The organism is Micromonospora citrea, from assembly GCF_049629545.1.
In the GTDB taxonomy this organism is placed as follows: Bacteria; Actinomycetota; Actinomycetes; order Mycobacteriales; family Micromonosporaceae; genus Micromonospora; species Micromonospora citrea_A.
Genome location: NZ_JBNADX010000007.1, coordinates 18,830 through 132,928 on the forward strand (window position 1 = coordinate 18,830; position 114,099 = coordinate 132,928).

Consider the following 114,099-nt stretch of genomic DNA (forward strand, 5'->3'; position numbering starts at 1 on the left):
CCAAGGAGGGCCGTTCACACAGAACACAGGGGGGGGGGGGGGGGGTGTTCCCACCACCCCCCCCCCACTGTGTCGTCCGTCCGGATGGGACGGTCGGAAATCGCGTCCCGCCGCTGGCGCACCCCCGTCGATCTCCGATACCGTCCGCTCGGTCCGCAACCCATTCCCACTGTCCCTAATCCCCGGGGGATCGATGACTCTGCTCCACCGCTCGGCCCTGGCCCGCGCCGGTGCCGTGGCCCTGCTCGCCGCGGCCGGCCTCGCCACCGTCGCCGCTCCGGCGCAGGCGGCCGACCAGGCCGACCTCCAGCTGATCCCGCTCAGCTACGAGCTGGCCCAGGGCGTCAAGGAGGCCAAGGCCAAGCCGTTCAAGTTCCAGGTCGACAACACCACCGGCACGGTCGACGCCAAGGACGTCCGGGTCACCGTCGAGACCAAGGGCCTCAAGGACCGCAAGGTCGGCGTGGTCGTGCCCGAGGGCTGCGAGGTCGACGGCACCCGCTTCAGCTGCCTCCTCGGCGACCTGGCCGCCGGCACCACCGAGGACTTCGGCATCCCGCTCTTCTCCACCGGCGGGCGTGGCGACGCCGGCACGCTGGTGGTGACCATCAGCGCGGCCACCGCCGACCCCGACCTGGAGAACAACACCGTCGAGCACGACATCACCGTCGCCAAGCGCGGCTACGACCTGACCACCTGGGTGCAGGACGTGTACGCCGACGTTGTCGTCGACGGCGACGAGGCTGGCGAGGCGAACCTGACGCCGGTCAGGCCGGGCCAGACCGCCCCGCTGGACTGGGCGGTCTACAACGACGGCAGCCGCAAGGCCACCGGCATCGCGTACGGCATCACCCTGCCGGCGGACGTCACCTTCGCGCAGCTCCCCGAGGGCTGCGTCGAGCAGCAGCTGGGCGGGCTCGCCCAGGCGTACTGCCAGGACGAGGGCGCCGTGCTGCGGCCGGGCGAGTTCTACGCCGCCGAGGTGCGGGTGAAGGTCGACGCGGACGCCACCGAGAAGGTGCTGCGCCCCGGCTTCCTCTTCGCCGCCGGCCTGGACGGCGCCGAGGGCGAGCCGGAGGAGGAGCCGAAGGCCGCCAACTCCCTGCAGCGCAAGGCGTTCACCGAGACCGACCCGGTCGACAACATCGCCCAGTTCGACGTCTTCGTCGACCTGAGCACGCAGCCCTCGCCGACCCCGACCGGTGAGCCCACCCCGACCGGCCAGCCGACCGCGACCCCGACCTCGGGTGGCGGCAGCGGTGGCGGCTCCGGTGACGGCGGCCTGCCGGTGACCGGCGTGCAGGCCGGCCTGATCGGTGGGATCGGCGGCGCGGTGCTGCTCGCCGGTGGCGCGCTGGTGGTGCTCTCCCGCCGCCGCAAGGTGGTCCTGGTGACCCCGGGCGACGAGAAGTCCGACAGCTGATCCGTCGCGTGTCGAGGGCGGGGTGGGCGACCACCCCGCCCTTTCGCGTACCGGCCGGCCGTCGGTCCGGCGGGTACGCCCCAGCGGCCGCCGGCCGCAGGGCGGCTGGCAGAGTGGAGGGGTGAGCCGTACCCCGCAGGGCCAGCGCGCCAGCCTGGACAAGCAGCCGCACGAGGTCGCCGCGATGTTCGACGGCGTGGCCGCCCGCTACGACCTGACCAACACGGTGATGACGGCCGGCCGGGACCGGGCGTGGCGCCGGGCCACCCGGGAGGCGCTCGGGTTGCGTCCCGGCGAGCGGGTGCTCGACGTCGGCGCGGGCACCGGCGTCTCGACCGAGGAACTGTCCCTCTCCGGAGCGTGGGCGGTCGGCGCCGACCTGTCGCTGGGCATGCTGCACGCCGGCAAGCGGACCCGCCCCGAGGTGCCGCTGCTCGCCGGTGACGCGCTGCGGCTGCCCTTCGCCGACGGCGTCTTCGACGCGGTGACCATCTCGTTCGCGCTGCGCAACGTCGTCGACACGGAGGCGGCGCTGCGGGAGTTCGCCCGGGTCACCCGGCCCGGGGGCCGGCTGGTGGTGTGTGAGCTGAGTCATCCCGTCAACCCGGTGTTCCGCACGGCCTACCTGTCGTACCTGATGCGGTGGCTGCCGACGGCGGCGCGGGTGGTCTCCAGCAACCCGGACGCGTACGTGTACCTGATCGAGTCGATCCGGGCGTGGCCGGACCAGGCCGCGCTGGCGCGGCGCATCCAGGCGGCGGGTTGGGGCAGGGTGGCGTGGCGGAACCTGACCGGCGGTCTGGCGGCGCTGCACCGGGCGGTCCGCGACTGAGGTACGGACCGGGCGGTGATCGGGCGTCAATTCGGTGAATGTCCGTCTTGCGGTCATTCGGCCCCGTAAGCTGCCCTGCATGACGGGACCGGAGCAGGTGGACGTGGCGAACGACGACGACGCCGCCGAACTCATCGCGCAGCTCAAGGAGCTGGCCGGCGCGGATCCCGCCGATGTCCGTCAGGTGGTCGCCGAGGTGCTGGCCGCCCTGGACCGCGCCGCCGGCGGGGCGCTGCGCGAGCACCTGCCCGACACGATCCGCCTCGACGCCGGCCTGGACACCGCCGCACCGGCCCGCCGCTGACCTCGAAGGGGACGCCGTCCGGCGTGTTTCCGGCAAGTTAGGTACCCCTGGTCCGGCGGGGGTATGACACCGGTCATAGACTCCAACCCGATCGGCTTGTGAAGCATTTCACGAGCGTGCGGGAGGAGGCGCAGATGACCGCGGTGGAGAACGACGCCGACGTGATCGTCGTGGGCGCCGGTCCCGGAGGATCGGCGACGGCGTACCACCTGGCGCGGCACGGTGTACGCGTGCTGCTGCTGGAGAAGACCGAGTTCCCCCGGGAGAAGGTCTGCGGTGACGGCCTGACCCCCCGGGCCGTGCGCCAGCTCGTCCGGATGGGTGTGGACACCTCGCCCGAGGCCGGCTGGCTGCACAACAAGGGCCTGCGGGTGATCGGTGGCGGGGTACGCCTCGAACTGGACTGGCCCGACCTGGCCAGCTTCCCCAACTACGGCCTGGTCCGTACCCGGCTGGACTTCGACGACCTGCTCGCCCAGCGTGCGGTCGCCGCCGGCGCGAAGCTGCGCACCGGCGTGAACGTGCTCGGCCCGGTGCTCGACGCCGACGACCGGGTGATCGGCGTGCAGGCCGAGGCCGGCCCGGAGAAGGAGCCGGTCAGCTTCCACGCCCCGCTGGTGGTCGCCGCGGACGGCGTCTCCGGCCGCTTCCCGCTCGCCCTCGGGCTGGCCAAGCGGGAGGACCGGCCGATCGGCGTGGCCGTCCGGCGCTACTACCGCTCGGCGGCCAAGCACGACGACGACTACCTGGAGTCGTGGCTGGAACTGCGCGGCAAGGGCAGCGACGAGCTGCTGCCCGGGTACGGCTGGATCTTCGGGCTCGGCGACGGCCGGGTGAACGCCGGCCTCGGCATCCTCAACTCCTCCTCCGCCTTCGGTAAGACCAACTACCGGCGGCTGCTCACCGACTGGCTGGCCAACACCCCCGAGGACTGGGGGATGACCGACGAGACGAACGCCGAAGGGCCGATCCTCGGCGCGGCGCTGCCGATGGGCTTCAACCGGGTCCCGCACTACACCCGCGGGGTGCTGCTGGTCGGCGACTCCGGCGGCATGGTCAACCCGTTCAACGGCGAGGGCATCGCGTACGCGATGGAGTCCGGCGAACTGGCCGCCGAGATCGCGGTCCAGGCGCTCGCCCGACCGGCCGGGGCCGACCGGGAGCGGGCGCTGATGGCGTACCCGCAGGAGCTGAAGGCCCGCTTCGGCGGCTACTACCGGCTCGGCGGGATCTTCGTCAAGCTGATCGGCCGCCCGGAGGTCATGCGGATGGCCACCAAGCACGGCATGCCGCACCCGACGCTGATGCGCTTCGTGCTCAAGCTGCTGGCGAACCTGACCGACCCGCGCGGCGGGGACGCGATGGACCGGGTCATCAACGCGATGACGAAGGCGGCGCCGGCCGTGTAGAGGACCACGCCCGGGGCCAACGCCGGCCCCGGGCCGGACAGAGATCGACCCCCGCTGACGGCCGTCACGAGGGACGTGAATAGTGTGATTTTGGCCGAGCACCAGGGGCAGGGGAAGGACGAGCAGGAGAAAAGATGTCGCTCTCGCCTTACGCACCGATCATCGGGCTGTTCGCCCTCGCCGCGGGGTTCTCGCTGTTCTCCGTGGCCGCCGCTCGCTTCGCCGGGCCCCGACGCTTCAACAAGGCCAAGCTCGAAGCGTACGAGTGCGGTATCGAGCCGAGCCCCCCGCCGGTGGGCGGCGGACGGTTCCCGATCAAGTTCTACCTGACGGCGATGCTCTTCATCGTCTTCGACATCGAGATCATCTTCCTCTACCCCTGGGCGGTCTCGTTCGACGCCCTGCCGATCTTCGGCTTCGTGGAGATGGTCCTGTTCATCGTCGCGGTCTTCGTCGCGTACGCCTACGTGTGGCGGCGCGGCGGCCTGGACTGGGACTGAGGGAGGTACGTCAGATGGGCATCGAGGAGAAGCTCCCCGCCGGCGTCCTGCTCACCTCCGTGGAGAAGCTGGTCAACTGGTCGCGGAAGTCGTCCGTCTGGGGCGCCACCTTCGGCCTGGCCTGCTGCGCCATCGAGATGATGGCCGCGGGTGGCCCGCACTACGACATGGGTCGCTGGGGCATGGAGGTGTTCCGCGCCTCGCCGCGCCAGGCCGACCTGATGATCGTGGCCGGTCGGGTGAGCCAGAAGATGGCCCCGGTCCTGCGCCAGATCTACGACCAGATGGCGGAGCCCCGCTGGGTCATCTCGATGGGCGTCTGCGCCAGCAGCGGTGGCATGTTCAACAACTACGCCATCGTGCAGGGCGTCGACCACATCGTCCCGGTCGACATGTACCTCCCGGGCTGCCCGCCCCGGCCGGAGATGCTCATCGACGCGGTGCTCAAGCTCCGCGAGAAGATCATGTACGAGCCGCTGGGCCCGAACGGCCGCAAGATGCTCGAGGCCCGCCAGGAGCGCGGTGACGTGCCCGTCGTGCCGTACGGCTCGATGCCCTCGTCGTACCGCAACGACAAGGCCCGGCGCGCCGAGTGGACGAAGGCCGTCCGCGAGGGGCGCGAGGAGCAGTTGCGGATCGAGAACTGGATGAAGGCCCAGAACCACCTGCACCAGCACGGGGGCATCAAGTGACCGCACCCAACGACAGGAACGACACCGGCGGCGTGCCGGTCCCGACCACGCCGGCCGGCGCCACCAGCGGCGCCCCGGCGGAGCACCCGCCGTCCAGCCCCGCCGGCCGCGGCATGTTCGGCATCCACGGCAGCGGCGACGTCTCCGGCTTCGGCGGCCTGGTCCGCCAGCGCCGGCCGATCGAGGAGGCCCCCCGGCCGTACGGCGGCTACTTCGACGAGGTCCGCGACGCGCTGGAGGAGGCGTACCCGGCCTTCGGCGAGGCGATCGAGAAGGTCGTCGTCGACCGCGGCGAGCTGACCCTGCACGTCCGCCCGGAGCGGATCGCCGAGGTGTGCCAGGTGATGCGCGACGACCTGGGTCTGCGCTTCGAGCTCTGCTCCTCGGTCTCCGGTGTGGACTACCTGGGCGCCGACGAGCGCCGGCTGCACGTCGTCTACCAGCTCACCTCGATGACCTACCGGCGCACGGTCCGGCTGGAGGCCGCGGTCTCCGCCGAGCACCCACACCTGCCGAGCGTCACCGCCGTCTACCCGACCGCCGACTGGCAGGAGCGGGAGACGTACGACATGTTCGGCATCGTCTTCGACGGCCACCCCAACCTCACCCGGATCCTCATGCCGGACGACTGGGAGGGGCACCCGCAGCGCAAGGACTACCCGCTCGGCGGCGTGCCCGTCGAGTACAAGGGCGCGGAGATCCCGCCGCCGGACCGCCGGAGGTCGTACCAGTGACCACTTCCAACTACGCGACCGAGCGCGAGACCACCGAGGGCAAGGTCTTCACCGTCACCGGTGGGGACTGGGACCAGGTCGTCTCCGGTACCGACCCGATCAACGACGAGCGGATCGTCGTCAACATGGGTCCGCAGCACCCGTCCACGCACGGCGTGCTCCGGCTGATCCTGGAGCTGGAGGGCGAGACGGTCCGCGAGGCCCGCTCGGTCGTCGGCTACCTGCACACCGGCATCGAGAAGAACCTGGAGTACCGCAACTGGGTCCAGGGCTCGACGTTCGTGACCCGGATGGACTACCTCTCCCCGCTGTTCAACGAGACGGCGTACGCGCTGGCGGTGGAGAAGCTGCTCGGCATCACCGACGAGGTGACCGAGCGGGCCACCACCATCCGGGTGCTGATGATGGAGCTGAACCGGATCTCCTCGCACCTGGTCTGGCTGGCCACCACCGGCATGGAGCTGGGCGCGATCAACATGATGCTCTACGGCTTCCGCGAGCGTGAGTACATCCTGGAGATCTTCGAGATCATCACCGGCCTGCGGATGAACCACGCGTACGTCCGGCCGGGCGGCGTGGCGCAGGACGTGCCGGACGAGGCGATCGTCAAGATCCGCGAGTTCCTGAAGCTGATGCCGAAGAAGCTCAAGGAGTACGAGGACCTCCTCTCCGGTCAGCCGATCTGGATCCAGCGGACGACGAACGTGGCGGTGCTCGACGTGACCGCCTGCCTCGCGCTCGGCGTCACCGGTCCGGTGCTCCGCTCCGCCGGCCTCGCCTGGGACCTGCGCAAGACCATGCCGTACTGCGGCTACGAGACGTACGAATTCGACGTGCCGACGCACACCGACGGCGACGTCTGGGGCCGCTACCTGGTCCGGCTCGCCGAGATCCGGGAGTCGCTCAAGCTGGTCGAGCAGGCGCTGGACCGGTTGAAGCCGGGTCCGGTGATGGTGGCCGACCGGAAGATCGCCTGGCCGGCGCAGCTCGCCATCGGCGTCGACGGCATGGGCAACTCGCTGGAGCACGTCGCCAAGATCATGGGTCAGTCGATGGAGTCGCTGATCCACCACTTCAAGCTCGTCACCGAGGGCTTCCGGGTCCCGCCCGGCCAGGTGTACGTCGGCATCGAGTCGCCCCGCGGCGAGCTGGGCGTGCATGCGGTCTCCGACGGCGGCACCCGCCCCTACCGGGTGCACTACCGGGAACCGAGCTTCGTCAACCTCCAGGCCCTTCCGGCGATGGCCGAGGGCGGCCTGATCGCCGACGTGATCGCCGGCGGCGCCTCGCTGGACCCCGTGATGGGTGGTTGTGACCGATGAGTGTTTTCAGTGACGAGACCCGGGCCCGGGCGCGGGAGATCATCGCCCGGTACCCGGCCGACCGGTCCCGCTCGGCGCTGCTGCCGCTGCTGCACCTGGTGCAGTCCGAGCAGGGGTACGTCTCCCCGGCCGGCGTGGAGTTCTGCGCCGAGGTGCTCGGGCTGAACAAGGCCCAGGTCGGCGCGGTCGCCACCTTCTACACCATGTACAAGCGCCGCCCGACCGGGGACTTCCTGGTCAGCGTCTGCACCAACACCATGTGCAACGTGCTCGGCGGCCAGGAGGTCTACGACACCCTCGCCGAGCACCTCGGCGTCGGGCACGACGAGACCACCGCCGACGGCAAGATCACCCTGGAGCACGCCGAGTGCCTGGCGGCCTGCGACTACGGGCCCGTCATGACGGTCAACTACGACTTCTTCGACAACGTGGACCCGCAGTCCGCGCTCGGGGTGGTCGAGGAACTGCGCGCCGGTGGCCGGCCGATGCCGACCCGGGGCGCCCGGCTCTGCACGCTCAAGGAGATGGCCGTGCAGCTCGCCGGCTTCGCCGACGAGCGCGACGGCGCGGTCGCCGACGGCGGGCCGGGCGAGCCGACCCTGCGGGGCCTGCGCCTGGCCGAGCAGCACGGCATCTCGGTGCCGGGCTTCGACCCGAACACGCCGATCCGGAGCAAGGCCGAGGCCGACAAGGCCGCCGCCGAGGCGAAGGCGAAGGCCGAGGCCGCGAAGCCGGCCCCGGCGGCCGAGCCCGCCAAGGCGCCGGCCCCGACCGGCAGCGCCGTCGCGTCGGGTACGCCCGGCAACGCGGGCGTCGGCGAGCCGGCCCCCGCGGAGCGGGCCGCCGGCAGCACCGTCCCCGACGTGCAGGCCCCGGACGCCAAGTCGCCGGAGATCCGGGCCGCCGAGACCCGGCAGCCGGACGCGCGGACCGCCGTCCCGGACGCCCCGGGCACCAAGGTGCCGGTGGACGACACCGCGCCGGCTCCCCGGGACGCGCGGGAGGCGCAGGCCGCCGGCATCGCCGCGAACGCGCCGGCCGGTGACGGCAAGCCCGCCGGCGACGAGGCCGGGGCGCAGGAGCGCAACCTCAAGGAAGCCGAGGCAGGGGCCGGCACCAACGGCGCCGGTTCCGCCGTCGCGAGCGAGACGGGGGTCCAGAAGTGACCACTCCCCGGCCGGAGACGCTGGCCAAGCTGACGCCGGTGCTGACCAAGCGCTGGCTGTCGCCGGACGCCTGGCGGATCGGCACCTACGAGAAGCTCGACGGCTACGCGGCGCTGCGCAAGGCCCTCAAGGCCCACCCGGACGACCTGATCCAGCTGATCAAGGACTCCGGTCTGCGCGGCCGTGGCGGCGCGGGCTTCCCCACCGGCCTGAAGTGGGGCTTCATCCCGCAGGGCGACGGCAAGCCGCACTACCTCGTGGTCAACGCCGACGAGGGCGAGCCGGGCACCTGCAAGGACCTGCCGCTCATGACGCACGACCCGCACTCGCTGGTCGAGGGTGTGATCATTGCGTCGTACGCGATCCGGGCCAACCGCGCCTACATCTACATCCGGGGCGAGGCGGTGCACGCGGCGCGGCGGCTGCGCCACGCCGTCCAGGAGGCGTACGCCAAGGGCTACCTGGGTCGCAACATCCGGGGCAGCGGCTTCGACCTGGACCTGGTGGTGCACTCCGGCGCCGGGGCGTACATCTGCGGTGAGGAGACCGCGCTGCTGGACTCGCTGGAGGGCTTCCGGGGCCAGCCCCGGCTGCGCCCGCCGTTCCCGGCGACCCACGGCCTGTACGCCAGCCCGACCGTGGTCAACAACGTCGGCACCATCGCCAGCGTGCCGTACATCGTGCTGGGCGGCGCGGACTGGTGGAAGACCATGGGCACGGAGAAGTCCTCCGGCCCGATGATCTACTCGCTCTCCGGCCGGATCGCCAACCCGGGCCAGTTCGAGTGCTCGATGGGGATCACCCTGCGGGAGCTGATCGAGCTGGCCGGGGGGATGCAGCCCGGGCACAACCTGCGGTTCTGGACCCCGGGTGGTTCGTCGACGCCGCTGCTGACCGCCGAGCACCTGGACGTGCCGCTGGACTTCGAGGGAGTGGCGGCGGCCGGCTCGATCCTGGGCACCACGGCCACCCAGATCTTCTCCGACCAGGACTGCCCGGTGTACGCGACCTACCGGTGGCTGGAGTTCTACCACCACGAGTCGTGCGGCAAGTGCACCCCGTGCCGCGAGGGCAACTACTGGATGGTCCGGGTCTACCGGCGGATCCTCGCCGGCCAGGGCACCCACGAGGACCTGGACACCCTGCTCGACACCTGCGACAACATCCTCGGCCGCTCGTTCTGCGGTCTGGGTGACGGTGCGACCAGCTCGGTGACCTCGTCGCTGAAGTACTTCAAGCAGGACTACCTCGACTACATCGAGGGACGTACCGCACCCAAGTTGTCGGAGAAGACCCTGGTAGGGGCGCACTGATGACCGACGTAGCCAAGCCGACCGAGACCGTCACCCTCACCATCGACGGCGTCGAGGTCACCGCCCCCAAGGGGGCGCTGCTGATCCGGGTCGCCGAGCAGCTGGGGACCGAGATCCCCCGGTTCTGCGACCACCCGCTGCTGGCCCCGGCCGGCGCCTGCCGCCAGTGCCTGGTCGAGGTGGAGGGGCAGCGCAAGCCGGTCGCCTCCTGCACCCAGACCGTCGCCGACGGCATGGTGGTGCGTACCCAGCTCACCTCCCCGGTCGCCAAGAAGGCGCAGGAGGGGGTCATGGAGCTGCTGCTGCTCAACCACCCGCTCGACTGCCCGATGTGCGACAAGGGCGGCGAGTGCCCGCTGCAGAACCAGGCCATGTCCACCGGCCGCACCGACTCGCGCTTCCACGAGCACAAGCGGGAGTACGAGAAGCCGATGCCGATCAGCACCCAGGTGCTGCTCGACCGCGAGCGCTGCGTGCTCTGCCAGCGCTGCACCCGGTTCTCCGAGGAGATCGCCGGCGACAAGTTCATCGACCTGATGGGCCGGTCGTCCGCCGAGGAGATCAACATCTACCGGGACGACGCGTACGGCGAAGAGGGCGACGCCGGTGACGTGCCGTTCAACTCGTACTTCTCCGGCAACACGGTGCAGATCTGCCCGGTGGGCGCGCTGACCGGCACGCAGTACCGGTTCCGGGCCCGCCCGTTCGACCTGGTCTCCACCCCCAGCGTCTGCGAGCACTGCTCGGCCGGGTGCGCCCAGCGCACCGACTGGCGGCGGGGCAAGGTGCTGCGCCGGCTGGCCGGTGACGACCCGCAGGTCAACGAGGAGTGGAACTGCGACAAGGGGCGGTGGGGCTTCCAGTACACCCGCGCCTTCGACCGGCTCACCACCCCGCTGGTCCGCGACGAGCGCAGCGGCGAGCTGCGTGAGGCGTCCTGGAGCGAGGCGCTGACCCGGGCCGCCGAGGGGCTGCGCGCCGCCCGGGACGGCGGGCAGGGCACCGCGGTGCTGACCGGTGGCCGGCTCACCGTCGAGGACGCCTACGCCTACGCGAAGTTCGCCCGGGTCGCCCTGCACACCAACGACATCGACTTCCGGGCCCGGCCGGTCTCCCGCGAGGAGGTCGACTTCCTGGCCAGCACCGTCGCCGGGATCACCGACGTGACGTACGCCGACGTGGAGAATGCGTCCACGGTGGTGCTGGTCGGCCTGGAGCCGGAGGAGGAGTGCCCGATCCTCTTCCTGCGGCTGCGCAAGGCGTACCTGAAGAAGAAGCTGAAGGTCTACGCGATCGCCCCGTTCGCCACCCGGGGCCTGGAGAAGCTCGGCGCGAAGCTGGCCCGGGTGGTGCCGGGCGAGGAGGCGAGCGTGCTCGCCGAGCACGACACGGTGGCCGAGGCGCTCGGCGCGGAGGGCGCGATCCTCTTCGTCGGCGAGCGGCTGGCCGGCGTGCCCGGCGGCCTCTCCGCCGCCGCGGACGTCGCCCGGCGTACCGGCGCGAAGCTGGCCTGGGTGCCGCGGCGCGCGGGTGACCGCGGCGCGGTCGACGCGGGCTGCCTGCCCAACCTGCTCCCCGGCGGGCGTCTGGTCACCGAGCCGGCTGCCCGGGCCGAGCTCGGTGAGGCCTGGGACATCCCGGCCGGGGTGATCCCGAGCCAGGCCGGCCGGGACACCGACCAGATCGTGGCGGCGGCGGCCAACGGCCAGCTCGGCGCCCTGGTGGTGGCCGGCGTGGACCCGGCCGACCTGGCCGACCCGCGCCTGGCCGAGCAGGCCCTGGACGCGGTGCCGTTCCTGGTCAGCCTGGAGCTGCGCAACTCGGCGGTGGCCCGCCGGGCGGACGTGGTCTTCCCGGTCGCCCCGGTGGTCGAGAAGGCCGGCAGCTTCCTGGACTGGGAGGGCCGGCTGCGCACCTTCGAGGAGGTGCTGCACACCGGCGCGCTGACCGACGGTCGGGTGCTGGACGCGCTCGCCGCGCAGCTCGACGTCCGGCTGGGCACCGGCGACGTGCCGAGCATCCGCCGCGAGCTGGGCGGGCTGCCGCAGACCCGGACCGAACGCCCGGCCGCGCCGTCCGTCGCGCCGGCGACCGTGCCGCAGCCCGGTGCCGGGGAGGCCGTGCTGGCCACCTGGCACCAGCTCATCGACCTGGGCAGCCTCACCGACGGCGACGAGCACCTCGCCGGCACCGCCCGCCCGCCGGTGGTCCGGCTGGGCAAGGGCACCGCCGAGGCGATCGGCGTCGCCGACGGCGACCCGGTCACGGTGGGCACCGACCGTGGCGCGGTGACCCTGCCCGCAGCGGTCACCGAGATGCCGGACGGCGTCGTCTGGCTGCCGACCAACTCACCCGGCTCGACCGTGCGGCGCAGCCTCGGCGCGACGTCCGGCACGGTGGTCCGGCTCTCCGTCCCCACCTCGACCGGCGCGGCCGTCCCGGCCGTCCGGGTCGCGGCGGACGAGGCCGGCCGTCCGGGTCCGCTCCTCAACTCCGGGGGTGTCCAGTGAGCGCGCTCTACCTCGCGCAGGACCCGACGCTGGCCGACTTCGGCAAGGACCCGTGGTGGCTGGTCCTCGGCAAGATCGTCTTCGCCTTCGCCTTCGGTCTGCTCGCCACGCTGCTCGGCGTCTGGTTCGAGCGGCGGGTCGTCGGCCGCATGGCGGTCCGGCCCGGTCCCAACCAGGTCGGCCCGTTCGGCCTGCTGCAGACCCTGGCGGACGGCCTGAAGATGGCGTTCAAGGAGGACATCCTCCCGAAGTCCGCCGACAAGGTCGTCTACTTCTTCGCGCCGACGATCTCGGTGATCTGCGCGGTCACCGCGCTGTCGGTGGTGCCGTTCGGCCCGATGGTCAGCATCTTCGGCCACTGGACGCCGTTGCAGGTCACCGACGTGCCGGTGGCGGTGCTGGTGCTGCTGGCGTGTTCCTCGATGGGCATCTACGGCATCGTGCTCGGCGGCTGGGCCTCCGGCTCGACGTACCCGCTGCTCGGTGGTCTGCGCTCCAGCGCCCAGATGATCTCGTACGAGGTCGCGATGGGGCTGAGCATCGTCGCGGTCTTCATGACCGCCGGCACGATGTCCACCAGCGGGATCGTCGCCGCGCAGGGGGACGCCACCCGGCTGACCGTGTTCGGCACCGAGATCCCGGCCCCCGGCTGGTACGCGATCCTGCTGCTGCCCAGCTTCATCATCTTCTTCATCGCCACCGTCGGTGAGACCAACCGGGCGCCGTTCGACCTGCCCGAGGCGGAGTCCGAGCTGGTCGCGGGCTTCATGACCGAGTACAGCTCGCTGAAGTTCGCGCTCTTCATGCTCTCCGAGTACGTCGCGATGGTGACCATGTCCGCGGTCACCACGACGCTCTTCCTCGGCGGCTGGCGGGCCCCGGCCCCGATCACCACCCTCTGGGCGGGCGCCAACTCCGGTTGGTGGCCGATGCTCTGGTTCTTCGCCAAGGTCGTGATGCTGGTCTTCGTCTTCGTCTGGCTGCGGGGCACCCTGCCCCGGCTCCGGTACGACCAGTTCATGCGCTTCGGCTGGAAGGTCCTCCTGCCGATCAACCTGGTCTGGATCCTGGTCCTGGCCGGCCTGCGGTCGATCGAGGACTGGCAGTCGCGGGACCGGCTGCTCGCCACCGCCATCGGCGCGGGCGTGCTGCTGCTGGTCACCCTGCTGTGGCCGAGCCGCAAGCAGGCGCCGAAGCCGTCCGTCCAGGAACAGGTCAACAGTCGGCCGCACGGCAGCTTCCCGCTGCCCCCGATGGACCTTCAGGTACCACCGAGCCCGCGCACCAAGCGCGTGGTCGCCGAGCGGGAGCCGGCCAACATCGCCGCCGGCTCGGACTCCAGGGAGGTGTGACGTGGGCGCGATCACCGGAACGTTCAAGGGCTTCGGGGTCACCTTCTCGCACATGTTCAGGAAGGTCGTCACCACCGACTACCCGTTCAAGCCGCCGGTGTCGGCGCCGCGCTACCACGGGCGGCACATCCTCAACCGGCACCCGGACGGCCTGGAGAAGTGCATCGGCTGCGAGCTGTGCGCCTGGGCCTGCCCGGCGGACGCGATCTACGTCGAGGGTGGCGACAACACCGACGAGCAGCGCTTCTCGCCGGGTGAGCGGTACGCCAGCGTCTACCAGATCAACTACGCCCGGTGCATCTTCTGCGGACTCTGCATCGAGGCCTGCCCGACCCGTTCGCTCACCATGAGCAACGAGTACGAGCTGGCCCGGGACAACCGGCAGGATCTGATCTTCACCAAGGAGCAGCTGCTCGCGCCGCTGCTGCCGGGGATGGAGCAGCCGCCGCACCCGATGCGGCTGGGCGACAGCGAGAAGGACTACTACGTCGGCGCGCTGACCAACCCGGGCACCTCGGCCGGTGCCGAGCACTCGGTCAACAACCCGGGCCGTTACCAGCTCGAGGAGCACCCCGGGGTGACCTTCCCCGGCGCCGAGCAGCACGCCCAGCGGGCCGAGGCGGGCAAGGGAGCGGAAGCATGACCACGCAGACGGTGCTCGCGGCGGCGGGCGAGGTCTCCGGGGGTGAGCAGGTCACCTTCTGGATCCTCGCCCCGCTGGCGCTGATCGGCGCGATCGGCATGGTCCTGGCCCGCAACGCGGTGCACTCCGCGCTCTGGCTGGTGCTGACCATGCTCTGCCTGGGCGTGTTCTACGTGCTCCAGGCGGGCCCCTTCATCGGCATGGTGCAGATCATCGTCTACACCGGCGCGATCATGATGCTCTTCCTCTTCGTACTGATGCTGGTCGGCCGGGACGCCTCGGACTCGCTCATCGAGACGCTGCGCGGCCAGCGGGTCGCGGCGATCGTGCTGGCCGTCGGCTTCGCCGGCCTGGTCGGCAGCGGCCTGTACCGCGCCCTCGACGGGGTCACCGCGGTCGGGCTCGACCAGCCGAACGCCGAGGGCAACGTGCAGGGCATCGCCCGGCTGCTCTTCACCAAGTACGTCTTCGCCTTCGAGCTGACCTCGGCGCTGCTGATCACCGCAGCCGTCGGTGCGATGGTGCTGGCGCACGTGGAGCGGCGCAAGGAGGACCGGATGGACCAGGTCGCCACCATGAAGGCCCGCTTCCGCCCCGGCAACTACCCGGGACCGAAGCCCGGCCCGGGTGTCTTCGCCACCTCGTCCTCCGTGGCCACCCCGGCCCGGCTGCCCGACGGCCGGCTCACCGAGCGCAGCATCCCGGAGATCATGCCGGTGCGGGAGCTGACCGCCGAGGAGACGACGCTGAAGGGGACGGACAAGTAATGGACCAGTTCTTCTCGGTCGAGCCGAACTACTACCTCGTCCTCGCGGCGGTGCTCTTCACCATCGGCGCCGTCGGGGTGCTGGTCCGGCGCAACGCGATCGTGCTGTTCATGTGCGTCGAGCTGATGCTCAACGCGGCGAACCTGACGCTGGTCACCTTCAGCCGGATCAACGGTGACCTCAACGGCCAGATCATGGCGTTCTTCGTGATGGTGGTGGCGGCGGCCGAGGTCGTGATCGGGCTCGCGATCATCATGTCGATCTTCCGGACTCGACGCTCCGCGAGCGTCGACGACGCCAACCTGCTGAAGTACTGAGGGGCCCTGCGGTGGATGAGATCCTGACGTACGCCCAGGCCGAGCCGGCCGGCACCGTCGCCTACGCTCCGGCCGGAGGTCTGCTGAGCAGCGTCTGGCTGCTGGTGGCGATCCCGCTGGTCAGCGCGGCGATCCTGCTGCTGCTCGGCCGGCGGGCCGACCGCTGGGGGCACTGGCTCGGCGTGGCCGCCATCGGTGCCGCGTTCGTGCTCGGGCTGAGCTACTTCTTCCAGCTCCGCGGCCTGGAGAACAAGTCGGTCGAGCTGAGCCTCTGGGACTTCATCACGGTCGGCGACCTGCGGGTCGACTTCGGTCTGCTCTTCGACCCGCTGGCCGCGGTCTTCGTCCTGCTGATCACCGGGGTGGGTTTCCTGATCCACCTCTACGCGGTCGAGTACATGGCGCACGACGAGGGCCGGCGACGGTTCTTCGCCTACTTCAACCTCTTCGTCGCCGCGATGCTGCTGCTGGTGCTCGGCAACAACTACGTGATGCTCTACTTCGGCTGGGAGGGCGTCGGTCTGGCGTCGTACCTGCTGATCTCCTTCTGGTACGGGCGGCCGAGCGCGGCCACCGCCGGCAAGAAGGCGTTCCTGATGAACCGGGTCGGCGACGCCGGCCTGGCGATCGGCATCTTCATCATGTTCGCCACCCTCGGCACCACCCAGTACGACGAGGTCTTCAACGGCGTCGGCGCGCTGACCGGCGGCACCGTGCTGGTGCTGGGCCTGCTCCTGCTGCTCGGCGCGGCCGGCAAGTCCGGCCAGTTCCCGCTCCAGGCCTGGCTGCCGGACGCGATGGAGGGCCCGACCCCGGTGTCGGCGCTCATCCACGCCGCCACGATGGTGACCGCGGGCGTCTACCTGATCGCCCGCTCCAACCCGGTCTTCTCGGCCAACTCCACCCTCCAGCTCGTCGTGGTCAGCGTCGGCGCGATCACGCTGCTGATGGGCTGCCTCATCGGCGCGGCCAAGGACGACATCAAGCGGGTGCTGGCCTGGTCGACGGTGAGTCAGATCGGCTACATGTTCCTCGGCGTCGGCCTGGGCGGCGCGGCGTACGCGCTGGCGATCGTGCACCTGCTGGCGCACGGCTTCTTCAAGGCCAACATGTTCCTCGGGGCCGGCTCGGTCATGCACGGCATGAACGACCAGGTGGACATCCGCCGCTTCGGCGGGCTGTCGAAGTACATGAAGGTCACCTGGTTGACCTTCATGATGGGCTGGCTCGCCATCATCGGCATGTTCCCCTTCTCCGGCTTCTTCTCCAAGGAGCCGATCATCGTGGCGGCGTTCGAGCGGGAAGGCTGGACGGCCTGGCTGTTCGGCGGCGCGGCGCTGCTCGGCGCCGGGCTGACCGCCTTCTACATGACCCGGCTCTTCGTGCTCACCTTCCACGGCCCGAAGCGCTGGACCGAGGAGATCGAGCACCCGCACGAGTCGCCGAAGCTGATGACCATTCCGCTGATCCTGCTGGCGATCGGCTCGGTGGGCGCCGGCTTCCTGCTGGCCACCTCCGTACCGGACTGGCTGACCGCCACCGCCGGGCTCGGTGCGCAGGAGGAGGGGCACGAGGCGGTCCTGTCGCACACCGTCATCACCGTGCTCTCGCTGCTGGTCACGGTGCTCGGCGCCGGGCTCGCCTGGATGCTGTTCCGCAACGGCACGGCCACCGCGCCGCAGCCGGCGGGCGTGCTGGTCACCGCCGCCCGGCGCAACCTCTACACCGACGCCTTCAACGAGGCGGTCTTCGAGAAGCCGGGCATCTTCCTCACCCGGGCGCTGGTCTTCCTCGACAACCGGGGCGTCGACGGTCTGGTCAACGGCCTGGCCGCAGCGGTGGGCGGCGGCTCCGGCCGGCTCCGGCGGCTGCAGACCGGCTTCGTCCGGTCGTACGCGACGTCCATCCTCACCGGCGCGCTGCTCGTGGTGGCCGCGTTCCTGGCCGTCCAGGCGGGGTGGTTGGCGTGATCGACCTTCAGGCGGCCGTCGCCGGCGGACCGCGCAGTGACGACGGAGGTAAGGCCGCATAATGTCCGACTTCCCGTTCCTCTCGGTGCTCACCGTGGCGCCGCTGGTCGGCGCCCTGGTCGTGGCCTTCCTGCCACGGCGGCGGCCCGAGCTGGCCAAGCAGGTGGCCCTCGCCTGGTCGCTGCTGGTGCTGGTGCTCTCCGTGGTCATGTGGGTCTCGTTCCAGGTCGACGGCGACCGGCTCCAGTTCCGTGAGTCGTACCCGTGGATCCCGACCTGGGGTGTCAACTTCACCTTCGCCGCCGACGGCATCGCGCTGGTCATGCTGATGCTGATCGCGGTGCTGGTGCCGCTGGTGATCCTGGCGTCCTGGCACGACGCGGAGGCGTCGAAGCGCTCCGTGCCGGTCTACTTCGCCCTGCTGCTCATCCTCGAGAGCACGATGATCGGCGTCTTCGCCGCCGCCGACGTCTTCCTGTTCTACGTGTTCTTCGAGGTCATGCTGGTGCCGATGTACTTCCTGATCGGCAGCTACGGCGGCCACCAGCGGCAGTACGCGGCGGTGAAGTTCTTCCTCTACTCGCTCGTCGGCGGTCTGTTCATGCTCGCCGCGGTGATCGGCCTCTGGGTGGTCGGCGGGAAGACCTTCGACTGGCAGGCGCTGACCCAGGTGGACATCTCCACCGGCACCGAGCGCTGGCTGTTCCTCGGCTTCTTCCTCGCCTTCGCCATCAAGGCACCGTTCTTCCCGTTCCACACCTGGCTGCCGGACGCCGGTGGCGCCGCCCCGGCGGGCGCCGCCGCGCTGCTGGTCGGCGTGCTGGACAAGGTCGGCACCTTCGGCATCCTGCGGTACTGCCTGCCGCTGTTCCCGGAGGCGTCGAAGTGGTTCGCCCCGTGGGCGCTGGCGTTGGGCCTGATCGGCATCATCTACGCGGCGCTGCTCGCGGTCGGCCAGTCCGACCTGAAGCGGCTGGTGTCGTACACCTCGATCGCCCACTTCGGCTTCATCGGGGTCGGCATCTTCGCCTTCACCACCCAGGCCGGCACCGGCGCGGTGCTCTACATGCTCAACCACGGCCTCGCCACCGGCCTGCTCTTCCTGGTCGTGGGCATGCTGATCGCCCGCCGTGGCTCGGCGCTGATCAAGGACTTCGGCGGCGCGGGCAAGCTGGTCCCGCTCCTGGCCGGCGTGCTCTTCTTCGCCGGTCTGGCCTCGCTGGCGCTGCCCGGCACGGCGCCCTTCGTCTCCGAGTTCCTGGTGCTGATCGGCACCTTCACGGTGAACAAGCCGGTCGCGGTGATCGCCACGCTCGGCATCATCCTGGCCGCCGCGTACGTGCTGTGGATGATCCAGCGGACCACCCAGGGCACGCTCAACCCGGAGCTGACCGAGATTGAGCCCATGCGCCGGGACCTCAGCCTGCGCGAGAAGGTCGTGGTCGCTCCGCTGATCGCCCTGATCGTGCTGCTCGGCTTCTACCCGAAGCCGGTCACCGATGTCATCAACCCCGCCGTCCAGGCGACCATGCAGGACGTCGGCAAGACCGATCCCGCCCCTGAGGTCGGCAGCGTCCAGGAGGCTGCGAAGTGACCGAGCTGAAACTGCCGTCGATCGACTACGCGGCGCTCGCTCCCATCCTGATCATGCTGGGCGCCGCCCTGCTCGGCGTGCTGGTGGAGGCCTTCGTGCCGCGCCGCAGCCGGCACCTGGCGCAGCTGTCGCTCGCTCTGGCGGCGGTGCTGGCCGCGCTGGTGATGGTGGTGCGGGGCGCCGGCGACCGGCTGATCACCATCGGCGGGGCGATCGCCATCGACGGCCCGGCGCTCTTCCTCCAGGGCGCCATCCTGGTGCTCGCCGCGATGTCGCTGCTGCTGATCGGTGAGCGCTCGGTGGAGCGGGGCGGGGCGTTCGTCGCCCAGGCCGCGGTGACCGCCGAGTCGGCCGACGACCGGCGGCAGGCGGAGGGGAGCAACGGGGCCACCGAGGTGTACCCGCTGACCACCTTCGCGATCGGCGGCATGCTGATCTTCGTGGCGGCGAACGACCTGCTGACCATGTTCATCGCGCTGGAGGTCTTCTCCCTGCCGCTCTACCTGCTCTGCGCGCTGGCCCGCCGCCGGCGGCTGCTGAGCCAGGAGGCGGCGATGAAGTACTTCCTGCTCGGCGCGTACGCCTCGGCGTTCTTCCTGTTCGGTGTGGCGCTGATCTACGGCTTCACCGCCGGGATCCCGGGCCGGGCGGCCGGCGTCGACCTCGCCACCGTGCACGCCGCCGTCAAGGAGTCGCCGGCCAGCGAGGTGCTGCTCTTCGCCGGCATGGCACTGGTCGCCATCGGCCTGCTCTTCAAGGCCGCCGCGGCGCCGTTCCACGTCTGGACGCCGGACGTCTACCAGGGCGCCCCGACGCCGGTCACCAGCTTCATGGCGGCCTGCACCAAGGTCGCCGCCTTCGGCGCCCTGCTGCGGGTCTTCCACGTGGCGTTCGCCGACGCGGCCTGGGACTTCACCCCGGTCATCGGCGCGGTGGCGGTGCTCACCATGCTGGTCGGCGCGGTGCTGGCGGTCACCCAGACCGACATCAAGCGGCTGCTGGCGTACTCGTCGATCGCCAACGCCGGCTACCTGCTGGTCGGTGTGCTCGCCCCGAGCGGCGCGGGCATCTCCGGCACGATGTTCTACCTGGCCGCGTACGGCTTCTCGGTGCTGGCCGCGTTCGCCGTGGTGACCCTGGTGCGCGACGCGGACGGGGAGGCCACCCACCTGTCCCGCTGGGCCGGACTGGGTCGCCGCTCGCCGTTCTACGCCGGCATCTTCACCTTCATCCTGCTGGCCTTCGCCGGGATCCCGCTGACCAGCGGCTTCACCAGCAAGTTCGCGGTCTTCGGCCCGGCGCTGGAGGCCGGCCACGCCTGGCTGGTGGTGGCGGGCGTGCTGACCAGCATGGTGCTGGCCTTCCCGTACCTGCGGGTCGTGGTGATGATGTGGCTCTCCGAGCCGGGCGAGAGCACCCCGACGGTCACCGTGCCGGGTGGCCTGACCGCCACCGCGCTGATGATCGGCGTGGTGGCCACCCTGGTCCTCGGCGTGGTCCCGGCCCCGCTGCTCGACCTGGCGACGGACGCCGCAGCGTTCGTCAGATGATCCACTTTTTCCGGATGCGGGGCCGGGGCGCGGTGGCGCACCGGCCCCGCGCCGGTATCCCCGCCCCGGAGCAGGTCGAACGGGTGTGGCATGGTTGATGGCGTGGTGATTCCGGCTGGCGAGGGTTCAGGCGTCGTCGGCTCCGGCGGTCGTCGGGGCCGGGCGGGCACGAGTCAGATCGGCGCGCTCGGCGTCTACCTCGCCGACCCGCGCGTCGAGGCCTCCGTGCTGGGTCTGCTCGACTCCGTCGAGGTCGACCTGCGGGCCAGCGTGGCCAGCGCCGACCCGTTCGTCACCGAGGCCGCGCGGCACCTGGTGGAGGCCGGCGGCAAGCGATTCCGGCCGATGCTGGTGGCGCTGGGCGCCCAGTTCGGTGATCCGGCCGCCGCGCAGGTCGTCCCGGCCGCGGTGGTGATGGAGCTCACCCACCTGGCGACGCTCTACCACGACGACGTGATGGACGAGGCGGCCGTGCGGCGGGGCGCGCCGAGCGCCAACTCCCGCTGGACGAACTCGGTGGCCATCCTGGTCGGCGACTACCTCTTCGCCCGGGCGGCGGACATCTCCGCCGAACTCGGCCCGGAGGCGGTCCGCCTCCAGGCGCGCACCTTCGCCCGACTGGTCCACGGTCAGATCGCCGAGACCGTCGGCCCCCGTGCCGGCGAGGACCCGGTCGCGCACTACCTGAACGTGATCGCGGAGAAGACCGGCTCGCTGATCGCCACCTCGGCCCGCTTCGGCGGCCTGTTCAGCGGCGCGACCGTCGAGCACACCGAGGCCCTCGCCGGGTACGGCGAGACGATCGGGGTGGCCTTCCAGCTCTCCGACGACCTGCTCGACATCGCCAGCGAGTCGGTGCAGTCGGGCAAGACGCCCGGCACCGACCTGCGGGAGGGCGTGCCGACCCTGCCGGTGCTCTACGCCCGGGCGTCGGACGACTCCGACGCGGCCTCGGTGCGGCTGCGCGAGATCCTGGCGACCGGCCCGTTGGTCGACGACGCGCTGCACGCCGAGGCGCTCGGCCTGCTCCGGGAGAGCCCGGCGCTGAAGCGGGCCCGGGAGACCGTCCGCAGCTACGCCGAGGACGCCAGGGCACAGCTCGCCCCGCTGCCGCAGGGCCCGGCCCGCCGCGCCCTCGAATCCCTCTGCGACCACATCGCCGACCGCACCGGCTGACCGACCGGCGGCGCGTCCCGGCCCGGACGGTCAGTTCCTGGCGGTGAGCATCCGGCTGCCGAGCAGCATGAACGCGGCGGCGGCCAGCATCGCCACGGCGGCGGTCAGCCACATCACCGGGTAGCCGAAGGCGGCGGCGGTGGCGCCGAGGCCCAACGGGCCGAGGCAGCCGCCCGCGTACACCCCGGTCTGGGTGATCGAGGTGGCGGCGGCGGGCGCCTGCGGATGCAGCCTGACCACGGCGAAGTTCATCAGCCCCGGCCAGGCCCAGCCCAGACCGAAGCCGAGCACCACGCCCACCGTCAGCGGCACCGCGCCGGCCACGGCCAGCAGGCCCAGCCCCACGGCCCCGACGACCAGCATCCCGGCGATCACCGCGACGTGCCCCTCGGCCCGCCGGTCGGCCAGCCAGCCCCCGGCGACCCGGGCGGTCACGCAGACCGCGCTGCCCAGGGTGAGGGTGAGGCCGGCCAGTCCGGGCGCGAGGCCCCGGGCCGCCGCGGAGTCGACCAGGAAGGTGCCCAGCGCGTTGGCCGCCGCCGCCGCGAGCGTCGCGGCCACCCCGACGACCACCAGGGCCGTGCTGGCGCGCCCGCCGCGCGTCCCGGCGGCCCGTGCCGCCGGCCGGGCCTCCCCCGGGGGTACGGCGGGCAGGGCGGCCAGTGCGGCGACGGCGGCCGCCGCGAACGCCCAGCGCCACCCGGCGGTGAGCGCGATGGTGGGCACGGCCGCGCCGGCGAGCAGCGTGGAGGCCGGGATCGCCGCCTGCTTCACCCCGAAGGAGAGGCCCTGTCGGCGGGCCGGCACGTGCCGGGCCAGCGCGGCGTTGCTGGCGAGCTGGCCGAGCGCGTTGGCGGCGGCGCTCAGCCCCAGCAGGATCACCAGCGCCGGGTACGAGCGGGCGAGCACCGCGATGGCGAGCAGGCAGCCGGCGGCCAGCAGGATGCCGGCGCGGCCGACCACGGCCGCGCCGTACCGCTCGACGAGGCGGCCGGAGGGGACCGACGCCAACGCGCTGACGCCGAAGTAGACGGAGACGGCCAGCCCCAGCCCGGCGGGGGAGAAGCCGAGGTCGTCCCCCATCTGCACGGCCAGGCCGCCGACCAGGAACACCGGCAGCACGGAGGCGATGGTGGTCGCGACGGCGCCGGCCCCGGCGCGCAGCGGAGGCACCGCGGGCCGGCTCGGCGAGGGGTCGAGGGCGGTTCCGGTCATGGTTCCGCCAACCTACGTGAGCCCGGCTCACGACGACCCGGCGTGTCGGAGCGATACACGCCACGTACGGGCTGATCTGCCATCCTCGACCCGAACGGGCGTTCCGTCCCCGGGCTGTTTTTCATATGGTGTAAGTCCCCGGCTGCGGAGGTGGTTGTGCGCGACCCCCTGGCGGAGCCTTCGGACCTGATCCGGAGCGTCTCCCGCGCGCTACGCGTGCTCGAGTCGGTCGGTCGTGCCCCGAAGGGCCTGACCGTCAAGCAGATCGCCCGGCGGTGCGAACTGACCGTCGCCACCACGTACCACCTGGTCCGGACCCTCGCCTACGAGGGCTACGTGATCCGCCGGGAGGACGGCACCTACATCGTGGGGCTGGAGGTGGCCGACCGGTACCGGGAACTGGTGACCGCGTTCCGGGGGCCGCCGGTGGTCGGTGAGACCCTGCGCCGGGCCGCCGTCGACACCGGCTGGAGCCACTACCTGGGCCGCTTCGTGGGCGGGCAGGTGGCCGTCACGGCGGTCGCCGAGGGTCCGCGCTCGCCGTACCTGGAGGACCTGGTCCCCGGCTTCGACGAGGGGGCGCACGCCACCGCCCTCGGCAAGGGCCTGCTCGCCACCCTCACCGCCGAGCAGCGTTTCCGTTACCTGCGCGAGTACGGCATGCGCCCGTTCACGGCGGCCACCCTGACCAGCCCCGAGGCGTTCGAGGCCGACCTGGCCGCGGGGGACCGGCGCGGCATGCAGTTGGAGCTGGGCCAGTTCCGGCAGGGGGTGGCCTGCGCGGCGGTGCTGGTCACCCCGGACAAGGACATCGAGCGCCGCGTGGTGCTGGCCTGCGCGCTGCCGGCCAGCGAGATGATGACCTCCGCCCGGGTGGTCCGGGCCAAGCTGCTGACGGTCGCCCGCTCCGTCGCCGACGGCATCGCCACGGAGAGCTGACCCCGACGAGCGGCGCGTCGTCGTCATCTGGGCCGCCCGGGGTGCCTGGTTGCCCGCTACAGACCTGATCGCACAGATGGATCAGCGTGGTGCGGCAAACTGGCGCGGCGCGGTGCGGACGAAGAGCAGGCGGCAGCACCACTGCCGGCGGCGGATGCCGGGACCATCCCGGTCGGCAGGAAGTTTGTCGCATCGTCTGCACAGGCTTCCCGTCAGATGCGTCCGGCGTGGCGGGTGATCCATCTGTGCCATCAGGTCTGTAGCAGCCGCCCAGCCCAGCCGCCCAGCCGGCCGTCGCACACCCGCCGAGTCGCCCGCGCCGGTCCGCCCGGCGACCGAGCCGGCGAGCGGCTGCTCCGTGCCGGGTCGACGCCGGGTCGACGCCGGGTCGACGCCGGGTCGACGCCGGAAGGGCCCCGTCCCTGGCGGGGAGCGGGGCCCTTCGACCGGTGGTCCAGCGCCGGACCACCGAGGAAAACGTCAGCTGCCGATCGGGCCGCCGTCCAGACGCCAGGTGACCACCACGCCCGGCTTGGCGTAGTCGCCGTCCGGCCAGGTCGACACCGGGCTGTCCACCGTCGCGCCGGTGACCTCGCCGGGGTGCTGCACCGCGACGAAGACCGAGCGGCGGTCGCCGGTGATGAACGGACCGCAGGCCTCCGCGCCGATCGGCACGGTGAGGAACTGCTTGAGGTGGCCGCGCTCCGGCCCCTCGACGGCGGTGGCGAAGAGGCCGTCGTTGCTGCCCAGCGCGTTGCCGTCGGTGGAGATCCAGAGGTTGCCGGTGGCGTCGAAGGCGACGTTGTCCGGGCAGGAGATCGGCGAGACCTTGGTCTTGTCGTACCCGGCGAAGTAGGTCGACGGGTCGGTCGGGTCGCCGGCGACGATCGGCAGCGACCAGGCGAAGGTCTCGGCCGTGTTGTCGCCCCGGTCCTCGACCAGTTCCAGGACCTGCCCGTGCTTGTTGAGGTTGCGCGGGTTGGCCTCGTCGGCCGGGGCCTTGCCGGGCTTGCCGCGGTCGGTGTTGTTGGTCAGCGCCACGTACACCTTGCCGGTGAGCAGGCTCGGCTCGACGTCCTCCGGCCGGTCCATCTTGGTCGCGCCGACCTTGTCGCCGGCGAGCCGGGTGAAGGTCAGCACATCCGCGGCGGTCATCCCCTCGACGTACGAGCGGTTGCCGCTGACCAGCTTGATCCAGCGGCCCCGGCCGTCGAACGCCCCGTCGGCCGGGAGCTTGCCCGAACCGTCGATCTCGGCGGCGCTGGTCTGCTCGATCTTCGCCACGTAGAGCGTGCCCGACTCCAGCAGGGTCAGGTTGTGCTTGCGCGCCACCCACGAGTCGCCCGGCAGGAACTTCTTGTCGGAGACGAACTTGTACAGGTAGTCGAAGCGCTCGTCGTCGCCCATGTACGCGACCACGTGCCCGTTCTTCGCCACGATGACGTTCGCGCCCTCGTGCTTGAACCGGCCCAGCGCGGTGTGCTTGCGCGGCCGGCTCTCCGGGTCGTACGGGTCGATCTCCACGACCCAGCCGAACCGGTGCGCCTCGTTGGGGTGCTTCGCCAGGTCGAAGCGCTCGTCGGCCCGCTCCCACTTCCGGCTGCCGCCCGGGTACCGCGCGGTGGTGGTGATGCCGTACCGGGCCAGCTTCGGCTTCAGCTCCTCCGGCGCGGCGTCGCCGCCGACGAAGTACTGGTTGAAGTTCTCCTCGCCGGAGAGCACGGTGCCCCACGGGGTGACCCCGCCGGCGCAGTTGTTCAGCGTGCCGACGACCGTGCGGCCCTTCGGGTCGGCGGCCGTACGCAGCAGGGCCGAGCCGGCGGCCGGGCCGGTCAGCTCGAACTTCGTGGCCAGCGCGGTCACCCGCCGGTTGTACGGCCGCCGGCCGTTCGCGACCGGACGCCACTGCCCGGTGCCGTCGACCCGCTCCAGTTCCACCACGGACATGCCGTGCGCGGCCATGGCCACCCGCAGCTGTTCCACGGTGAGCGCGTCCATCGTGGTGAAGCCGGGGAACATCAGGTCCTCGTTGGTGTACTCGTGGTTGACCACGAGCAGCGCCCGCCGGCCGCCCCGGTCCAGCGGCAGCACCCCGACGAAGTCGTTGTTGTAGCCGAACTGCTTCGACTGCGCGGCGGCGGTCTGGCCGCGCAGGTCGAACGCCGGCGCGCCCGGGACGACCGGGTCGCCCCAGCGGATGACCACCGCGTGGTCGTACCCGTTGGGGACGACCAGGGTGTCGAGCTGGTTCGGCGGGATCGGGCTGAAGGTCAGCGCGCCGCTGCCGGTGCCCGGCCGCGGGCGGCCGAAGCCGGCCGCCTCCGGCACCACCGGAGCGGCGGGCGCGGCGGCGGCCGGGGCCGCGCCGGCCAGCGCGCCGGCCGCCGCGCCGCCGAAGCCGAGCACCAGCGCGCCGACCGCGCCGGCCCGGACCACACCGCGCCGGCTGACCTCGGCGGAGACCACGTCACCGAAGTACGCGTTGTCGGAGGTGTTGGGGACAGGGTGGTCGCAGGCGTTGCCGCACCGGTACAGACAGGTCATCGCGTCACGGCTGCCGTGGCGGGTGGTGCCCAGCAACGGGAGCAGCCGGGGTCGGTCGCTCATGGGGTGCCTCCTGGAAGCAAAGGTTCGGTGGCACGCGGATCGCTGATCGGCGTGCGTACCGGCCGGACGCTGCCAGGACGCGGTGAGCGGCCCTCGGATTGAGCGTGAACGAGGTGTGAACAGCTGTCGCGGTGAACCGATCCGGGTCACCGCGCGTATCCACGGACGAACACCCACCCGCCCGACTCGCCGCGGAGAGCGAGGGGATCACCATCAGCGACCACGACGCCCAACTGCTGCGCGCCCTGCACGACGAGCACGCGGAGGCGCTGTTCGCGCACGCGCTCCGGCTGGTCAACGGCGACCGGACGCGGGCGGAGGACCTGGTGCAGGAGACCCTGCTGCGGGCCTGGCGCCATCCCGAGTCGCTCGACCCGCGACGCGGATCGGTGCGCGCCTGGCTCTTCACCACCGCCCGGAACCTGGCGATCGACGCCTGGCGGCGTCGGTCCACCCGGGTCGGTGAGGTGTTCACCGATGACCTGCCCGAGCCGCCGGAGGCGGTCGACGAAGCGGAGCGCGCGGTGGAGGCGTGGACCGTGGCCGAGGCGCTGAACCGGCTCAGCCCGACCCACCGGGAGGTGCTGGTCGAGTGCTTCTACCAGGGCCGATCGGTGGCCGAGGCGGCTGCCCGACTGGGCGTGCCACCGGGGACGGTCAAGTCCCGCACCCACTACGCGCTGCGCTCACTACGGTTGGTCCTGGCCGAGATGGGGGTGACCGGATGACCCGCTGCGAGTTCGCGCACGACGACGGCGCGTACGTGCTGGGCGCCCTCGCCCCGGCCGACCGTGCCGCGTACGAGCGGCACCTCGCCGGCTGCGCGGCCTGCCGGGAGGCGGTGTCCGAGATCGCCGTGCTCCCCGGGCTGCTGGGCCGGCTCGACCCGGCCGCGCTGGAGGAGTTCCTGCCCGCGCCGCCGGAGACCACCCGGGTGCCCGACCTGCTCGCCGCCGCCCGGGACCGCCGTCGTCGTGACCGGTCGCGCACGCGCCGACGGTACGCCGTGACCGCCCTGGTCGCTGCCGCGTTCGCGCTGGTGGTGGGCTTCGGTGGGGCGACCGCGTTGCGTCCGGCCGGCCCCGCGCCCGCGCCGACCGTGCAGGCGGTCCGCATGGTCGCCATGCAACCGGTGTCGGCGAAGACGCCCGCGGTGCACGCCGAGATCGGACTGACCGGGACCGAGTGGGGCACCGAGATCACCATGCGGTGCGGGTACGACGCGACCGCCGGCTACGGCAAGGCGTACACCTTCCGGCTGGTGGCGTACGGGCCGGACGACGCGACGGAGCAGATCGCCTCGTGGCTGGCCGGCCCCGGGGACGACGTACGCCTCACCGGCGCGACCCGGTTCACCGACGCCGAACTGGTCCGGCTGGAGCTGATCCGCGCCGACGGCACCCCGGTCCTCGGCTACGACGTGCGCTGACCCGCGTCCCGCGCCCGGCCGGTCCGTCGGGCGCGGGTGGGGCTCATCGGGTGGCGGGGACCGGCGCCAGGGCGCGGGCGGCGGCCCGGGTACGCCGGCCGCGGTGCAGCGCGTCCACGGTGAAGATCACCAGCGCCACCCAGACCAGGGCGAAGCCGGCCAGCCGGGCCGGCGGCATCGGCTCGTCGAAGATCAGCACTCCGCAGCCGAGCTGGAGGATCGGGGCGAGGTACTGCAACATGCCGAGCCCGGAGAGGGGCAGCCGGTTGGCCGCGCCGGCGAAGAGCATCAGCGGGACGGCGGTGGCCGCCCCGGCCAGCACCAGCAGCGCGGTGTGCCCGGCCGACACCTGCCCGAACGTGGCCGCGCCCCGGGACGCGAGCCAGCCCAGGTACGCCAGGGCGGGCAGCGCCAGCACCGCCGACTCGACGAAGAGCCCTTCGGCGGCGGGCAGCCCGAGCCGCTTCTTGACCAGCCCGTAGCCGGCGAAGCTGAAGGCCAGGGTGAGCGCCAGGTACGGCAGCCGGCCGTAGTCGACGGTGAGCACGGCGACGGCCAGCGCGCCGACGCCGAGCGCCGCCCACTGCGCCGGGCGCAGTCGCTCGCGGAGCACGAAGACGCCGAGCAGGACCACGACCAGCGGGTTGATGAAGTAGCCGAGGGCGGTCTCCACCACCCGGTCGGAGTTCACCCCGTAGATGTAGGTGCCCCAGTTGAGCGCGATCAGCACCGCCGCCGCGCCGATCCCGGCGAGGGTACGGGGTCGGCGGGCCAGCGCGCGCAGGAAGCCGACGTTGCGCATCGCGGCCAGCACCAGGGCGACGAAGACCACCGACCAGACGATCCGGTGCGCCAGGATCTCCACCGCGCCGGCAGGGCGCAGCAGCTTGAGGTAGACCGGGAAGAAACCCCAGATCAGGTACGCGCCGAGGCCGTAGAGGTAGCCGAGCCGGGTCTGGTTCACCGCTCCACCGTAAGGGCCGGTGAGCCGCTCTGCTCCTTTCCGGTGAGCGGATTCACCGGCCGCCGGTCCAGCTCCATCCAGCGCTCCGGCGCGACCGGGGTGAAGCCGATCCGGGCGTACACCCCGTGCGCGTCGAGGGTGGCGAGCAGGATCCGGTGCACACCGAGGGAGGCCAGGTGGTCCCGGACGGCCGTGGCCAGCCAGGTGCCCAGGCCGCGCCCCCGCTCCTCGCGGGCGACGTAGACGTCGCAGAGCCAGGCGAAGGTGGCCCCGTCGGTGACCACCCGGGCCACCGCCACCTGCCCGCCGTCCGGCACCCGGTGCACGCCGTACGGGATCGAGCCGGCGAAGGCGCGTGCGACGGTCTCCCGGCTCCGCCCCAGCGCCCAGTACGCGTCGGTGCAGAGCCAGTGGTGCACCCGGTCCAGGTCGATCCGGTCCGGGTCGGTGCTGAGCAGGTAGCCGTCGTCGCGGGTCAGGGTGAACACACCGGCGACGCTAGCCCGGCCGACCGCCGGCCGCGCCGGCCAATTCCCGCCCGCTGGCCGTCGTCCCGGCCGGTGGGCGGGCCGCCCGGCCCGCGTCACGGCCCGCTGCCCGGTCGCAGCGGGCCGCACCGGCGCGGCGGTGGCTCAGTCGCGGTCGAGCACGGCCCCGAGGATCCAGGTCACGATGCCGACGAAGAGCGCGCCGAGCACCGCCTCCGGCCAGAAGCTGTCCACGTGGAAGGGCAGCCCGGCCTGGTCGGCGATCCAACTCGTCAGCAGGAAGAGCAGGCCGTTGACCACCAGCGCGATCAACCCGAGGGTCAGCAGGTACAGCCCGCAGCCGACGGTCTTGATGATCGGTTGGAGCACGGCGTTGACCACGCCGAAGATCACGGCGACCAGCAGCAGCGTGCTGACCGTCTCCACCGCCGAGTCGGAGTCCAGGGTGATGCCGGGGATGAGCAGCGTCGCCAACCAGAACGCGACGGCCGTGGCACCCAGCCGGATCAGAAGGCCCTTCAGAAAACCCATGGCCGGGATGGTGCCACGCGAGATCCAGCCGGGGAAGCCTCCGGCGGCTGCGGAATCAGCGCCGCGCGGGCCGGCCGATCAGCTGCGACTCGATCGGCGTGGGGGAGAGCAGCGCCCAACGCAGCGCCCGCCGGTTCACCACCGCCACCATGTCGTCCCGGATCCGGGTCAGCCACTCCGCCGAGCCGCCCAGCCCCAGCGCGGTGCCGGCCAGCGCCGCCTCCTGCGCGTCCAACGGTTGCAGCACGGCCAGGTCGGCCCGGCCCAGCACGTCCACGTCGGACGCGGTCAGCTCGTCGCGTACCACCAGGGTGGCCCGCCAGGCCGGGCCCGGCGTCGGCTCGATCGGCGTCGCGCCGGCGTCGACCACCAGCAGCAGCGGGCACAGCGGGGAGCCGGGGGCGCCGCCCACCGGACGGCCGGGCGGCAGCACCGCCACCCCGCCCCCGGTGCTGCCCACACCCCGCACGAACGGTTCCCACACCCTGGGTCGGCCGGTCTGCACCGCCACCCGTGCGCCCAGCGCCATCGCCCGCAGGACCAGCAGTTGCGCCGCACGTACCCCGCCGACGAGAACCAGCCGGGTGCCCTCGGCGCGGAACAGCCGCACGGTCACCGCCCCACCGTGCCGGTTCGCGCCCACCATCAGGCCCCCGCCGCCGATCGACAGTTCCAGCGGCTCCGGCTCGGGGCCGGGCGGAGCGGGGCCGCCGGCCACCGCGAGCGGCAGGGTGGTGGCCAGTCCGGCGAGCTGCTCGCCGTCGAGCCGGCGCACCTCACCGCCGGCGTCGGAGACGAGCCGGTGCAGCGCCTGTGCGGCCAGCGCCAGCTCGTCGGTCGTCCAGGCGGTCAGTCGTACCGTCAGCTCGGCCGGCGCCGGGACCGGATCGGCCCCGGCGTGCGGACCCGCGCAGAGCGCGACGCTGGTCGCGGTCGCCGGCAGCGCCAGCAGCCGGGACACCAGCCGCCGGCCCAGGTCGGTCCGGGGGTCGGGCCAGCGGGTCAGCCGGAAGCCGGCCTGGAGCAGGTCACCGGAGGAAACCGTCTGCCAGGTCTCCCGGGTCGCCCGCCCGCCGTCGTGGTGGGCCAGCTCCCCGAGTACGCGCAGCGCGGCGTGCTCGCCGAGCGGACGCCCGCCGGCCGGCCCGAGGCGGCGCAGGATCCGGCGTACGGTGCCGGAGAGGGCGCGTCGCAGCTCTTCGTCGGACCAGCCGTCCACCCGCAGCACCCGGACCGCCAGCAGGGCCCGCTCCTGGCCCGGCAGCCGCCCCTCGGTCAACTGCCGGTACGACGTCCCGGCCGTGCCGCCCGCCGCGCCGGGCGCGGGCGCTGCGGCGGCGTGCAGGAGGAGTTGGACCCGCACCGGCGGGTGGTCGGGTGCGGCCGACGGGAGCAGCGTGGCGGGCGCGGGCAGCGGACGCCGGCCGTCACCGAGCAGGTCGCCCGGATCGCCCAGTTCGAGCAGGGCGGTCAGCCCGGTGGCGTCGTCGACGACGGCGGCGGGCTCGCCGGACAGCTCGGCGGCGCGCACCGCCGCGCCCGGGAGCACCAGGTCCAGCAGGGCGTCCGGGCCGGCGGTCGGGGCGAGGGCGTGCCGCCGGGTCGCGTAGCCGAGGGCGGTGCCCAGCCACTCGAAGAGCCACCGGCCCCGCCAGCGCACCCAGGCCGTGGCGAGCAGGGCGCCGGCGGCGAGCAGGGCGAGCCCGGTCGTCGCGGCGCCCCGGCCGGTTGCCGCGACGGCCAGCGCCACCGCGACCTGGGCGGCCACCACCTGACCGGCGCGCACGGCGGTCGACGGGCGGGCGGCCGTGAGCCACTGCGGCGGCAGCGGCTGGCGGTGGACCGCCCCGGCCGGCCGTCCGGTCGTGCTCGCCGTCACCGCGTCTCCTCCGCTCGACGTGTCGGGCCTCTCGGCTCCGGTGTGCCGGCCGCGACGGGGGTGTCACGCCGTTCACGCGACCGCACCGCGACGGCGGCGTGACCCATGGTAAGGGTCGGCGGTTCCTCCGGTTGTCCACAGGGGAGGGCGAGGGGGTAGCACGACGGCGATCGGGCCGCTACCGTCAGCGACGAGTTCGGCTGACCGTGCGCGCCGGGGCACCCACCCGGCGCAACGTCCACCGTGGACGTGCCGACGGCCCGCCACGATCGAGGAGACGAGGTGACGTCCGGGTGTCCCAGACCCAGGCAGAAGCCGCGGTGATGCAGCAGACCGCCGCGAAGTTCGAGCAGGTGGACCAGTCCCTGCAGAGCATGCTCAGTGGCCTGTTGGCCGAGCTGGAGGTGTTGCAGCAGGCCTGGCGGGGCGCCGGTGGGCGTTCGTTCGAGCAGGTCAAGCAGCAGTGGTCGCAGGACCAGGCGGCGTTGCAGCGGGCGCTGCGCGAGACCGCCACGGCGATCCGCACCGCCGGCCAGCAGTACGACGCCTCGGACTCCGAGGCCGCCGGCCGGGTCGCCGGCACCCACCGCGGCATCCAACTGCCGCTGTAACCGCACCCGAGGGGGAGGACATCCGATGGACAACGGTGTGCTGGTCGTCAACTTCGCCGCGCTGCAACAGGCCGGCGCGGACATCCAGAAGGCGTTGAACACGCTCGACTCGCAGCTCGGCCAGCTCGAACGGGACGCCGCCCCGCTGGTGGCGAGCTGGGCCGGCGAGGCGCAGCAGGCGTACGAGCAGCGGCAGGCGCGGTGGCGCTCCGCCTCGCAGGACCTCCAGGCGATGCTGCGGGACATCAAGCTCGCGGTGGACGACTCCGCCGGCGACTACCTCAACACCGAGAAGAGGAACGTCGGCCTGTTCCAGTGAGACCGGCCGCGCGGCGGCCGTGCCACGGTCGCCGCGCGGCTCGACCGGGCGGCAGCCGGTGGGTCAGGCCGGGCCGGCCGGGCGCCAGCCGCGCCGGACGCCACGCGGCAGCACCAGCGCCAGCAGCACCGCCGCCGCCACCGCCGCGCCGGTGATCCCGGCGACCAGCAGCGCCCGGTCCCGGGCCGCCGCCCGCCGATCCGACCGGGCGAGCAGCGCCGGGTCCGGACGGTCCGCCGGCAGGGTGGCCGGCGGGCGGTACGCCACCGGCCCCGAGCCGGTGTCGGCGACCGCCCGGTACGGGTTGAGCACCCCGGCCCCGTACCCGCCGCTGCCACGGTCGCCGGGCGCCGGGTCGGCGGTGCTCACGATGCGCTCCGCCACCTGTGCGGCGGTCAGGTCGGGCCGGTACTGCCGGATCAGCGCCGCCGTGGCCGCCACGAAGGGTGCCGCGTAGCTGGTGCCCTCCGCCCGGTGGTGCCCCTGCCCCGGCGCGGCCATCAGCACGTCACCGCCGGGCGCGACCAGGTCGACGTACGGGCCGGTCTGGGAGAAGTCGGCCCGGGAGCCGTCGGAGCCGATCGCCCCCACCCCGAGCACGCCCTCGTAGGCGGCCGGGTACGGGCGGGGGTCACCGCTGTCGTGCAGGTTGCCGGCGGCGGCCACCACCACCACGTCCCGGCGTACCGCGTAGCCGACCGCCGCGCGGACGGCCGGGTCGTCCGCGTACAGCACCACGGAGAGGTTCAGCACGTCGGCGTCGTGGTCCACGGCCCACCGGATGGCCCGGGCGAACTCCGCCGCGCTGACCGTACGCCCCGACTCCCGCCCCTCGACGACCTGCTGCTCGCTGACCCGTACCGGCAGGATGCGAGCCCGCGGCGCCAGCCCCTGGAAGGCGACCCCGTCGCCGGGGGCCGCCGCGATGATGCTGGCCACCCCGGTCCCGTGACCGGCGCAGTCGCGGCTGCCGTCGCCGCCCGGGTCGAGGAAGTCCGCCCCGTCGAGCACCTGACCGCGCAGTTGCGGGTGCCGCCGGTCCACCCCGGAGTCGATCACCGCGACGGTGACCCCGGCACCGGTGGCCAGGGGCGCGAGGCGTTCCGGGGCGTACCGTTGCTGGGCCCAGGGCAGAGCGGCGACGGCGCGGGCCGGGGCGGGCGGGGCGGCGCACCCGGGCGCGGCCGCGCGGGCCGCCACGGGCGCCGGGACGGCGGCGCCGGCCGGGGTGACCGACGACACGGCGACGGCCGGGAGCCCGGTCAGCAGGGCTGCGGCCAGGGCCACGAGGGCCGGTCGCGTGCTGGGCCGGTACATCGACCGCCTCCGTATCGTGTCGACTCCGGAACGGGATGTTATCGCTCCGAGGTCGCGGCGGCGGCCCGCCGTCGGTCCAACCCATTGTGATCTTGTTCGTACCTTGTAGGTTGTACGCGATGCCTATGGCCTGTTAGCGGGAGGAGAGGTGGCCGTGACCGACTGGGAGCCGGCTACCGAGGTCGAGGCGGCGCTGCGGGACGCGCTGCGCGCCAACGACCAGGAACTCTACTTCCGCATCCTCGCCGGCACCGACCTGTTCCTCCCGGTCTCCGCGCAGGCCCTGGCCGGCGATGCGCCGATGGGCTGGGGCACCTGGACCACCGGTGGCCGGACGCACGTGCTGGCCTTCACCTCACCCGCCGCGATGCGCGCCTGCCTCGGCGCCGACGCCGGCCCCAGCCGACGCAGCCCGTACGCCGACCTCGCTGCCGCCTGGCCCCACCACGAGTGGTGGCTGGCGGTCAACCCGGGCCTGCCGGTCGAGGGCTACCTCCCGGCCTGGTTCGTCTCGCAGCTCTCCCGGGGCGACGTGCGGCTGCCCGGCCGCACCATGGGTGCCCGCGCCCGGCTGGAACGGGTGGAGTCGCTCGCCGCCGAGCAGCCCGGCCCCGCCGACGCCTGGGGGCAGCCGCAGCCACCCCCGGCCATCGGCGGCGGGCAGCCCGACGCCGCGTCCGCCCGCCCGGCCGCCGGGCGGGAGCCGCACCCGGCGCGGGCCGCCCACGCGCCCGCCCCGGCGGGTACCCCCGGTGGGGCACCGACGGTCCCCGCCCCCGCGACCCGCCCGGAGGCCGTACCTGCCGATGCCGGGACCCCGGCGAACGGTGAGCCCGGCTCCCGGCCCGACCCGCGCGACGGTGGCGCGGGCCGGACCGGCACAACCTGGCCGATCCCACCGCGGCGTCGCCTGCTCGCCGACGGACCGCCCGCCCGGTCCGCCGGGGACGAGGGCCCGCCCAACGGGCACAGCTCCTTCTTCGAGCCGGCCTCCGGCCGGAGCGCGGCGGCCCGGGCGTTCCGGGACAACCCGCTGCGCTCGGGCGAACGAGCCGCCCCGCCCCTGCGGCCCGGGCTCGGCGGCCAGCCGTTCCCCCGCCGCCGGCCCGCCGGCCAGCCGGGCGACGACCCGACCCGCGCGTTCCGGATGGACACCGACCAGGCGAGGGTGACACCCCCGGTCCCCGGGCCTCCGACGAACGGCCTGCGGCCCGACCGGCCGACGGAGGAGCCCACCCGAGCCTTCCGGGTGCCGGGCCCCGAGGCCACCCAGGCCCTGCCCCGCCGCCAGCCGACGCCCGCGCCGACACCGGCCGAGGAGCCCACCCAACCGCTGCCCGACCCGTCCCCGCGACCGGTGCCCGCGCCGGCCCCGGTCGAGGAGGTGGCGCAGCAGGCGCCGGTGTCGTACGCCGAGCCGGTCTCCGCGCCGCCCGCGCCGCGCCGGGGCTTCTCGCCCATCGTCATCGAGGGCACCGTCATCGAGTCCCGGGACCTGCCCGTCTCCGACGAGCCCGTGCCGGCTCCCGCGCCCCGGCCTGCCGCCCCGCCGGTCGACGCCGGCCGTGACGGGCAGGCCGCCCCGACCGGTTCCGGCGCACCCCCGCACGGCACTGCGGGTGGCCCGCCCACCGGTCCGGTCGGGCCCGTGGCCGAGGCGCCGACCGAGCCGATCGTCCCCGCCTCCGGCGAACCGACCCGGCCGATCTCGCCGGTCGCCGGGCCCGTCCCGCCGGTGCCGGAGCCACGGACCGAGCCGGCCGCGCCGGGCGCGGAGGAGCCCACCGAGCCGCTCGCCTCGCTCTTCGCCGACCGGTCGGGGTCGGTGGACCGGGCGGAGCCGACGGTGTCGTTCGGGTCGGTGGACCGGGCGGAGCCGACGGTGTCGTTCGGGTCGGTGGACCGGGCGGAGCCGACGGTGTCGTTCGGGCCGGTGGATCGGGCGGAGCCGACGGTGTCGCTCTTCGCCGACCGGTCGGCGGCGGTCCCGGCGGACAGTGGCGTCGAGCCGGCCGTCGCCACTGCCGAGGCGGCGGTGCCGTCCGGACCGGCGACGGTGTCGAGTCCGGTACCCGAGCCGGCCATCGCCGACTCCGGACCGGACGACCCCCACCCGCCGGCCGCGTCCCCGGTGGACGAGGCGTACCCGGTGGACGGCGGCACCGGGGAGCCGGTACGACCCGCACCGGAAGCGGCCGTGTTCCCACCGCCCGCCGATCCGGCCTTCCTGCCGGCCAACGAGGTCGAGGAGGAGTTGCTGGACGCGGCGGGTGCCGGCAGCACCGACACCTTCCTGTCGACCCTGCTGCTGGCCCGGGTGCTGCTGCCCGTCGCCCCGGACTCGGCCCCCGGCAGCCGCCCCGGCGACCCCGGCTTCGTCTGGCGTACCGAGGAGCTGGACGGGGAGCGCTACGTGGTCGTGCACACCTCGCCGGAGCGGCTGGCCGACCACGCCGACGCGGGCGTGGAGACGGTCGAGGTCCGGTTCGTGCAGCTGATCCGGCGCTGGCCGGACGAGCAGTGGTCGTTCGCGGTCAACCCGGGCACGCCGGTCGGGGCGAAGCTGCCGGGTGAGCAGATCGTCGCGCTGGCCAACTGGGCGGCCGAGATGGGGCTCGGCGACGACGCGGAGCCGGAGGCGTCGACCGAGCCGGCGCCGGTCGAGACCCCGCGGTACGTCCCGACGGCCAACGACCCCACCAAGCCGGTGGTCATGCAGAAGGCGATCGCCCCGAGTCAGCTCGCCTACTACCTGGAGCGCGGCTACGACCGGGTCTCCGGCTTCGTGCACCGGGCCAACGAACTGGCCCACCTGACGACCCCCGCCCAGCTGCACGACGCGCTCGGCCTCGGCTACCCGGACTCGCCCTTCGCCCGGGACGCCGAGACGATCTACGTGCTGCGCTGGCCGGCGTACCGGCCGAGCCTCTACCGCATCCCGTACGGCGGGCAGAACGAGGCCGCCATGCGGGCGATGGAGGGGTGGGTCATCGAGCGTGCGCCGTTCCGGGGCAACGGGTTCGCGCCGGGTGAGAGCAGCGACGTGGTGGCCGAGTTCAAGGTGGACAGCGCCCGGTTGCCGCACGGCGCGCAGCTGTGGCGCATCGGCGTGGACGGCACCGAGCGGGTGATCGCCATCCTCGACACCGACACGCTGCTGTGGCGACAGGTGGGTGAGCCGTGACGCGCGACGGTTACGTCGCCCGCTGGCGCGGGCGCGAGTACCAGGCCAGCCCCGACGGCGACGACGTCCGGATCTACCAGCCCGAGCCCGGTGAGGGCTTCGAGGAGGTACGCCCCGGCCGGCACGTCCGGGTCATCCCGGCCACCGAGGTGGAGGACCTGGCGTACGTGCGGACCACCTGCACCTGGCAGGGGCAGCCGTTCATCGTCCTCGGCGAGCACGACGGCTGGCTGCGGGTGGAGTACACCGGCGGCCGCTGGCCGGTGGCGAAGGCGATGGGCCTGGAGGTCTTCGACTTCGGCGTCTACCAGGGCTGGGCCCCCGCCGCCGAGGTGGCGGACCTGCGCGAGCAGCGGGTCTGAGTCAGGACTTCGTCCAGCGCAGGATCTCGCCGAGCACCACCTCGCGGGCCTCGACGTGCGGGAAGTGCCCCACCCCGTCGAGCAGCCGCCACTCGTACGGCGCGCTGACGTAGCGGCCGGAGCCCTGGGCGGTACGGGGCAGTGAGGCGGCGTCGAGCGCGCCGTGCAGTTGCAGGGTGGGCGTGACGAGGGGCTTCTGCATCAGTCGGACGAAGCGGTAGCCGTGCAGGCGCAGCACCGACCGGAACGCCCACCGGTAGCCCTCCATGGCGCAGAAGGCGGCCTGCGGGATCTGGATCGCCTCCCGGCAGCAGCGCGCGTACGCCTCGAACTCGGGGCTCCGCGTCCAGCGGGGTCCGCCCCAGCGGCGCAGGATCTCCTCGACGGCGGCCCCGCCGTCCCGGGTCAGCACGTGCTCGTAGCGGGGCAGCTGGAACTTCAGCGTCGGCGTGGAGGCGGTGAACTGCCCGCGCGGGTCGGCGAAGATGGCCGCGCGCAGCCGCAGCGGGTGCGGTGCTCCGAGCACCACGAGCCGTCGGACCAGGGTGGGGTGGAACGACGCGGCGGTCCAGCCGATCAGGCCGCCCGCCCCGGTGCCGACCACGGTCGCGGACCGCTCCCCGAGGGCGCGGATCAGTCCGGCGACGTCGGCGGCGAGGGTGTAGCCGTCGTACCCCCGGGGTGGTTTGTCGCTGGCGCCGTAGCCGCGCAGGTCGACGGCGACGGCCCGGAAGCCGGCGTCGGCGACCGCCGGGAGGATCTCGTGCCAGGCCCACCAGTACTCGGGGAAGCCGTGCAGGAAGAGCACCATCGGCCCGGTCCCGGCCTCGACGACGTGGAACCGGCTGCCGTTCGCGCCGACGAAGCGGTGCGTCCACGGCCCTTCGGTCAGGACGCAGGACTCGTCGACGGCCCCGCCGCGCTGCTCGGTCATGTGCCACAGCCTAGGGCCCCGGTGCCGGCGGGCCGTTCCGCCGATGCGTCGGGTGGTCGGGACCGCTCGGCCGGGGTCAGCCGACCGGGCTGATCTTCACGATGCTGGCGGGGATGCCGGGCCCGCAGTCCATCCTCGGGACGGCCGAGGAGATGGTGACCTTGACGGTGGTTCCGGTGCCGTAGCTGCCCATCCCCGCGCCGTAGAGGGCGTACTCCCGGCCGTCGTCGGTGACCAGGCCGTAGCAGGGCCCGGAGCCGCCCCGGACGATCCGGCCGGCGAGCACGTCGGTGCGGCGGCTGTCGGTCGGCGTCTTCGGTATGGCAGGGGCCGGCGGCAGGGTCGGCAGGTCGGTGGCGGAGAGCGGGGTGGGGCGGCCGGCGGAGGGGACCGGCCGGTCCGACGGCGGCTGCGCCGGCGACGTGCCGGAGGGGACCTCGGCGGGCGGGGTCGGCGGCGGCGACGCCGGCGTGGCGGCGGGCGCGGCGGACGTCGGTTCCTCGGACACGGTGTCTCCGTTCCCGGCACAGCCCGCGAGGGGTACGAGCAGGGCCAGCGTGAGCGCGGCCGGCAGGCCGACGGTACGTGGTGTCACAACTCCTCCGACGTGGCGGCGGCCCCGTCGGTTCCCGGTGTGCCGCGATCGGGCTCGTCCGGGTGGGTGGAAAAGGGCGATGCCCGGGCAGGTGACCCTGCCCGGGCATCGGTGGTGCGCTGATCAGCGGATCAGGAGAAGCGGACCTTCAGCGAGGTGCCGTTCTGCTCCAGGACGCGGATCTTGGTGCCGGTGGCCGGGAGCTTGACGCCGTGGTTCGGCAGCTCCTCGAACCAGTACTTCTTGGTGTCGTCGAACAGCGGCTGCGCGGCCTGGCCCCGGATGTACTGCGGCTGGCTGTTGATGTGCAGCGTGAACGAGTCCGCCTTCTTCAGGCTGAACGGCGCGTCGTAGACCTGGACGCGGGCCCGCCAGGGGTTACCGGTCAGGTTGTAGATCGGCCGCGGGTGCGCGTCGATGATCATGTTACGACCCTCGCCCGGGTGGTCGAAGGTGTCGTTGTCCGCCCACCGGAGGTTCCAGTAGGAGATCAGCAGACCCTCCTGGTACGCGTAGTGGTCCACGTAGTCCGGGCGGGTGTTCGCGTAGCCGAAGTAGTACGGGCCGGTCTTCAGGTACTGGTCGTACGAGACGTACGACCGGTTGCCGGCGATGTAGTAGTTGTCGAACAGGCGGGTGTAGGTCTCCTCCTGAACGCTGAACCCGTTGAGGGTCCAGCCCTCGGCACCGGCCTCGGCACCGTCGCTGAGCAGGGTCTGCCCGTCGGCGGTCACGGTGATCGCGTCACCGTAGAAGCCACCGGAGGAGACACCGCCGTCGGTCTGGTAGCGGAGGCGGAACTGCACGACCTGGCCGGCGAGCGCGTCCATCGGGATGGTCACGTCGACCCACTGGTCGTCGCTGGAGCCGTCGAGCGCGAAGCGCCCGGCCGAGATCTCCTTGAGGGCCTTGCCGTTGGCCGTGCCCGGCAGCGTGGCCCAGCTCTGGCCACCGTCGGTCGAGGCCTCGAAGAAGAGGTAGTCGTAGTCCTCTTCGATGTTGTAGCGACCCTTCATCGACAGCGCGGCGCTGCTCTTCCCCGTGAGGTCGATGGTCCGCGACATCGTGTTGTTCAGGTCGTCCTCGTTGCCCGAGAAGAACTGCTTCTCACCCTCGAACGGCTTGCCGTTCTGGAAGGTGTACTCGCGCTGCGGCAGCACCACCACGGCGGCCTGGGCCTTGGCGGAGTTGTACTCCTGCGGGCCCAGTTCCAGGGTGCGCCTCTGGCCGGCCACGATGACCTCGTAGTCGAGCCAGCCGAGCTGGAGCTTGTTCCAGGCGCCGAGGTCGCCGCCCCGCTCGCCGATGCCACCGTCGTTCTTGGCGCCGAGCCGGCTCTGGGCCATCAGGGTCCAGTGCTCGTTGTTGTTGTCCCCACCATTGGTGACGTTGTAGTCGTCCGGCAGACCGAGGTCGTGGCCGTACTCGTGGTAGAAGACGCTGCGGCCGCCGTTCTCCGGCTGGATCGTGTAGTCACCGATCCACACGCCCGTGTTGCCGATCTGGGTGCCGCCGGCCGGGAAGTTGGCCGGGCCGGTCGAGCCCTGGTCGGAGGCGAAGGCGTACCAGCGGTGGCTCCAGATGGCGTCCTCACCCTGGTACGGGTCACCGTCGGCCTCGTCACCGCCGGAGTGGACGATCTGGAAGTGGTCGATGTAGCCGTCCGACTCGTTGAAGTCACCGTCGGCGTCGAAGTCGTAGCGGTCCCACTGGTCCATCGCCTTGACGTCGGCGGCGATCTCCTCGTCGGAGCGCCCCTGCGCCTTCTGGTCGGCGACCCACTGGTTGGCGGCGTCGCGGACCAGGGCCCAGGTGTTGGTGCAGACGTTCGATCCGCACGGGTAGCCACCCGAACGGCCGTACCGGGCCTCGTTGTACTGGACCTTGACCCAGTCGGTGACCTTGCCCTCGACGCTGTAGCGACCCGAGGACTGGGCCTCGTAGTACTGCTTCAGCGACTCGTCGCCCTGACCCTCTCCGAAGTAGAGCTTCCGGAAGTAGTCGGCGCTGTAGTCCTCCTGCCAGACGGTGGAGTTGTCCACCGCCCGGTTGGGCTTGGGGATCTCGTTGTGCAGCGGCCCGTCGAACCGGGTCGGACCCGCGGTGTCCGGGTCGGTGTCCTGGTCCGGGTAGCTCGGGTGCCGCTCGTTGCCGAACTCCGCGAGGATCACGAAGATCCGGTCGGTCTGCTCGCGGGAGAGCTCGACGTACTGGTCCTGCGTCGGGGTGGAAGCCCCGAACGTCCGGGCGCTACGCCCTTCGGCCTGGGTCTTGCCGACCTTGACGACCGTGCTGCCGTTGATCTTCTGCGCCTTGGCCTTGCCGGACAGGACCTCGCTCAGGCCCTCCTGGCGCAGCGCCCGCCGCTTGGTCTCGAGCGGGTTGGGCAGATCGTGGTCGACATGGGCGGGCTCGGCGGCCGACGGAGCGGCCGCCGGCATCTTCGGCGTCGGCGCGGCGCTGGCGGACGTGCCCGTCACCAGTCCTGTCGCCGTCAGCGAGAGCCCGAGCAGACCCACTGCGACTTTGCGCACGTGGTACCTCCGGTGTGAGGGAACCGGCCCAACGGGGGTACGGGCCGGTGAATGCGTCCGACTGGTGGGACCAGTGGGACTCATGGTGAACATAGACACTGCCGGGACCGGTGGGAAGACGCGCGCGTCGATTTGTTGCAACTTCTTGATGGGAATGCTTTTCACCGTCACACATCCACCGTTCATCAACGGCGGTGAGCTGCGAAGACCTGCGGCTCGACAATCGTAGTGACAGATTTCGATCAGATTCCGGTGGCGCACAAAACGGTGGGGGCCGGTGGCATGTGCCACCGGCCCCCACTGTCGACCAATCGGTCAGTTGGTGACCTTCACGACCATGTCGTCGGTCGGGTCGGTGCCCTGCTCGAGGATTTCGATCTTGGTGCCGGTGCCGGCCACCTTGACCGAGTTCCACGGGTTGTTGCTGTTCCAGTACTTGTTGACGCCGTTGTCGGTGAAGACCGGCGTCGGGTCGAGCTGCGGCACGGTGACCGCCACCCCGTTGCGGTGGAAGGTCTGCGCCGGCTTGGCGTACAGGCTGAACGTCGCGTCGTACCCGTTACGCCGGTTGCTGATGGTGCCCTGACCGCCGACCAGGATCTTGCCGGCCCGCACGTCCACCGGCAGGTTCAGGCCGTAGCCCGGGTGCTGCGAGGTGTTGTTGTCGCCGTACGCGAGGTTCACGTACCACACCAGCATGCCGGGGTGGTTCGCGAAGCGCTCCACGAAGTCCGGCCGGGTGTTGCCGAATCCGAAGTTGTACCCACCGGTGCGCAGGGTGTCGTCGTAGCCGACGTAGGTCCGGTTCTCCGCGATGTAGAAGCGGGGGTACGAGTCGGTGACCGAGCCGGTCATCCGGGTGAAGCCCTTGGCGGTCCACGCCGCGTCCAGCGTCTCGGCGTCGTCGGTGAAGACGGTGGCGCCGTCCTTCACCAGCGAGACGTTGTCCAGGAACGCGCCGGCGAGGTGCACGCCGCCGTCGGTCTGGTAGCGGTAGCGGAACTGCACGGTCTGCCCGGCGTACGCGGACAGGTCGTAGGTCAGGTCGACCCAGTTGCCGCTGGTGGAGCCGTCGACCCCGGTCTCACCGGCGTCGATCGACGAGTTGCTCAGCGGAGCCCAGGTGGCGCCACCGTTGGTGGACACCTCGGCGTAGAGGTAGTCGTAGTCCTCTTCGATGTCGTACCAGGCCTTGGCGGTGATCGACGCGGAGGTCGAGCCGCTCAGGTCCAGCATCCGGGTCAGCGTGGTGTTCAGGTCGTCCGCGCTGCCACCCCACCACTCGTACGAGCCCGCGAACGGGGTGTTGTACGAGGTGGTCTGGGTCTGCGGCGGGAGGTTGACCACCACGGCCTGAGCCTTCGGGCCGTCGCTGTCACCGGCCGGGCCGAGGGTCACCTGGGTGCTGCCCTTGCCGTACTCCACGGTCGAGTAGTTCAGCCAACCGAGGAACAGCTTGGAGAACGGGTCCATGTAACCCGGGGTGGAACCGATGTCGTCGGTGCCGTGGCTCAGCCACGAACCGGACGCCATGAGGCTCCAGAAGCCCACGCCGTTGTCGCCACCGGCGGTGTCGTAGTAGTCCGGCAGACCGAGGTCGTGGCCGTACTCGTGGGCGAACACGCCCAGACCGCCGTTCTCCGGCTCCGTGGTGTAGTCACGGATCCACATGCCGGTGTCGCCGATCTGCACGCCACCGGCGAGGTTGCCGGCCGGACCCGCGGAGCCCGCGAGGTTCGGGAAGGCGGCCCACCGGTGCGACCAGATGGCGTCCTCGCCCTGGGCGCCGCCGCCGGCCTCCTCGCCCTCACCGGCGTGCACCGCCTGGAAGTGGTCGATGTAGCCGTCGGCCTCGTTGAAGTCGCCGTCGCCGTCGAAGTCGTACCGGTCCCAGACGTCGAACTGGGCCAGGTACTCCTTGATCTGCTCCGGCGTCTTGCCCGCCGCCTTCTGGGCGTCGTGCCAGGCGGTGGCGGTGTCCTTGACGAAGTTCCAGTACCCGTCGGCCTCGGAGATGGCGGGGCTGCCGTACCGGGCCTCGTTGAAGGGCACCTTCACCCAGTCGCTGACGTCCCCGTTGACCGTGTAACGCCCGCCGGACTGCTTGTAGTAGAAGTCCCGCATCGACTCGCCAGGACCGAACATCATGTCCTGGAAGTGGGCCCGGTTGAAGTCCGACCGCCACAGGGTGCTGTTGTCGTCGGTCGAGTTGCCGTCCCAGTTGCGGTCCGGCTGGGGGATCTGGTTGTGGACCGGGCCGGCAGCTCCACCGGTCCGGGGGTCCGTCTTGTCGCCGAACTCGACCAGCATGGTGAAGATCGGGTCGGTCTTCGGGGACTGCTGGTACTCGACGAACAGGTCGTCCTTGACCTGGATGACCTTCGAGCCGTTGCGCGTCTGAAGCTTGGCCTTGCCGGAGAGCAGGTCGGAGATGGCCTGCTTCTTGATCTCCCGCTGCTGATCCGCCTTCGGATCGGGGAGGTTGTCCTTGCCGTGCTTCGCCTTGTCGGCGCCGGGGGTCGGCTCCGCCGCCGGAGCAGCGGTCGCCGGGGCCGTGACGACACCGGCTGCCAGCAGCGCGGCCGCGGCCGAGGCCAGACCGGCTGTGACTCGTCTCCTCAAAGGTCCTCCTCCTTTGTGGAACTGTTACATGACGGGGACGACCGAAGCCGGCACTGTCATGTGATGCGTCACTCACGATGACAGAGCTTTCGACAGTTGTCACGGGTCAATTACGGCCGGAAGTGGGCTTCAAAGCGGACCAAATCGACCCGAACACCCACGCGAAACCGCCGCTGATTCACGTTACGTTTCGGCCACGATCACCTGGCGTAATTGGTGATTATGGAGTCCCCTTAGGGGAGCGATGGAGCCCTCGAAAATGTCACACCGATGGGCTGTGTGTGTTCCGGGCGCGTAAGAGGCGGGGCCCGCCGGTGAGCAGTGTGCTCACCGCCGGGCCCCGCCGTGTGTCCCGAGGGACGAAACCGGACGGATCAGTTCGTCGCGGGCGTCACCTGGACGGTCGCGTACGAGTTGTCCTTGGCGGTCCGCAGGATCTTGATGGACACGCCGTAACCGACGCCCGCGTCACCAGGGTTACCCGAGCCGAGGACGGTGAAGCCGAGGTCGGTGCCGTAGAGACCGGTCGCCGGGGAACCGTCCGGGTTGGTGATCCGGGTGGTGTAGGGCGCGTTGCCCCGCGACGGCAGCACGACCGAGGCGTCGTTGTCCCGGGCGAACAGGCGCCCGTCGCGGATCTCGATGCCCGGGTACCAGCCCTTGCTGTCGGTGAAGACCGACACCGCCGGCTGCGCCGGGAAGTCGGTGCAGTACTCGCTGTACGGCTCGTCCGCCGCCTCCAGGCACTCCTTGAAGGGGTACGTGGAGTTCAGCGAGAAGGCCGCGTTCGCCGACTGCGGCCGGCTGGGCAGGTTGTCCAGCGCCGACGGGTCCTTCGCGGCCGCCGCGCCCTGCCGGCGGTACGGGTCGAAGTGCGAGTCGACGACGAGCAGGCCGCCCTTGGCGCCGTAGCTGGGCAGCGCGGTCAGCTGCGCGGTGACGTGGTTGACGTCGCCCAGCGCCGTGTCCCGGTACCAGACCAGCATGCCCGGGGCGTTGTACGACATCTTGTCCACCTTCCAGGCGTCCCGGGAGTAGACCGTGTCGTAGGCGTACTTCAGGCCGTTGTCGAAGCCGTCGAAGTTGCGCCACTCGGCGAGGTAGTAGTGCGCCTGGATGCTGGTGCCGCCGTCGATGCGCCAGCCCGCGCCGGTGGTGTCGACGAAGGTGCCGCCGGTCTGGGTCCAGCCGTTGGTGCCGCCCTCGACGTCGTCGCTCCAGGTGGTGGCGCCGCCGCCGGTGACCGAGAAGTCGTCGGCGAACCAGCCCCGCTCGACGAACGCCTCGTCGGTGGCCTGCCGCAGCCGCAGCTGCACCGTCGTGCCGGCGTACGCCGACAGGTCGACGTAGTCGTGCCGCCAGCCGTGGCTGTCACCGGTCAGGCCGTACTTCTTGTTGCCGAAGTCGACCATGCGGCCGTTCGGGTCGGCGTAGCCGTCGTCGGTGCTGACCAGCGTGCCGTCGGCGGTGTAGACCTTCAGCTCGGACCAGGTGGTGCCGCCGTCGGTCGAGACCTCGACGAAGCCGTAGTCCCAGTCCTGTTCGATGACGTAGTTGTTCCACATCCAGAACTTCGCGTCGGCCGCCGCCGGCACCGCCACCTGGCGGCTCAGCTTGACGTCGGCCCAGTCCTGGTCGGCGCCGGAGTACCACATGTTGGCGCCGCTGTGCGGCGTGGCCAGCGTGACCACCTTGTTCGGCAGGTTGATCTTGATGCCGTCCTTGGTGCCCACCGGTGTCCGGGACGTCTGCCCGAGCTGGACGTCGCGTGGCTCGCTGCCCGGCGCGATGTTCAGCGGGTCGGCCCAGCCGAGCACCCACTTGTCCCACAGGCCCATGTGCGTCGGCAGCGCCTGGAAGATCTCGCCGGAGTGCGAACCGGACGCCATCAGGTCCCAGAAGTCGACGTCCGAGTCGGCGTTGCCGGAGGTGTCGTAGAGGTCCGGCAGGCCCAGGTCGTGACCGAACTCGTGGGCGAAGACGCCGACGCCGGCGTCCTCCGGCTGCACGATGTAGTTCGACACCTGCAGGTCGGTGCCGGGGATGGTGTAGCCGCCGGCGATGGACGACGAGTGCGCCCAGACCGCGTACACGCCCTCCGCGCCGCCGCCCCGGGACTTGCCCTGACCGGCGTGCACCAGCACCAGGTGGTCGATCACGCCGTCCGGCTCGAAGACGTTGCCGTCACCGTCCCGGTCGCCCTGGTCCTCGATGTCGTAGTCGGCCCACGGGAAGTCCGGGTCCATCTTCGCGAGGGTGTCGATGGCGTCGGTGGCGAGCCGGCCCGCGCCCTGCGGGTTGTCCGGGTGGCCGTTCATCGACTGCTGCCGGCCGGCGACCCAGTTGCCGTTCTCGTCCTGGAAGCAGCGCGACGCCGCGTACCAGCCCTCCGAGTGCGGCACGGTGATCCACGGGCTGGCCTGCCCGTCCACCGTGTACGCGCCCTTGGACATCTCCAGGTACATGTTGTGCATGGTCCGGCCGGCCAGGCTGATGCCCGGCTCGCCGTCCGGCCCGGTCAGGTCCTTGCGGACCCGCTCGGTGATGCCCTCCTTCGTGTAGAGCATCTTGTCGAAGTGCTCCGGCGAGAAGTCCGGCACCCACATGGAGTTGTTGTCCAGGTGCGGCAGCGAGGCCGGGTCGGGGATGTTGTTGTGCTTCGGTCCGTTCTGCACGGTGCCGAGGACACAGCTCCGGTCCTCGAATACCGTCTTGGGGACCATGACGTCGGTGAAGTCGTCGTCGGCGTGGTCGTTGAACTCCACCAGCAGGGTCAGCAGCTTGGCGGTCTGGGTGCCCTTAGCCTGCTTGATCTGCCGGGGGTTCTGGCCGGTCCTGATCGCCTTCGCCTCGGTCTTCGCGAGCTGGCGGGCGGCCACCGGGTTGCCCCGGGCGAACTTGCGGTCGTACGCCCGGGCCTCCTCGACGGCCGGGGCGTGGATGCCGCCCTTGCCCTTGACCTCCTTGCCGTCGGTGTCCGGCTGCACGGCCGGCTCGGCGTAGTTGACGTAGAACTCGTCGGCGCCGATCGTGGCCCGGACGGGGCCGGACTCCTGGGCGGCCGCGCTGCCCGTCACGGTCAGTGACGTGGCGGCGAGGGCGATGGCGGGCAGCGCGACGAGTAGTCGGCGTGACCCGGATCGGGAAATGGTGTTCATGCCGCTCCGTTTCTCGGGCATGGGGAGAGGAATCGCCGGTTGCGGGTCGAAGTGACGCGCGTCGAAATCCGGCCGATGCGGCTGAACCTAAATGAGAAAGGACCCGTCCGACAGGGGGCGACGAGCGCCTTTGTCCGTTCAGCCCGCCTCGCCTCCACCGACCGAACGATTCGTACCCGGAAAACGGAACCGGGGTGGGTGACGGTCCGTGCGGACCGCCACCCACCCCGGGGGCCTGCGCGAGAGGTCAGTCCTCGTCGGACTTCCCGCCGCCCATGCCCGAGGAGATCAGCTCCATCACCGAGGAGTCCTGGAGCGTCGTCACGTCGCCCAGCGAGCGGTTCTCCGCCACGTCGCGCAGCAACCGGCGCATGATCTTGCCGGACCGGGTCTTCGGCAGCTCCGGCACCAGCATGATCTGCCGGGGCTTCGCGATCGGGCCGAGCGTCTTCGCCACGTGGTTGCGCAGCTCGGCGATGAGCCGCTCGCCCGCCTCCCCGGCGGTGTCGGTGCTGCCGCGCGGGATGGCGAAGGCGACGATCGCCTGGCCGGTGGTCGGGTCGGTGGCGCCCACCACCGCCGCCTCGGCCACCGCCGGGTGCGACACCAACGCCGACTCGACCTCGGTGGTGGAGATGTTGTGCCCGGACACCAGCATCACGTCGTCGACCCGGCCGAGCAGCCAGATGTGCCCGTCGTCGTCCTTCTTCGCCCCGTCACCGGCGAAGTACATGCCCTCGAACCGTGACCAGTACGTCTCGATGAACCGGTTGTCGTCGCCCCAGATGGTGCGCAGCATCGACGGCCACGGCTCCCGCAGCACCAGGTAACCGCCGCCGCCGTTGGGCACCGACTGGCCCTGGTCGTCCACCACGTCGGCGACGATGCCGGGCAGCGGGGTCATCGCCGAGCCCGGCTTGGCCTCGGTCACGCCCGGCAGCGGCGAGATCATGATCGCGCCGGTCTCGGTCTGCCACCAGGTGTCCACGATCGGCAGCTCACCCCGGCCGACGTGCTGCCTGTACCACATCCACGCCTCGGGGTTGATCGGCTCGCCGACGCTGCCGAGCAGACGCAACGAACTCAGGTCGTACCCGGCGGGGATGTCCTCGCCCCACTTCATCATGGTGCGGATCAGCGTCGGCGCGGTGTAGAGGATGCTGACCTTGTACTTGTCGACGATCTCCCAGAACCGGCCCTTGTGCGGGGTGTCCGGGGTGCCCTCGTACATGACCTGGGTGGCGCCGTTGGAGAGCGGCCCGTACACGATGTAGGAGTGCCCGGTGACCCAGCCGATGTCGGCGGTGCACCAGTAGACGTCGGTCTCCGGCTTCAGGTCGAAGACGGCGTGCGTCGTCCAGGACGTCTGGGTGAGGTAGCCGCCGGTGGTGTGCAGGATGCCCTTCGGCCGGGCCGTGGTGCCGCTGGTGTAGAGGATGAAGAGCGGGTGCTCGGCGTCGAACGCCTCGGCGGTGTGCTCCGCCGACGCGGTCTCCACCGTCTCGTGCCACCACCGGTCCTTCTCCGACCAGGCGACCTCCTCGCCGGTGCGGCGCAGCACCAGCACGTGCTCCACCGACGGGCACTTCGCCACCGCCTCGTCCACCGTCGGCTTCAACGCCGACGGCTTGCCCCGGCGGTAGCCGCCGTCGGCGGTGATCACCACCTTGGCGCTGGCGTCCTGGATCCGGTTGGTCAGCGCGTCGGCGGAGAAGCCGCCGAAGACGACGCTGTGGGTGGCGCCGATCCGGGCGCAGGCCAGCATCGCCACCGCCGCCTCGGGGACCATCGGCAGGTAGATCGCCACCCGGTCGCCGGCGGTCACCCCCAGGTCGGTCAGCGCGTTCGCCGCCTGGCAGGTCAGTCGGTGCAGGTCGGCGTAGGTGAGGGTGCGGGTGTCACCCGGCTCGCCCTCCCAGTGGATCGCCACCGTGTCGCCCCGGCCGGCCTCCACGTGCCGGTCGAGACAGTTGTACGCCACGTTGAGCCGGCCGCCGACGAACCACTTCGCGAACGGCGGCTTCGACCAGTCGAGCACCTGGTCCCACTGCTGCGCCCAGGTCAGGCGCCCGGCCTGCTCCGCCCAGAAGCCGATCCGGTCCGCGTCGGCCTCCGCGTACGCGTCGGCGGTGACGTTGGCCTCCGCAGCGAGCGCGGCCGGTGGCGGGAACTGGCGCGTCTCGCTCAGCAAGTTGGCCAGAGCCTCGCTCATGCCGCCACCTCGCTTCGCTCGGCGACGCCATGAGGCTGCTCCGCTCCGAGCCTGATGATTCGCTCGCTTCGCTCGCTCATGCGGTGACTCCTTCGTCGCGTGACCTGCGTCTCCTACCCGGGTGAGGTTAGTCGCGGCCCGCGACCGCCGCGACAGCTCCGTCGGCCCACGCGCGCCCAGCGGACGCCGCCGAGCGCCCGGCGGCGCGCGCCCGTCCGTCCGCGCGGCACGCGTGCTCGTCGCCCCCGGTTTCGCGCGCGTCCGGTGCTCCCATTCGCCCGGCCCGCGCGTCGTGGCGGCGCGTCCGGTACCGGGCCCGGCGGCCCTGCCCCGCCCGGCCCGGTACCGCTGGCGGGGCCACCGCCTGATCGACTCCACAGCGGGGACATGGCGGGGTCGGAGTGATCGGGACACCGCCAGGCCGCCGCCATCGTCCGCCGCGACCGTCCAGCCCTCGGCGGCCGGTGGTCCGGGTCGCCTTCCGGGCGGGTGCCGCCCGGCCGTGGCCTCCGGGTCGCTAGCGTGGCGGGGTGACCACCGATCCGCTCGCCCCGCTGCTCGCGCTCGCCGACATCGCTCCCGCCGTCGAACGGGCCCGCGAGCGGGTCGACCAGGCGATGCGGCACCGCGCCTTGCGCCGGCACGGCGGCCAGGTCGCGGCCGAGGCCAGCCTCCGGTCCGCGGTGGCCAGCGCCGCCCTCGAGGGGTACGTCCACGAGCGCGAGGAGGTCCGCGCCGGCACGGTCACCGAACCGGTGCTCCAGGGCGCGCTGCGGGTCGCCGGAGCGCTGCCCACCCTCAGCGAGCTGTGGCCGAAGGCACCCCGGCAGGCCCTCGCGAAGCTGCACGTGCTCGCCGCCCGCGACGTGGTCGCCGAGGCCGAGCTGGGCCGGCCGGTCGCCGACCCGGTGGTCGCCGCCCGGCTGGACGGGCTGGCCGGGCTGGTCGCCGGCGGCACCACGGCCCCGCCGCTGGTGCTCGCCGCCGTGGTGCACGGCGAACTGCTGAACCTGCGGCCGTTCGCCGGGCCGTCCGGCGTGGTCGCCCGGGCCGCCGCCCGGCTGGTGCTGATGTCCCGCGGCTTCGACCCGCGCGGCCTGGTCGCCGTCGACGTGGGGCACCGCGAGCGGGAGCCGGAGTACGTGGGCGCGGCCGGGGCCTTCGCCACCGGCACCCCGGACGGCCTGCGCTCCTGGCTCCGGCACTACATGTCGGCGGTCGAGGTGGGCGCCGACCAGCTCACCGCCATCGGCGACGAGGTGCTGGCCGCCTCCTGAGCACGGTCAGCTCCGTCCCCGAGCCCCGACAACTCGCCTCCTGGGCACAGTCAGCTGCGCCTCCTGGGCTCGGGGGCTCGGTTTATGGGGTCAGCTGCGCCTCCTGGGCGCGGTGAGACCCGCCTCCTGGGCGCCGGCAGGCCGGCTCCTGGGCGCGGTGAGCTGCGGCGGTGGGTCAGGCGACCTGGGCGGCGCGGGTCCGGCGGTGCCGGCCGTACCAGGCGATGCCGATGGCCACCCCGACACCGACCCCGAGCGCCGCCGCGGCGACCGGCACGGCGGGGCGTTCCCGCAGCCGCCGCCCCAGCGGGATCGGGTGCCGGAACTCCAGCACCGGCCAGGCGTTCTCCACGGCCAGCTTGCGCAGAGCCCGGTCCGGGTTGACCACGCTGGGGTGGCCGACGCACTCCAGCAACGGCCGGTCGCTGTACGAGTCCGAGTAGGCGTAGGAGTCGGCGAGGTCGTAGCCACGGGCCTCGGCCAGTTCGCTCACCGCGTGGACCTTGCTCGGTCCGGCGGCGTAGAACTCCACCTCACCGCTGTAGCGGCCGTTCTCGACCGCCATCCGGGTGGCGATCACGTCGGTCACGCCGAGCAGCTCGCCGATCGGGCGGACCATCTCCTCGCCGGAGGCGGAGACCAGGACGACGTCCCGGCCGGCGGCCTGGTGCTCCTCGATGAGGGCGGCGGCCTCGGCGTACACGTAGGGGTTGATCAGCTCGTGCAGCGTCTCCGCGACGATCTGGCGGACCTGTTCCACCTGCCAGCCCTTGCAGAGCGTGGCCAGGTAGTCCCGGGTCCGGGCCATGGTCTGCTCGTCGGTGCCGCCCAGCCGGAACATCAGCTGCGCGTACGCCGACTTGACCACGTCTCGCCGGGTGATCAGCCCGTCCCGGTAGAACGGCCGACCGAACGCCAGGGCGCTCGACTTGGCGATGACGGTCTTGTCCAGATCGAAGAAAGCGGCACTTCGGCCCACGGCGCGAAAGTCTAGCCCGATGGTCTATCGTCGGCGGGTGCCTGGGGTCCATACCCTCCCCGACCTGCGGGCGAAGTCGCACCACCCCTGCAGAACGTGACGGCCATCACACGCTGTGGTCACATTTTCGCCGTGAGTGGGGTCGACACCACTCGACGTGAACAGTCCGCTCGGGCATGCTTGTCATCACGACGAGTGCTCATATCTCGGACAGTTGCAGACCCTCAGCGGTTGCACCCCCCGTAACCGCTGAGTGGTTCGGCTCAACCCCCCCGGAGCCGAACCTCCCGACGACCCCCGTCTCCCCCCGACGGGGGTCGTCCCTTTGTGCACTCGAGTAGGTGGCCGGGTGCCGCCTACCTGATCACGGCCTTCTTGATCTCCCGGGCGGGGAGGAAGCAGACCAGCCCCCGGCCGTCGCCGTCGGTCACCACCCACGGGTGGCCCACGTAGGTCTGCTGCCGGTAGCCCTGGCCCGGTTGCAGCACCGCGTACCGCTGCCGCTGGCCCCCGTAGTCCAGCCAGTGCACGACGACGAGCGTGCCGCGGGTGTTGACGAAGTCGACGAAGGTCTCCGGTCCGCCGCTGCTCGACCGCAGGGACGGCTCCTGGGACGGAGGCAGTGGCTCCAGCTCGTCGGGGCGGGGCTGTTCGGGGGCCGGGGGCTTCGGCGGCGTGGTCGACGGGTTCGGGCGGGTGGTCGTACCCGTGGCGGGTCGGGTCGGCCGGTTGGTGGGCGACGCCGTACGGGCCGGGGAGGGCAGCGACGCCCGGGTGGAGAGCGACACCGGTGCCGGCGAGTACGTCCAGCTCGGCGTGGCGCTCACCGGTTCGGTCCCGTCCGCCTGTCCGGCGCCGGTCGGCGGGACGGCCACGGGCCTGTCCTCCGGCCGGGGCGAGGTGGACCAGATCGGCGACAGCGCGAACACCAGCGTGGCGATCACGCCGACCGCGACGCAGCCGAGGATCAGGGTCCGGGTGGGACCGCCCGGGCCGTGCGGCGACGCGGGTGGCGGGGCCGTCGGTCGGGTGTCGGCCCGGGGCGGCGGCGCCTCCGCGCGGTGCTGCCCGTCGTGGGCCCTGGCCTCGGAGAAGGTCGGTATGGACGGCGCGTGCCGGCGCGACTCGGGCAGCCAGCCGCCGATCCGCAGGGTGGCGTCGGTGCGGTGCACATCGTCGGGTGATTCGGGCATGGCCCCGTTTCCGAGAACGCGGGAGCCACCTCCAGCGGTGGCACGGGCCACGATTATCGGCGCACAGGGATCCCTGCCGTCAATGGTTCAGAGGGTGGAAAACGGGACGTTCTTTCACCGTCCGTTCTGCCGTACCTGCGCGACAACGGGGAATTCCGGATGGTCGATCGGGCAATCCATTCGCCGCGCCGCTGTTGCGTGTAACGGAATTCGTATCCCCGGCGCTGGTATGGACTTCCCGGGGTGACGCTCCGTGTCCGCCCCGGCCCCATAGCAGATCGTCGACCGGTACGGCGGTCGTCCACAGGCCCCCGTGTCGTCCACAGGCGACGGTGGACGGTCGGCGGACCTGGCCTGACCGGAGCAGGGTCTCGGTCAGCACCCCCGAGCCCGACCGCTGGAGGCCGTGATGCCCCGTACCTCCCTCCCGCCCCACCGGCGGCTGCCGCTGCTGGTCACCTCCGACGGCGATCTCCTCGACGAACTGCTCCGCCTCGCCGCGGCCGGCGGCACCGAGGTCGAGCTGGCCGCCGACCCGGCCGCCGCCCGGGCGCGCTGGCTGCCCGCCCCGCTGGTGCTCGTCGGCCGGGACCAGGCGCAGGCGTGCCTGCGTGCGCGGCTGCCCCGGCGGTCGCGCACCGTCCTGGTCGGACGCGCCGGGGAACTGGACCCCGGCTGGGAGATCGCCGAGCTAATCGGCGCGGAACATGTCGCCACCCTCCCCGCGGCCGAGCCCTGGCTGGTCGACCGGTTCACCGAGTGCGGGTCCGACCGCCCGGCCGGCGGGGCGGCGCGGACCGTCGCGGTGCTCGGCGGCCGGGGCGGCGCCGGGGCCAGCGTCCTCGCGGGCGGTCTCGCCGTCACCGCCGCCCGCGCCCGGCTGCGCACCCTCCTCGTCGACGCCGATCCGCTCGGGGGCGGGCTCGACCTGGTGCTCGGCTGGGAGGAACTCGACGGCCTCCGCTGGCCGGCGCTCACCGACGCCGACGGGCGGGTCGACGCCCCCGCGCTGGTCCGGGCCCTGCCCAGCCGGGGCGATCTGGTGGTGCTCTCCTGGGACCGGGGCGACCTGCTCGCCCTGCCCGCACAGGCGATGGCCGCCACCGTGGACGCCGCCCGGCGAGGGCGGGACTTCGTCGTGATCGACGTGCCCCGTCAGCTCGACGACGCCGCCGTCGTCGCGTTGCAGGCGGCCGACCAGGCGTACGTGGTCGTACCGGCCGAGCTGCGGGCCACCGCGTCGGCGGCCCGGGTGGTCGCCGCGGCGGCGCCGCACTGCACGACGCTCGGGGTGATCGTGCGCGGCCCCGCCCCCGGCCGGTTGAAGGCCGTCGAGGTGGCTCGTGCCCTGGGTCTGCCGCTCGCCGGCACCCTCCGCCCCGAGCCCGCGCTGTGCCGAGGGCTCGAACGTGGCGAGGCGCCCGCCGCAGCCGGGCGTGGGCCGCTCGCGACCCTCTGCCGACGCCTCGTCGGTGAACTGACCGGCCTGCCCGTGCCGGGTGCGGCGTGAGCGCCCGCCCCGAGGACCTGTCGGCCCGGGTCCGGCAGCGCATCGCCGGCTCGGCCGTCCCGGTCACGCCGGCTGTGATCGTCTCCGCCGTACGCGCCGAGCCCACCGCCGCCGTCCTCGGCGACACCGCTGTGCTACGGATGGCCGACCGGGTCCACGACGACCTCGTCGGTGCCGGACCGCTCGCCCCGCTGCTGGCCGACCCGCAGGTCACCGACGTCCTGGTCAACGGCACGCGGGTCTGGGTGGACCGGGGCGAGGGGCTGCGCCAGGTGGCTGTGCCGCTCGGCTCCGTCGACGACGTACGACGGTTGGCGCAGCGGCTCACCGCGGCGGCCGGCCGCCGGTTGGACGACGGCTGCCCGTACGCCGACGCGCGGCTGCCCGACGGCACCCGGTTGCACGCCGTACTGCCACCGGTGGCGACCGACGGTCCCTACCTGTCCCTGCGTACCTTCCGGCAGCGCCCGTTCACCCTCGACGAGCTGGTACGCCAGGGCACCGTGCCGCGTCCCGTCGCCCCGGTGCTGGCGGCGGTGGTGGCGGCCCGCCTCGCGTACCTGGTCACCGGTGGCACCGGATCCGGCAAGACCACCCTGCTCAACACCCTGCTCGGGCTGGTGCCGGCGACCGAGCGGATCGTGCTGGTGGAGGACGCCGCCGAACTGCGCCCGGTACACCCGCACGTGGTGGGCCTACAGGCGCGGACGGCCAACGTGGAGGGATCGGGGGCCGTCGGGCTGAGCGACCTCGTCCGACAGGCGCTGCGGATGCGTCCCGACCGGCTGGTGGTGGGGGAGTGCCGGGGCGCGGAGGTGGTGGATCTGCTCGCCGCGCTCAACACGGGCCACGACGGCGGGGCGGGCACGCTGCACGCGAACACCCCGGCGGACGTACCGGCCCGGCTGGAGGCGCTCGGGCTGCTCGGCGGCCTGCCCCGGGCGGCACTGCACGCACAGGTCGCGGCCGCGCTCCAGGTGCTGCTCCAGGTGCGCCGCGGGTCTCGAGGTCGGGTGCTGGAGTCGATCTGTCTCCTGCTCCCCGAAGGGCCCGAACGGCTGGTCACCGTGGTCCCGGTCTGGATCTGCGGGCGGGGGCTCGGGCTGGCCGGTCGGGCGCTCGCCACCCTGCTGCGGGATCGGGGCGTGGCGGTGCCGCCGATCCTCTGCGAGCCGTGGCCGGGATCGGCGGGTCCGGCATGACCTCCGCGATCTGGACGGTGGCGGTGCTCCTGGCCGCCGCGGCGGTGGTGGTCGCCTGGCCGGCACGCCGGATCCGACGCCGTCGCCGGGCGTTGCTCGGTCCCGGTGTGTCCGCCCGTCCGGTCCTGGCTGCCACCTCCGCGCCGTCGTCGCCGTCCGCGCCGTCGCAGACCTCGGCGTCCGTGCCGGCACCGGCGTTGTCCGTACCGGCACCGGCGTTGTCCTTCGCCGCGCCGGTGCCGTCCTCTCCGGCCGTGGCTGCCGGACCGCCCCGGTCGGTAGGCCGCCCGTCGTCGCCCCGCCCACCTGGGCGGCGGGACTCCCGTCGCCCACCGTGGCTGCCGGAGCCCGCACCGGTGGGCGGCGCGTCCCCGGCGGCCGGCCTCGCTCCGGCGGCCCGCCGTCGGACGGGTGACACGGCCGTCCCTCACCAGCCCGGCACGGCGGCCATCTCCGCAGCGGCGGTCGGATCGACCAGGCCCGTCTCCGACCCGCCGGTCTTCGTCGGCGCCGACCTGCGCCCGTCGACGGTCGCCTCAGGCCGGCGACTGCCGGCCCACCCGCGCCGGATGCTGCTCCTGGCCGGCGTGGTGGGTGCCGCCGTGGGTGGCTTCACCGCCGGTCCGGTCGCCGCGCTCCTGTCCGCCGGGTACGCCGTGCTGGGTGCCCGAGCGGTCTACCGGGGCCGCACGGGACGGCACACCGCTCAGCAGCGCCGTCGCCGGTTGGACCAGCTCAGCGCCCTCGCCGCCGACCTGCGGGCCGGGCTGCCCGTCCCGGAGCCGGGCGGCGACCCGGACCGACTCGGCCGGTTGACCCGGGCCGCGGTACGGCTCGCCGACCGGACCGGCGCGCCCCTGGCGGAACTCCTCGAACGCGTCGAGGCCGACGCCCGGGCGTACGACCGTGGGCTCGCCGCCGCCTCCGCCCAGGCCGCCGGAGCGCGGGCCACCGCGCTGCTGCTGGCGGCTCTCCCGCTCGGCGGGATCGGGCTCGGCTACGGCATCGGCGCCGACCCGCTGGCGGTACTGCTGCACACCCCCGTCGGGGCGGTCAGCGCGGTGACCGCGATGGCTCTTCAGATCGGTGGCTTGCTCTGGACCGAGCGGTTGGGTCGGCTTCCGGACGGGGACAGCTGATGAGCCCGGTGGTCGCGGGCGTGTTGCTGGTCGTGGCGGCGCTGGTGGCGGCCGTACGCCCGGCGGCGTCTGATCCGGATCGGCGGCTGCGGATGCTGCGCGCGGGCACTCCACGCACATCCGGGAACGACGCGGAGCGTTCCGCTGCGGTCCCGGTGGGAGCGCCGGCAGTGCGGAGCCGGCCGCCCTGGTGGCCCGACCCGATACGCCTCGGCGCGGGGCTGGCCGGGGTGGCGGTCGCGGTGCTGCTCGGCAGTGTGCCGGGGTGCCTCGCCGGGGTGGTGACCGCGCTCGTGGCCGACCGGGTGCTACGGCGCATCGAGCCCCGGGCCGCCCGCGACCGCCGGCTGCGGGAGGCCGGTGACCTTCCGCTCGCCGCTGACCTGCTGGCCATGGCGCTGCGGGCCGGAGCACCGGTCGACCGCTCGGTGCTGGCGGTCGCCGACGCGCTCGGCGGGCCACTGGCCGAACGTCTCGGCATGGTCGGCCGGACCCTGCTGCTCGGCGGCGGCCCGGAGGAGGCATGGGCCCATCTGGCCCCGGTGCCCGGTGCGGAGCGCCTCGTCGCCGCGGCCCTGCGGTCCTCGCGGAGCGGTGCCGCGCTCGCCGGTGCGTTGACCCGGGTCGCCGACGACCTGCGGGCCGACCGCTCCACCGCCGCCGAGGCGTCCGCCCGCCGCGCCGGGGTGCTCATCGTGCTGCCGCTGGGGCTCTGCTTCCTGCCGGCCTTCATTCTCGCCGGCCTGGTGCCGGTGATCGTCGCCGTCCTCGGTGACGTGCTCTGACAACCATCGAGAAGGGACACACAATGCGCAGACTCCGTACCCGAATCCGGACCCGACTGCGCGGGGACGCCGGGATGAACACCGCCGAGTACGCCGTCGGCACCCTCGCCGCGGTGGCCTTCGCCGGCATCCTGCTCAAGGTGCTCACCTCCGGCAACGTCCAGTCCGCGTTGACCGCGGTGATCGACCGGGCTCTGAAGTGAGCCCGCGTCGGCGGGCCGGCCGTGACCGGGGCTCGTTCACCGCCGAACTGGCGGCCGGCCTGCCGGCGCTGCTCCTGCTCCTGCTGACCGGCGTGACGGCGGTCGAAGCCGTCACCACGAGGGCCGCCTGCCTGGACGCGGCCCGGGAAGCGGCGCTGGCCGCGGCCCGGGGCGCGGACGGCGTGGCGGCCGGTACGCGGATCGCCCCGCCCGCCGCGACGGTCTCGGTGGCGGTCGAGGGAGACCGGGTCATCGTGACGGTCCGAGCCCCGGTACGCGCCATCGGTGCCAGGCTGCCCCGGCTCACCGTCGAGGCCACCGCGGTGGTCGCCGTCGAACCGGGATCCCCGGCGGCCGAGCCGTGACGGTGGATCACTCCGGCGGGCGTCCGCCCGTGGATCGCTCCGGCAGGTGCCCGCCGGCGGAGGGGTGCGGGTGGACGACGGCCGGCTGCCGTGGACGTCCGTCGAGGTCACCGCGCCCGGGGTGGGCCCGCGTCGGCCGGCGTCGTGCCGGCCGGGGCGGTACCGACAGCGGTGACACCGACCGGGGTGGCGCGACGGTGTGCCTGCTCGTCGTCGGTCTGGTGTTCGTGCTGGTGGGTGTGTTCGGCGCGGCGATCGGCAGCGCCCGGGTGGCGCGGCACCAGGCCCGGGCCGCTGCCGACTTCGCGGCGCTCGCCGCGGCGGGGCTGGCGCTGCGCGGTGACGCGGCGGCCTGTGTCGCGGCGGACGAACTGGCCTCCGCCAACGGGGCCCGGCTGACCGGGTGCCGACTGGACGGGTTCGACGCGCTGGTGACGGTCGAGGTGCCGGTGTCTCCACTGCCCGGATTCCACCGGGCGGCCACCGCCACCGCCCGCGCCGGCCCGATCCGTGACTGACACCGCGCCGACCCGGAGGGTCGCCCTGGACCACCGCCGGGGAGATTGCGGGCCGAGATCGGCGGCCGAGGCGGGGCGGCGCGGGTCGGCGCGACGCCCCGAGTCCCACACCGGTGGGGTGCGAAAGGGCCGGCCGGGGTGCGCGTCGTACGGCACGGCCCCCGGCCGGCGGACGGGTCAGCGACCCTGGAGCGCGTCCAGCCCGATCGCCATCGCGATCACCAGGCGGCGGTCGATCTGCGGGTTCTGCACCTCGACGACGTACCGGTCGCGCAGGCCCCACTTCTTGATCACCGAGAAGACCGGCTGACCGCCGGCGACGAAGTCGAAGTGGTACGGCAGCCAGGAGAGCGAGTCGACGAACCGACGCAGCAGCGCCACCGGCATGCTCCGCTCCTGACCGGTGACCTGCGGCAGCCCGGGCTGCTCGACGTGCCAGGTGGAGCGCAGCAGCGACTGGGCGAAGTCCTTGCGGAACAGCCCGATCGGGGTGCCGGCGTGGTCGGTGACGTCGTACGTGGCGCCGAGGTCGAGTCGCTGTCGGGCCTTGAAGCCGAGCAGGGCCTGCTGCTTGGAGTCGTCGGTGTAGATGGTCACCTGCTCCTTGAAGGCGAGCCGCTTCTGCTGCGCGAACGCCAGCAGCTCCCCCTCGGTGCCGTCCGGCGCCACCGCGTGGACCTCGTACTGGTTGACCATCATCCGGATCCGCTGCCGGATGTGGAACTGGTGCTGGGCCTGCAAACTGTCGAGCTGCATGAAGTTCTCCTCCGAAGGGTGCGCCGGAGTCTCGCACAACCCTCCGGTCAGCGCCCTCCCTCGAGGGTCGACTTCATCGCCCAGGTGTTCAGCACCTGGTGGATGCTGCGCAGACGCTCGTTGATCTGCTCGAGTCGTTCCGCCTGGGCGAGGGTGGCCAGCGCGGACCCCAGGGCGATCTGCTGATCGGGGGTGAGGTTGTCCTGGTCGATCGTGTAGAGCAGGTCGACGGTCTCGGCGATCGTGTCGGCCACGGCTCCTCCTCGACAAAGAAGAACGGCAGGGTCGGCTGGTCGGTCGGGTGCCTCCGACCGGTCATCCCGATCGATGGAAGCGCTCCCATAGACCCATTGCCCACATCCCGCGTCGCTCATGCACACATCCCACAACCCGGTCCGACGGCCGCGACGCGGCGACGAACCACACCGCGCCGAGGCGATCACCAGATCCCGACGCGCAGGAACCGCTCTCGGCATGGACGCCACGGCCCCGAAGAGTCGCGGCGCAGCCGCTGACGGCGGGCCTACTGCGTCGTCTGCCGAGGCACCTTCGACACCGACCCGCTGGTCGCGTCCTCGGACGGCGCGGGAAGGTTGGCGAGCACCACGTCGAGGACCCGGACGGCGTCCGGCTTGGACAGCGGGTTGTTGCCGTTGCCGCACTTCGGGGACTGCACGCAGGACGGGCAGCCGGACTCGCAGCCGCATTCGGCGATCGCGTCGCGGGTGGCGCGCAGCCAGGCCGCCGCCGTCCCGTACGCCCGCTCGGCGAAGCCCGCCCCGCCGGGGTGACCGTCGTAGACGAAGACGGTCGGCGCCTCGGTGTCCGGGTGCACGGCCGTCGACAGGCCGCCGATGTCCCAGCGGTCGCAGGTCGCCGTCAGTGGCAGCAGCCCGATCGCGGCGTGCTCGGCGGCGTGCAGCGCGCCCGGGATGTCGGCCGTCTCGACGCCGGCGAGAGCCAGCGACCGCGGCGACACGGTGAACCAGACCGCGACGGTGCGCAGCTCCCGGGCGGGCAGGTCCAGCGGCCGGGTGTCGATCACCTCGCCGGAGGCGATCCGGCGGCGCTGGTACGACACCACCTGGCTGGTCACGTCGACCTCGCCGAGGAAGAGCCCGACCGGCCCGGCGTCCACGTACGACCGGACCGACGCCACGGAGAGCGAGGTGACGTCCCGGGCGTGGGTGGACCAGTCCGGCTCCTCGGCGTGCACCAGCGCGCAGCCGTCGGCCAGGTCGAGCGAGTCGACCACGTACGAGACGCCCTGGTGCAGGTAGACCGCGCCGGGGTGGATGAGGAAGTGCGACGAGCCGCCGTCCACGGTGCCGAGCAGTCGCCCGGTGGCCGCCTCGACCACGCAGACCGGTGCGCCGTCGGAGCCGCGCAGGTCGACCTCGGGCCGCTCCCGGTGCCGCCAGTACCAGCCGGTCGGGCGCTGCCGCAGGGCGCCGGCCTCGACCAGGGAATCCACCGCCTCCTTCGCGCCGTCGCCGAAGAGTTCCAGGTCGGCGGGGGTGAGCGGGGCCTCGGACGCGGCGCAGGCGAGCTGCGGGGCGAGCACGTACGGGTTGGCCGGGTCGAGCACGGTCGCCTCGACGGGCCGCCCGAACAGCGCCTCGGGGTGGTGCACCAGATAGGTGTCGAGCGGGTCGTCCCGGGCGACCAGCACGGCCAGGGCCTCGTCGCCGGAGCGGCCGGCCCGGCCGGCCTGCTGCCAGAGCGAGGCCCGGGTGCCGGGCCAGCCGCAGATCAGCACCGCGTCCAGCCCGACCAGGTCGACGCCGAGTTCCAGCGCGTTGGTGGAGGCCAGGCCGAGCAGTTCCCCGTGCAGCAGCGCGCGTTCCAGTTCGCGTCGCTCCTCGCGCAGGTAGCCGGCGCGGTAGGCGGCCACCCGGTCGCCCAGCCCCGGCACCGCCTCGTCGAGCGCCCGCCGGGCGTTGGCGGCCACCACCTCGGCGCCGCGCCGGGAGCGGACGAAGGCGAGCGTGCGTACCCCCTCGGCGACCGTGTCGGCGAGCAGGTCGGCGGTCTCCCGCAGCGCCGAGCGGCGGACCTGGCGGAGGTCGGCGTCGGGGGAGGACGTGTCGGCCGAGGGCAGCAGCGGCGGCTCCCAGAGCGCGAAGGTCACCCCGCCGCGCGGCGAGGTGTCCTCGGTGACGGCGGTGACGGGCAGGCCGGTGAGCCGGCCGGCCGTCGTCGCCGGGTCACCCGACGTCGCCGAGGCCAGGATGAAGACCGGGGTACGCCCGTACTTGGCGCACTGCCGGCGCAGCCGGCGCAGCACGTGCGCGACGTGGGAGCCGAAGACGCCCCGGTAGGTGTGGCACTCGTCGACGACCACGTACGCCAGCCGGCGCAGGAAGCCGGACCAGTGCGCGTGCCCGGGGAGGATGCCGTGGTGCAGCATGTCCGGGTTGGTCAGCACGAACCGGGAGTGCCGGCGGATCCACTCCCGTTCGGTGCGTGGGGTGTCCCCGTCGTAGGTGGCGGGGCGTACCCCGTCGAGTTCCAGGCCGGCGACGGCGCGCAGCTGGTCGGCGGCGAGCGCCTTGGTCGGCGCCAGGTAGAGCACGGTTGCCCGGGGGTCGGCGAGCAGGGTGGCCAGGGCCGGGAGCTGGTACGCCAGGGACTTGCCGGACGCCGTCCCGGTGGCCACCACCACGTGCTTGCCGGCGTACGCCAGCTCGGCGGCCTCGGCCTGGTGCCGCCAGGGGGCGACGACGCCGCGCCCGGCGAGCGCCGCCCGCAGTTCCTCGGGGGCCCAGCCGGGCCATCCGGCGGGCTGCCCGGCGCGGGCCGGCACCCGTTCGACATGGGTGACCGGGTCGGTGCCGTGGTGGCGGGCGCGCAGCCGGCGCAGCAGGTCGCCGGGCGCCGCCGTCAGCGGTCGACCGGAACCCGGACCTGCGGATACGGTGGCTGCGGGATTCACGTCCTGCACTTTCGCACTGGTGTTCGGGTGGTGAACGACCGGGGGCGTGGGTAAGGAGGAGCCGCCGCCGGTGACCGAAGGTCACTGTGGCGGGGATGGTTAGATGCCCAGGAGAGTTTACGGCTCTCGGAGGAGGGACTGATGGAGCTGTCGCTGGCGACCCGCACCGTGGGGGAGCACACGGTGCTCGAGGTCGGCGGTGAGGTGGACGTCTACACCGCACCCCGGTTGCGCGAACGGCTCCTGGAGTTGATCGACGGCGGGGTCCGGCAGGTGATCGTCGATCTCGGTCGGGTGGACTTCCTCGACTCGACCGGCCTCGGCGTGCTGGTCGGCGCCCTCAAGCGGCTCCGCGCGGCCGGTGGCTCCTTCGCCCTGGTCTGCGACAAGGAGCCGCTGCTCAAGATCTTCCGGATCACCGCGCTGGACCAGGTCTTCCCGCTGCACCCCACGGTCGAGACGGCGATCGCGGCGGATCCCACCGGCGCCGGCGCGTGATGGCGACGGTCCGGCTCTCCTTCTCCCCGGCCCCGGTGCACGTGCGTACCGCCCGCCTGGTCGGCGTCGCGGTGGCCCGCCGGGCCGGAGTGCGCGAGGACCTGCTCGACGAGGTGCGCCTGGCCATCGGTGAGGCGTGCACGCGGGCCGTCGCCCTGCATCGGCAGTACGGGCTGCCCGACCCGGTGCTGGTGGAGATGTCCGACTCGGGGGCGTACCAGGTGCGGGTGGTGGATCGGGCGCCGATCGAGGCCGGCATCGGCCTGGCCGCGTTGAACGCCGACGAGTTGGCCAACGAGTCGCTCACCGACGAGGCGCTGACCACCGGCGTGGGTTTCGCCCTGCTCGCCGGTTTCGTGGAGGATCTGCAGGTCCGCCCGGTCGACGAGGGCGTCGGGACCGAGGTGCGGATGGTGTGGCCGGTCGGCCGCTGACCGCATACGTCGCGTAGACGAGGCCGTGACCCCGGGTGGGTCACGGCCTCGTCGTGCTGATGGCCCCCTATATCAGATTTTTCCTCATAACACAGTTACGAAGATCATCCGAACACGGTGTCCCCCGCGTGTGACCTCCGACACTCAGCGGGGCTACAGTCTGTGGGTTGTCAGCACGGGATCCTTCCCGCGGCCAGCGGATATGGACGTTGATCTTGGTCCGCCGGGGTGGGTCGGAGCGCGTGCGCCACCGCATCCAGGCGTCGGTCAGTACGTCCGCTGGCCGACGCGACAGTGTTCGGTACAGGAGGACATAGATGTCCGGGACCTTGGCCGCCGAAGGCGGCGCGCTGTCCCTCACCGGAGCCAACCTGACGTACGTCGTCATCGCGGCGGTCATCGCCGCGGTGGCCCTCGTCTTCGCCGCCGCCTTGACCAAGGCCGTGCTGGCAGCCGGTAAGGGCACCACCAACATGCAGGAGATCTCCGGGGCGGTGCAGGAGGGCGCCTCCGCGTACCTGCTCCGGCAGTTCAGGACGTTGGCGATCTTCGTCGTCGTCGCCGTCGTGCTCCTCTTCCTGCTGCCGGTGCACGACACCGACGGCAGCGAGGTCGCGGTGAAGATCGGCCGGTCCGCGTTCTTCGTGGTCGGTGCCCTGTTCAGCGCGTTCATCGGCGGCGCCGGCATGTGGCTGGCCACCCGCGCCAACCTGCGGGTCGCCGCGGCGGCGCGCGAGGCCCAGGGCGGGCGCGAGGCCGCCATGAAGATCGCCTTCCGCACCGGCGGTGTGGTCGGCTTCCTCACCGTCGGGCTCGGCCTCCTCGGCGCCGCCCTGGTCGTCATCATCTTCAAGGGCGACGCCCCGACCGTCCTGGAGGGCTTCGGCTTCGGCGCCGCCCTGCTGGCCATGTTCATGCGGGTCGGCGGCGGCATCTTCACCAAGGCCGCCGACGTCGGCGCCGACCTGGTCGGCAAGGTCGAGCAGGGCATCCCCGAGGACGACCCGCGCAACGCCGCCACCATCGCCGACAACGTGGGCGACAACGTCGGCGACTGCGCCGGCATGGCCGCCGACCTCTTCGAGTCGTACGCGGTCACCCTGGTCGCCGCGCTCATCCTCGGCCGCGCCGCCTTCGGCGAGCAGGGCCTCGTGTTCCCGCTGATCGTCTCCGGCATCGGCGTGCTCATCGCGATCATCGGCGTCTTCATCACCCGGCTGCGCGCCTCGGACCGCAACGGCCTGACCGCGATCAACCGGGCCTTCTACATCTCCGCGCTGCTCTCCGCGGTGCTGGTCGCCATCGCCACCTGGCAGTACCTCCCGGCGACCTTCGGCGAACTGGAGGGCGGCCTCACCGACGTCGACCAGAACCCGCGGACGGTGGCCATCGGCGCGGTGGTGATCGGTATCGTGCTGGCCGCCGCCATCCAGGCGCTGACCGGCTACTTCACCGAGACCAACCGGCGCCCGGTGCAGGACATCGGCAAGAGCTCGCAGACCGGCGCGGCCACCGTCATCCTCGCCGGCATCAGCGTCGGCCTGGAGTCGGCCGTCTACTCGGCGCTGCTCATCGGCGCCGGCGTCTTCGGGGCGTTCCTGCTCGGCGGCAGCTCCATCACGCTCTCGCTCTTCGCGGTCGCGCTGGCCGGCACCGGCCTGCTCACCACCGTCGGCGTGATCGTCGCGATGGACACCTTCGGCCCGATCTCCGACAACGCCCAGGGCGTGGCCGAGATGTCCGGTGACATCGACGAGAACGGGGCCCGGATCCTCACCGAGCTCGACGCCGTCGGCAACACCACCAAGGCGATCACCAAGGGCATCGCGATCGCCACCGCGGTGCTCGCCGCCACCGCGCTGTTCGGGTCGTACACCGACACGCTGCGCACCTCGTACGCCGACGCCGGCGTCGGCGACGTCGGGACCGAGATCCTCAACGCGCTCAACGTGTCCAACCCGCGCAACCTGGTCGGCCTGATCATCGGCGCGGCGGTGGTCTTCCTCTTCTCCGGGCTGGCCATCAACGCGGTGTCCCGCTCGGCCGGCGCGGTGGTGATGGAGGTCCGCCGGCAGTTCCGTGAGCTGCCCGGGATCATGGACCGCACCCAGCGCCCCGAGTACGGCAAGGTCGTCGACATCTGCACCCGGGACGCGCAGCGCGAGCTGATGACCCCCGGCCTGCTCGCCATCCTCGCCCCGATCGCGGTCGGCTTCGGCCTCGGCCCGGGCGCGCTGGCGTCGTACCTGGCCGGGGCGATCGGGGCCGGCACGCTGATGGCGGTCTTCCTGGCCAACTCCGGCGGCGCCTGGGACAACGCCAAGAAGCTCGTCGAGGACGGCGCGTACGGCGGCAAGGGCTCCGAGGCGCACGCCGCGACGGTCATCGGCGACACCGTCGGCGACCCGTTCAAGGACACCGCCGGCCCGGCTATCAACCCGCTGCTCAAGGTGATGAACCTGGTCTCGCTGCTGATCGCGCCGGCCGTGGTGGCCTGGAGCGTGGGCGACGAGAAGAACACCCCGCTGCGGGTGGGCATCGCGGTGGCCGCGACCCTGATCGTCGTCGCCGCGGTGGTCTTCAGCAAGCGCAAGGGTGTCGCGATGGACTCGTCCGCCGACGGCGACGGCCCCGGCGCGGGCAGCCACGAGCGCGCCGAGGCGGTCAACGCCTGAGTCACGACGGCGGGTTCCCGGTCGGCGACGCGCCGGCCGGGGACCCGTCCGCCGTGCGCCTGAGCGGTGGCGCATTCACCGCGAGGCCGTACGCTGCAACGCATGCGTACGTGCCGGGCGGCAGCCGCCGGAAAGCTCACGGTGGTCCTGGCCACGCTCGTACTGGTCGTCAGTGGCTGCGGTGGCGGGCCCAGCCCGCGCGCCTGGGCCGCCTCGGTCTGCGAGGCGCTCACCCCCTGGCGGGCCGAGATCAGCAAGTTGACCAGCAGCACCAATCAGCAGATGACCGCGCAGACCACCCCGGCGCAGGCCAAGGAGAACCTGGTACGCCTCTTCGCCGGCGCGGAGGAGGCCAGCGAGACCGCCCGCCGCCGGGTCGCCGACGCGGGCGTCCCGGAGACCGAGCACGGTGAGGAGATCTCCCGGGGCTTCCGCGCCACGCTGGAGAAGGTCCGCGACGCGTACGGCCGGGCCCGGGACACCATCGACGGGCTCGGCACCGGCGAGGCCACCGCCTTCTACGACGGGGTCAAGGCCGCGGTCGACACGCTGACCAAGGAGTACGACGCGAGCGCGCTGGACACCAGCAAGCTCAACTCTGAAGAGCTCAAACAGGCCTTCGACGAGGTTCCGGAGTGTCGCTGACCCCTCCCGACATACCCCCCCGACCGGTGCGCCAGCTCTCGCTGTTCGGCACCGAGGCGGCGGATCCGTCCGTCGCCGATCTGGCCGGTCTGCTCGCCGGCGGAGGGGAGGTGGTCCGGATGGGTCGCACGGCCCGGCTGTCGATCGTGGTCGACGCCGCCTGGCGGGTGCACGTGCTCGTCGCCGAGTTGCGGTCGCGCGGGCTCGCCGCGAGCTGGGAGGCGACCGAGGACCAGCGGTTCGCGGTCCGCACGTCGTACGCGAGGACCCTGGCCCCGCTGGCCACGGCCTGGCTGGCCGGTCCGGCGGGCAGGCGGCCGCCCGCCGGCTTCCATCTCAACGGGCGACGGCTGCGGCTCTGGCTGGCTGCCGCCGGCGCCGGCGACCCGTCGGGGTTCCTGCTGCGACTCGCCGAGGACGACCGGGAGTGGTGGCCGACGCTGCGGGCGGCGCTGGCGGCGGTGGGGCTGCCGGTGGCGGTGCTGGAGCCGGAGACCGGTGGTCCGGCGTTCCGGGTCACCGGTCGGCGGCGCCTGCTCCGGCTCGCGGAACTGGTCGGGGAGCGGCCGTCCACCGCGCCCCCGGAGTCCTGGCCGGCGGCCCCGGCCTGACGACCGGCCCGACCCGGTGGCCTCGCCGGGGCCGGGAAGGTCGACTTCAGGTCGGCGTGATGGCGGGGTCGAGGCGGCCCGGACGGCGCGATTCCGCCGCAACGGAGTCGATCACGACGGGGCGCGCGGACGGCTGGGCTCGCCCCGGGGTGTCGGCCGGTGGCGGTCAAGGCGGCGAGCTGTCCGATCAAGGACAGCCGGCCGGCGCTCCGCCCGGTAAGAACGGGCCGGTGACCCTCGGCCGAGGGTCCGCCATCGTCACAGTGACCCACCTGGCGCCCTACCCACGGTGTACGGTGGCGCCGTCCGGCCCGTGATGCCCGTGCGGCACCGGTCGCGTACCGCCGTGCGGGGCTGATTGCCGCCCGCGAAACCCGAAACCCGGGCGGCGCGTTACGTTGGACATCCGGACCGCCGGTGGTCCGGCAGGTGCAAGACGGCCCGGATCGGGCATGGAGCAGGAGTGAGGTCGGGGAGAGACGTGCCGAGCAAAGCTGGAACCACCCGTCTGGTCATCGTCGAGTCACCGGCGAAGGCCAAGACGATCTCGGGCTACCTCGGCCCGGGGTACGTCGTGGAGGCCAGCTTCGGTCATGTCCGCGACCTTCCGCGCAACGCCGCCGACGTGCCGGCGAAGTACAAGGGCGAGCCGTGGGCCCGGCTCGGGGTGGACGTCGACAACGGCTTCCACGCCCTCTACGTGGTCTCCGCCGACCGGAAGCAGCAGATCAGCAAGCTGGTGAAGCTGGCCAAGGAGGTCGACGAGATCTTCCTGGCCACGGATGAGGACCGCGAGGGCGAGGCGATCGCCTGGCACCTGGTGGAGACCCTCAAGCCCAAGGTCCCGGTCAAGCGGATGGTCTTCCACGAGATCACCAAGCCGGCGATCCAGGCCGCGGTGGCCAACCCGCGGGAGATCGACCGTGATCTGGTCGACGCCCAGGAGGCCCGGCGCATCCTCGACCGCCTCTACGGCTACGAGGTCTCGCCGGTGCTGTGGAAGAAGGTCATGCCGAAGCTCTCGGCCGGCCGGGTGCAGTCGGTGGCGACCCGCATCGTGGTCGAGCGGGAACGGCAGCGGATGGCCTTCCGCACCGCCGAGTACTGGGACATCCTGGCCACCCTCGCGGTGGCCCGGCCGGGTGAGGGGCCGCGCACCTTCTCCGCCACCCTGGTCGCGCTGAACGGCGACCGGATCGCCACCGGCAAGGACTTCGAGCCGACCACCGGACGGGTCCGGCCCGGCGCGGGCGTCGTGCACCTCGACGAGAGCGGGGCTCGTGGCCTGGCGGCCCGCCTTCAGGGGCGGCAGTTCACCGTCACCCGGGTCGAGGAGAAGCCCTACCGCCGCCGCCCGTACGCGCCGTTCATCACCTCCACCCTCCAGCAGGAGGCGGCCCGCAAGCTGCGGTTGTCGTCGCAGCAGACGATGCGCACCGCGCAGCGGCTCTACGAGAACGGCTACATCACCTACATGCGTACCGACTCGGTGAACCTGTCGGAGACCGCCATCGCGGCGGCCCGCCGGCAGATCGTCGAGCTGTACGGCGAGCGCAGCGTGCCGCCGGAGCCGCGTCGCTACACCGGCAAGGTGAAGAACGCGCAGGAGGCGCACGAGGCGATCCGCCCGGCGGGGGACAACTTCCGCACCCCGGGCGAGGTGGCCAAGGAACTGTCGGCCGAGGAGTTCAAGCTCTACGAGCTGATCTGGCGGCGGACCATCGCCTCGCAGATGACCGACGCGGTCGGGTCCAGCGTCTCGGTGCGCATCCGCGCGGTCTCCTCCGCCCAGGAGGAGGCCGACTTCGGCGCGACCGGCAAGACCATCACCGACCCCGGTTTCCTGCGGGCGTACGTCGAGTCGAGCGACGACGAGAACGCCGAGGCCGAGGACGCCGAGCGCCGGCTGCCGAACCTGGTCAAGGACCAGCCGCTGACCGCCGACGAGCTGGCCGCGCAGGGACACCACACCCAGCCGCCGTCGCGCTACACCGAGGCGTCGCTGGTCAAGGCGCTGGAGGAGCTGGGCATCGGCCGCCCGTCGACGTACGCGTCGATCATGCAGACCATCCAGGACCGCGGGTACGTCGCCAAGCGTGGCCAGGCGATGATCCCGACGTTCCTGGCGTTCGCGGTGATCGGGCTCATGGAGCAGCACTACCCTCGCCTGATCGACTACGACTTCACCGCCAGCATGGAGAACGAGCTGGACGAGATCGCCGGCGGTGACCACGCCGCGGTCGACTTCCTCACCTCCTTCTACTTCGGCAGCGCCAACGGCACCGGCGACCAGGCGATCGCCCACGCCGGCGGGCTGAAGAAGCTGGTCACGGAGAACCTCAGCGACATCGACGCGCGCAGCGTCAACTCCATCCCGCTCTTCACCGACGACGAGGGGCGCGAGGTCGTCGTCCGGGTGGGCCGGTACGGGCCGTACCTGCAGCGGGCGGTGCCCGGCGAGCAGTCGGCCCCGGCGGCGGAGGGCGAGGAGGGCGGCGCCCCGGGTGACCGCGCCCCGATCCCGGAGGGCCTGGCCCCGGACGAGCTGACCCCGGAGAAGGTGCACGAGCTGTTCCTCGGCGGCGGGGGTGAGCGCAAGCTCGGTGACGACCCCGCCACCGGCGAGCCGATCCTGCTCAAGTCCGGCCGGTTCGGCCCGTACGTGGCCAGCGGCGAGCGGAAGTCCTCCCTGCTCCGCTCCCAGTCGCCGGACTCGCTCACCCTCGACGAGGCGTTGAAGCTGCTCAGCCTGCCCCGGCTGGTCGGGCTGGCCCTCGACGGCGTCGAGGTGTTCGCCAACAACGGCCGCTACGGCCCGTACGTCAAGCGTGGTGACGAGTTCCGTTCACTGGACTCCGAGGACAAGATGTTCACCGTCACGCTGGACGAGGCGCTGGCCCTGCTGGCCGCCCCCAAGGCACGCCAGCGCCGGGCCGCCGCGCCGCCGCTGCGGGAGATGGGCAACGACCCGCTCACCGAGAAGCCGCTGGTCATCAAGGACGGGCGGTTCGGGCCGTACGTCACCGACGGGGAGACCAACGCGTCCCTGCGGCGCGGGCAGACCCCGGAGGAGCTGACCCTCGAAGAGGCGTCGGAGATGCTGGCGGAGAAGCGGGCCAAGGGCCCGGCGCCGAAGAAGAAGGCGACGAAGAGGGCGGCTCCGGCGAAGAAGGCGGCTCCGGCGAAGAAGACGGCGGCGAAGAAGACCGCCGCCGCCAAGTCCACGACCGCCCGGAAGACCACCACGGCGAAGGCCACCACCGCCAAGAAGGCCCCCGCCAAGAAGGCCGCCCCCAAGAAGGCGACCGCCACTCCGGAGTGAGTCCGCCCGACGAGGTCCCGGCCGACACCGCCGGGGACCTCGTCGGGACGTCCCCGGCTCAGCCGAGGATGTGGTCGAGGTGGGCGTTGCTGAGGAGGCGGTCGGGGTCCAGGCGGTTGCGCAGCGCCTGGAAGTCGGCGAACCTCGGGTACGCGGTGGCCAGCGAGGCGGCGTCGCGCCAGTGCATCTTGCCCCAGTGGGGTCGGCCGCCCAACTCCGTCGTCACCTCCTCGAACGCCCGGAAGTACGGCTCGTGCGGCATCCCGACGTACTGGTGGACGGCGATGTACGCCGAGTCCCGGCCGTAGCCGTGCGACAGCCAGATGTCGTCGGCGGCGGTGAACCGCACCTCGACCGGGAAGAGCACCTTGAACGGCAGCCGGTCGACGATGCGGCGCAGTTCCTCCAGCGCGGTGGGCAGGTGGGCGCGCGGGATGCCGTACTCCATCTCCACGAACCGGACCCGGCGCGGGGTGCAGAAGACCGTGTCGGAGCGGCCGGTGTAGGTGCGTTCGGTGAGGGCCCGGGCGGAGACCGCGCTGATGGTCGGGGCGAGCGCCGGCACGGCGCGGCCCAGCCGGCAGGCCCCGGCGAAGACGGTGTTGGCGAGGAACTCGTCGTCCAGCCAGCCGCGCCAGCGGGGCAGCGGCCGGTCGTCGGCGGGCACCCGGTCGTTGGTCTTGACCTGCACCCGGTCGGTGTACGGGAACCAGTAGAACTCGGCGTGGTCGTGCCGGTCGACCAGTTCGGGCAGGTCGGCGAGGACGGCGGACAGCGGCGCGGGTCGCTCGTGGGCGCGCAGCACGAAGGCGTCGACGCAGCGCAGGGTCACCTCGACCAGCACGCCGAGCGCGCCGAGCCCGACCCGGGCGGCGGCGAAGACGTCGGGGTGCTCGTCGGCGGAGCAGCGCAGCACCTCACCGGTGCCGGTGACCAGGGTCAGCGCCTCGACGAACGTGGAGAGGCAGCCGTACGCCGCCCCGGTGCCGTGGGTGCCGGTGGAGATCGCCCCGGCGATGGTCTGGGCGTCGATGTCGCCGAGGTTGGGCATGGCGAGGCCGTGCGCGGCGAGCAGGGCGTTGAGCGTACGCAGGGTCATCCCGGCCGGGACGGTGACGAGCCGTTCGGCGAGGTCCACCCGGACGTCGGTCTCCAGCGCGGTCAGGTCCAGCAGCCGCCCTTCGGCCCGGGCGATGGGGGTGAAGGAGTGGCCGCTGCCCACCGCCCGGATCCGCTCGCCGGCGGCGGCGGCGTCCCGGACCGCCTCGGTGACGCCGTCGACCGTGCTCGGGCGCAGGATGGCGGTGGCGACGCTGTGCTGGTTGCCTGCCCAGTTGGACCATGCGGTGGTGGTACCGGCCATCGGCGCTCCTCGACGTGAATATGAGCCATCTTCATATCAGGAACGTTGTGCCTGGTAAATACCGCAATCGAGGTCCGCTCGTTGTACCGGTAGTCACGAGCACGTGACATGCAGATATGTTCTTCCGTCGAAGGGGGGTGGCGCCGAGTGTCCACACCAGCCGCCACGACCGGACCGCTGCGCCGCGTTCCGGTGCAGGGTCGAAGTGTCGCGCGGGTCCAGCGGATGTTGGACGCCTGTGCCGAACTCGTCGACGAAGTGGGGTACGAGGGGCTGACCACCACGCTGCTCGCCGAGCGGGCCGAGGTGGCGATCGGGTCGGTCTACCAGTTCTTCCCGGACAAGCGGGCCATCGTGCAGGCGCTGACCCTGCGCACGATGGAGTCCTACCTGCAGCGGCTCGACGAGCGGTTCGCCTCCGACGACCTGACCCACTGGTGGGACGGCGTCGACGCGGGCATCGACGAGTACATCACGATGCACCGCACCGTCCCGGGGTTCCGTACCCTGCACTTCGGCGACGTGGTCGACCTGCACCTGCTCGATGAGCAGCGCGACAACAACGGCGTGATCGCCGACCAGTTGGCCCGGGTGCTGACCGAGCGGTTCGGGATGGTCGACGAGCCCCGGCTGCGGTTCTGTCTGGAGATCGCCGTCGAGGCCGCGGACGCCCTGATCAAGCTGGCGTTCCGGCGCAAGCCGGAGGGCGATGAGCGGGTGCTCGCCGAGGCGAAGGCGCTGATCCGCGAGTACCTGCACCGGCACGTCGACGCGCCGGCCGCGCCGGTCACGCAGGCCTGACCGCCCGGCCGCCGCGCCGGGCGGCGTCCGGCGCGGCAGCGCCCGGTCTAGAGGAAGGCGTGGCCCTCGCCCCGGTACGTGGGCACGACGCCGACCACCTCGTCCCCCTCGACCAGGTGCAGTTCGTTGACGTGCTCGCAGAGTTCGCCGGCCTTGGCGTGGCGGAACCAGACCCGGTCGCCGATCCGCAGCCCGGCCGTCGCCGGACCGGTCAGCGGCGTCTGCACCTCCCCGGCGCCCTCCGTGCCGACCAGCGTCAGCCCGGCCGGCAGCCAGGGTCGGGGCAACCGGCTCCGCTCTGCCGGACCCGAGGCGGTCCACCCCCCGCCCAGCACGGTGACCAGGCCCGGCCCCGGTCGGCGGACCACCGTGCAGGCGAAGAACGCCGCCGGGGTCGGCCGCCAGGCCCGGTACGCGTCGAAGAGCGTCGGACCGTACAGGCCCGATCCCGCGGTGACCTCGGTGACGGCGGGATCGGCGCTGGTGGCGGCCACGCTGCCGGTGCCTCCGCCGTTGACGAACTCCAGGTCGGCGTGCTCGCGTACCGCAGCCACGGCCGCCCCTCGGCGGGCCAGCAGCTCGCGCCACGACCCGCGTTGGGCGATCCGGATCGCGGCGCCCAGCGCCGCCCGCCCCGGCGGAGCGTCACCGAGCCCGGCGATCTGCGCCTCGTACGACATCAGTCCGACCAGCCGGAAGCCCGACCGGCCGGCTACGGTGGCGGCGAGCGCGGCGGCGGCCCGGGCGCTGTGCACCGGTGAGCGGCGCACCCCGACGTGCACCCGCCCGCCCAGCGGTCGCCAGGAGGCGTCCAGGTCGAGGCAGACCCGCAGCTCGGGCCGGCGGCCGGGGGCGCACACCGTGTCGACGAGGTCGAGCTGCTCGGTCCCGTCGACCATCAGGGTGACCGCCGCGGCGAGCGCCGGGTCGGCGGCCAGTTCGGCGAGCGCGTGGCGGTCGGCCGTCGGGTAGGCGACCAGGGCGTCGTCGGTCACGCCGGTGCGGACCAGCCAGATCGCCTCGGGCAGGGTGAACGCCATCACCCCGGCCCAGCCGGGTCGGTCGAGCGCCCGGGTGATCAGCTCCCGGGCCCGGATCGACTTGCTGGCGGCGCGGACGGGCTTGCCGCCGCTGCGTCCGGCCAGCGCGGCGGCGTTGGCGTCGAAGGCGGTGAGGTCGACCACGGCGTAGGGCGGGTCGAGGTGGGCGGTCGCCCGGTCGAGGCGCTCGCGCAGGGTGTCGCTGTCGGTGGCCACGGGTGCACGCTAACTGTCCGGGAGACTAATGCGAAATACCCTCATGTCCGCCGGCTGCGGACGCTGGTCCCGGCGGCCTAGGCTCGGCGAGCAGGAGAATGTCGCGGTGGGAAGGCCTCCCACCGGGACTAGAGTGTTGCACCGGGACCGCCCAGTGTTGGGCCGGCACGTGGAGGTACGGCCATCGAAAGCCAGAAGAACGGCGAGTCGTCCGGCGTGTCGTCGTCCGGGACACAGTCCGACCGGTCCGGATACGCCGCTATCCGCTCGGTGCTGCGCATCCGGCCGTTCCGCCGGCTCTGGATCGTGCTCGGCGCGGCCTCCTTCGGCGACTGGCTCGGCCTGCTCGCCACCGCCCTCTTCGCGGCCTCGCAGGTGTCCGGCAGCACCGCCCAGGGCGCGGCCTTCGGCGGCGTCACCGCCATCCGGCTGCTGCCCGCGCTGGTGCTCGGACCGGTGGCAGGCGTCTTCGCCGACCGGTTCGACCGACGCTGGACGATGGTCATCTGCGACCTGCTGCGCTTCGTGCTCTTCGCCTCGATCCCGCTCTACGCGCTCACCGGCGCCCCGGGCGGCCTGGTGGTCGGTTGGGCGCTGATCGCCACCTTCCTGATCGAGTCGCTCACGCTGATGTGGATCCCGGCCAAGGAGGCCGCGGTCCCCAACCTGATCCCGCCCACCCGGCTGGAAGCGGCGAACCAGCTCACCCTGATCACCACCTACGGCCTCACCCCGGTGGCCGCCGCCATCGCCCTGGCCGTGCTGGACCGTGGCGTGCGCGGGGCGGTCGGTGGCGATCTGCCCGACTGGTCCGAGCCGGCCCAGCTCGCCCTCTGGTTCAACGCCTTCTCCCGACTGGCCACCGCACTGGTGGTGGCCTTCGGGATCAAGGAGATCAGCGAGGCCCAGCGTGGCGAGGCGGGGCGCGTCGAGCAGAGCATGTTCCGCCAGTTCGCCGACGGCTGGCGGTTCATCGGCCAGACGCCGCTGGTGCGTGGCCTGGTGCTCGGCATCTTCGGCGCTTTCGCCGGCGGCGGCATCGTGGTCGGCACGGCCAAGTTCTTCGCCAACTCGTTGGGCGCCGGTGACGCCGCCTTCTCGCTGCTCTTCGGCGCGATCTTCATCGGCCTGGCGCTCGGCATCGGGCTCGGTCCGATGATCGTCCGGGACCTCTCCCGTCGCCGCTGGTTCGGCATGAGCATCGTGCTGGCCAGCGCTGCGGTGATGACCCTCGCCTTCGCCATCCACCTGTCCATGGCGATGCTCGGCGCGATCATGGTGGGCGCCGGCGCCGGAATGGCCTTCCTCGCCGGCACCACGCTGCTCGGCGGCGAGGTCGCCGACGAGGTGCGCGGCCGGGTCTTCGCGGTGGTGCAGATCGGCACCCGGCTGGTGCTGATCCTCGCCATCGCGCTGAGCAGCCTCCTGGTCGGCGTCGGCGGTTCCCGCCAGCTCACCATCGCCGACCTGGGCATCTCCGTCTCCTCGACCCGGCTGCTGCTGCTCGTCGCGGGCGCCGCCGGCATCTTCGCCGGGATCAGCGCCTTCGGGCAGATGGACGACAAGAAGGGCGTACCGGTCCTCGCCGACCTGTGGGGCTCGATCCGGGGCCGCCCGCTGATGCCGGCGGAGCCCTTCGTCTCCAGCGGCCTCTTCGTGGTCTTCGAGGGCGGCGAGGGCGCCGGCAAGTCCACCCAGCTGCGCGCGCTCGCCGAGCAACTGCGCGGGCAGGGGCGCGAGGTCGTGGTCACCCGCGAGCCGGGCGCGACGTCGGTGGGGGAGCGGATCCGCTCGCTGGTGCTGGAGAACTCCGGCGCCGAGGCCCCCTCCCCGCGCGCCGAGGCGTTGCTCTACGCCGCCGACCGCGCCCACCACGTGGCCACCGTGGTCCGGCCGGCGCTGGTGCGTGGCGCGGTGGTGATCAGCGACCGGTACGTCGACTCCTCCCTGGCGTACCAGGGGGCCGGGCGGACGCTGCCGGTCGAGGAGGTCTCCTGGCTCTCCTCCTGGGCCACCGGCGGCCTCAAGCCCGACCTGGTGGTGCTCCTCGACGTCGACCCGCACACCGGCCTGTCCCGGGTGACCGCCCGCAACGAGGGCACCGACCGGCTGGAGGCCGAGTCGCTCGCCTTCCACGAGCGGGTCCGGTACGCCTTCCTCGACCTGGCCGCGAACGACCCGAAGCGCTACCTCGTGCTCGACGCCTCCCGGCCGGCCGGGGAGATCTCCACCCTGGTCGCCCGCCGGGTGCAGGAGTTCCTGGTCGACCCGGCCGGCATCGTGCATCCGCGCCCCGCCCACGGGCCGGACACCTCGGTGCAGCCCGAGTTATCCGACGCGGAGCTGGTGACGATGGAGCATCGGACCTGATGCCGGACGTCTTCGCCGACCTCGTCGGGCAGGACGAGGCGGTCGACACGCTGCGCCGCGCCGCCGCGTCCGCCGCCGCCGTGCTGCGCGCCGCCCACGCGCCCGCCCCGGCCGCCGACGACCCCGACGGGTACGCCGACGAGGTCGACGGGGACGGCCCCGCCGTCGACCCGGGCGCGGGGATGACCCACGCCTGGATCTTCACCGGCCCGCCCGGCTCCGGCCGGTCGGTGGCCGCCCGCGCCTTCGCCGCCGCCCTCCAGTGCGCGTACGGCACCGGCTGCGGCGAATGCCCCGGCTGCCACACCACCATGACCGGCACCCACGCCGACGTCCGGCTGGTGGTGCCCGAGGGGCTCTCCATCGGCGTGGGCGAGATGCGGGCGTTGGTGCTCCGGGCCGCGAGCACCCCCTCCGGCGGCCGCTGGCAGATCGTGATCATCGAAGACGCCGACCGGCTCACCGAGGCGGCCGGCAACGCGCTGCTCAAGGCGGTCGAGGAGCCGCCACCGCGGACGGTCTTCCTGCTCTGCGCCCCGTCCACCCACCCGGACGACGTGTCGGTGACCATCCGGTCGCGCTGCCGGGTCGTACCGCTGCGGCAGCCGCCGGCCGGCGCGGTGGCCGAGGTGCTGGTCCGCCGGGACGGCATCGCGCCCGACGTGGCGCAGTGGGCGGCGGCGGCCGCGCAGGGGCACGTCGGGCGCGCCCGACGGCTGGCCCGCGACCCGGAGGCCAGGCAGCGCCGGGACGCCGTGCTGGCGGTGCCGCGCCGGCTCACCGGTGTCGGCACCGCGCTGGACGCGGCGTCCGCGCTGATCGAGGCGGCCGAGGCGGAGGCCGAGGCGTCCGTCGCGGAGGCCGACGCGGCCGAGCGGGCCGCCCTGCAGACCGCGCTCGGCGCGGGTGGCACCGGGCGGGGCGCGGCCGGCGCGATGCGCGGCGCCGCCGGGCAGCTCAAGGACCTGGAGAAGCGGCAGAAGTCGCGGGCCACCCGGGCCCAGCGCGACGCGCTCGACCGCGCCCTGGTCGACCTGGCCGGCTTCTACCGGGACGCGCTCACCATGGCGCTGCGCGCGCCGGTTGCCCCGGTGCACACCGACACCGCCGCGATGGCGGAGGCGGGCGCGCAGAAGTGGGCCGCCGAGGGCGCGCTGCGGCGGCTGGAGGCGGTGCTGGAGTGCCGCACGGCCATCGAGGCGAACGTCAAGCCGCGGATCGCGGTGGAGGCGATGATGCTCACCCTGTGGAAGGGGTAGGGGGCACCCCCGGCGGCATCGACAGGCGTCGTGGGCGTGCGGTACGGTCCGGTGTGCCGTGGTGACGGCGGCGGCACGCAGGGTGAGGTCGGCCGGGGGGAGAACCGATGCCGCGCGAGATCGACGAGGCGTGGATCGAGGAGGCGGTGCGGCGCTATCGCCGTATCGAGTCCCTGCAGGCCGAGTTCGACCAGGCGGTCGACACGGTCGAGGTCACCGTCCGCTCCCCCGACGGGCTGGTCGAGGTGGTGGTGACCGCCGGCGGCCGGATCACCGACGTGCGCTTCCTCGGGCCGCTGCACCACCGTCATCCGCGTGACGTCGCCGGCTCGGTGCAGGCCGCGGTGACCGCCGCCGCGGACGCCGCCCAGTGGGCCCGGGAGAAGCTGCACAACGAGACCTTCGCGACGTACCGGCCGCTGGCGGGGGCCTGATGGACACGCTGCGCGCCCTCGCCGCCCGGCTGGAGGAGGCGAGCGCCACGCTGGCCGTGCTCTCCCGCACGGTCACCGCCGCCGACCCGGCCCACCCGGCCTTCGGCGCCGACGCCCCGGGCCGGCCGGGGGAGATCGGCCGCGCCCTGCACCGGCAGTGGACCGCTGCCACCGGCGACCGGGCCCGAGAGGCGAGCGCGGCCTCCGCCCGGCTCGCCGCCGCGGCCTCCGCCGTGCGCAGCGCCGCCGACCACTACGCGAGCGCCGACGACACCGTCCGGCGACGGCTGCCCGGGGAGCGCTGATGGACGCCCTCGACCGGCTCGCCGAGCCCGGCCTGGACCTGCTGCGCCGGGTCGACCGGCTGCTCGCCGCCGGCGCTCCCGAGGGGCACCGGCTCTGGCCGCTGCTGCGCCGCATGCAGGTGCTCCCCGGCGACGCGCTGCGCGCCTTCCTCGACCTGCACCCCGCGCCGCTGGCGACCGCCGGGCACGCGGTGCGCCGGCTCGTCCGGGGGTACGACGACGCCTCCGCCGCCCTGACCGATCCGGGCCTGTGGTCCGGTCCGGCCGCGTCGGCGTACGACGAGGCCCGCTCGGCCCTGCTGCGCCATCTCGACGAGGGGCCGGAGAGCCTGGTGGGGCGGCTGGAGTCGACCGCCGGGTACGCCGACGCCCTGGCCCACTGGGTGGAGGGCAGCCGGCTGGCGGTGGCCCGGGTGCTCGCCGAGGTCGTCGGCTCCGCCGAGGCGGTACGCGTGCACGCCGCCACCGCCCCCGGCGCGGAACCCGGTCCGGGCGCCCTCGCGGCGGCGGAGATCGCCACCCGGGTGCTCTCGGTGCTCGGCGTGGCGTACGACGGCGCGGAGACGCTGCTGCGCGAGTGGTCGCCGAGCCTGGCCGAGTCGACGTGGCGTGGGCCGACCGGCACGACGGGGGTCCGCTACGGCGGCACGCTGCGCGTGGGCCGCTGAGCGCCGGTCCTCCGGTGGACGGACCACGGCGCCGCGCGCGACGCCCGGACCGGCCGGGCCCGGCGGCGGCGCCGTGGCCTCTTCCCTGCACCCCCCGCAGGTCTGCCTCCACTCAACGCCCACCGCGGCCGTTTGTCCCTCGGCACCGGCCGGATTCCACCGTCCGGGCGAGGGGTGAGGGGACGGGTCGGCGACCGTGGACGACTGCACGGGGTGACCGGCCGACGACGGGTGGGCCGGTGGTGACCGGTCGTCCGTCGTAGGGTGGAGCGCATGGGCATGCTCTGCGCGGTCAGCTTCAACCGGTACGGGCGCCTCTACTACCTGGACCCGGGCGAGTTGCGACCGCAGGTCGGTGACCGGGTGCTGGTGCCCACCGACGACGGGCCCGAGGTGGCGGAGTGTGTCTGGGCCGCGCAGTGGGTCACCGAGGACACCGACGGCTTCCCGAAACTGGCCGGGCTGGCGCAGGAGGAGGACCTGCGCCGTGACGAACTGCTGCGCCGGCGCAAGGCCGAGGCGAAGGTGGCGGCGAAGCGGCTGATCCGGGAGCACGGGCTGCCGATGAAGGTGGTCGCCGTCGACCACGTGTTCGGCACCGCCGAGGGCTCCGGCGACCGGACCACGGTCTACTTCACCGCCCCGCACCGGGTCGACTTCCGTTCGCTGGTCCGCGACCTGGGCGCGACCCTGCACTGCCGGGTGGAGCTGCGCCAGCTCTCGGCCCGCGACTCGGCGCGGGTGCAGGGCGGCATCGGCTCCTGCGGGCGCGACCTGTGCTGCGCGACCTTCCTCAACGACTTCGAGCCGGTGACGATCCGGATGGCGAAGGACCAGGACCTGCCGCTGAACCCGCTGCGGATCTCCGGCGCCTGCGGCCGGCTGATGTGCTGTCTGAAGTACGAACATCCCCTGTACGCCACGTTCGCCGAGTCCGCCCCGGCCATCGGCACCCGCGTCACCACGCCGGAAGGGGAGGGTCGCGTGGTCGGTCACAGCGTCCCGAGAGACGCGGTGACCGTCCGCCTGGACGCCGACGGCTCGCGCTCCATGTGCTCCCGCGCCGACGTCTGCGGCTCCCGCCGCGCCTACGAGAGCCGTGAGCTGCCCGGCCCGGAGGGCGCAGCGCGATGATCGACGTGCCGCGTCGCGCACGGCGGTGATCCCGCGAACTCATCGCCCGATTGCATCGTACGAAGGAAGACAACTCCGAAGAACGGCACCGTCATCGACGCCACCGCTCCTCTCGCCCGCGTCGTCGACGAGATCCTCCGCCGAACAATGCTGTCTCGGAGCACGTAGGGAAATCCGCTGTACGCGCTGTCGAGCGGGCAGCCGTGAGCGGAGTTGCCGCCGCCGGGAGCGTGGATCCGACGGTGTTTCGGGCCTGACCCACCCGGCGCCATGTTTGGCGAGAGGGATGCGCTACCGCCGTGGCGGCGGTTCGGTGTCGGTGGTGGGCTGGAGGATCACGACCGGGATCTGGCGACTGCTCTTGCTCTGGTACCTGCCGTAGTCGGGCCACAGGCTCGTCATCAGCTGCCACAGTCTCTCTCGCTCGTCACCGGTGGGCGCTGCGGGCTGTCGCTTGGCGACCCACTCGGTCGGGCTGTCCAGGACCTCCTCGTCCCCGGTCACCGAACGTCCTCGTCCGCCCCGTTTCCGGACCCGGTCGGCTGGACCCGAGCAGCCAGCAACGGTCGAAGCTCGGTGATCCTTCGCAGTTCGTCGCCGAGGCGCGTACGGTCGGCCGTGGTCAGCGGCAGTGCCGCCGCGTCGGCGAGGAGGCGCTGCGCGTTCGTCGGGTCGTCGAGCCGAATCGCGATGTCCGCGCGCAGGACCAGCGCGCGGAAGCGCAGCGCCGGTTCCGCACCGGTATCGGCGGCCAGCGCGCCGTCGAGCACCTTGGCAGCTGCGACGAAGTCCCCCTTGGCGTCAGCCAGTCGGCTACCGGTCTCGAGCGCCCGATCGAGGCGGCTGCGTGGTGACGCGCCGGCCGGCTGCTCGAGAACGGGTTGGCCGATGCGGATGTAGTTGCCGGCGGGGTCGACGACGATGAACTGCCGGACACCGTAGAACGGCATGTCCTTCAGCGGGTTGATCCGTGGGACGCCGCGGGTGGGGACCTTGCCGAGCAGCCCCTTCATGCCAGCCGTGAACGCGTCGTAGAGCCCGTCGACATCGCTGGTGGTCACGTAGCAGGTGCCCCAGTTGTCCGCCGGCTGCAGGTCCTTCAGCACGAAGAAGTGCAGCTCGATGCCACCTCGTCGGATCGAGGCGTAGGTGTTGGGGCGCTCCTGTCGATAGGTCACCTCGAACCCGAGGGCGCGGTAGAAGTGGAGCGTGTCGTTGATGGATCTGGTGGGCAGGATCGGGATCATCGTCTCGGTCACTCGAACGCCTCCGTCGTCTCCGCGTGGTGTTGTGGCTCCTCGGCGACAGCGGGTGCGTTGAGGCGGCGCAGGACCGCCAATGCCGTGGCGAGTTCGGCCTCGCTGTACCGCTCGGCGAGCGTGTTGGCCCACCTGGCTTGGACCTCGCGGACGCGCTGCATCGCGTGCAGGGCCTGCGGTGTGATCACCATGAGTTTGGCGCGGCGGTGGTGCGGGTTGGCCCGGTAGGTGATCATGCCGTCGCGTTCGAGGGCGTCGGCGGTCTGCTGGACGCTCTGTCGGGACAGCCCCATGAGGCGGGCCACCTGGGCGACGGGTGCGGGTGCGTGCTCGACGACGCCGAGAACCTGCCACCGCGCACTGGTCAGGCCGAACGGTAGGACGAGCTCGTCGCCTTCGGCCAGCAGGAAGCTGTTCGCGCGGAACACTTCGATCAACAGGTCGGACAGCAGCGCGCCCGCTACCGACAGTTCAGACATGACAGGAGCCTGTCATGTCGACAGTCGCCTGTCAAATTAGTGGCTCCAGGTCGTGCAGGCTTGCCAGGAGCAGGAGCAGGAGCAGGAGCAGGAGCAGGAGCAGGAGCAGGAGCGCGCGCGTGGTGGGCGTTCGCTCCGGGGCGGTCTCGCGATGTCGATCTCGCGGCGAACGTCGCCCCTCGGGCCCGGGGCGGTACTGCGGCGGTCAGGTGAGGGTGATGGGGGGCTCGGCGAGGCGGGGGGTGAGCGGGTCCTTCGGGAGCAGCCAGCTGGCGGTGGGGGACTGGTCGGGGTTGAGACGCCAGTCGCGGGAGACCCGGTCGACGGCGATCGGGTAGATCGTCAGGGCGCCGTCGGAGGTGACGCGCATCCGCAGGAACGACTTCGCGTCCTCGATGCCCTGACCGGCGAAGAGTTCGTTGAGGTTCACCCCGAAACTGCCCGCGAACAGCAGGTACCCGGCCACCACCTGGCTGGAGACCAGCCCGACCACCGGCCCGTAGACGACCGCCGCGGCGGCCGCCGGCAGCGGCCACGGCCACTCGTAGAAGGGCAACGCCAGCCAGACCCAGGTGCCGGCGGCGGCCAGCCCCACGTGCGCCAGGCCGTGACCGATCCCCAGGATCCAGTGCCGGACGTGCCGTTTCCCGCCGGCGCTCGGCGGCTTGGCGAAGAAGGCCGCGCCGAGCAGCGTCACCCCCAGCATGATCACCAATGGGACGCTGAACAGCCGCTGCTCCGTGGTGCCCGCCCGGTTCGTCGCCACCCCGGCCATCGCCAGCATCAGCAGCGTGTGCACGGTGCCGAGCAGCGTCGTGAAGCCCGGGTTGCGGAACGGGAGCCGGGCGAAGATCCCCCAGCCGTACCGCCGGGAACGCGTCGCGTCCGGGTAGCGGCCGGTCAGGTCGTACCCACGGGTGCGGCTGGCCCGCCGGGAGAGGGTGTCCTTCGGCGGCACCTCGATCCGCTGCGGGAGCTTGTGCGTCGGGTAGAGGTACGCCCCGCCCCCGCCGCAGGTGACGAGCTGCCGGTCCGGGCCGGCGTACCGGGCGTAGTGGTGCAGGTCGCCCGAGATCAACAGCCGCACGTGCGCCCCGGTGGGGGCGATGATCGTACGGATGAAGTAGTCGATCGAGTCGTACGCCGTGGGATGGTCGACGGCCTTGACCCAGGTCGGCGCCGGCACCGCGAGGATCACCCGGCTCTGCGGCCCCAGCCGGCGGGCCACCTCGTCGAAGTAGGCGAGCTGCGGATCGTCCAGGTACGACCCGGACTGGTCGTCGAGGCCGAGCAGCCACCAGTCGCCGGGCAGCTCCACCGCGAAGTACGACCGGGACTGGCCGGTGCCCCAGCCGCCGAAGTGCCGGTCCCGGGAGCGGACGAAGATCCGCAGGAAGGCGGTCAGTCCGTCGTACCAGTCGTGGTTGCCGGGCACGGCGAAGAGCGTCGGACGCTCGGGCGGCGCCACCGGCATCGCGGCCTGGTACGGCCCCTTGCAGCGGTCCTCGTACGCCTCGTAGCCCGCCGACGGGTAGACCTGGTCGCCCCCCATCACCAGCGTCTGCGCCCGGGGCAGCCGGTGCCCGTCCACCACCAGTTCCGGCTGCGCCAGCAGGTACGCCACCGAGTACGTGGCGTTGAAGCCGTCACCGAGATCCGCCACGTAGTCCAGCCAGAGCCCACCGTCCGGCCCCACCTGCTTCGCGATCCCCGCGTCCAGGGCGTTCTGCAGCTCCCGCTTGTCCAGGTACGCCCCGAACAGCATCGCCAGCAGCGTACGGATGCCGGTGCTGATCAGCAGGAACGGTGCGAGCCACGGCACCGGCTTGCGCGGGGTGAAGCCCAGCTCGACCGGGTCGAGGCTGCGCGGCCGGCGGACGGCCCGCTCGCCGGGGGCGTGCTCGCCGTCATCGGGGTGAGCGGCTTCGGGGTGGATTCCTGAATCGTCCGTCACCCGGCGGAGCGTAGTCCGGACGTGCCGCTACCGCTGTCCGGAGAACGGGCCGATCGTGCGTGATGTCGGGATCGACGGGCGGGCGGTGTCCGGGTCGTCGGTGGGGCAGTGTCCGGGGCATCGGTCAGGTCGGGGGAGGGGAACCCCCTCGGCCGGTGGCGGGGGAGTGGCGTACACTTTCTGATCGTTGCCGCCTTAGCTCAGTCGGCTAGAGCGACGCACTCGTAATGCGTAGGTCGACGGTTCGATTCCGTCAGGCGGCTCGGTACGGAAGCCCAGGTCAACGACCTGGGCTTCGCCGTTTCCCGGCGTCGACGACGCCGCCGGCCCGTCGAGTCCTTGACCGGTCCTTGTCCCGTGCGGCGCCCCGTTGGCCGGCCGATCGATGAGTTCCGGGTGGTGCGGAGGTCAGAGCCTGCAGGACCGCTGGCGGATTGACGCGCTCGTACTCCCGGGGGACGCATGGCAAAGCTCATCTATTCGATGATCACCTCGCTCGACGGCTACGCCGAGGCGGCGGAGGGCGACCTGGGCACCGGTACCGCCGAGGATCCGGAGGTGCACACCTTCATCAACGATCTCTTCCGTCCCGTCGGCACGTACCTCTACGGCCGGCGGATGTACGAGACGATGGTCTTCTGGGAGACCGCGCACGCCGAGCCTGACCTGCCGCCGCACATCCTGCAGTACGCCCGCGACTGGCAGGCCGCGGAGAAGGTCGTGTACTCCATGACGCTGGAGTCGGTGTCCAGCGCGAAGACCAGGATCGAGCGGACCTTCGACCCGGATGCGGTGCGCAGGCTCAAGGCCGAGTCCGATCACGACCTCACCGTCGACGGCCCGAACCTCGCGGCCCAGGCGATCGCGGCCGGTCTGGTGGACGAGTACCACTTGTTCATCACCACGAGCGTGGTCGGCGGTGGCAAGCGGTTCTTCCCCGACGGCGTGCGCCTCGATCTCGAGCTGGTCGAGCAGCGTGCCTTCGACAGCGGACTGATCTACGCGCGCTACCGGACCCGCTGAGCCGCACCGGTCGGTGACGCTACCGGCGGCGGTCAGGCCGGTCCCCGGCTGTCGGCTCCCGCCGGCTCCCAGAGCTGCACCCCGTTGCCTTCCGGGTCGCGCAGGTCGGCGAACCTGCCGTTCGGGTACTCCTCCGGGTCGACCTGCACGTCGATGCCGGCACCGCGCAGCTGGCCGACCATCGCGTCGAGATCGGTCACCCGGAAGTTGATCGACCAGGCGTGCTGCGCGCCGCCGAAGTGCGCCGAGTCGGCCGGCATGGCGGCGAAGACGGTCGGGCCGGCCTGCTGCCACCAGGACGACACCTCGTACGACTCCGGTGCCGGGTCGACGCCCAGGTGGGTGGCGTACCAGGCGCTGAGCCGGTCGGGATCCCGGGCGCGGAAGAAGACCCCGCCGATGCCGGTCACCCGTTCCATGGCCGCTCCTCGGTCGGTCGATGGTTCGCTGTCCCCCGATCATGCCGGACCGCCCATCGTCCGGGGTGCCCGAACCCTCCTCGGGGTGCGTGTCGAACAATGGCAGCAATCCCCGCCGCCAGGGCCCCGCCAGGGGGCAAGCTCATGGTCGTGGACAGGGAGCAGGTGACCGGCTGGCTCGGGGCCTACGAGCAGGCGTGGCGGGCGCCGGGGACGGCGGCGCTCGCCACGATCTTCACCGCGGACGCCAGCTATCGGCAGGGCCCCTACCGGACACCGGTCGTCGGCCTGCCCGGCATAGCCAGGATGTGGGAGGACGAGCGCGTCGGCCCGGACGAGGTGTTCCGGATGACGAGCGAGATCGTCGCGGTGGAGGGTGACACGGCGGTGGCGCGGGTCGAGGTCCGCTACGGCGACCCGGTCGACCAGGAGTACCGCGACCTGTGGATCGTGCGCTTCGCCGAGGACGGGCGGTGCAGGTCGTTCGAGGAGTGGCCGTTCTGGCCGACGCAGCCGACCGCCGACTCCGGTAGCGAGGGAGGCTGACACGAGCCTGGGACGACGAGCCCGAGCCGCTCCTTCTCAGGCCTTGGGCACGATCCGGACGACGCTTGCCCTGTCGCTCGCCCCGCTGTCGTCGCCGCCCACGGAGGTGACCAGGTTGTAGAACCCCGGCCGGGCGTCGGGACCGATGACGATGGTGCTGACAGGCGGTTCGTCAGGCGAGCCGGCCGGTCGAATCGGTGCGGCCGCGAAGGTGACCAGCCCCGGCACGGACCGGGTGTCTCCTGTCGCCGCCTTGAGGTCGTCCACGGTCGCGAACGGGCCGGTCAGGCGTGCGGTCAACTGGACCTGCGGTGGGATGGCCCCCGGCTCGTCGGAGGGGCCGACACTCCAGTGCACGGTCAGGGTCTCGCCAGGCTGGTACGACCTGTTGACGTACCGGGCCTCACAGCAGGTGGCCGCGACCGGGCCGGAGGGCGTGGTGTCGCAGGCTGCCAGGAAGGTGAGGACAAGGCAGGCGAGCAGCCGGACCGGAAGCGCGTTCACGCACCGGATCGTAGGTCCGGGTCGCCACACGTCAGGCCGCGTGATCGGCCATGGACCTTCGGGACGGGCGAGGGCCCGGACCGCGTCGGTCCGGGCCCCCGGCGGTACGGGTCAGCCGTCCTCGCGGTCCGGGTTCTCCAGCCGGAAGAAGTTGCTCTGCCGGCCGTCGGAGCGTTCCTCCTGGTAGATGAAGTTCAGCCGCCGCTCGTCGAAGGTGGCGAACCAGTCGTCCCAGCTGATCTCGCGCAGCCGGTCCTCCCGCCCGTTGGCCGGGAAGTCGAAGCGCAGCACACCGGCGTGCCCGTCGTGCTCGCTGCCGTCCACCGTGGTCGGCACCCCGCCGCGCGCCTCGGCCCACTGCCGGATCACGTCGTGGTCGGTGGTGACGAGGCTGCGACCGGGGCGTTCCGGCTCGTCGTCGGTGGAGGTGATCTCCTGCGAGTACCGGACCGAGGACGAGGTGTGCTGCCCGGTCCGGGCGCCACCGCCGTCGTCGGAGCGCGACGACCGGCCGCTGCCGGACGAGCCGGCGCCACGCGCGCCACCGGCCGAGAGTCCGGCGGAGCGGCCGGAATCCCTCCGGCTGCCCCCACCGGACGACGAATCGTCCGTCAGGCTCTTGACCAGGGCCTTGACCAGCTGGTCCTTCTTCATCCCGTCCGTACCGCCGACGCCGCGCCGGGCCAGCCGGCTGCGCAGCTCGTCGACCTTCAGCCGGGCGATCTCGCTCTCGTCGACGTCGGGGGTGTTCGGGGTCTGGTTGCCCGGGGGGTTCCTGGTCGCGGTCGAGCCGCCGCGGCCCGGGTTGTTCTGCGTGGGCATCGAACGTCATCCTCTCTCGACCCGTGTTTCGGGAGTGCCGCCGAAGTACGACGGTCGGGCCTACGAGAAAGATCAGTACCCTCAGCGAACAGCTCAAACATGCCGCCGCCGGGGTGCCGCGACTACCCCCGGTACAGCGAGTCGAGGTACGCCGGGCCGTAGTGGCGTTCCAGGTCGGCGAGGCTCTCCGGCACCGCCTCCACCTCCTTCACCAGCCGGGGCCGCGGCGGCAGCGCCTCCGGCCGCCAGGTCTCCGGCCGCCACAGCTCCGAGCGGAGGAACGCCTTCGCGCAGTGGTAGAAGATCTGCTCCACCGTCACCTCGACCGCGAGGACCGGGCGGTGCCCCTCGACCACCATGTCGTCGAAGTACGGCGCGTCGCGGATCAGTCGGGCCCGGCCGTTGATCCGCAGCGTGTCGGTGCGGCCGGGGATCAGGAAGATCAGCCCGACGTGCGGGTTGTCGAGGATGTTGCGGTAGCCGTCGGCGCGCCGGTTGCCCGGCCGCTCGGGAATCGCGATGGTCGTGTCGTCCAGCACCCGGACGAAGCCGGCCGGATCCCCCTTGGGGGAGACGTCACAGCTGCCGTCCGCCCCGGCGGTGGCCACCAGGCAGAACGGCGATGCGGCCAGCCACTGCCGGTCCCGTTCGTGCAGCACCACCCGTTCCTTGGCGACCGCCCGGGGCGTCGGCGCCCCCAACAGGTCGCGTAGCTCCTCCGGCGAGGTGATCTCCACCGTCACGTCCGCCTCCCCCGTCCGTTGATCCTCTCGGGCGGCCGGCGGAATTCCGGCCGTCGCCGTCAGCCTAGGCGGGCATGGCGAGCGGGAGGTTTGCCCGCGACAGCGGCGGGTACCGCCTCACCCAGCGCCCCCGGACGCGAGCAGTGGGAGGCCCACCATGGAGAGCAGACTCAAGGTGCTCGGCCATCCCGTGCACCCGATGCTGGTGATGTTCCCGGTGGCCCTCCTGGTCACCGGCACGCTCTTCGACGTCGTCGACACGGTCGGCGGCCCCGACTTCCTCGGCGAAGTGGCGTACTGGAACATCACGATCGGCCTCGTCGGCGGCCTGCTGGCCGCGGCGGCCGGGACGTTCGACCTGCTCGCCATCCCGGCCGGCACCCGCGCCAAGCGGGTGGCGCTCACCCACGCCGCGGCCAACGTCGCGGTGGTCCTGCTCTTCGCCGCCGTCTGGGTGGTCCGGCTCAACGCGGAGTCCCGGGCGGCCGGCGGCGCGCTGATCGCGATCGAGGTGGTCGGTCTGGCACTCCTCGGCGTCAGCGCCTGGCTCGGCGGTGAGCTGGTCGACCGGCTCGGCGTGGGCGTGGACCCCGACGCCGGCCTGGACGCCCCCAGCTCCCTGCGGCCCTCGGCGGCCGCCCAGCGGATCGGAGAGATGCGATGACGGAACAGCCCGGAGGGTTCGGCCGGGGATGGCGGGGGCGGCAGCAGGGCTGGGACCCGATGGGGGAACTCCAGTCGTTGCGTTCCGAACTCAGCCGCCTGGTCGGTGGCGGCCGGGGCGCGTCCCCGGACGTCGAGCTGGCCGAGACGGCCGACGGCTGGGAGGTGGTCGTCCGGCTGCCCGGCGTCGCGCCGGAGGAGGTCGCCGTCGAACTGGACGACCGTGAGCTCTGCGTCCGGGCCCGCTCCGAGGCCGAGGTCAACGCCGACCACGGCATCCCGGGCGGCTTCGAGACGCGCGGCTTCGAGTACCGCGTCGACCTGCCGTCCCGGGTGGACCCCGATGCCATCGACGCGGTGATGGACCACGGTCTGCTCCGCGTCCACCTGCCCCGGGCGGAGCGGCCAGCGCCGCGCACCATCACCGTCGGCCGCGCCGGCTACCGCGGCGGTCCCGCAGCCGGGGGTACGACCACCGTGACGGACCCCGCGGCGGACCGGGAACTGCACCACCCCGACACCGCCCTCGACCGGCCGTAGGTCGCGTGGGCACCCCGTCCGTGCTCGGCCCGGTGGGCGAGCGCGTCCCCGACGTCGCCCGGATCGCCGTGCTGCGGGCCAACGCGCTCGGTGACTTCATCTTCCTGTTGCCCGCCCTGGAGTCGCTGCGTGCCGCGTACCCGGAGGCGGAGATCGTGCTGCTCGGCGCGCCGTGGCACGCGACGCTCTGGCGCGACCGGCCCGGCCCGGTGGACCGGGTGCTGGTGATCCCCCCGGCCCCCGGCATCCGCGACCCCGGCCCCGGCGAGGAACCCGGCTCCATGGACGACTTCCTGGACGCGGCGGCCGGGGAACGTTTCGACCTGGCGTTGCAGGTGCACGGGGGCGGCGGGAATTCCAATCCGATCGTCAACCGGCTCGGCGCCCGGGTCACCGCCGGCCTGCGGGCCGAGGGCGCGCCCCCGCTGCACCGCTGGATCCGGTACGTCTACTACCAGCACGAGGTGATCCGCTACCTGGAGGTCACCGCGCTGGTCGGCGCGCCGGCCGTCACGATCGTCCCGGCGCTGGCGGTCACCGACACCGACCGCGCCGAGGCGCGCGACGTGCTGGGCGCGCCCGTGGGACCGCGCGTCGCGCTGCACCCCGGCGCCACCGACAGCCGCCGGCGCTGGCCCGCCGAACGCTTCGGCGAGGTCGCCCGGGCGCTGCACCGCGACGGGTACGACGTGCTGGTCACCGGCACCCCCGCCGAGCAGGACCTGGTCGACGCGGTGGTCGCCTCGGCCGGCGTCCCGGTGCGTCCGCAGGTCGGCACGCTCAGCCTCGGCGGGCTCGCCGCCACGTACGAGGGGTGCGACCTGGTGGTCTCCAACGACACCGGCCCGCTGCACCTGGCCGGCGCGGTGGGCACCGCCACGGTCGGCGTCTACTGGCTCGGCAACCTGATCAACGGGGCGACCCCGCTGCGCGCCCGGCACCGCCCGATCGCCTCCTGGACGACCCACTGCCCGGTCTGCGGCGTGGACTGCACGCCGGGGATCTACCCGCACCGCCCCGGCGACGGCGACTGCCCGCACCGGGACTCGTTCGTCACCGACGTGCCGGTGGTGGAGGTGCTGGAGGCCGCCGCCGAGCTGCTGCACCCGGAGCCGGGCGCCCCCGGCGCCTGAGCCTCACGCCGGTTGCGGGGCGTCCGAGTCGACGAGCACGACCTCCCACGCCTCCACGTCCCGCTCGGTGACCGTGGTCGGCGACTCCAGGTGGTACGCCCCGCTGGGCAGGACACCGGCGCCGCCGTGCCGCGCCAGCACCGCGAGCTGCGCGGCGACGTCCTCGCCCTGGTGCTTCTCCTGCACCCGACGCCAGAAGTCGAAGCCGCCGGACTCCACCAGCGCCGCCCGGTCGTACAGCACGCAACCGCCGATCCAGGAGACCTTGTACGCCCGCCAGGCCCCCGCCGGCAGGTCGAGCGTGCGCGTCACGTGCAGCAGGTTCGCCGCCGAGTGGATCGACGCGCGCTGCCACTCCCGGCTGCCCGGGCGGATCCGCTCGGGGACCGGCGGTCCGTCCCATTCCTGGTAGTGCTCGTGCGTCTCCGGGCGCACGTCGTCGACGTAGGACAGCCCGTGCACCGCGTTGCCGACGAAGCCGCAGCCCAGCTCCCCGATCGCGGTGACCAATCGGTGCAGGGTGCCCGGTTCCAGCCAGACGTCGTCGTCGAGGCAGAGCACGTACCGGGCCACCGACCGGTCCAGCAGGTACGCCCGGTGTTCGGCCAGCCCGCGCCGGGGGAGCCGTCGGGTCAGCAGCACCGGGTGCCCCCGGTGGCGCAACGCCCGGACCATGGTGGCCGCCGCCGGGTGCGCGTACGCGGGCTCGCCGTCGGACTGGTCGCTGACCACCACGCCGAAGCCGTCGAGGCCCTCCTGCGCGGCCAGCCCGGAGAGGGTGACCGCCAGTTCGGCGGGACGGTTGCGGGTGGGCACCAGCACGTCGAGCTGCCGGGGCCGGCGGAAGTCGTCGACCGTGCCCAGGTCGAGCGGTCGGTTCACGCGGTCCTGCCCATGCGCTGCGGGGCCGGGGTGACGCCGTCCTGGGGTGCGCCGTGCGGGGTGGCCGTCGACGGGGAGCGCGTACCGCCGCCGGGTCGGGCCGGCTGCGGCGACGGGGCCGCCTGGGCGCGGATCCGCTCGATGATGGCCGAGGTGGAGCGGTCCGGCACGTACCCGAGGGTGCGGACCTGGCCGCCGAGGCGGCGGACCAGTGGCGCCTCGGGCACCATCTCCGGCGGGTAGTCGCCGCCCTTGACGTAGACGTCGGGGCGGACCGTCTCGATCAGGCCGGCCGGCGAGTCCTCCTCGAAGACCACCACGTGGTCCACGCAGGAGAGCGCGGCCAGCAGCGCGATCCGGTCCTCCACCGGGTTGACCGGCCGGTCCGGTCCCTTCAGCCGGCGGACGCTGCCGTCGGAGTTCACCGCCACCACCAGCAGGTCACCCAGGGCGCGGGCCTGTTCCAGGTAACGCACGTGCCCGGGGTGCAGCACGTCGAAGCAGCCGTTGGTGAAGACGATGGCCCGACCGGCCCGGCGGTGGTCGGCGACGATCGCGGCCAGCTCGTCCTTGCCGACCAGCGTCGGGTGGGCGGCGCCGTCCGGGGTCGTGCCGAGCGCGGCGAGCAGGTCCTCCCGTCGGCAGACGCAGGTGCCGGTCTCCGACACGGTGATCGTCGCGGCGAGCTGGGCGAGCTGGGCGGCGGTGGGCAGCGGCGCGTCGGCGGCCAGGGCCAGCGTCATCGCCGCCAGGTACGCGTCCCCCGCGCCGACGGCGTGGCTGGCCGGCACCGGGGTGCTGTGGCTGCGGCGCGGCTCGCCGTCCGCGCCGGCGACCACCGCCCCCTCGGTGTCCAGGGTCACCGCCACCACGTCCGCGCCGGTGTGTTCCCGCAGCTCGGCCAGGCGGGACTCGGCGAGCAGTGCCCGATCGACGCCCACGCCGGCCGAGGTGTTCACGGTGACGCCCGTGCCGGTGACGGTCAGCCCGTCCCCGGTCATGGCCACCCGGTCCTCCCCGGGCGTCGGCTCACCGGTCGGGGCGTGGCCGAAGCCGGGCGGGTCGGTGCTCAGGTGCCGTTCGCCCGCGCCGCCCGGGGCGGCCCCGACGACGAGTTCCGACGGGCCGTCGGCCGGATCGGACGGCGGGTGGTCGAGATGCAGGGCGTTGCCCGGTCGGGCCGGGGCGGGCGGCGCGCCGAAACCGGCGGCGGCGCGGGCCAGCAGCCGGGTCGCCTCGGCGAAGCTCGGGGTCACCACGGTCGGCGCGAGTCCCCGCCAGTCGGCCAGGTCGTGCGCGTCGAGCGCCACGGTGCCGAACCGGTTCCGGTGGGCGACCAGCCAGGCGCGTACCGGCGCGGGCAGCGCGCCCAGGCCGTAGTCGCAGACCACCAGCGTGGGCGTCGCGCCGCCGCCGACCGCCTTCAGCTCCTCGGTCGCGCAGTCCAGCGCGGTGAGCAGCCGCTCCACGCCGTCGGTGTCGAGCGGGTCCTCCGGGTCACCGGAGTCCTCCCGGAGCAGGATCTGGTTGCCGGCCAGCATCCGCCGTTTCACCGGCGTCGGGCGGTGCTGCTGGCTGACCGTACGGTCCCAGACTCCGGCCCGGTCCAGGCAGTCGTGCAGTTCGTCCCCGGCCACGTCGGCGCCGACCGGGGCGACCAGCAGCGCCCGGCCGCCGAGGGTGGCGATGTTGACCGCCGTGTTGGCGGCTCCGCCGGCCGCGGAGATGCGCCGGCGCAGGGTGAGGACCGGGGCGGGCGCCTCGCGGCAGAGCCGGTCGGACTCGGCGAACCGCCACTCGTCGAGCATGGCGTCGCCGACGACCAGGACGGGACGCCCGAGCCAGCTCTCCACGACGGTGGCCAGCCGGCGCTGTTCCGCTGCTGCTCCTGCCATGCCTCCCGGACTCCCCCGAGGGTCCCGGACCAAACCTGCCCGCCGGTCGACCCCGCCGAGGCATGTTTCGTCCGTCGAGGGAAAGAAGGCGGGATGACCACCCACGCCCAGGACCGTCCGGTGCTCACTCCCCGTCAGCTCCGGCTGCTGATGTTCGGCCTGATGACCGGGATGCTGCTGGCGGCCCTGGACCAGACCATCGTCGGCACCGCCCTGCCCACGATCGTCGGCGAGCTGGGCGGGATCAACCACTACTCGTGGGTGGTGACGGCGTACCTGCTCGCCTCCACCGCCTCGACCCCGCTGTACGGCAAGATGGCCGACCTGTACGGACGCCGTCCGGTCTTCCTCTTCTCGATCGGCACGTTCCTGCTCGGCTCGCTGCTGGCCGGGCTGTCGCAGGACATGACCCAGCTGATCGTCACCCGGGGCGTGCAGGGCATCGGCGCGGGCGGGCTCATGACGCTGGCGTTCACCATCATCTCGGACGTGGTGTCGCCCCGGGAGCGGGGCCGCTACCAGGGGCTCTTCGGCGCGGTCTTCGGGTTGTCGTCGGTGGCCGGACCGCTGGTGGGCGGCTACTTCGCCGAGTCGAACTGGCGCTGGATCTTCTACATCAACGTGCCACTGGCGATCCTGGCCATCGTGGTCTGCTACCACGTCATGCGGCTGATCCCGTTCACCCGGCGCGAGCACGCGATCGACTGGGTCGGGGCGGGACTGCTGGTCGCCGGGGTGAGCTGCCTGCTGCTCGCGCTGAGCTGGGGCGGCAACGAGTACGCGTGGGGTTCCGGCGTGATCGTCGGCCTTTTCGTCGCCGGGGTGGTGCTCGGGGTGCTCTTCGTGTTCCAGGAGGCCCGGGTCGCCGAGCCGATCCTGCCGTTGCGGTTGTTCCGCAGCGCCACCTTCGCGCTGGCGAACTCGGCCGGCTTCGTGCTCGGTCTGGTGATGTTCGGGTCGATCATCTTCATCCCGCTCTACCTGCAGATCGTCCGGGGCGCCTCGCCGACCCGCAGCGGCCTGCTGATGCTGCCGATGATGGCGGGCATCATCGTCACCTCGATCGTCACCGGGCGGGCGATGAGCCGGATCGGCCGGTACAAGTGGTTTCCGGTGGCCGGCTCGGTGGTGCTCCTGGCCGGCATGCTGCTCTTCACCCGGCTGGAGGTGGACACCTCGCTCTGGGCCGCCTTCGGCTACATGGTGGTGATCGGCATCGGGCTGGGCCTGTGCATGCAGTCGCTGATCCTCGCCGTGCAGAACGCGGTCGACGTCCGCGACCTGGGGGCGGGTACCTCGGCGGCGACGTTCTTCCGCTCGCTGGGCGGTTCGTTCGGGGTGGCGATCCTCGGTGCGGTGCTCTCCTCGCGGCTGACCGCGCAGCTCGCCGACCGGCTGCCCGGCGCGATCGCCCAGCTCCCGCCGGAGCAGCGGGCGGCGGTGGCGGCCGGCGGCGGGGCGGACATCTCGATCAACGACCCGGCGACCGTCCTCGCCCTGCCCGGCCCGGTCCGTGCCGCGATCCAGGCCGCCTTCGTCGAGTCGCTGCACCTGGTCTTCCTGACCACCGGCCTGATCGCGATCCTCGCTGTGCTGGTCACCCTGGCCCTGCCGGACGAGACGTTGCGGGGCGCCGGACCGCAGGGCGCGACCGGCGGCGCCGACCCCCTCGGCGGCCGGGCCCCGGCCCCGGGCGGCAAGCCGCTGCCGGAGGAGTCCGCGCAGGAGGCCGCCGCCGACATGGAGGCCAAGTCCCAGACGATGCTCTGACCGGGTCAGCTGTCGGCGGGATCCCGTCGGTCGGCGTCGGTGGAGGCGTGCAGGAGGGCGAGGACGAGGGCGAGCGGGGCCCAGGCGGCACGGCCGCGGCGGGTGACCGCGTACGAGCGCAGGACGACCCCGGGACCCGTCAGGGGGAGCAGGCGTACGCCGGGGAGGGTGGGCTGGTCGGAGGGGAGCAGCCCGACCCCGAGCCCCGCGACGATCAGGTCCTGGACGAGTTCGAGGCTGTCGGCGCGGTGCTCGACCCGGGGCTCGAAGCCCGCCATCGCCGCGACGGCGCGGACGACCACCTCGTCGGCGGTGTTGCGGGAGTTGACGATCCAGTCGTGCTCCCGGAACCGGGCGAAGACGTCGGCGGCGGAGCCGCCGGGATCCGGAGCGTGCGCCGGCACGCCGAGGCTCCACGCCGTGGACCAGAGCCGGACCGCCTCCATGCTGCGGTCCGGGGGAGCCGGCGCGAGATGGTAGTCGTACGTCAGCGCCAGGTCGACGTCGTCCGCCGCGAGCAGCGCGTACGCCTCGGCCGGCTCGTGCTCGTGGATGCGCAGCCGTACCCGGGGGTGGCGGGCGGCGAGATCGGCGGCGACCGGCAGCAGTGAGCGGCGCACGGCGGTGGCGAAGCCGGCGACCCGGACGGTGCCGGCCGGCTCGGCCGCCGGGTCGAGGTCGAGCCGGGCGGCGTCGACCGCGGCCAGGATCGTCACCGCGTGCTCGGCCAGCCGCCGTCCGGCGGGGGTGAGGCGGACCCGGCGGCCCTGCGGCTCGATCAGGGCCGCGCCGACCTCCCGGGACAGCACCGCGAGCTGCTGCGAGACGGTGGAGGTGGTCACCCCCAGGTCCTCGGCGACCTCGCGCATCGAGCCGAGGCGGGCCAGTTCGCGCAGCAGTCGCAGGCGTCGGAGGTCCATCCGACAGATTGTTCAGCATCGCCCAACAGTGCGTCCACTCATAACACGTGGACGTGAACGGTCTCTGCCGGCTCTACTGGACGGCATGGCTCCCACCCGTGCGGGCGCGGCGATGGCCGTCGCGTCGATGCTCTTCGTCCAACTCGGCCTCGCCGCCTCCGTCTCCCTCTTCGACCGGGTCGGACCCGAGGGCGCGGCCTGGCTCCGGCTGGCCTGGGCCGGAGTGCTGATGGCCGTCGTGCTCCGCCCCCGTCCGTCCCGCTTCTCCCGGCGCGCCCTGCTCGCCTGCGTCGCGCTCGGCGTGGTGACCGCCGGGGTCACGATCCTGTTCATGGCGGCGGTCGCCCGACTGCCGCTCGGTACGGCGAGCGCGCTGGAGTTCCTCGGCCCGCTCGGCGTGGCGGTGGCCCGGGGCCGGGGCCGCACGAAGCTCTGGGCGGCGCTCGCCGCCGTGGGCGTGCTGCTGCTCACCGAGCCGTGGCGGGGCGGCGCCGATCCCGTCGGCGTCGCCTACGCGCTGGCCGCCGGAGCGTGCTGGGCCGCGTACATCCTGCTCACCCAGCGGGTCGGTGACGAGGTCTCCGGCGTCCGGGGGCTCGCCGTGTCGATGCCGGTGGCCGCCGTGGTCGCCACCGTGGTGGTCGGGCCATCGGTGATCGGCGACCTCACCGGGGAGCTGCTGCTGGCCGGGCTGGGACTGGCCGTGCTGCTGCCGGTGATCCCGTTCGTGCTGGAACTGCTCGCGCTGCGCCGGCTCACCACCGCCGCGTTCGGCACGCTGATGAGCCTGGAGCCGGCGATCGCCCTGGTCATCGGCCTCGTCGTGCTGGGTCAGGTGCCAGGCCCCGGGGCGGTGGCCGGGATCGCCTTCGTGGTGGCCGCCGGCGTCGGCGCGGAGCGCAGCGGGGTCCGCCCCGACCCGGCCCAGCCGATCCCTGCCGTGCCGCGGGTGGACGATTCGTCGGCGACTGTGCCGGGCGCGGTCGGGCCGGATGGGGGCGAGTCCGGTGGGATCGGGTCGGCTGGGGTCGGGTCGGCTGTGGTCGGGTCGGCCGGGGTCGGGTCCGGCCCTCCCCCGGCCGGGGCAGCCCCAGTGCCCGAGGGGGGTGTCGAGACACTACGGACCTGATCGCATATCTGGATCGCCGCCTGGGGACTCGTTGCCACCCCTGTCGCGCCGGTGGAACCGGGCAGTCGGACGATGAGGTCGTTTCGCCCCCCGGAGCCGGCCGTACCGCTCTCGGCCGGGGCGCCGCCTGCCCCCGAACGGCCCGCCTCGCTCCCGGGGCCCGCCCCGGCCGGCGGAGGCTCCCTACCACCCAGGCTCACCGCGATCCATCGATGCGATCAAGTCTGTAGCGCCGCTGAGCGTCTCACCGCTCCCGGGGCCGACTTCGGCCATAGCGACGGCGCGGCAACCAGCAGCGGTGCGGCCCTCGCCAGAAGGCGCGGCCCTCGCCAGAAGGCGCGGCCCTCGCCAGAAGGCGCGGCCCTCGCCAGAAGGCGCGGCCCTCGCCAGAAGGCGCGGCCTCGCCAGGAGGTGCGGCCCTCGCCAGGAGGTGCGGCCCTCGCCAGGAGGTGCGGTCACCGGTAGCGGCGTGGGTGCCGGCGGCGGGGCGTCACCGCCCCTCGCCGTGACTACCGGCCTCGCCGTGGCTGCCGTCCCCGGTCACCGCCGGCGCTGCCCGGCCGGCCGTCTTCGGGCCGGACCGGGAGGCGCGCCTCGGGGCGCGGGGGCGGGCTACTTGAGGATGAGGCGGTTGGTCTGCTCGAAGACATCCAGGTCGGCGAGGGTCTCCGGGACCGAGGCCGACAGCGGCGACGGGAACGTCTCGCGGTGGAAGAAGCCCGCGTCGGTGGTCTCGTCGGTCACCCGGGCCAGGTCGCCGTCCCAGTCCTCGACCCGGAACGCGGTGGTGAAGATCTGGTACGTGTGGCCGTACATGTTGGTGTGGGTGCGGTCGGGGCCGGTGTAGAGGGCGAAGGCGCTGACCCGCAGCGCGCGCAGGCCGGTCTCCTCCCGGACCTCGCGTACCGCGCAGTCGGCGATCGACTCGCCGAGTTCCATCGCGCCCGCCGGCAACGCCCAGTGTCCGTTGTCGGAGCGTTGGATCAGCAGCACCCGACCCGCGTTGTCGCGGACCACGGCGCGGGCCCCGACGAACATCAGCGTCCGGTCACCGGCCAGGGCGCGTAGTTGTCCCACGTACGAGTCGGCCCAGGAGATGCTCACCGGGACAATCTACGCAGCTTCGCCGGACCGGTCCGGCGATCCGGGGGTTCCCAACCTGTGACCGGCGACACTAGCTTGTTACCCATGCGTAGCACGATGATGGACGCCCCTCTCCAGGTCTCCCGGATCCTCGAACACGGCTCCACCGTGCATGGCACGGCCGAGGTGGTGACGTGGACCGGCGCGGAGCCCCGCCGGATGTCGTACGCCGAGGTGGGCCGCACGGCCGCCCGGCTCGCCCACGCCCTGCGCGACGAGTGCGGGGTGACCGGCGACGAGCGGGTCGCCACCTTCATGTGGAACAACACCGAGCACCTGGTGGCGTACTTCGCGGTGCCCAGCATGGGCGCGGTGCTGCACACCCTGAACATCCGGCTCTTCCCGGACCAGGTCGTCTACATCGCCAACCACGCCGAGGACCGGGTGGTGCTGGTCGACTCGACGCTGATCCCGCTGCTGGCCCGGGTGATCGGCGAGATGACCACCGTGCGGCACGTGGTGGTCGTCGGCGGTGGCGACCCGGCTCCGCTGACCGCGGCGGCCGGCGACCGGATCACCGTGCACCACTGGGACGACCTGCTGGCCGGGCGCCCCGAGAGCTACGACTGGCCGGAGGTGGACGAGCGGGACGCCGCCGCGCTCTGCTACACCTCCGGCACCACCGGCAACCCCAAGGGCGTGGCCTACTCGCACCGCTCGATCTACCTGCACTCGTTGCAGATCTGCATGCCGGAGGGCTTCGGGCTCGCCCCGACCGACCGGGAACTGGCCATCGTGCCGATGTTCCACGCGATGTCCTGGGGGCTGCCGTACGCGGCGTTCCTCTCCGGCGCGTCGCTGATCATGCCGGACCGTTTCCTCCAGGCCGCGCCGATCGCCGAGATGATCGCCGCCGAGCGCCCCACCCTGGCCGGCGCGGTGCCCACCATCTGGAACGACCTGCTGGCGTACCTGGACAGCCACGACGTGGACACCTCCTCGCTGAAGGAGGTGATCGTCGGTGGTTCGGCCTGCCCGCCGGCGCTGATGCACGCGTTCGCCGAGCGGCACGACATCGACGTGATCCACGCCTGGGGGATGACGGAGATGTCCCCGCTCGGCTCGGTGGCCCGCCCGCCGGCCGGGGCCACCGGCGACGACGCCTGGCGCTACCGCTACACCCAGGGCCGGGTGCCGGCCGGGGTCGCCGCCCGGATCGTCGGCCCGCTGGGCGAGCCGCTGCCCGCCGACGGCACGTCCGTGGGCGAGCTGGAGGTCCGTGGGCCGTGGATCACCGCCCGGTACGTCGGTGACGAGGCCCCCGACGAGGAGAAGTTCCGCGACGGCTGGCTGCGTACGGGCGACGTCGGCACGCTCTCCCCGGACGGCTTCATCACCCTCACCGACCGGGCCAAGGACGTGATCAAGTCCGGTGGGGAGTGGATCTCCTCGGTGGAGCTGGAGAATGCCCTGATGGCCCACCCGGACGTGCAGGAGGCGTGCGTGGTGGGGGTGCCCGACCAGCGCTGGGACGAGCGTCCGCTCGCCACCGTGGTGGTCCGCGAGGGCGCTTCGGTGACCGCGGAGGAGCTGCGCGAGTTCCTGGCGAAGTCGGTGGCGCGCTGGCAGCTGCCGGAGCGGTGGGCGTTCATCGACGCGGTCCCGAAGACCAGCGTCGGCAAGTTCGACAAGAAGGTCGTCCGGTCCCGGTACGCCGACGGCGGGCTCGAGGTGCGCGAGCTGGCGGGGCCGTAACGTTTTTCGGCGACCCGTCGCCGTATGGGGCAGGGACGTACTCCTGAAACATCCCTCCCCAGGGGCGGCCCCGGCGTTCGCACCGCGCCGGGGCCGCCCTTCCTTTGCGGGGCGACCCGCACAATCATTCTTGCGAAACTCGTTCGGCTCTGTCCGGGCGATTGCGAAATGCCCTCGCGAACTACTCCGCAGCGGTGCTGACCAGCACCTTTCCGACCACCGAGTCCTCCACCGCCTGGTGCGCCGCCGCCGTGTCGGCCAGCGGGTAGCGGTGCAGCGGCAGCCCGGCCTCCTCGCCCACCCGTACGCCGCCCTGGGCGACCGCCGCCGCCACGTCGACCAGCGCCTGCGCCTTCGCCGCCTTCGGCTCGGTGTAGACCAGCACGAACTGCCAGCGGGCGTTCGGCACCATCAGCGGCCGGATCGGCAGGGTCACCTCGTCGCCGCCGTCGTCGGCGTACACGCAGACCGTCCCGCCGGACCGCAGCAGCTGGACGTCGACCGCGGCGTTGCGCGCGGCGGACACCTCGACGATGGTGTGCACGCCGTCGGGCGCGACCTTACGGACCTCCTCCACCACGTCCTGCCGCCGGTAGTCGACCACGAAGTCCGCGCCGGCCGCCGCCGCGAGCTGCGCCTTCTCCGGGCTGCTCACGGTGGCGACGACGCAGGCGTCCGCCCAGCGGGCGAGCTGGATCGCCGCGTTGCCGACCGCACCCGCGCCGCCCTGCACCAGCACCACGTGGTCGCTGAGCGCGCCCGGGTGCAGCCGCTCCGGCATGTACTCGCCGACGGTGAGGCAGCGGTGCGCGGTCAGGAACGGGATGCCCAGGCAGGCGCCCAGGTCGAAGGAGGCGTCGCCGAGCGGCGCCGCCTGCCGCACCGGGACCACCGTGTACTCGGCGGCGGTGCCCCAGGGGCGCTGCCAGGCGGCCTCCCACAGCCACACCCGTTCGCCGACCAGGTCCGCGTCGACGCCCGCGCCGACCGCCTCGACCACCCCGGCGCCGTCCTGGCCGGGCGTCTGCCAGCCCTTCGGCAGCGGCCACTGCCGCCGCGCCTTCCAGTCGGTCGGGTTGACCCCGGAGACGGCCAGCCGGACCAGCACCTCACCGGGACCGGGCTCCGGCACCGGCCGGTCCACCAGCTGGAGCACCGAGGGGTCGCCGGTGCGCTCGTACACGATCGCCTTCATCGCCGTCTCCTCAAGCTCGGACCGCAGCCCTACCCGGACCGCACGTGATCATTCCGATCCGGCCCGCCCCGCAAACCGTATAACCCGGTAGTCGGCGACAGAGGAGTGATCATGCGGGACATACCGGTGCTGGTGGCGCCGAGGCCGTCCGGCGGGGAGGGGACCGGGGACGACCGACCGGCGGACGATCCGGAACCGGCCTCACCACGGCCGGCGGCGGACGACCCGGGGCGGCCCTTCCTGCCCCGCTCCAGCCGCAGCCGGCGAATCTGACGGTGGTGGCCGCTACGGTCACCGCATGGCGGCCACACCTGCGCGACCGACCTGGGCGGTGGACCGACTCGCCCCCCGCCCCGGCGACCGGGTGCTGGAGATCGGCTGCGGCCGGGGCGTCGCCGCCGAGCTGATCTGCCGGACGCTCACCGACGGCACGCTGCTGGCCGTCGACCGCTCGGCCGGGGCCATCCGGGCCGCCGAGGCCCGCAACGCGGCGGCCGTCGCCGCCGGCCGGGCCACGTTCCGGGTCGCCGAGCTGGCCGCGCTCGACCCCGCCGACGGCCCGTTCGACCGGATCCTCGCCGTCGACGTCAACCTGTTCTGGGTCCGCCCGCCCGGCGTCGAGTACGCGCTGCTGCCCCGGCTGCTCGCTCCCGGCGGTGAGCTGCACCTGTGCTGGCAGCCCCCCGACGCCGGTCGGCTGACCGCGATCGTCGAACGGGTGGCCGCGCGGCTGCGGGAGACCGGCTGGGCCGTCGAGCCGGCCGTCCGCCCCGACGGGCCCTACTGCGCGGTGGCCGCCCGCCGCGTCCGCTGACCAGGGGTGGCCCGGGACGTGGCGTCGGTCAGCCGAGCCGCTCCACGACCTCCGGGGTGAGGGCGTCCACCGAGGCCAGCGTCACAGCGGCGAGCGCCGCCGCGTCCGGGTCCAGCGGGTACGACCCGTGCGGCACCGCGATCACCCGCATGCCGGCGGCGGCCGCGGAGCGTACCCCGTTGGAGGAGTCCTCGATGGCGACGCAGCGGGTCGGGTCGACGCCGAGCCGCTCGGCGACGGCGAGCCAGACGTCCGGCGCCGGCTTGCCCCGCGCGGTCTCCTCGGTGGAGAGGGTGACCCGGAAAGCGGCGGCCAGGTCGGTCGCGGCCAGCGCCGCCGCGATCAGCCGGGTCGGCGACGAGCTGGCCAGCCCCAGCGGCCACCGCGCGGCCATCCGGCGCACGACCGCGTCGGCGTCGTCGATCAGCGGTACGCGCTGCGCGTAGCGCCGGGTCATCTCCTCGACCACCTCGGTGGCGACCTGCCCGGCGGTCCGGTCGACGCCCAGCTCGCCGCTGAGGTACTCGGCCCACTCGCCGGTGCTCATCCCCATCAGCCGGCGCTGGGTGTCCGGCTGCCAGGTGCCCCCGTGCGCGGCCACGTACGCCCGCCGGACCTCCTCCCAGACCGGTTCCGAGTCCACGATCACGCCGTCCAGGTCGAAGATCACCGCGTCCACCGTCACCCGCCCATCCTGCCTCCCCGACACCCGGCCGCCGTCCCTGCCCCGCCGCGCGTCACCATGGCGCGGATGTGGCGGTATCGGGGGCGTGATGACACCGCCGTGCCGGCGACCTGGTGATGATCTTGCCGAGCCCGGTCCGGCGTGGTGCCCGGTGTCAGGACCGGAGGGCGGGCAGCCCGATCGGGCTGTTCTCCGGGATGACGGTGTGGCAGGCGCGGGCCATCGGGTCGAGCAGTTCACGCAGGCGGTCGACGCGGTCCGCGCCGAGGGCCACCCAGGGGCGCGCGGCGGCACGGTCGGTGGCGTCCTCGATCGCCTGGAAGTCGGCCCGGCCGACGTCGGTCGGCTCGCCCTCCGGGTCGAGCCAGCCACGTTCGGCCAGCCGGCCCCGGGCCGCCTGCCACTGCTCCTCCGACCAGCCCCGACCGAGCAGGTTCTGCAGGGGCATGTCCACCGCGACCCGCCAGGCCAGCGTCTCGACCGGGTCGAGACCGGCGGCGACCAGCGCGGCGACGTGCCCGTCACCGCGCGACTCGCGGAGCGTGGTGGCGGCCTGCCAGAGCCGGGCCAGCGGGTACTCGCCGCGGGGCAGGGCGGCGTTGGCCGCGCCGAGCACCCGGCCGGCGGTGTCCTGGGCGGCGGCCGCCTCCTCCAGCAGGTCGGCCGCCTCGACCAGATGCGACTCCGGCAGCTCGTAGGTCAGCTCGGCCAGCGCCTGCACGGCGCCGGTGAGCCGGGCTCGCAGCGCCTCCTGCGGGGTGGCCAGCTTCCAGACGGCGGGCAGCGCCCGGGACACCATGTGCGGGGCGAAGTTGAAGAACGTCGCGATCACCGGGGCGGCGTCGGTGGGCCCGAGCGGCGCGGCCCGGCCGGCGAAGTATCCCCGCCAGTAGCCGCGCAGCCCGACCGCCTCGTACGCGGCGCGGGCCCGGGGATGGAAGTAGGTGACCGCGTGCAGGGGTTCGACGTGTGTCCACATGAGCCGGGCCGTGCGCCCGGGGTCGTCCAGCACCGGCACGTGCACCTCCGCGTGGTGAGGGGTCACCGTGCGGCGGCGGACCGCCCACGGTGACCCCGAACCTACTGCGCGTGTACGACAGCCGGGAAGAGCAGTGTGGCCTACTGCACCGCGAGGACGTCGACGATGAAGCGCAGCGGGCCGGCCGGCGCGCCCGGGCGCTGCGGCTTGTCGCCGTACGCCAGGTCGGCCGGGATGTCCAGCTGCACCCGGCTGCCGACGGTCTGGCCCTGCATGCCCTGGTCCCAGCCGGGGATGACGTTGCCCTGGCCGAGCAGGAACGAGAACGGCTCCGAGCGCTTCCAGGAGGCGTCGAACTCCTCGCCGGTCCGGTACGAGACGCCGACGTAGTTGACCGTGATCTGCTGGCCGGCCTGGGCCGCCGGGCCCTTGCCGCGGATCAGTGGGGTGGCCTTCAGGCCGGTCAGCTCGCCCTCGCCCTTGCCGGCCGCCGGCTTGGTGCAGAGCGCCTGGTCGGCGCCGTCGGGCAGGGTCGGGAAGCCGCCCGGGCAGCCGGCCGGCGAGGCGGCCTGCTTCGGCGTGTCGTCGTCGCCGCCGCGGGTCACCACGAACACCCCGACGATCACGGCGATGACGACCAGTCCGGTGAGCGCGCCCAGCCATGCCTGGCGGCGCTTCTTCGCCTCGGCGGCCTTCTGCGCGGCCAGCTGGGCGGCCAGCCGCCGTTGCGCCTTCGTCTCCGGGCCCTGGCCCGCCGACCGGTTCTCCGTACGCTCGCTCACGTCCTCGACTCCCTGCTGGTGTGGGTGACCGGCCCGGCGACCCGGTGCCGTGGCCAGCGCACACGGTACCTGGATCGATGCCGTCGGTGCCCCGTCGCCCGCCCGGTCCGCCACCGGCCGTCCCCGCTCCGCCCCCGGCGTCCCGTTTCGTCCCGGTGCGGTGGACCCGACGGCGGTAGATTCCGACCATGGCGATCCTCACCGACGAAGACCTGGCCCTGCTCTCCGAGCCGCAGTTGGCCCACGTGGCGACCATCGAGGCCGACGGCACCCCGCACGTCACCCCGGTGTGGGTGGACACCGACGGCGAGCACATCGTGTTCAACACCGCCAAGGGGCGGCAGAAGTACGTCAACATCCAGCGCAACCCGGTGGTCGCGGTGTCCGTGGTCGACAAGGCGGACGACTTCCGGACCCTGTGGGTGAAGGGCACCGCCGAGTTCGTCACCGACGGCGCGGACGAGCACATCGACAAGATGGCGAAGAAGTACCTCGGGCAGGACAGCTATCCGTTCCGGCAGCCCGGCGAGGAGCGGGTGATCGTCCGCATCACCCCGACCGGGAAGCTCGGCCGGGGCTGACGGTCCGAGCCGCCTGACGGTGCCGGGGAGATCGCCCGGCACCGTCAGGCGGTCTTGCGGGGGGCGGCCTTCTTCTCGGCGGCCTTCTTCGCCGGGGCCTTGGCCGCCTTCTTCTCCGCCGGCTTCTTGGCGGCCGTCTTCTTCGCCGGCTCCGCCTTCTTCGCGGCCTTCTTCGCCGGGGCCTTCTTCGCCGGGGCCTTCGCGGCCTTCTTCGCGGCCTTCTGGGCCGAGCGTGCCGCCGAGATCGGGGTCGGCTCGCCCGCGCCGCCGGACGGCTCCTCGCCCCGGGCGGCGCGGGCCCGCTCCACCGACGCCTTCAGCGCGGCCATCAGGTCCACCGCGGCGGCCGGGGCGGCCTCTTCCTCCTCCGGCTGCACCACCTCGCGCCCCTCGACCTTGGCGTCGATGACCTCCTGCAACGCCGCCCGGTAGTCGTCGGTGAAGGCGTCCGGCTGGAACTCGCCGGCCATCGAGTCGATCAGGGAGGAGGCCATCGCCAGCTCCGGGGGGCGGACCTTGAGGTCCTCGTCCAGGAAGCCGAAGTCGGGGGTACGCACCTCGTCCGGCCAGAGCATCGTGTTGAGCAGCAGCACGCCCTCGCGGACCCGCAGGGTGGCCAACTGCTCCCGCTGGCGCAGCGCCACCTTGACGATGGCCACCCGCTCCGAGTCGGCCAGCGCGTCGCGCAGCAGCACGTACGGCTTGGTGGCCGCGCCCTCCGGCTCCAGGAAGTACGCCTTGTTGTAGAGGATCGGGTCGACCTGCTCCGCCGGGACGAACTCCAGCACGTCGATCGCGCGTGAGCTGGTCAGCGGCAGGTCGGCGAAGTCCTCGTCGGTCAGGATCACCATCTCGCCGCCGCCCAGGTCGTACCCCTTGGCGATGTCGTCGTAGGTGACCTCCTCACCGCAGACCTGGCAGGTCCGCTTGTAGCGGATCCGGCCGCCGTCCTGCCGGTGCACCTGGTGGAAACGGATGTCCTTCTCCTCGGTGGCCGAGTAGAGCTTCACCCCGATGGAGACCAGCCCGAAGGACACCGCCCCCTTCCAGATGGCGCGCATGCCGTACTCCTCTCCCCGATCTGACCAGGATCGCAAACGATCGAAGCGCACGCACGCGCTTCCGTGCGCAACTACAGTCAGGAGGTGCCCGGCGCGCCGCTGAAGCCGATGCTCGCGATCACCGGGCAGCTCCCGGTCGATGACGGCTGGGCGTACGAGTTCAAGTGGGACGGGGTCCGGGCGCTCGCCGACGTCACCGGCGGCCGGCAACACCTGTACGCCCGCAGCGGCGTGGAGATCACCGTCGCGTACCCCGAGCTGATCACCCTGGCCGAGCAGGTCGACGACGCGCTGCTCGACGGCGAGGTGGTGCTCTTCAACGCCACCGGGCAGCCGTCGTTCACCGCCCTCGCCGAGCGGATGCACGTGCGGGACCGGGCGAAGGCGGCCCGGCTGGCGGCCACCGTGCCGGTCACGTACATGATCTTCGACCTGCTCCGGCTGCGCGGCGAGGACCTCACCGGGTGGCCTTACCACGAGCGGCGGGCCGCCCTCGACGGCCTGGGCCTCGGCGCGGCCCGGTGGGCGGTGCCCCCCTCCTTCGCCGACGGCGCCGCCACCTACGAGGCGGCGGGCGAACACGGCCTGGAGGGGGTGATGGCCAAGCGGGTCGACTCCGTCTACCGACCCGGGGTGCGCTCGCCGGACTGGGTGAAGGTCAAGCTGGAGGTGACCGGCGACTTCGTGGTCGGTGGCTGGCGGCCCGGCGCGCGGAAGATCGGTGGGCTGCTGGTCGGGGTGCCCCGCCCCGACGGCCGGCTCACCTACCGGGGCCGGGTCGGCGGCGGGATCGGCGCGGCGATCGAACGGGAGTTGCTGCGGGAACTGGAACCGCTGCGCACCGACGCGCCGCCGTTCGCGGGGGACGTGCCGCGCGAGGATGCCCGGGGCGCGATCTGGGTAACCCCTCAGGTCGTGGTCGAGGTCAAGTACGGCCAGCGCACCCCGGACGGGCGGCTGCGGTTCCCCCGGGTGCTGCGGCTGCGGCCGGACAAGCCGCCGGAGGAGGTCGACGATGCCGGGTGAGCGGCTGAAGGTCGAGGTCGAGGGACGTGCGTTGGAGCTGTCCAACCTGGACAAGGTGCTCTATCCCGAGGCCGGGTTCACCAAGGGCGAGGTGATCGACTACTACACCCGGATCGCCCCGGTGCTGCTGCCGCACCTGACCGACCGGGCGCTGACCCGGATCCGCTTCCCCAACGGCGTCACCGGTGGGTCGTTCTTCGAGAAGAACGCCCCGGCCGCGACCCCCGGCTGGGTACGCACCGAGACGCTGCCCGCCCCCGGCTCCAGCAAGGGCCGGGAGACCATCGACTACGTGGTCGCCGACGACCTGCCCACCCTGGTCTGGCTGGCCAACCTCGCCGCCCTGGAGCTGCACACGCCGCAGTGGAAGGTCGGCGAGCACCCGGACATGATGGTCGTCGACCTGGACCCGGGCGCCCCGGCCGCGTTGAGGCAGTGCTGCCAGGTGGCGCTGCTGATGCGCGACCGGCTGGCTCTCGACGGAGTGGAGTCCTACCCGAAGACCTCCGGCAAGAAGGGCATGCAGCTCTGCTGCCCCATACGCGGCACCCAGTCCGCCGACGACGTGTCCGCGTACGCCAAGCGGATCGCGCAGGAGCTGGAGCAGGCGCACCCGAAGCTGATCGTGTCGAAGATGGCGAAGAACCTGCGGCCGGGGAAGGTCTTCATCGACTGGAGTCAGAACAACGCGGCGAAGACGACCGTGGCGCCGTATTCGCTGCGCGCCCAGTCGGTGCCGTCGGTGTCGACCCCGTTGACCTGGGACGAGGTCGAGGCGGGGGCGGCCGGCAAGCGGCCGTCGACCAAGCCGTACACGGCGACGGAGGTGCTGAAGCGGGTGGAGAAGCAGGGGGACCTGCTGGCCCCCCTGCTCGACGGCGGCCCGGAACTGCCCGCCCGCTGAGGCCCGTCAGGCGTACGGCCAGGTGGTGTACGAGATACGCGCGTTCAGGTTGGCCGGCACGCCCAACCAGGCGTAGCAGTTGACCCGGACGACCGTGTCCGCCCCGGAACGACCCCAGCCCGCCAGCACGCAGTGCCCCCGGATCGGCTGGCTGTCGAAGTGCGGGGCGTGCGCGTTGACGAAGGCGGTGCCGTAGGTGGTACCGGTGTTGCGGAACGTCATCTGGTAGCGGCCGGTGCCGAGCAGGTCACCCCGTGCCCCGCCGTAGTCACCCAGCGTCGAGTTGTACGCGTCACCGCTGATCACCCCGTCGCGGATGTTCTCGCCGTAGAGGGTGCCGCTGGCGAAACGCGGGCCGGCCGAGTGGCCGAGCAGGTCCACCCGGGTGCCGTAGGTGACCGCGAAGCGGGCGTCGACCGGGATGCCGGCCGCGTTGGCGCACCGGACCTGCCGGTGGTCGGGCCAGGCGATCTGGCAGTTCACCGCGCTGGTGCCGAGCGCGGTCACATGGGTTATCGGGAAGTACGCGGTCCCGGGCGTCTCCGGGTTCGGGTTCATCCGGATTTGGTAGCGGCCCGTCTCCAGGCGTTCGTACCGGATCTCCCCGCCGGTGGAGTCGTACCGGTAGGTGGCCGGCAGGGTGCGCAGCCCGGTCGGCACCGCCTGGTCGGTGACGAACCACGCCAGCCGGCCCTGGTGGATCTGCCGGCGGTTGGTGTACGTCGCCACGAAGCGGCTGTCCACCGGCGCGCCGGTCGCCGCGAAGCAGCGCACCTGGATCAGCATGTCCTCGCCGCCGAGGAGAGTCCGGTACCAGGCGGCGACCGTGCAGTGCACCGGCCCGCCGCCGTACGCCACGACGTGCGCGACGCCGCCGCTCGTCGCCGCTCCCTCCAGCACCACGGTGTACGCCCCGGTGCCGGTGCGCCGGACAATGACGTCCCCGTCGGTGGAGTTGGCGGACCAGCGGTTGGTGACCACGTACTCGGTGGTGGTCGGCTGGTCCGCCCAGACCGTGGCGGTGACGACCGGATTGATGGGGAGCGGATCCGCCCCGGCCGGCCCCGGCACGGCCAGCGCCGCCCCGACCAGCAGCGCGCTGATCCCCGCCGCCACCCAGCTTGCACGTCTCATGAATGCAGCCCTCCTGCCCTGGCCCCTGCGTGTCGACATCGGACACCTGACCCCCGCGTCACGAGTCTGACAACTGCCGTCAACGCTCGATCGATCAACTCCGTGTCGCCGGCACGGCGGCTTCCGGCACAACGGGACACGCCGGTGTCGCCGGCATGGAGTCGATCAAGGCCGCCCGGGGCGAGCGGCTGTAGCCGGCGCGCCGCACCGGCCGGGCCGGACGAATGCGGTGGGATCCGTAGGCTGGGACACAACCGGTCGAGGGGAGTGTGCCGATGGCGCGTGTGGACGCGATCGTGCCTGGAACGGCCGCCGGGGTACCGGCCGCTGCCGACGACGAATCGGCGCTGCTCACCTGGCTCGACGACGCGACCGGGGAACGGACCGACCTGACCGCCGGGCAGCTCGGCGGGTGGGCGGCCCGCTGCGCCGGCCTGCTGCGCGACGGCTGCGGGCTGGCCCCGGGCAGCCGCGTCGCGGTGCTGCTGCCGCCGCACTGGCGTACCGCCGCGGTGCTGCTCGGCGCCTGGTCGGTCGGGATGGCGGTGTCGTTCCGACCGCGCGCCACGGCCGGGCTGCCGGTCCTCGAACCGGGCGGCGACCGGCCGTACGACGCGGTGTTCGTGACCCCGCAGCGGCTCGACGACTGGCTGGAGGACGTGCCCGAGGGCGTGCACCGCTACCTCGTCGGCACCGCGCCCGGACCGCTCGACGACGTGCCGGTCGGCTGGCTCGACTGGTCCACCGAGGTGCTCCGGCACACCGACGTCCCGCCCGACCACGCTGCCGTCCACCCGGGCCAGGCAGCCAGCCCGGACGGCACCAGTTACGACGAGTGGGGCAGCCTCGCCCGGGCCGTGGCCGACCAGCTCGACCTGCGGGCCGGTGACCGGCTGCTGGTCGACGCGGACCGGCACGAGCAGCCGCTGAAGTGGCTGCTCGCCCCGCTGTCCGTCGGCGCGTCCGTGGTCGTCTGCGCCAACCTCGACCGGTCGCGCCTCGACGGCCGCATCGCCGCCGACCGGATCACCCGCGTCCTCTGAGAGGGAGAGAGTCGATGGCCGGTGTCTTCACCGAGGCGAGCATGTCCCTGGACGGCTACATCGCCGGCCCCGACGAGAGCGGCTTCGACCTGCTCTTCCGGTGGTACGGCAACGGCGACGTCGTCAGACCCACCGCCCAGCCGGACAGGACGTTCCGCACCTCGGCGGCGAGCGCCCGGCACCTGCGTACCCTCGACGACACCGGGGCGCTGGTCGTCGGCCGGCGGCTCTTCGACCTCACCGACGGGTGGGGCGGCCAGCACCCGATCGGCCGGCCGGTCGTGGTCGTCACCCACCAGGTGCCGGACGGCTGGGCGCGCGAGGGCCCGTGGTTCACCTTCGTCACCGACGGGGTGGAGAGCGCCGTCGCGCGGGCCCGGGAGCTGGCCGGTGACCGGTGGGTGGGGGTCAACGGCGGCAGCGTATCCCGGCAGTGCCTCGACCTCGGGCTGCTGGACGAGATCCGGGTCAACCTGGTGCCGGTGCTGCTCGGCGGCGGCGTTCCCTTCTTCGACCAGCTCCGCAAGGCACCGGTCGAGCTGACCGGGCCGACGGTGATCGAGGGCGACGAGGTCACCCACCTCTACTACCGGGTCCGCCGGCCGTAGCCGTGCCGGGCTGCTGTGACCGGCGTCGGCCGCCGTAGGGGATCCCCTGAGGACGGAGCCCGGCCTCAGGGTCGTACGACGCGGGTTTTCTCCGGTGGTCGGCGCGCCGGCGCGGTGACAGCGTTGCCTGCATGGCCTCCCGACCCGTACGCCGCTGGCGGCAGCTCACGGTCTGGCTGCACGTCGTCACCTCGGTGGGGTGGATGGCGCAGGCCCTGGCGATCTTCGTGCTGCTGGTGACCAGCCTGACCACCCAGAGCCGGGCGGTGGCCGAGAGCGCCACCTCGATGGCGCAGGTGCTCGACGGCCGGCTGCTCGCCCCGCTCGCCAACGCCTCGGCGTTCACCGGGTTCATGCTCGCCGCCGCGACCCCGTGGGGGTTCGTCCGGCACTGGTGGGTGCTGGTGAAGTTCGCGATCACGCTGGTCCAGCTCTACCTGGGCATCTTCGTCCTCGGCGGGGCGCTGGAGGAGAGCGTCTCGGCGGCGGCCACCGGCGCCTCCGGGCCGGCCGTACCGTTGGCTGTCGGCTCGGCGCTGATGGCTGGTGCGATCGCCTTCCAGGCGTGGGTGTCGGTGGCGAAGCCGTGGTCGACGACCCGCTGGATGCCGGCGGACCGTCGGCGGGTCTCCGCCGAGACGGCACCCCGCTGGGTGTTCGTGGCGACCGTCGCCGGGGTCGTCGCGGACCTCACCGTCGCCGCGGTGCTCGGCCATCCGGCTCCGCTGGTCTCCCTGACGATCCTCGCCACCTGGCTGGTGCTGCGCCGCCGCCGGGCGGCGGTGGTGGCCGCCGGCGCAACCGCCTGACCCACGCCGCGTCGTCGAGGCGACCGACCCGGCCGGAGTGCCGTTCAGGGGTTGAGCGTTGCGACTGTGGTACCGCCGACAGCACCATTGGTTGGTGCCGTCCATGGCCAGGATCGTTGACGCGATGTCGGAAGAATCAGCAGAACATCGCAGGTGCTCAAGGCGATCGACAAGAGGGAGGCCATGTGATGCAGATCGATCCCCGTCCCGAGATTACCCACTACACCTATCGCGTCACCTGGTCCGCCGAGGATCGCGAGTTCGTCGCCACCTGCGCCGAGTTCCCGTCCCTCTCCTGGCTGGCCGTTTCCCAGATCGAGGCTCTGCAGGGGCTCCAGGACGTGCTGCGTGACGTGATCGCGGACATGGAGGAGCAGGGCGAGCAAGTGCCGCAGCCGTTCGCTGAACGCAGCTACTCGGGCAAGTTCAACCTGCGCGTCGGCGAGAGCCTGCACCGCGAACTCGCCATCCAGGCCGCCGAGGACGGCATGAGCCTCAACCAGTACGTCCTCCGGAAGCTCCGGGCGGCCTGAGGAACCCGTCAACAGCGCTGCTCAGCCCCCTGCCGTTACATCGACTCGCGCCCCGTCTCCAGGGCTGTCGCCGACGCCGCTGACGTGGTCTTATACCGGAACGGCGACGTCATTGACCTGGTCATGGCAACCCCGCGTCGCCCCGCACCGCTCGCCATCCCCTGAAAGGTGCATCGATGCACAGAAAATCTGCCTTCCGGTTGGCAGTCCTCACCGCCACCGCCGCCACGTTCCTGACGTCCGGCGGTGCGTACGGCGCGGTGGCCGCACCCGCACCCGCCACCGTCTCCCCGGGCGTCGAGGCGTGTGAGACGGACGCCGACGGGCACAGCGTGGCCCGGGTGGCCGAGGGCGCCACCGCCAAGGAGCCGGCGCTCTACTCGAAGAACGAGGCGAACGCCTACGGCGTGATCAAGGACGCCCCGCGTCTGGCCAACGGCAGTGTCACCGTGCCGACGGTCTTCCACATGATCTCGGACCACCCGCTCACCGCCGCCGAGACGACCCGGTTCAACACGATGATCGCGGACCAGATGGAGGTGCTCAACGACTCGTTCGCCGGCCGTACCGCGGCGGACGCCTCCGACACGCCGTTCCGGTTCGACCTGGTCGACACCACGTGGACCGTGAACAGCGACTGGTACACGGTCGTGCCCGGCAAGAACGAGCGGGACATGAAGAAGGCGCTGTACACCGGCGACTCCCGCACCCTGAACGTGTACGCGGCGAACATCGGCGGCGGCCTGCTCGGCTGGGCGTACTTCCCGAAGGGCTACAACAACGGCCGCGACTACATCGACGGCGTGGTGCTGCTCGACGAGTCGATGCCGGGCGGCACCGCCGGCAAGTACGCCCTCGGTGACACCCTGACGCACGAGGTCGGGCACTGGCTGATGCTGGAGCACACCTTCGCGCACGGCTGCTCCGCCTCCGGCGACTTCGTCGAGGACACCCCGCGCGAGGCCACGCCGCAGTTCAACTGCCCGGTCGGCGCGGACAGCTGCACCGCGCCCGGGCTGGACCCGATCCACAACTTCATGGACTACACGCAGGACTCCTGCATGAACATGTTCACCGCCGGGCAGGCGGACCGGATGAGCGACGCCTGGGTCGCCTTCCGGGCCGGCGGCGCCGGCTGACCGAGCCGTGTCGGGGTTGGCGGGTCGCACTCAGCGGCCCGCCAACTTCTTGTTCGGGGTCGGGTGCGCGCGGCCGTTCCCACCGCCCTGCGGTATCCGGCGGTGACGGTCGAACCGGTCCCGAAGAGTCACGACGGGACGTGGTGTCGCCGTGCCACCAGCGCGTCGAGGATCAGGTCGAGGCCGAATTCGAACTGCGCGCCGAAGTGGTAGCCGGGCTGCTGGACGTGTTGCGTGGCGAACTCGACCAGATGCGGGTAGTCGCCCGCCGCGAAACCCTCCATGATCGAATCCGCGACCGTGGTGGCGGTGTCCGCGCTGTCGAACGGCAACGACGCCTCCTGCAGCACGAAGCCGTAGACGTACGCGTCGACGATCGCGTAGGCGTGGGCCGTCATCTGTAGCGAGAATCCTCCGGCCCGCAGCACGCCCAGCATGGCGTCGTGATGGCGCAGGGTCGCCGGCCCGGGGCTGGTCCGGGTTTCGACCAGGGCCAGCGCCCAGGGGTGCCGGGCGAGGACCGTACGGGCCGAGAGGGACCGCCGGCGTACCTCGGCTCGCCAGTCGCCGCCCACCTGTGGCAGTTCGATCTCCGCGAACACCCCGTCGACGAGGGCGTCGAGGAGTTCGTCCTTGTTGCGGATGTAGTGGTAGAGCGACATCGGCTTGGTGTTCAGTTCGGCGGCCAGCGACCGGATGGTCAACGCCCCCAGGCCGTGCGCGTCGGCGATACCGAACGCGGCCCGCAGCACCCGCTCGCGGCTCAACTGCCGTGCTGGTTCGCCCACTGTCTGGCTCCCGTCTTCTCGGCGTTCCGTTGACCGGCGTCGCCGCCAAACCTATCGTACTTAGTACTACGTACTTAGTACGAAGGCTTGGGAGGCCGAGATGTCCCTTCGCGTGGCCGGCAGATGCGCCGGTGCGTTCTTCCTGTTGGCGTTCGTCGCCTACGGCTCAGGCAGCGCTCTCGCCGGGCAACTCGCCGGGTCGGCGCTCGTGGTGCTCAACTCCGTCATGGTGGCGGCCATCGGCGTACTGGTCTTCCGGGCGCTGCGCCGACCACATCCGGGGGCCGCCTGGACATACCTTGTCGCGCGGGGCGTGGAGGCGTTCCTGCTGACCGCCGGGATCGTCCTGCTGGACTCGGTCGGGGCCGACGCCGCCGACATCGCGTAC

104 protein-coding genes and 1 tRNA gene (1 of these 105 running past the window's edge) are annotated in these 114,099 nt (G+C 72.8%); 66 read left to right on the forward strand and 39 right to left on the reverse strand.

The features are described from left to right. The first annotated feature begins 193 nt into the window (after positions 1–193). From ACPFP2_RS09965 to ACPFP2_RS10055, 19 genes are all read left to right on the forward strand, one after another. Complete coding sequence (locus tag ACPFP2_RS09965; protein ID WP_424088270.1) at positions 194–1,423, forward strand: LPXTG cell wall anchor domain-containing protein; 1,230 nt, start codon at positions 194–196, stop codon at positions 1,421–1,423. A gap of 121 nt (positions 1,424–1,544) precedes the next feature. Continuing rightward, positions 1,545–2,255: a demethylmenaquinone methyltransferase gene (locus tag ACPFP2_RS09970; RefSeq protein ID WP_424088271.1), complete on the forward strand. Its 711-nt coding sequence runs from the start codon at positions 1,545–1,547 to the stop codon at positions 2,253–2,255. 79 nt (positions 2,256–2,334) lie between these two features. Further along, entirely contained in the window at positions 2,335–2,559 is a 225-nt protein-coding gene (locus ACPFP2_RS09975; protein WP_424088273.1) for a hypothetical protein, read from the forward strand. Positions 2,560–2,693: 134 nt separating this feature from the next. Beyond that, entirely contained in the window at positions 2,694–3,968 is a 1,275-nt protein-coding gene (locus ACPFP2_RS09980) for a geranylgeranyl reductase family protein (RefSeq protein ID WP_424088275.1), read from the forward strand. Positions 3,969–4,102: 134 nt separating this feature from the next. Further along, positions 4,103–4,468 (forward strand): NADH-quinone oxidoreductase subunit A, encoded by a 366-nt coding sequence (locus ACPFP2_RS09985; RefSeq protein WP_424088276.1) that lies wholly within the window; start codon positions 4,103–4,105, stop codon positions 4,466–4,468. Positions 4,469–4,482: 14 nt separating this feature from the next. After that, complete coding sequence (locus ACPFP2_RS09990; RefSeq protein ID WP_424088278.1) at positions 4,483–5,160, forward strand: NuoB/complex I 20 kDa subunit family protein; 678 nt, start codon at positions 4,483–4,485, stop codon at positions 5,158–5,160. Further along, positions 5,157–5,894, forward strand: coding sequence for an NADH-quinone oxidoreductase subunit C (locus ACPFP2_RS09995; protein WP_424088280.1), 738 nt, complete (start codon positions 5,157–5,159; stop codon positions 5,892–5,894). Before ACPFP2_RS09990 ends, ACPFP2_RS09995 begins: the two co-directional genes overlap by 4 nt. Then, entirely contained in the window at positions 5,891–7,216 is a 1,326-nt protein-coding gene (locus tag ACPFP2_RS10000) for an NADH-quinone oxidoreductase subunit D (protein WP_424088282.1), read from the forward strand. Before ACPFP2_RS09995 ends, ACPFP2_RS10000 begins: the two co-directional genes overlap by 4 nt. Continuing rightward, positions 7,213–8,382 (forward strand): NADH-quinone oxidoreductase subunit NuoE, encoded by a 1,170-nt coding sequence (nuoE, locus tag ACPFP2_RS10005; protein ID WP_424088284.1) that lies wholly within the window; start codon positions 7,213–7,215, stop codon positions 8,380–8,382. The genes ACPFP2_RS10000 and nuoE overlap by 4 nt, the downstream gene beginning before the upstream one ends. Continuing rightward, positions 8,379–9,695 (forward strand): NADH-quinone oxidoreductase subunit NuoF, encoded by a 1,317-nt coding sequence (gene nuoF / locus ACPFP2_RS10010; RefSeq protein ID WP_424088286.1) that lies wholly within the window; start codon positions 8,379–8,381, stop codon positions 9,693–9,695. The genes nuoE and nuoF overlap by 4 nt, the downstream gene beginning before the upstream one ends. Next, complete coding sequence (locus tag ACPFP2_RS10015; protein ID WP_424088288.1) at positions 9,695–12,205, forward strand: NADH-quinone oxidoreductase subunit G; 2,511 nt, start codon at positions 9,695–9,697, stop codon at positions 12,203–12,205. Before nuoF ends, ACPFP2_RS10015 begins: the two co-directional genes overlap by 1 nt. Then, on the forward strand, positions 12,202–13,557 hold the full coding sequence (gene nuoH, locus ACPFP2_RS10020) for an NADH-quinone oxidoreductase subunit NuoH (RefSeq protein WP_424088290.1): 1,356 nt from the start codon (positions 12,202–12,204) through the stop codon (positions 13,555–13,557). Before ACPFP2_RS10015 ends, nuoH begins: the two co-directional genes overlap by 4 nt. Position 13,558: 1 nt before the next feature. After that, on the forward strand, positions 13,559–14,200 hold the full coding sequence (nuoI, locus tag ACPFP2_RS10025) for an NADH-quinone oxidoreductase subunit NuoI (protein ID WP_424088292.1): 642 nt from the start codon (positions 13,559–13,561) through the stop codon (positions 14,198–14,200). Next, entirely contained in the window at positions 14,197–14,967 is a 771-nt protein-coding gene (locus ACPFP2_RS10030; protein ID WP_424088294.1) for an NADH-quinone oxidoreductase subunit J, read from the forward strand. Before nuoI ends, ACPFP2_RS10030 begins: the two co-directional genes overlap by 4 nt. Continuing rightward, positions 14,967–15,284, forward strand: coding sequence for an NADH-quinone oxidoreductase subunit NuoK (gene nuoK / locus ACPFP2_RS10035; protein ID WP_088977014.1), 318 nt, complete (start codon positions 14,967–14,969; stop codon positions 15,282–15,284). Before ACPFP2_RS10030 ends, nuoK begins: the two co-directional genes overlap by 1 nt. Before the next feature lie 11 nt (positions 15,285–15,295). After that, the gene (gene nuoL / locus ACPFP2_RS10040) at positions 15,296–17,254 is read left to right on the forward strand and encodes an NADH-quinone oxidoreductase subunit L (RefSeq protein ID WP_424088297.1); all 1,959 of its coding nucleotides are present in this window, start codon (positions 15,296–15,298) and stop codon (positions 17,252–17,254) included. 61 nt (positions 17,255–17,315) lie between these two features. Then, positions 17,316–18,848: an NADH-quinone oxidoreductase subunit M gene (locus tag ACPFP2_RS10045; RefSeq protein WP_424088299.1), complete on the forward strand. Its 1,533-nt coding sequence runs from the start codon at positions 17,316–17,318 to the stop codon at positions 18,846–18,848. After that, positions 18,845–20,398 carry an NADH-quinone oxidoreductase subunit NuoN gene (gene nuoN / locus ACPFP2_RS10050; protein ID WP_424088301.1) on the forward strand — a complete coding sequence of 518 codons (1,554 nt, stop codon included), beginning with the start codon at positions 18,845–18,847 and terminating at the stop codon, positions 20,396–20,398. Before ACPFP2_RS10045 ends, nuoN begins: the two co-directional genes overlap by 4 nt. A 90-nt stretch (positions 20,399–20,488) precedes the next feature. Further along, positions 20,489–21,574, forward strand: coding sequence for a polyprenyl synthetase family protein (locus ACPFP2_RS10055; RefSeq protein ID WP_424088303.1), 1,086 nt, complete (start codon positions 20,489–20,491; stop codon positions 21,572–21,574). A gap of 30 nt (positions 21,575–21,604) precedes the next feature. Here ACPFP2_RS10055 and ACPFP2_RS10060 read toward each other — a convergent pair whose 3' ends face one another. Further along, positions 21,605–22,789, reverse strand: coding sequence for an MFS transporter (locus ACPFP2_RS10060; protein ID WP_424088305.1), 1,185 nt, complete (start codon positions 22,787–22,789; stop codon positions 21,605–21,607). A 156-nt stretch (positions 22,790–22,945) separates the two neighbouring features. Here ACPFP2_RS10060 and ACPFP2_RS10065 point away from each other — a divergent pair, with 156 nt between their 5' ends. Continuing rightward, positions 22,946–23,728: an IclR family transcriptional regulator gene (locus tag ACPFP2_RS10065; RefSeq protein ID WP_424088307.1), complete on the forward strand. Its 783-nt coding sequence runs from the start codon at positions 22,946–22,948 to the stop codon at positions 23,726–23,728. A gap of 480 nt (positions 23,729–24,208) precedes the next feature. On the opposite strand, the gene ACPFP2_RS10070 is transcribed toward ACPFP2_RS10065, so the two are convergent. Continuing rightward, positions 24,209–26,335, reverse strand: a complete 2,127-nt coding sequence (locus tag ACPFP2_RS10070; protein ID WP_424088309.1) for a PhoX family protein — start codon at positions 26,333–26,335, stop codon at positions 24,209–24,211. 233 nt (positions 26,336–26,568) lie between these two features. On the opposite strand from ACPFP2_RS10070, the gene ACPFP2_RS10075 reads away from it, so the two are divergent. Both ACPFP2_RS10075 and ACPFP2_RS10080 read left to right on the forward strand, forming a co-directional pair. Next, positions 26,569–27,063, forward strand: a complete 495-nt coding sequence (locus tag ACPFP2_RS10075) for a sigma-70 family RNA polymerase sigma factor (RefSeq protein ID WP_424088634.1) — start codon at positions 26,569–26,571, stop codon at positions 27,061–27,063. Then, entirely contained in the window at positions 27,060–27,764 is a 705-nt protein-coding gene (locus tag ACPFP2_RS10080; RefSeq protein ID WP_424088311.1) for an anti-sigma factor family protein, read from the forward strand. Before ACPFP2_RS10075 ends, ACPFP2_RS10080 begins: the two co-directional genes overlap by 4 nt. Before the next feature lie 43 nt (positions 27,765–27,807). Here ACPFP2_RS10080 and rarD read toward each other — a convergent pair whose 3' ends face one another. From rarD to eccE, 4 genes are all read right to left on the reverse strand, one after another. Then, on the reverse strand, positions 27,808–28,728 hold the full coding sequence (gene rarD, locus ACPFP2_RS10085; protein ID WP_424088313.1) for an EamA family transporter RarD: 921 nt from the start codon (positions 28,726–28,728) through the stop codon (positions 27,808–27,810). Beyond that, entirely contained in the window at positions 28,725–29,216 is a 492-nt protein-coding gene (locus ACPFP2_RS10090) for a GNAT family N-acetyltransferase (RefSeq protein WP_424088315.1), read from the reverse strand. Before ACPFP2_RS10090 ends, rarD begins: the two co-directional genes overlap by 4 nt. A gap of 144 nt (positions 29,217–29,360) precedes the next feature. Further along, the gene (locus ACPFP2_RS10095; RefSeq protein ID WP_424088317.1) at positions 29,361–29,747 is read right to left on the reverse strand and encodes a phage holin family protein; all 387 of its coding nucleotides are present in this window, start codon (positions 29,745–29,747) and stop codon (positions 29,361–29,363) included. A 55-nt stretch (positions 29,748–29,802) separates the two neighbouring features. Continuing rightward, the gene (gene eccE, locus ACPFP2_RS10100; protein WP_424088319.1) at positions 29,803–31,626 is read right to left on the reverse strand and encodes a type VII secretion protein EccE; all 1,824 of its coding nucleotides are present in this window, start codon (positions 31,624–31,626) and stop codon (positions 29,803–29,805) included. A 293-nt stretch (positions 31,627–31,919) separates the two neighbouring features. Here eccE and ACPFP2_RS10105 point away from each other — a divergent pair, with 293 nt between their 5' ends. Next, positions 31,920–32,237: a WXG100 family type VII secretion target gene (locus ACPFP2_RS10105; protein ID WP_424088321.1), complete on the forward strand. Its 318-nt coding sequence runs from the start codon at positions 31,920–31,922 to the stop codon at positions 32,235–32,237. A 25-nt stretch (positions 32,238–32,262) separates the two neighbouring features. Further along, the gene (locus ACPFP2_RS10110) at positions 32,263–32,556 is read left to right on the forward strand and encodes a WXG100 family type VII secretion target (RefSeq protein ID WP_424088323.1); all 294 of its coding nucleotides are present in this window, start codon (positions 32,263–32,265) and stop codon (positions 32,554–32,556) included. A 63-nt stretch (positions 32,557–32,619) separates the two neighbouring features. On the opposite strand, the gene mycP is transcribed toward ACPFP2_RS10110, so the two are convergent. Continuing rightward, positions 32,620–33,873, reverse strand: a complete 1,254-nt coding sequence (mycP, locus tag ACPFP2_RS10115) for a type VII secretion-associated serine protease mycosin (RefSeq protein ID WP_424088324.1) — start codon at positions 33,871–33,873, stop codon at positions 32,620–32,622. A gap of 154 nt (positions 33,874–34,027) precedes the next feature. Here mycP and ACPFP2_RS10120 point away from each other — a divergent pair, with 154 nt between their 5' ends. Continuing rightward, complete coding sequence (locus ACPFP2_RS10120) at positions 34,028–37,057, forward strand: SseB family protein (protein ID WP_424088326.1); 3,030 nt, start codon at positions 34,028–34,030, stop codon at positions 37,055–37,057. Next, positions 37,054–37,419 carry a hypothetical protein gene (locus ACPFP2_RS10125; RefSeq protein ID WP_424088328.1) on the forward strand — a complete coding sequence of 122 codons (366 nt, stop codon included), beginning with the start codon at positions 37,054–37,056 and terminating at the stop codon, positions 37,417–37,419. Before ACPFP2_RS10120 ends, ACPFP2_RS10125 begins: the two co-directional genes overlap by 4 nt. 1 nt (position 37,420) lies before the next feature. Here the strand turns inward: ACPFP2_RS10125 and ACPFP2_RS10130 are convergent, their stop codons facing one another. The 6 genes from ACPFP2_RS10130 to acs form a co-directional block, all read right to left on the reverse strand. After that, positions 37,421–38,353: an alpha/beta fold hydrolase gene (locus ACPFP2_RS10130; RefSeq protein WP_424088330.1), complete on the reverse strand. Its 933-nt coding sequence runs from the start codon at positions 38,351–38,353 to the stop codon at positions 37,421–37,423. Positions 38,354–38,429: 76 nt separating this feature from the next. Continuing rightward, positions 38,430–38,861: a hypothetical protein gene (locus tag ACPFP2_RS10135; protein WP_424088334.1), complete on the reverse strand. Its 432-nt coding sequence runs from the start codon at positions 38,859–38,861 to the stop codon at positions 38,430–38,432. Positions 38,862–39,079: 218 nt separating this feature from the next. Continuing rightward, complete coding sequence (locus ACPFP2_RS10140) at positions 39,080–41,467, reverse strand: immune inhibitor A domain-containing protein (protein ID WP_424088635.1); 2,388 nt, start codon at positions 41,465–41,467, stop codon at positions 39,080–39,082. 330 nt (positions 41,468–41,797) lie between these two features. Beyond that, positions 41,798–44,104, reverse strand: coding sequence for an immune inhibitor A domain-containing protein (locus ACPFP2_RS10145; protein ID WP_424088336.1), 2,307 nt, complete (start codon positions 44,102–44,104; stop codon positions 41,798–41,800). Between the two features lie 374 nt (positions 44,105–44,478). Beyond that, complete coding sequence (locus ACPFP2_RS10150) at positions 44,479–47,262, reverse strand: immune inhibitor A domain-containing protein (RefSeq protein WP_424088337.1); 2,784 nt, start codon at positions 47,260–47,262, stop codon at positions 44,479–44,481. 247 nt (positions 47,263–47,509) lie between these two features. Then, positions 47,510–49,474 carry an acetate--CoA ligase gene (acs, locus tag ACPFP2_RS10155; RefSeq protein WP_424088338.1) on the reverse strand — a complete coding sequence of 655 codons (1,965 nt, stop codon included), beginning with the start codon at positions 49,472–49,474 and terminating at the stop codon, positions 47,510–47,512. A 530-nt stretch (positions 49,475–50,004) separates the two neighbouring features. Between acs and ACPFP2_RS10160 the strand changes: the two genes are divergently transcribed. Further along, entirely contained in the window at positions 50,005–50,751 is a 747-nt protein-coding gene (locus tag ACPFP2_RS10160; RefSeq protein WP_424088340.1) for an oxidoreductase, read from the forward strand. Between the two features lie 175 nt (positions 50,752–50,926). On the opposite strand, the gene ACPFP2_RS10165 is transcribed toward ACPFP2_RS10160, so the two are convergent. Both ACPFP2_RS10165 and ACPFP2_RS10170 read right to left on the reverse strand, forming a co-directional pair. Next, positions 50,927–51,730 carry an HAD family hydrolase gene (locus ACPFP2_RS10165; protein ID WP_424088341.1) on the reverse strand — a complete coding sequence of 268 codons (804 nt, stop codon included), beginning with the start codon at positions 51,728–51,730 and terminating at the stop codon, positions 50,927–50,929. A 356-nt stretch (positions 51,731–52,086) separates the two neighbouring features. After that, positions 52,087–52,923 carry a hypothetical protein gene (locus ACPFP2_RS10170; protein WP_424088343.1) on the reverse strand — a complete coding sequence of 279 codons (837 nt, stop codon included), beginning with the start codon at positions 52,921–52,923 and terminating at the stop codon, positions 52,087–52,089. 409 nt (positions 52,924–53,332) lie between these two features. On the opposite strand from ACPFP2_RS10170, the gene ssd reads away from it, so the two are divergent. The 7 genes from ssd to ACPFP2_RS10205 are packed head-to-tail and all read left to right on the forward strand — an operon-like array spanning position 53,333 to position 58,645. Next, on the forward strand, positions 53,333–54,433 hold the full coding sequence (gene ssd / locus ACPFP2_RS10175; RefSeq protein WP_424088344.1) for a septum site-determining protein Ssd: 1,101 nt from the start codon (positions 53,333–53,335) through the stop codon (positions 54,431–54,433). Next, positions 54,430–55,635 carry a TadA family conjugal transfer-associated ATPase gene (locus ACPFP2_RS10180; protein ID WP_424088346.1) on the forward strand — a complete coding sequence of 402 codons (1,206 nt, stop codon included), beginning with the start codon at positions 54,430–54,432 and terminating at the stop codon, positions 55,633–55,635. Before ssd ends, ACPFP2_RS10180 begins: the two co-directional genes overlap by 4 nt. Then, positions 55,632–56,774, forward strand: a complete 1,143-nt coding sequence (locus tag ACPFP2_RS10185; RefSeq protein ID WP_424088348.1) for a hypothetical protein — start codon at positions 55,632–55,634, stop codon at positions 56,772–56,774. The genes ACPFP2_RS10180 and ACPFP2_RS10185 overlap by 4 nt, the downstream gene beginning before the upstream one ends. Then, positions 56,774–57,559, forward strand: a complete 786-nt coding sequence (locus ACPFP2_RS10190) for a type II secretion system F family protein (protein ID WP_424088350.1) — start codon at positions 56,774–56,776, stop codon at positions 57,557–57,559. The genes ACPFP2_RS10185 and ACPFP2_RS10190 overlap by 1 nt, the downstream gene beginning before the upstream one ends. 23 nt (positions 57,560–57,582) lie before the next feature. Beyond that, the gene (locus ACPFP2_RS10195) at positions 57,583–57,762 is read left to right on the forward strand and encodes a DUF4244 domain-containing protein (protein WP_424088352.1); all 180 of its coding nucleotides are present in this window, start codon (positions 57,583–57,585) and stop codon (positions 57,760–57,762) included. Then, complete coding sequence (locus ACPFP2_RS10200) at positions 57,759–58,127, forward strand: TadE family type IV pilus minor pilin (RefSeq protein ID WP_424088353.1); 369 nt, start codon at positions 57,759–57,761, stop codon at positions 58,125–58,127. Before ACPFP2_RS10195 ends, ACPFP2_RS10200 begins: the two co-directional genes overlap by 4 nt. 29 nt (positions 58,128–58,156) lie before the next feature. After that, the gene (locus ACPFP2_RS10205; RefSeq protein ID WP_424088355.1) at positions 58,157–58,645 is read left to right on the forward strand and encodes an Rv3654c family TadE-like protein; all 489 of its coding nucleotides are present in this window, start codon (positions 58,157–58,159) and stop codon (positions 58,643–58,645) included. Positions 58,646–58,822: 177 nt separating this feature from the next. On the opposite strand, the gene ACPFP2_RS10210 is transcribed toward ACPFP2_RS10205, so the two are convergent. The 3 genes from ACPFP2_RS10210 to ACPFP2_RS10220 all read right to left on the reverse strand — a co-directional run bounded on the left by ACPFP2_RS10210 (position 58,823) and on the right by ACPFP2_RS10220 (position 62,345). Further along, positions 58,823–59,401: a hypothetical protein gene (locus ACPFP2_RS10210; protein ID WP_424088357.1), complete on the reverse strand. Its 579-nt coding sequence runs from the start codon at positions 59,399–59,401 to the stop codon at positions 58,823–58,825. Between the two features lie 47 nt (positions 59,402–59,448). Then, entirely contained in the window at positions 59,449–59,655 is a 207-nt protein-coding gene (locus ACPFP2_RS10215) for a hypothetical protein (protein WP_424088359.1), read from the reverse strand. Positions 59,656–59,924: 269 nt separating this feature from the next. Further along, positions 59,925–62,345 (reverse strand): DEAD/DEAH box helicase, encoded by a 2,421-nt coding sequence (locus tag ACPFP2_RS10220; protein WP_424088361.1) that lies wholly within the window; start codon positions 62,343–62,345, stop codon positions 59,925–59,927. A 132-nt stretch (positions 62,346–62,477) separates the two neighbouring features. Here ACPFP2_RS10220 and ACPFP2_RS10225 point away from each other — a divergent pair, with 132 nt between their 5' ends. The 6 genes from ACPFP2_RS10225 to topA all read left to right on the forward strand — a co-directional run bounded on the left by ACPFP2_RS10225 (position 62,478) and on the right by topA (position 70,521). Continuing rightward, on the forward strand, positions 62,478–62,834 hold the full coding sequence (locus ACPFP2_RS10225; protein ID WP_424088363.1) for an STAS domain-containing protein: 357 nt from the start codon (positions 62,478–62,480) through the stop codon (positions 62,832–62,834). Next, positions 62,831–63,268 (forward strand): ATP-binding protein, encoded by a 438-nt coding sequence (locus tag ACPFP2_RS10230; RefSeq protein ID WP_088977081.1) that lies wholly within the window; start codon positions 62,831–62,833, stop codon positions 63,266–63,268. Before ACPFP2_RS10225 ends, ACPFP2_RS10230 begins: the two co-directional genes overlap by 4 nt. A 317-nt stretch (positions 63,269–63,585) precedes the next feature. Continuing rightward, a complete protein-coding gene (locus tag ACPFP2_RS10235; protein ID WP_424088365.1) occupies positions 63,586–65,943 on the forward strand; it encodes a sodium-translocating pyrophosphatase in 2,358 nt (785 codons plus the stop codon). Positions 65,944–66,045: 102 nt separating this feature from the next. After that, on the forward strand, positions 66,046–66,588 hold the full coding sequence (locus ACPFP2_RS10240) for a hypothetical protein (protein WP_424088367.1): 543 nt from the start codon (positions 66,046–66,048) through the stop codon (positions 66,586–66,588). 26 nt (positions 66,589–66,614) lie between these two features. Continuing rightward, positions 66,615–67,199 carry a hypothetical protein gene (locus tag ACPFP2_RS10245; protein WP_424088369.1) on the forward strand — a complete coding sequence of 195 codons (585 nt, stop codon included), beginning with the start codon at positions 66,615–66,617 and terminating at the stop codon, positions 67,197–67,199. 481 nt (positions 67,200–67,680) lie between these two features. Next, entirely contained in the window at positions 67,681–70,521 is a 2,841-nt protein-coding gene (gene topA / locus ACPFP2_RS10250; RefSeq protein ID WP_424088371.1) for a type I DNA topoisomerase, read from the forward strand. Between the two features lie 58 nt (positions 70,522–70,579). On the opposite strand, the gene ACPFP2_RS10255 is transcribed toward topA, so the two are convergent. After that, positions 70,580–71,884, reverse strand: a complete 1,305-nt coding sequence (locus ACPFP2_RS10255) for a D-arabinono-1,4-lactone oxidase (protein WP_424088373.1) — start codon at positions 71,882–71,884, stop codon at positions 70,580–70,582. A gap of 225 nt (positions 71,885–72,109) precedes the next feature. On the opposite strand from ACPFP2_RS10255, the gene ACPFP2_RS10260 reads away from it, so the two are divergent. Beyond that, entirely contained in the window at positions 72,110–72,685 is a 576-nt protein-coding gene (locus ACPFP2_RS10260) for a TetR family transcriptional regulator (RefSeq protein ID WP_424088375.1), read from the forward strand. 47 nt (positions 72,686–72,732) lie between these two features. Here ACPFP2_RS10260 and ACPFP2_RS10265 read toward each other — a convergent pair whose 3' ends face one another. Continuing rightward, positions 72,733–73,941 carry an alanine racemase gene (locus ACPFP2_RS10265; protein WP_424088377.1) on the reverse strand — a complete coding sequence of 403 codons (1,209 nt, stop codon included), beginning with the start codon at positions 73,939–73,941 and terminating at the stop codon, positions 72,733–72,735. A gap of 270 nt (positions 73,942–74,211) precedes the next feature. On the opposite strand from ACPFP2_RS10265, the gene tmk reads away from it, so the two are divergent. The 6 genes from tmk (at position 74,212) to ACPFP2_RS10295 (ending at position 80,111) form a co-directional block, all read left to right on the forward strand. After that, on the forward strand, positions 74,212–76,311 hold the full coding sequence (tmk, locus tag ACPFP2_RS10270; protein WP_424088378.1) for a dTMP kinase: 2,100 nt from the start codon (positions 74,212–74,214) through the stop codon (positions 76,309–76,311). Beyond that, positions 76,311–77,570 carry a DNA polymerase III subunit delta' gene (locus ACPFP2_RS10275; protein WP_424088379.1) on the forward strand — a complete coding sequence of 420 codons (1,260 nt, stop codon included), beginning with the start codon at positions 76,311–76,313 and terminating at the stop codon, positions 77,568–77,570. The genes tmk and ACPFP2_RS10275 overlap by 1 nt, the downstream gene beginning before the upstream one ends. A 107-nt stretch (positions 77,571–77,677) precedes the next feature. Further along, complete coding sequence (locus ACPFP2_RS10280) at positions 77,678–78,004, forward strand: YbaB/EbfC family nucleoid-associated protein (RefSeq protein ID WP_088977091.1); 327 nt, start codon at positions 77,678–77,680, stop codon at positions 78,002–78,004. Continuing rightward, entirely contained in the window at positions 78,004–78,309 is a 306-nt protein-coding gene (locus tag ACPFP2_RS10285) for a hypothetical protein (RefSeq protein WP_424088381.1), read from the forward strand. Before ACPFP2_RS10280 ends, ACPFP2_RS10285 begins: the two co-directional genes overlap by 1 nt. Then, positions 78,309–78,977, forward strand: a complete 669-nt coding sequence (locus ACPFP2_RS10290) for a hypothetical protein (RefSeq protein ID WP_424088383.1) — start codon at positions 78,309–78,311, stop codon at positions 78,975–78,977. Before ACPFP2_RS10285 ends, ACPFP2_RS10290 begins: the two co-directional genes overlap by 1 nt. A gap of 273 nt (positions 78,978–79,250) precedes the next feature. Further along, positions 79,251–80,111: a PSP1 domain-containing protein gene (locus tag ACPFP2_RS10295; RefSeq protein ID WP_424088385.1), complete on the forward strand. Its 861-nt coding sequence runs from the start codon at positions 79,251–79,253 to the stop codon at positions 80,109–80,111. Between the two features lie 291 nt (positions 80,112–80,402). Here the strand turns inward: ACPFP2_RS10295 and ACPFP2_RS10300 are convergent, their stop codons facing one another. The 4 genes from ACPFP2_RS10300 to ACPFP2_RS10315 all read right to left on the reverse strand — a co-directional run bounded on the left by ACPFP2_RS10300 (position 80,403) and on the right by ACPFP2_RS10315 (position 83,803). Next, on the reverse strand, positions 80,403–80,615 hold the full coding sequence (locus tag ACPFP2_RS10300; RefSeq protein ID WP_424088387.1) for a nitroreductase/quinone reductase family protein: 213 nt from the start codon (positions 80,613–80,615) through the stop codon (positions 80,403–80,405). After that, on the reverse strand, positions 80,612–81,370 hold the full coding sequence (locus tag ACPFP2_RS10305; RefSeq protein WP_424088389.1) for a bleomycin resistance protein: 759 nt from the start codon (positions 81,368–81,370) through the stop codon (positions 80,612–80,614). The genes ACPFP2_RS10300 and ACPFP2_RS10305 overlap by 4 nt, the downstream gene beginning before the upstream one ends. Beyond that, positions 81,367–81,849: a MarR family winged helix-turn-helix transcriptional regulator gene (locus ACPFP2_RS10310; protein WP_424088390.1), complete on the reverse strand. Its 483-nt coding sequence runs from the start codon at positions 81,847–81,849 to the stop codon at positions 81,367–81,369. Before ACPFP2_RS10310 ends, ACPFP2_RS10305 begins: the two co-directional genes overlap by 4 nt. Before the next feature lie 205 nt (positions 81,850–82,054). After that, positions 82,055–83,803, reverse strand: a complete 1,749-nt coding sequence (locus ACPFP2_RS10315) for a metallophosphoesterase family protein (RefSeq protein WP_424088392.1) — start codon at positions 83,801–83,803, stop codon at positions 82,055–82,057. A gap of 189 nt (positions 83,804–83,992) precedes the next feature. On the opposite strand from ACPFP2_RS10315, the gene ACPFP2_RS10320 reads away from it, so the two are divergent. Together ACPFP2_RS10320 and ACPFP2_RS10325 are read left to right on the forward strand one after the other, a co-directional pair. Then, positions 83,993–84,066: transfer RNA gene (locus ACPFP2_RS10320), tRNA-Thr, on the forward strand. 199 nt (positions 84,067–84,265) lie between these two features. Beyond that, positions 84,266–84,826, forward strand: coding sequence for a dihydrofolate reductase family protein (locus ACPFP2_RS10325; protein ID WP_424088394.1), 561 nt, complete (start codon positions 84,266–84,268; stop codon positions 84,824–84,826). 32 nt (positions 84,827–84,858) lie between these two features. Here ACPFP2_RS10325 and ACPFP2_RS10330 read toward each other — a convergent pair whose 3' ends face one another. Then, on the reverse strand, positions 84,859–85,245 hold the full coding sequence (locus ACPFP2_RS10330; RefSeq protein ID WP_424088396.1) for a VOC family protein: 387 nt from the start codon (positions 85,243–85,245) through the stop codon (positions 84,859–84,861). Positions 85,246–85,395: 150 nt separating this feature from the next. Here ACPFP2_RS10330 and ACPFP2_RS10335 point away from each other — a divergent pair, with 150 nt between their 5' ends. Then, entirely contained in the window at positions 85,396–85,791 is a 396-nt protein-coding gene (locus ACPFP2_RS10335; protein ID WP_424088398.1) for a nuclear transport factor 2 family protein, read from the forward strand. A 36-nt stretch (positions 85,792–85,827) separates the two neighbouring features. Here the strand turns inward: ACPFP2_RS10335 and ACPFP2_RS10340 are convergent, their stop codons facing one another. The 3 genes from ACPFP2_RS10340 to ACPFP2_RS10350 all read right to left on the reverse strand — a co-directional run bounded on the left by ACPFP2_RS10340 (position 85,828) and on the right by ACPFP2_RS10350 (position 87,860). After that, positions 85,828–86,295, reverse strand: a complete 468-nt coding sequence (locus ACPFP2_RS10340; protein ID WP_424088400.1) for a hypothetical protein — start codon at positions 86,293–86,295, stop codon at positions 85,828–85,830. A gap of 111 nt (positions 86,296–86,406) precedes the next feature. Continuing rightward, on the reverse strand, positions 86,407–87,117 hold the full coding sequence (locus ACPFP2_RS10345) for a hypothetical protein (RefSeq protein ID WP_424088402.1): 711 nt from the start codon (positions 87,115–87,117) through the stop codon (positions 86,407–86,409). A gap of 122 nt (positions 87,118–87,239) precedes the next feature. Beyond that, complete coding sequence (locus ACPFP2_RS10350) at positions 87,240–87,860, reverse strand: pyridoxamine 5'-phosphate oxidase family protein (protein ID WP_424088403.1); 621 nt, start codon at positions 87,858–87,860, stop codon at positions 87,240–87,242. 157 nt (positions 87,861–88,017) lie between these two features. Between ACPFP2_RS10350 and ACPFP2_RS10355 the strand changes: the two genes are divergently transcribed. From ACPFP2_RS10355 to ACPFP2_RS10365, 3 genes are read left to right on the forward strand one after another with little or no spacing between them, the layout of a single operon-like run. Further along, positions 88,018–88,524: a DUF2231 domain-containing protein gene (locus ACPFP2_RS10355; RefSeq protein ID WP_424088405.1), complete on the forward strand. Its 507-nt coding sequence runs from the start codon at positions 88,018–88,020 to the stop codon at positions 88,522–88,524. Beyond that, complete coding sequence (locus ACPFP2_RS10360; protein ID WP_424088407.1) at positions 88,521–89,063, forward strand: Hsp20/alpha crystallin family protein; 543 nt, start codon at positions 88,521–88,523, stop codon at positions 89,061–89,063. The genes ACPFP2_RS10355 and ACPFP2_RS10360 overlap by 4 nt, the downstream gene beginning before the upstream one ends. Before the next feature lie 5 nt (positions 89,064–89,068). Further along, the gene (locus tag ACPFP2_RS10365; RefSeq protein WP_424088409.1) at positions 89,069–90,196 is read left to right on the forward strand and encodes a glycosyltransferase family 9 protein; all 1,128 of its coding nucleotides are present in this window, start codon (positions 89,069–89,071) and stop codon (positions 90,194–90,196) included. A 3-nt stretch (positions 90,197–90,199) separates the two neighbouring features. Here the strand turns inward: ACPFP2_RS10365 and ACPFP2_RS10370 are convergent, their stop codons facing one another. Continuing rightward, a complete protein-coding gene (locus ACPFP2_RS10370) occupies positions 90,200–91,078 on the reverse strand; it encodes a glycosyltransferase (RefSeq protein WP_424088411.1) in 879 nt (292 codons plus the stop codon). Continuing rightward, a complete protein-coding gene (rfaE2, locus tag ACPFP2_RS10375; RefSeq protein WP_424088413.1) occupies positions 91,075–92,973 on the reverse strand; it encodes a D-glycero-beta-D-manno-heptose 1-phosphate adenylyltransferase in 1,899 nt (632 codons plus the stop codon). The genes ACPFP2_RS10370 and rfaE2 overlap by 4 nt, the downstream gene beginning before the upstream one ends. 93 nt (positions 92,974–93,066) lie before the next feature. Between rfaE2 and ACPFP2_RS10380 the strand changes: the two genes are divergently transcribed. Beyond that, positions 93,067–94,743 (forward strand): MDR family MFS transporter, encoded by a 1,677-nt coding sequence (locus ACPFP2_RS10380; RefSeq protein ID WP_424088415.1) that lies wholly within the window; start codon positions 93,067–93,069, stop codon positions 94,741–94,743. Positions 94,744–94,748: 5 nt separating this feature from the next. On the opposite strand, the gene ACPFP2_RS10385 is transcribed toward ACPFP2_RS10380, so the two are convergent. Then, positions 94,749–95,663, reverse strand: coding sequence for a LysR family transcriptional regulator (locus ACPFP2_RS10385; RefSeq protein WP_424088417.1), 915 nt, complete (start codon positions 95,661–95,663; stop codon positions 94,749–94,751). Positions 95,664–95,748: 85 nt separating this feature from the next. Here ACPFP2_RS10385 and ACPFP2_RS10390 point away from each other — a divergent pair, with 85 nt between their 5' ends. Then, positions 95,749–96,792, forward strand: coding sequence for an EamA family transporter (locus ACPFP2_RS10390; protein ID WP_424088419.1), 1,044 nt, complete (start codon positions 95,749–95,751; stop codon positions 96,790–96,792). Positions 96,793–97,404: 612 nt separating this feature from the next. On the opposite strand, the gene ACPFP2_RS10395 is transcribed toward ACPFP2_RS10390, so the two are convergent. Next, positions 97,405–97,896, reverse strand: a complete 492-nt coding sequence (locus ACPFP2_RS10395) for an NUDIX domain-containing protein (RefSeq protein WP_424088421.1) — start codon at positions 97,894–97,896, stop codon at positions 97,405–97,407. Between the two features lie 99 nt (positions 97,897–97,995). Between ACPFP2_RS10395 and ACPFP2_RS10400 the strand changes: the two genes are divergently transcribed. Beyond that, positions 97,996–99,630, forward strand: coding sequence for a fatty acid--CoA ligase (locus tag ACPFP2_RS10400; RefSeq protein WP_424088636.1), 1,635 nt, complete (start codon positions 97,996–97,998; stop codon positions 99,628–99,630). A 181-nt stretch (positions 99,631–99,811) separates the two neighbouring features. On the opposite strand, the gene ACPFP2_RS10405 is transcribed toward ACPFP2_RS10400, so the two are convergent. Continuing rightward, a complete protein-coding gene (locus ACPFP2_RS10405; RefSeq protein WP_424088423.1) occupies positions 99,812–100,825 on the reverse strand; it encodes an NADPH:quinone reductase in 1,014 nt (337 codons plus the stop codon). Positions 100,826–101,123: 298 nt separating this feature from the next. Between ACPFP2_RS10405 and ACPFP2_RS10410 the strand changes: the two genes are divergently transcribed. Beyond that, a complete protein-coding gene (locus tag ACPFP2_RS10410) occupies positions 101,124–101,639 on the forward strand; it encodes a class I SAM-dependent methyltransferase (protein ID WP_424088425.1) in 516 nt (171 codons plus the stop codon). 28 nt (positions 101,640–101,667) lie between these two features. On the opposite strand, the gene ACPFP2_RS10415 is transcribed toward ACPFP2_RS10410, so the two are convergent. From ACPFP2_RS10415 to ACPFP2_RS10425, 3 genes are all read right to left on the reverse strand, one after another. Then, entirely contained in the window at positions 101,668–102,324 is a 657-nt protein-coding gene (locus ACPFP2_RS10415; protein ID WP_424088427.1) for an HAD family hydrolase, read from the reverse strand. Between the two features lie 154 nt (positions 102,325–102,478). Next, complete coding sequence (locus ACPFP2_RS10420; RefSeq protein WP_424088429.1) at positions 102,479–103,336, reverse strand: SCO6745 family protein; 858 nt, start codon at positions 103,334–103,336, stop codon at positions 102,479–102,481. Between the two features lie 107 nt (positions 103,337–103,443). Beyond that, positions 103,444–104,085, reverse strand: coding sequence for an FKBP-type peptidyl-prolyl cis-trans isomerase (locus tag ACPFP2_RS10425; RefSeq protein WP_424088431.1), 642 nt, complete (start codon positions 104,083–104,085; stop codon positions 103,444–103,446). A gap of 188 nt (positions 104,086–104,273) precedes the next feature. Here ACPFP2_RS10425 and ACPFP2_RS10430 point away from each other — a divergent pair, with 188 nt between their 5' ends. Then, positions 104,274–104,666, forward strand: coding sequence for a PPOX class F420-dependent oxidoreductase (locus ACPFP2_RS10430; protein ID WP_424088433.1), 393 nt, complete (start codon positions 104,274–104,276; stop codon positions 104,664–104,666). A gap of 44 nt (positions 104,667–104,710) precedes the next feature. On the opposite strand, the gene ACPFP2_RS10435 is transcribed toward ACPFP2_RS10430, so the two are convergent. Beyond that, positions 104,711–105,727 carry a Ku protein gene (locus ACPFP2_RS10435; protein ID WP_424088435.1) on the reverse strand — a complete coding sequence of 339 codons (1,017 nt, stop codon included), beginning with the start codon at positions 105,725–105,727 and terminating at the stop codon, positions 104,711–104,713. An 84-nt stretch (positions 105,728–105,811) separates the two neighbouring features. On the opposite strand from ACPFP2_RS10435, the gene ligD (ACPFP2_RS10440) reads away from it, so the two are divergent. Both ligD (ACPFP2_RS10440) and ligD (ACPFP2_RS10445) read left to right on the forward strand, forming a co-directional pair. Continuing rightward, entirely contained in the window at positions 105,812–106,753 is a 942-nt protein-coding gene (gene ligD, locus ACPFP2_RS10440; RefSeq protein ID WP_424088637.1) for a non-homologous end-joining DNA ligase, read from the forward strand. Further along, positions 106,743–107,657: a non-homologous end-joining DNA ligase gene (gene ligD, locus ACPFP2_RS10445; protein WP_424088437.1), complete on the forward strand. Its 915-nt coding sequence runs from the start codon at positions 106,743–106,745 to the stop codon at positions 107,655–107,657. The genes ligD (ACPFP2_RS10440) and ligD (ACPFP2_RS10445) overlap by 11 nt, the downstream gene beginning before the upstream one ends. 6 nt (positions 107,658–107,663) lie before the next feature. On the opposite strand, the gene ACPFP2_RS10450 is transcribed toward ligD (ACPFP2_RS10445), so the two are convergent. Then, entirely contained in the window at positions 107,664–108,791 is a 1,128-nt protein-coding gene (locus ACPFP2_RS10450) for a hypothetical protein (protein ID WP_424088439.1), read from the reverse strand. Positions 108,792–109,066: 275 nt separating this feature from the next. Between ACPFP2_RS10450 and ACPFP2_RS10455 the strand changes: the two genes are divergently transcribed. The 5 genes from ACPFP2_RS10455 to ACPFP2_RS10475 all read left to right on the forward strand — a co-directional run bounded on the left by ACPFP2_RS10455 (position 109,067) and on the right by ACPFP2_RS10475 (position 112,923). Then, the gene (locus ACPFP2_RS10455; protein ID WP_424088441.1) at positions 109,067–109,834 is read left to right on the forward strand and encodes a TIGR03089 family protein; all 768 of its coding nucleotides are present in this window, start codon (positions 109,067–109,069) and stop codon (positions 109,832–109,834) included. A gap of 14 nt (positions 109,835–109,848) precedes the next feature. After that, the gene (locus ACPFP2_RS10460; RefSeq protein ID WP_424088443.1) at positions 109,849–110,442 is read left to right on the forward strand and encodes a dihydrofolate reductase family protein; all 594 of its coding nucleotides are present in this window, start codon (positions 109,849–109,851) and stop codon (positions 110,440–110,442) included. A gap of 131 nt (positions 110,443–110,573) precedes the next feature. Next, positions 110,574–111,251 carry a hypothetical protein gene (locus ACPFP2_RS10465; RefSeq protein WP_424088445.1) on the forward strand — a complete coding sequence of 226 codons (678 nt, stop codon included), beginning with the start codon at positions 110,574–110,576 and terminating at the stop codon, positions 111,249–111,251. A 188-nt stretch (positions 111,252–111,439) separates the two neighbouring features. Further along, positions 111,440–111,784, forward strand: coding sequence for a type II toxin-antitoxin system HicB family antitoxin (locus ACPFP2_RS10470; protein ID WP_424088447.1), 345 nt, complete (start codon positions 111,440–111,442; stop codon positions 111,782–111,784). 176 nt (positions 111,785–111,960) lie between these two features. Then, positions 111,961–112,923, forward strand: coding sequence for a zinc metalloprotease (locus ACPFP2_RS10475; RefSeq protein ID WP_424088449.1), 963 nt, complete (start codon positions 111,961–111,963; stop codon positions 112,921–112,923). A 128-nt stretch (positions 112,924–113,051) separates the two neighbouring features. Here the strand turns inward: ACPFP2_RS10475 and ACPFP2_RS10480 are convergent, their stop codons facing one another. Beyond that, positions 113,052–113,711, reverse strand: a complete 660-nt coding sequence (locus ACPFP2_RS10480) for a TetR/AcrR family transcriptional regulator (RefSeq protein WP_424088451.1) — start codon at positions 113,709–113,711, stop codon at positions 113,052–113,054. 100 nt (positions 113,712–113,811) lie between these two features. Here ACPFP2_RS10480 and ACPFP2_RS10485 point away from each other — a divergent pair, with 100 nt between their 5' ends. Then, positions 113,812–114,099: the beginning of a DUF4386 domain-containing protein gene (locus ACPFP2_RS10485; protein WP_424088453.1), read on the forward strand. 1,002 nt of this gene lie beyond the right edge of the window; 288 of the gene's 1,290 nt are visible here — the first part of the coding sequence; the start codon lies at positions 113,812–113,814; the stop codon falls past the right edge of the window.

Coding starts and splice junctions, on each gene's coding strand:
- ACPFP2_RS09980 (WP_424088275.1), top strand. CDS start 2,694: ATGACCGCGGTGGAGAACGACGCCGACGTGATCGTCGTGGGCGCCGGT.
- ACPFP2_RS10275 (WP_424088379.1), top strand. CDS start 76,311: ATGCCGGACGTCTTCGCCGACCTCGTCGGGCAGGACGAGGCGGTCGAC.
- ACPFP2_RS10015 (WP_424088288.1), top strand. CDS start 9,695: ATGACCGACGTAGCCAAGCCGACCGAGACCGTCACCCTCACCATCGAC.
- ACPFP2_RS10260 (WP_424088375.1), top strand. CDS start 72,110: ATGTTGGACGCCTGTGCCGAACTCGTCGACGAAGTGGGGTACGAGGGG.
- ACPFP2_RS10400 (WP_424088636.1), top strand. CDS start 97,996: ATGGACGCCCCTCTCCAGGTCTCCCGGATCCTCGAACACGGCTCCACC.
- ACPFP2_RS10060 (WP_424088305.1), bottom strand. CDS start 22,789: ATGACCGGAACCGCCCTCGACCCCTCGCCGAGCCGGCCCGCGGTGCCT.
- ACPFP2_RS09985 (WP_424088276.1), top strand. CDS start 4,103: ATGTCGCTCTCGCCTTACGCACCGATCATCGGGCTGTTCGCCCTCGCC.
- ACPFP2_RS10465 (WP_424088445.1), top strand. CDS start 110,574: ATGGCCTCCCGACCCGTACGCCGCTGGCGGCAGCTCACGGTCTGGCTG.
- ssd (WP_424088344.1), top strand. CDS start 53,333: ATGCCCCGTACCTCCCTCCCGCCCCACCGGCGGCTGCCGCTGCTGGTC.
- ACPFP2_RS10435 (WP_424088435.1), bottom strand. CDS start 105,727: ATGCGCGCCATCTGGAAGGGGGCGGTGTCCTTCGGGCTGGTCTCCATC.
- ACPFP2_RS10475 (WP_424088449.1), top strand. CDS start 111,961: ATGCACAGAAAATCTGCCTTCCGGTTGGCAGTCCTCACCGCCACCGCC.
- ACPFP2_RS10380 (WP_424088415.1), top strand. CDS start 93,067: ATGACCACCCACGCCCAGGACCGTCCGGTGCTCACTCCCCGTCAGCTC.
- ACPFP2_RS10405 (WP_424088423.1), bottom strand. CDS start 100,825: ATGAAGGCGATCGTGTACGAGCGCACCGGCGACCCCTCGGTGCTCCAG.
- ACPFP2_RS10355 (WP_424088405.1), top strand. CDS start 88,018: ATGGAGAGCAGACTCAAGGTGCTCGGCCATCCCGTGCACCCGATGCTG.
- ACPFP2_RS10460 (WP_424088443.1), top strand. CDS start 109,849: ATGGCCGGTGTCTTCACCGAGGCGAGCATGTCCCTGGACGGCTACATC.
- ligD (WP_424088437.1), top strand. CDS start 106,743: ATGCCGGGTGAGCGGCTGAAGGTCGAGGTCGAGGGACGTGCGTTGGAG.
- ACPFP2_RS10255 (WP_424088373.1), bottom strand. CDS start 71,884: ATGGCCGGTACCACCACCGCATGGTCCAACTGGGCAGGCAACCAGCAC.
- ACPFP2_RS10285 (WP_424088381.1), top strand. CDS start 78,004: ATGGACACGCTGCGCGCCCTCGCCGCCCGGCTGGAGGAGGCGAGCGCC.
- ACPFP2_RS10195 (WP_424088352.1), top strand. CDS start 57,583: ATGCGCAGACTCCGTACCCGAATCCGGACCCGACTGCGCGGGGACGCC.
- ACPFP2_RS10295 (WP_424088385.1), top strand. CDS start 79,251: ATGGGCATGCTCTGCGCGGTCAGCTTCAACCGGTACGGGCGCCTCTAC.
- ACPFP2_RS09975 (WP_424088273.1), top strand. CDS start 2,335: ATGACGGGACCGGAGCAGGTGGACGTGGCGAACGACGACGACGCCGCC.
- nuoK (WP_088977014.1), top strand. CDS start 14,967: ATGGACCAGTTCTTCTCGGTCGAGCCGAACTACTACCTCGTCCTCGCG.
- ACPFP2_RS10190 (WP_424088350.1), top strand. CDS start 56,774: ATGAGCCCGGTGGTCGCGGGCGTGTTGCTGGTCGTGGCGGCGCTGGTG.
- ACPFP2_RS10240 (WP_424088367.1), top strand. CDS start 66,046: ATGCGTACGTGCCGGGCGGCAGCCGCCGGAAAGCTCACGGTGGTCCTG.
- rfaE2 (WP_424088413.1), bottom strand. CDS start 92,973: ATGGCAGGAGCAGCAGCGGAACAGCGCCGGCTGGCCACCGTCGTGGAG.
- ACPFP2_RS10345 (WP_424088402.1), bottom strand. CDS start 87,117: ATGCCCACGCAGAACAACCCGGGCCGCGGCGGCTCGACCGCGACCAGG.
- ACPFP2_RS10430 (WP_424088433.1), top strand. CDS start 104,274: ATGGCGATCCTCACCGACGAAGACCTGGCCCTGCTCTCCGAGCCGCAG.
- ACPFP2_RS10385 (WP_424088417.1), bottom strand. CDS start 95,663: ATGGACCTCCGACGCCTGCGACTGCTGCGCGAACTGGCCCGCCTCGGC.
- mycP (WP_424088324.1), bottom strand. CDS start 33,873: ATGTACCGGCCCAGCACGCGACCGGCCCTCGTGGCCCTGGCCGCAGCC.
- ACPFP2_RS10080 (WP_424088311.1), top strand. CDS start 27,060: ATGACCCGCTGCGAGTTCGCGCACGACGACGGCGCGTACGTGCTGGGC.
- ACPFP2_RS10070 (WP_424088309.1), bottom strand. CDS start 26,335: ATGAGCGACCGACCCCGGCTGCTCCCGTTGCTGGGCACCACCCGCCAC.
- ACPFP2_RS10280 (WP_088977091.1), top strand. CDS start 77,678: ATGCCGCGCGAGATCGACGAGGCGTGGATCGAGGAGGCGGTGCGGCGC.
- ACPFP2_RS10210 (WP_424088357.1), bottom strand. CDS start 59,401: ATGCAGCTCGACAGTTTGCAGGCCCAGCACCAGTTCCACATCCGGCAG.
- ACPFP2_RS10410 (WP_424088425.1), top strand. CDS start 101,124: ATGGCGGCCACACCTGCGCGACCGACCTGGGCGGTGGACCGACTCGCC.
- ACPFP2_RS10360 (WP_424088407.1), top strand. CDS start 88,521: ATGACGGAACAGCCCGGAGGGTTCGGCCGGGGATGGCGGGGGCGGCAG.
- ACPFP2_RS10325 (WP_424088394.1), top strand. CDS start 84,266: ATGGCAAAGCTCATCTATTCGATGATCACCTCGCTCGACGGCTACGCC.
- ACPFP2_RS09990 (WP_424088278.1), top strand. CDS start 4,483: ATGGGCATCGAGGAGAAGCTCCCCGCCGGCGTCCTGCTCACCTCCGTG.
- ACPFP2_RS10310 (WP_424088390.1), bottom strand. CDS start 81,849: ATGTCTGAACTGTCGGTAGCGGGCGCGCTGCTGTCCGACCTGTTGATC.
- ACPFP2_RS10030 (WP_424088294.1), top strand. CDS start 14,197: ATGACCACGCAGACGGTGCTCGCGGCGGCGGGCGAGGTCTCCGGGGGT.
- ACPFP2_RS10455 (WP_424088441.1), top strand. CDS start 109,067: ATGGCGCGTGTGGACGCGATCGTGCCTGGAACGGCCGCCGGGGTACCG.
- ACPFP2_RS10330 (WP_424088396.1), bottom strand. CDS start 85,245: ATGGAACGGGTGACCGGCATCGGCGGGGTCTTCTTCCGCGCCCGGGAT.
- ACPFP2_RS10045 (WP_424088299.1), top strand. CDS start 17,316: ATGTCCGACTTCCCGTTCCTCTCGGTGCTCACCGTGGCGCCGCTGGTC.
- ACPFP2_RS10225 (WP_424088363.1), top strand. CDS start 62,478: ATGGAGCTGTCGCTGGCGACCCGCACCGTGGGGGAGCACACGGTGCTC.
- ACPFP2_RS10110 (WP_424088323.1), top strand. CDS start 32,263: ATGGACAACGGTGTGCTGGTCGTCAACTTCGCCGCGCTGCAACAGGCC.
- ACPFP2_RS10095 (WP_424088317.1), bottom strand. CDS start 29,747: ATGGGTTTTCTGAAGGGCCTTCTGATCCGGCTGGGTGCCACGGCCGTC.
- nuoE (WP_424088284.1), top strand. CDS start 7,213: ATGAGTGTTTTCAGTGACGAGACCCGGGCCCGGGCGCGGGAGATCATC.
- ACPFP2_RS10055 (WP_424088303.1), top strand. CDS start 20,489: ATGGTTGATGGCGTGGTGATTCCGGCTGGCGAGGGTTCAGGCGTCGTC.
- ACPFP2_RS09965 (WP_424088270.1), top strand. CDS start 194: ATGACTCTGCTCCACCGCTCGGCCCTGGCCCGCGCCGGTGCCGTGGCC.
- ACPFP2_RS10170 (WP_424088343.1), bottom strand. CDS start 52,923: ATGCCCGAATCACCCGACGATGTGCACCGCACCGACGCCACCCTGCGG.
- ACPFP2_RS10390 (WP_424088419.1), top strand. CDS start 95,749: ATGGCTCCCACCCGTGCGGGCGCGGCGATGGCCGTCGCGTCGATGCTC.
- acs (WP_424088338.1), bottom strand. CDS start 49,474: ATGAGCGAGGCTCTGGCCAACTTGCTGAGCGAGACGCGCCAGTTCCCG.
- ACPFP2_RS10150 (WP_424088337.1), bottom strand. CDS start 47,262: ATGAACACCATTTCCCGATCCGGGTCACGCCGACTACTCGTCGCGCTG.
- ACPFP2_RS10290 (WP_424088383.1), top strand. CDS start 78,309: ATGGACGCCCTCGACCGGCTCGCCGAGCCCGGCCTGGACCTGCTGCGC.
- ACPFP2_RS10185 (WP_424088348.1), top strand. CDS start 55,632: ATGACCTCCGCGATCTGGACGGTGGCGGTGCTCCTGGCCGCCGCGGCG.
- ACPFP2_RS10130 (WP_424088330.1), bottom strand. CDS start 38,353: ATGACCGAGCAGCGCGGCGGGGCCGTCGACGAGTCCTGCGTCCTGACC.
- ACPFP2_RS10470 (WP_424088447.1), top strand. CDS start 111,440: ATGCAGATCGATCCCCGTCCCGAGATTACCCACTACACCTATCGCGTC.
- ACPFP2_RS10235 (WP_424088365.1), top strand. CDS start 63,586: ATGTCCGGGACCTTGGCCGCCGAAGGCGGCGCGCTGTCCCTCACCGGA.
- ACPFP2_RS10450 (WP_424088439.1), bottom strand. CDS start 108,791: ATGAGACGTGCAAGCTGGGTGGCGGCGGGGATCAGCGCGCTGCTGGTC.